An 81,005-nucleotide genomic window follows, 5' to 3' on the forward strand; every position below is an offset into this window, starting at 1 on the left:
AAACGGACGTTATTTAAGGTCATAAATTATTGATATACATAAAATTACAACTATACAACCTATTTTTTATAATCGATTGTTTTTTCTACTTCCTTTCCGTCGGACTTTGCTTTTTACCTTTATTTTTCCGGGGAAATAAGACCTTGGAAACGTTTGAATAAAATTATCAAAAAACTTTTTTTATTCGGGGGAAATTTATATTTTTGTATCGGAGGTGAGGATTCCAAATTATAGGAATTCTTTTTTAGATAAAAGGCACTTATTGGAGGATAAGTGTCATTTATTTTTTTTATGTATTAACTAGAGCTTAAATTATATATTATGACTGGAAAAGTATCTTACGTAACGAAAGAGGGTTTAAAAAAGCTCCAGGACGAGCTTGACAGACTTCAAAATGTGGAAAGAGCTAAAATATCCAAAGCAATTGGAGAAGCAATTGAAAAAGGAGATATTTCAGAAAATGCAGAATACGATGCAGCTAAAGATGCCCAAGGCTTGTTGGAGGCTAAAATCGCCCAATTACAGGACACGATTGCCAGTTGCCGGGTGATTGATGAATCTCAATTAGACACGTCGAAAGTACAAATGTTAAATAAAGTCACGATCAAGAATATCAAAACGGGAGCTACGATGACTTATACCTTGGTATCCGAAACAGAAGCAGACTTTAAAGCAGGAAAATTATCCATCCACACCCCTATTGCCCAAGCTTTAGTGGGTAAAAAAATCGGTGATAAAGTCACTGTAAAAGTCCCGGCCGGTGAAATGGAATTGGAGATTTTAGACATTCGTTTATAAGGCAAAAATACGTTAGACGATAAAGTACCGACTCAAAAACCCAAAAATATGGCATCTATTTTTACGAAAATAATTCGGGGAGAAATTCCTTCTTATAAGGTAGCTGAATCTGACAAATATTATGCCTTTCTGGATATAGCTCCTTTACAGAAAGGACATACTTTAGTCGTTCCCAAACAGGAAGAAGATTATATTTTTGACTTGAGTGATGAGGAATTAGCCGGGATGATGGTCTTCGCCAAAAAAGTAGCAAAAGCCCTTCAAAAAAGTGTTCCTTGTCAACGGATAGGAGTAGCAGTGCTGGGGCTGGATGTACCCCATGCTCACATCCATCTGGTTCCTCTCCAACAAGGAAATGATTTGAATTTTTCCAATCCCAAAAAGGAATTTCCAAAAGAAGAAATGCAGGCATGCGCCGATCTTATCGCTTCGAATATGGAGTAATTTATCCGGAAAACCGGAATAATTTATCCGATAGAGGTCTCCCAAGATCGTCTTTTTGACTCTACTTCTTTTCGCTATGGACAAAGACTTGTCCGACGATTCGCTGAGACAAACCTTTTTCTCAAAGGAAAAAGGTTTGTTTCATTTATCAGTAAAATGTGAATCCGTTTCTGCGGACAAATCTATAGCTATTTTCAAAAAGTCGGTCCCCAAGGGGGACTCTTCTTTTTTTACCAGAAATATGTTAATTTTACCCGTCGAAAACAAATCCCGGAACGATGAAAAAGCGTGAAATGCATAATGCTTATGCCGACTTGGAAGGATACAATTGCTTTGGATGTTCTCCTACCAATCCTTTTGGCCTGAAATGCAAATTTATAGACGAAGGAGAATATATTACCTGTCATTGGATGCCCTCGGAAAACTATCAGGGTTTCTTTCATATCTTACACGGAGGCATACAAGCTACTTTAATCGATGAAATTGCAAGCTGGGCCATCTTCTCGCATGCTCAAACGGCAGGAGTAACAACCGGAATGGAGATTAAATATCGTAAACCTGTTTACACGGATAGAGGCGAAATTTCCTTGAGAGCCAAGGTAGTAAAAGTAGAAAAACGACTTGTTACCGCCCGGGTTGAATTATTCAATGCGGCCGGAGAATTGTCGACAGAGGCCGATGTGGTGTATATGGTATATCCGGAAGAAATAGCCAAACGAAAATTGGATTGGCCGGGAGTAGAAGCCTTTTATAAAGCAGAATAAAAACATTCGTAAAGGAAAGTGGAATATAAACAATAATCAGGTGTCTGTGCAAAATGAAAAAATATAAAAATGTAGTTTGGGATTGGAATGGAACGCTATTAGACGATGTAAAGACAGGAGTCAATACGTTAAATTGTATGTTGGAAAAAAGAGGACTCCCCACGCTTAGTCTCGCCACTTACCGGGATGTATTCGGATTTCCGGTGGAAGATTTTTACCGGAAAGTAGGATTCGATTTTCAACGGGAGAATTTACACGAAATTTCCGTCGATTTCGTAAATACATACGATCTCTTTGCCAAGGGTATTTGTTTAAATCCGGGAGTGGCCGACACATTACGTCAAATTCAGCAACTGGGAATAAAACAATATATATTGTCTGCCCTAAGAGAAGATCTGTTGAAGCAAATGGTCGTTGATTTTCATATTCAGCACTATTTTTATCAGGTATGCGGTTCCGACAATATCTACGCCGCAGGGAAAGTCGAACGGGGAAAACGAATGGTAGAAAAATACCTGATTTGTCCCGCAGAAACGCTGATGATAGGCGACACTATCCATGATGCAGAAGTCGCAAAAGCCTTGGGATTCGACGTACTTTTATATACAAGAGGACATAACAGCAGCGATCGGCTGGCCCAAACGGCTGAAATAATCACCCAAATGAACCAAATACCGGACTTCCTCGATAAGGCTGACTAATTTCAGACAGTTACAGGTATTTTTACACGCTCAAGGGAGATATTCCTGCTGAATATTTTTCATAGCTGCAAATAAATTATTCCGCACGTGAGGAGAAAAAGTTTCCATTTCCTGAAGAAGACGTCGGACAGCATCCCGGTTAGTGGCATGTTCATGCGGACATAATTTTTTCTGCTTCCGGAAGTTCCGGTAAGCGGCGTACTGGGTCGTTTCTGCATTGGTTATATAAATAAAAGGACGGATTAAAGTAAAAGTCCCGTCGAACATAGCCAGTTTAGGCGGCATACTGGCCATCGTTCCATTAAACATCATACTCATCAGCAAACTCTCGACCGCATCGTCCCGGTGATGTCCCAATGCCAGCTTCGTACATCCCCATTCTTTTGCTATTTCAAACAAAGCTTTCCGTCTATTCCAGGAACATACAAAACAAGCCGGCTTTCCGGAATTTTCCTTTACTTCCGTATTGACCGTTCTTACAATTAATTCGACCCCCAAACGGTCGCATAATTCCTGAATATATATATGATCGGTTTCGTAAACGACATTTTCGACGGCAATATGAGCAGCCACTACGGTATAATGTTTTTTTGGATCCCGGGCTCTTAACGCCAATACTTCCAACAAAGCCAGAGAATCTTTCCCGCCGGATACACCCACCAATATTTTCTCCCCCTCCTCTATCATATTGTAATCATATATAGCCTTACCGGCTTTCCGGAAAAATTCCCGCATAAATAATTTTTCTTCCTTATTTCCCATCTCTCTACTATTAATTTTACCGTTTCCCTCCCTCTTTTTCGATACACAAAAATAAACGGAATTCTTTTTTTTTAAAGTTTTTTACTTTGTAAAATATTTCACTATCTTCGTCTCTGTTATGCGACAGTAGGTTTGCAAATTTACATTATAGATTCAAAGACAGAGCTATAAGCTGTCTTATGTGTTGTCAAAATAAATGTTATTATAATCACCGATCAATTTCAATTTCATGAAAAAAACCCTATTTTTTATTGTATGTGCCCTTTTGGGACAGCAAACGATAGCACAAACAAAACCTTACTGGCAGGATGTTCAGACCGTAGCTGTAAACAAAGAGTATCCACGCTCTTCTTTTATGACTTACGAAAGTCGGGAAAATGCCTTGAAATCGGATTATGCTTCCAGCAAGTTTTATAAACTGCTAAACGGGACATGGAAATTCTATTTCGTTGATTCTTACAAAGATCTTCCGGAAAACATCACAGACCCCGCCCTCAGCACCGACACCTGGAACGATATACAGGTACCGGGGAATTGGGAAGTTCAAGGATACGGAGTAGCTATTTATACCAATCACGGATATGAATTTAAACCTCGTAATCCGCAACCGCCGACATTACCGGAGGCGAATCCGGTAGGGGTATACCGGCGGGACATTGAAATTCCGGCCGATTGGCTGGAGAGAGACATCTTCCTAAACATTGACGGAGCAAAATCCGGCGTATATGTCTATATAAACGGTCAGGAAGTAGGCTACAGTGAAGACTCCAAAAATACAGCAGAATTCCGTATCAATCCCTATGTAAAAGCAGGTAAAAATGTCCTGACTTTAAAAATTTACCGATGGAGTACCGGTTCTTATCTGGAATGTCAGGATTTCTGGCGGATGAGCGGAATTGAACGGGATGTTTATCTGTGGTCGCAACCCCAAACTGCCCTGAAAGATTTCCGGGTAATATCCACCCTGAACGACCAGTATAAAGACGGAATATTTACTTTGAGTATGGATTTACGCAACAACAGTTCCCAACCGGCTCAGTTAACCGCTCTTTATGAATTGTTGGACCGGGAAGGCAAAGTTGTAGCTACCTCTTCCGAACAAATTCACCTGAAAGCCGGAAGCGTAGAAACCGTGAATTTCCAAAAGACGTTGCCCGATGTCCGCACCTGGACTTCTGAGGATCCCCAGCTTTATCAGTTGTTAATGACCTTGCAAAAAGCCGATCAAACGATAGAAATTGTCCCCTTTCCGGTCGGATTCCGGAAATTCGAAATCCGTCAGATTGCAGAAAAGGATGCCAATGGACACCCTTATTCGGTATTTATGGTAAACGGACAACCCATCAAATTGAAAGGGGTAAACATCCACGAACACAATCCCCTCACAGGCCATTATGTAACCGAAGAATTGATGCGGAAAGATTTCGAACTGATGAAACAAAACAATCTGAATTCTGTACGTCTTTGTCATTATCCCCAAAGTCGCCGGTTTTACGAATTATGCGATGAATATGGATTATATGTATACGATGAGGCCAATATTGAATCCCATGGTATGTATTACGATCTGCGTAAAGGCGGGACCTTGGGAAATAATCCGGAATGGCTGAAAGCCCATATGGACCGAACCATCAATATGTATGAACGGAATAAAAACTTCCCGAGTGTCGCCATCTGGTCGCTCGGAAACGAAGCTGGGAACGGATATAATTTTTACCAGACTTATCTTTGGATAAAAGAACGGGAGAAAGCCGGCATGAACCGTCCTGTATGTTACGAACGCGCCTTATGGGAATGGAATACGGATATGTATGTTCCCCAATACCCCAGCGCCAAATGGTTGGAACATATTGGAAAAAACGGCAGTGACCGTCCTGTAGTACCCTCAGAATATTCCCATGCCATGGGTAATTCTTCCGGTAATCTTTGGGACCAATGGCAAGCCATTTATAAATACCCGAATTTACAAGGAGGTTATATCTGGGATTGGGTAGATCAGGGAATCTGGGTAAATAAAGACGGCGGTTATTGGGCTTATGGCGGAGATTTCGGAGAAAACACTCCCAGCGACGGGAATTTTCTGATCAACGGTATTGTCCAACCGGACCGGACTCCTCATCCCGCTATGGCTGAAGTGAAATATGTACATCAAAATGTCGCTTTCACAAGTCCTCAAGATTCGTTGTTCCCTTCAAAAGCAACGACGACATTAAAGACGTTCCCGGTTGACATCACAAACCGTTTTTATTTCACCGATCTTTCCCGGTATAGAATTAAATATGTCCTTACAGCAAACGGGAAGAAAATCTCTGAAAAAGAACTTCCCCTGCAATTGGCTCCGCAACAAACGAAAAAAGTAAATATCCCGCTCGCCCTAAGAGCAGCAAAAGGTATGGAATACCATCTGAATTTTTACGTTTACACCCGGAATCCAGAACCGGGGATTCCGGCAGGAAGTCTTATTGCTCAAGAACAATTCCAACTCTTCAACCCTTTAAAAGCATTGAATTATACTCCTAAGGGAGGCCCTAAAATAGAAACGGCGACGGAAGGCGACAATCTGATTGCGAAATCCTCCCTCGTAAATTTCGTATTCAATAAACGAAACGGACTTGTAACCTCTTACCGGGTGAAAGGCACAGAATATTTTTCCGATGGTTTCGGAATCCAACCCAATTTCTGGCGGGCCCCCAGCGACAATGACTACGGTAACGGTGCCCCTACCCGCTTACAGGTGTGGAAGCAATCCAGTAAAAATTTTCAGGTAACGGATGCCGATATTTCTGAAGAAGGTAATGCTGCGGTTATCAAAGCGACCTACCTCTTAGCTGCCGGAAATCTGTATATTATTCAGTATAAAATTTTCCCCGACGGAATTGTAAAAGTAAATGCAGCATTTACATCCACTTCTATGGAAGAAACCCCGACAGAAGTTTCAGAAGCAACCCGCACAGCTACTTTCAGTCCGGAGGTAAAAGCCGCCCGGGAAAAAACCTCAAAACTGGAAGTACCCCGTATAGGAGTCCGCTTCCGTTTACCCCTTATGCTGAACCAAATTCAATATTTCGGACGAGGACCGGAAGAAAATTACGTGGACAGGAATGCCGGGACTTTCGTAGGACTTTATAAGTCGACAGCTGAGGAACTTTATTATCCTTACGTACGTCCCCAGGAAAACGGACATCATACCGATACCCGCTGGTTGGCTTTGACAACCGATAAAGGGAACGGCTTACTGATCAAAGCGGACAGTACCATCGGATTTAACGCCCTGCGAAATGCCATCGAAGATTTCGATTCGGAAGAAGCCCTTCCCCACGATTACCAATGGTCCAATTTCACACCGGAAGAAATTGCCAATCATAATCCGGAACTGGCTAAAAATAAACTGAGGAGAATGCATCACATCAATGACATAAAACCCCGTAACTATATTGAGGTATGTGTAGATATGAAGCAACAGGGCGTCGCCGGTTATAGCAGCTGGGGAGCTCGTCCGGAACCCGGCTACAACATTCCGGCCAATCAGGATTATAAGTGGGGCTTTACTTTAGTACCGCTTTCCGGTACTTCTGAATTAGCACCTAAATCCAGAATAAATTACGAACCCGTTCGGTAAAAAAACAAATATAAATAGCCGGAAAATTGAAGAAAAATAGATTAACACTGCGCTGACAAAGGAACTAAAGTGATTATAATTCCTTCATCCGAACCGAAGGTTCCTTCCTCAACCAATCGTCAGTGAAACATCAATCCATTTTCTTAAACAGTTTTCCGGCTATTAATAAATTTCTCCCCCAATTAACGTTCTTTTACGCAACGTACTGCATATCCCAAATAACGTGCATTATTGGTCGGCGGACAGCAAACAGATGCGCTGAAATAAAAATTAGCCCCATAGGTAGTAGACCCGTAATCGGGTGCCGATGTCCATTGCGAACCGTTGCTGCCGATGCTACTATAACTGCCCGTACCGCTACCGTAATAGCCATTTAAGGGATACCAGGCTTTTTCGCCGGTCCCTCGTCCCTGAATATAAAACCAAAAACCACCGTCCTCTTTCAAAGTTTCGAGGTTTGCAGCATTCGCTGTAGCAGCTTTACCGTTATTGAATTTTGTGTATGTCGTCTGGAAACCGAAATACAGGTATTGAGGCGGCAGGCAGTAACCTGCAGGACAGGGATCAAAAATACTCTTATGGGTATAATCGAGTGAAATATAACCCGGATTGCGGGTATCGCCATAATAATTGGTATAAGAAAGTGGCGTATGTTGTCCCCATAGGTTGTAATAAGCTTCTCCGACAAGCGAGCATCCTCTACCGGGATGGGCAATAGCTTCTTTAAGGTCCATGGAATGACAAACAGACGAATTTTCGTCACCCGTAAAGCGTTCTGTAACAGCTTCCGCCTCTAAAGCGCCCTGTTTCAATGACCATATCTGGTTTAAGGTCGGAGAACCATTTACGGAATGAAGCGCTCCCGGGAAAGGCACATTGAATCCCCAGCAATAAGCTAAACCTGTGGTAAGCAAAACATCGGCCGAATTCTCGCCCGGATTGGCTCTTTCCGCACCCAGATTCCGGTCCATCGCTTCAACGTCGCCAATTGCTGTCCATTGTTCTTCCGTCAGTAACCATTTCGAAGGATCCGTAGCCGTCGGAATATTGTCGGCAGTAAATTTATAAACCTGAAGTTTACTGGTTTCCGTAGGATCGTCAGCTGCATCAACCACCCAGATATGCCAGGTCCAGAGGGCTCCGGCTGCAGCATCGCTTCCATAAACCGTAATAACGGCATTCCCCTTCCGTCCTGCACTTACTGTAAAGTAAATAGAAGAACCGGCCAATTCTTCACTGATTGAAGCGTCTCCCCGGACAGTCACACCTCCGCCCAACTGTAACGAACCGCTCACGGCATTGCCATTATTCATGGCAGCTATCCCTTGCGGCCCATTTCCCCTAACATTCGCAGGGAAACGATAGGTACGGTCTTCCGCTGCAGCCTGTACCACATAACAGTTTGCAGTCGCCTCTGTACCTAAATCAATAACCGTTCCGCCATCCGGGAATTCCCGTGTAGATACGGCTTTTATCAGGCAATCGGAAAGATTACTGCTTTCACCCTCCATCCATACAACTTGCGCTTGCGGAATCGCTACCGAAGGCTGGGTAAAAACAATGTGACGTTTGATATTAGGTTCTGCTGTGAGGATGACCTCTGCCGAACGTTCCTGCCCATCGGCGTTTCGCTCAGCCAGAAAAGCCAGTGTTTCGTTATGCATTTCGCTGCGGGCCTTCACCTGAGTGAGCCATGTCGCTTCGGCAGGGATCGTCACCGTATAATCGGTATTGGTCGTTACAGCTACCAATACCGTTTCTCCCTCGGCTGCAAGCGTATAAGTTTTCTCTTCGATGTTTACTACACGCACGGCCTTTTGAGTCACACGGATACATTGCTCCAAAGGATTCGAAGCAGCTATCAACCCGACTTCCGTTTCCCGAGGTTCCCCTGCCGTATTGGCCATAGCACTGAAAGTCAATAATTCGATACCTTCCTCTGTACGGGTACTGACCAAAGAAAGCCACACCGCCGCTTCATCAGGAATTTTCACGGCATATTCCAGATTAGCTTTTACCTCAATGGTAAATTCCCCACCCGCTGCCTCGATTTCATACTCCGAAACAGAAGGTTCCAGTACAAGAGTTGGATCATCTTCACAACCTGTAAACAACAGGGCTGTAAATAACAATAACATTGAAACTAATTTCATAAAGCTTGTATTTAAAAAGATTATTATTGAAACCAAAAATAACACTTTCATTTTATTTTCTTAAATAAATCTTAATTTTTTAACTTATCTCTGTAGGATACAAAATCATGTACTCTTATTTTTGGCCTAAATTTTATGTATACCTTATAGATCAACTACTGCTCGGCAGATAAATAATTCCACCGTACTTCGCACATCAATTCCCTGATTTCAAAATACTTCAACCTGTAACAATAACGTAACAATAATGTAACACATCCGTCACAAGAGGTATGTAATATTGCATACAGAAAAATTATCTTTTAAATAGAAAAAAAATGAACAAACTTTTAATCGTTATTTTAGTACTGGCCTTAGCAGCCTGCGGAAATTCGAAAAAAAATAAAGCGGGCTCTACAAATGCTGAAGATATAACCCTTACAGGAGCAGGGGCTACTTTTCCCCTTCCTTATTATAATCTGGCATTCAAAACATATAAAGATTCCACCGGCGTAGCAGTTACTTATGGGGGTATCGGAAGTGGCGGGGGAATACGGAGTTTGAAAGACCGAATTGTAGATTTTGCCGGAAGTGACGCCTTCCTTTCTGACAAAGAAATCAGTGAAATGCCTTCCCAGACGATTCATATTCCCACTTGTCTGGGAGCCGTCGTGCTGGCTTATAACCTGCCGGAAGTAAAGGATCTGAAACTTACCGGGGAAATTATCGCCGATATTTATTTGGGAAAAATAACGAATTGGAAGGATCCCCGAATCAAAGCAATTAATACTCACGCTTCTTTGCCGGACAAAGCGATCCATGCCGTTTACCGTTCAGACGGCAGCGGAACGACTTATGTATTCAGCGACTATCTTTCCAAAGTCAATGAGACATGGGCTACCCAGGTCGGTACAGGGAAAGCGCTGAAATGGCCGGCAGGAATCGCCGCTAAAGGGAATCCGGGAGTGGCTGGAACAATCAGTCAAACGGAAGGGGCCATCGGATACATCGGTTCAGAATATGCCTTCGCTTTGAAAATACCTGTAGCCTTACTGCAAAACCAAGCCGGGAATTATATTACACCCAGCACAGAAAGTATTTCGGCCGCAGCTTCAACCGAGCTTCCGGCAGATACCCGGACTATGATTACCAATTCCCAGGCTGCCGACGCTTATCCGATCAGTTGTTTCACCTGGATTATCTTATACAAAGAACAAGCTTATAACAACCATACCCTGCAACAAGCAGAAGCCAATATTAAATTGTTGCATTGGATGCTCAGTGATGCAGCACAGCAGTTGACCACGAAAGTACATTATTCTCCGCTGCCCCAAACAGCAAAAGAAAATGCAAAACTTTTACTGCAGTCCGTGACATTTAACGGAGCACCCCTTCTGAAATAACGACTTTATCTATGATTTTAAGGGAGTAAATACCCTTAAAATCATAACCTTCAAATCTCAAAAGAATGCGGGATTATATTTTCAAACGCTTACTTTTTATTTGCGCCTTACTGATTCTTCTAATATGTGGCGGAATGTTTTATTCCCTCATAAGCGGTGCAATACCGGCTTTTGAGCATTTTGGAGTTTTCCGTTTTATATTTTCGGCAGAATGGGATCCGCATCCCGAAGCCGAACAATACGGAGCTCTTTCGTTCATCACCGGAACAGTACTGACCTCTTTTCTGGCCCTGGTATTTTGCTTGCCGTTTTCCCTTCCGGTAGCTCTGTTTACCGGAGAGTATTTCAAAGGAAAAAAGGTAGCCTCCGTCATCAGTGCCGTCATCGATTTACTAGCCGGAATTCCTTCTATCGTCTATGGGTTATGGGGATTTTATACCCTCCGCCCCCTTATCATGGATTTAGGACTTTCCAGTCAGGGATTCGGAATACTTACAGCTTCTCTCGTTCTGGCCATCATGATTATACCTTATGCAGCTTCTTTAAGTGCTGAATTCATTTCTATGGTTCCCAGGGAATTGAAAGAAGGAGCCTATAGTCTGGGGGCTACCCGCCTAGAAGTCATCCGGAACGTAATTTTCCCGGCTTCGGGCTCCGGAATCTTTGCCAGTTATATCCTAGCCTTGGGGAGAGCCCTAGGAGAAACAATGGCTGTAACAATGCTGATCGGGAATACCAATAATATTCCCTATTCCCTTGGGGATACCGGAAATACAATGGCCAGTGTTATCGCCAACCAATTCGGAGAAGCCGACGGACTGAAATTAAGTTCTTTGATTGCTATTGGTCTGCTTTTATTTCTGATCACAGCCATCATTAACTTTATCGGAAAGCTGATTATGAAAAAATTAAGTTAACTCATGCCCGAAAATGAAACCTATGAGCAGTTTAACCTATCGACATTTTAAAGACCGCTTATTCTTTTGGACGGTTTGTATTTTCTCCGCCCTGACGGCAATTCCTTTAATCCTCATTATCTGGGAAGTCGTCAAGAAAGGCTACAAACAAATCAACCTGAATTTTTTTACGGAAACGGCACCCAGTACACTGGATGCCATGCTGGCACGCAATAGCGGAGAACTAATCCCCGGAGGTATTGCCAATGGTATTACCGGTACCCTCCTCATGGTAGTGATTGCCTCTCTATTGGCCATTCCTACCGGCATTCTAGGCGGTATTTATCTGTCAGAAAAGCCGAAAACCTGGTTTTCTATTCTGATTCGTTTCCTTACCGATTTAGTACAAGGCAGTCCTTCTATCGTCATCGGTATCATTGCCTATTCTTGGATTGTAAAGCCTTTAGGAAGCTATTCCGCTCTGGCCGGCAGTATTGCCCTCTCCATTATGATGCTTCCGTTGATCATCCGTTCGACCGAAGAAACTCTTAAAATGTTACCCGGTAGTCTGAAAGAAGCAGGATTAGCCCTCGGAGCCTCCTATACCCGTGTTATTCTAAAAGTCCTGCTTCCCTCCGCTTTCGGAGGATTATTTACAGGAATTCTGCTGGCCATTTCACGAGTCATGGGAGAAACCGCCCCTCTTATGCTTACAGCTTTGGGAAGTTCTGCTATCAACTGGGATATACTCAAACCCACCAGCGCCGTTCCACTACTGATCTGGGAATTTTACAACGACCCCAATCTGATCGATATGATCTGGAGCTCCTCCCTCTTTCTTTTGCTCTCAATCCTCCTATTAAATATCATAGCTAAACAAGTCGCCCGAAAATGGAAAATACAATAACTTTGAAAAAACAAACGGTTGAAAACAAAAAATATATGTCTACGGCAATCCCTGAAGATCCGATATTACAACTGAAAAAGGTTTCGATCTCTTATACAGCGGGAAAAAATGCAGTGAACAATGTCAATGCCGATATCCGGAAAAAATGTATTACCGCCATTATGGGGCCATCCGGATGCGGAAAAAGTACTCTCCTCAGAGCAATCAACCGTATGCACGAACTCTATCCCGATATACGGATATCCGGAGAGATTTTGATGAATAATCGAAATATTCTGAAAATGAATCCGATGGAAGTGAGACGCATGGCCGGTATGGTTTTCCAACGCCCCAATCCCTTCCCCACCATGAGCATATACGAAAATGTCTTAGCCGGCTATAAACTGAATGGAATTTCCCTCCCCAAAAAAGAAAAAGACGAACTGGTCGAAACCTGTCTGACAAACGTCGGCCTGTGGAACGAAGTGAAAGACTCTCTTTTGAAAAAAGGGACTTTTCTTTCCGGAGGACAACAACAACGGCTTTGTATTGCAAGGGCTTTAGCCTTGAAACCAGAAGTACTGTTAATGGACGAACCCACATCCGCCCTCGATCCCATAGCTACCAACCGGATAGAAGAACTCTTGCTGCAACTGAAAAACGAATTCACCATTCTCATCGTCACGCACAATATGTCCCAAGCCGCCCGTATCTCGGATTATTCGATGTTTATGTATCTCGGAGAATTGATTGAATACGACAAAACCCAAAACATGTTTACAAATCCAAAAGACAAGCGGACAGAAGAATACCTGAACGGACAGTTCGGATGATGCAAAACCAGTAGCACAATCCATTTATAAAATTTACACAAATCTAGAATCTTTATCAATTATGAATAGACTGAGAGAAAAATTCTTTCTGAGAATAAGCCAGGATTTTGAAGTGATGTCGAAAATGGTCATACAGCAAATCCATCAAACACAACGACTTTTGGAAACCAATACGCTTCCGGAAATTTATACGGAAATCCACAACAATGAACGCATCATCGATAGTCTGGATGTAAAAATGCGGGATGAGGTTATCAATACCATCGTCCTTTATAGTCCCCGAGCCGGCGATTTACGCAAAATTATGGCTTATTACGACATGACGGCTTATCTGGAACGAATCGGCGACCTTCTCATAAATATTTCCATATTCATGAATCAGGTCAATATCGGAGGCGCTATTTTTCCCTTATATAAAAATCATATATCTAAATTGTGGACAGTGGCAGAAAACATGGTGCAAAATGCTATATTTGCCTTTACCTGTGAAGATAATAACCTAGCCAAAGAAACAATTAACCTGGATGATATAGTCGACACTTTACACCATGAATTAACCCAGAAATTAAGGACTCAAAATGCAGACAAGACACTCAAAGAACAACAATTGACAGACATTTTAAGTCTGAGTAGCATATCCTATAACATTGAACGGATCGGAGACAATGCAACCAACATTGCAGAAGCAGCTATCTATCTGATGGAAGGGAAAAATATCAAACATCAGGGAAAAGAAAATACAGATATTTTGCAAGCGGGCAGCGAAGGATGACGAAAAAAGAATATAAGACTCAATATAAAAACAGATACCTTAAATCACAAATAACATATGGAAAGGAAAAAAATTTTAGTGGTCGACGACGAAGAGGATTTATGCGAAATTCTTCAATTTAACCTGGAAAGTGAAGGCTTTGCTGTAGATATCGCCAACTCCGCAGAACAAGCATTAAAAATCATATCGGAAGCACATAAATTGATCCTACTGGATGTAATGATGGAAGGTATGTCCGGTTTTAAAATGGCCGAAAAGGTCAGAAAGGAAATGCACCTGAACATACCCATTATTTTTCTGACAGCCAAAGATACAGAAAACGATATGCTGACCGGCTTTAGTCTGGGAGCAGACGATTATATCCCCAAACCATTTTCTATCAAAGAAGTAAGCGCACGTGTAAAGGCAGTACTGAAACGAACCGGAAATCAGGACCTGCCGGAAACCAAACAAACAATAGAAGCCGGCGAACTGATCATTGACCTGGTTTCTAAAAATGTTATCCTCAAAGATCAACCGATATTGTTAACGAAAAAAGAATTTGAAATTTTGAGTACAATGGTCAAATCTCCCAATCGTATCTTTTCCCGGGAAGACTTTTTGACCAGAGTCTGGACCGACGACGGATATGTGTTGGAAAGAACAGTAGATGTACACATCACACGCTTACGAAAAAAACTCGGAGATTTTGGGAAACACATTGTCAACCGCTCCGGATATGGCTATTGTTTCGAAATCTGAAAATAAACAAATTTACAATCTCAAACGATTGTAAAGCCAACCCCGACAAGGACACCAAACTTTATTAAAAATCTTCGGACAACGAAATAGAACTCAATAACTTTAAACATATACCTCTGATGTATTTATCCTATAAAAAGAAAATATTCTTCTACTTTTTCCTGGTATTTCTGGTATTTACAACCATTATTGTTCTGGTACAACGCAATCGGGAAAAGGTATATAAAACAGAAAATCTACGTACCAATTTAAACACCTACACCCAACTTATCAGCCACTATATCCGACAAAATCCTCTACAGGCGGATACGGGACTAAACTCTGTGGGGAACCTCCTTCCCCTTCTCCCAGACAGTCTTCGGATTACGATAATGGACGAGAAAGGGAAAGTACTGTTTGATAATACCCTGCCAGAAGAAAGGGAAATCGAAAACCACCTATCCCGTCCGGAAATCTCTTCTGCCTTCGTACACGACAACGGCAGCGCTATCCGTTTCTCTACGACAAAAGGGAAAGAATATTATTATTACGCCTATCACAATTCCCCTTATTTTATAAGAGTCGCCCTGCCCTATAACGTAGAACTGAAAGATTACCTGGAAGGAGATAATATTTTTATGTATTTTATCGTCCTGCTTTTCTTTATTGCACTGATTTCTCTGCTTTATCTGGCCGATCGCTTCGGGAAAGCCATCACGGGATTGAACGATTTTATCACCTCTGCCGAAAATAACCAGCCCGCATATAAAAAAATCCATTTTCCGGATACCGAACTGGGCGTCATCGGTAATAAAATTATCAATAATTATAAATTACTGGAAGAAAGTAAAAATCAACTCCGGCAAGAAAAGGAAAAGCTGCTCCGGCATTTTCATTATTCCGACGAAGGTATCTGCATTTTTTCTGCCGATGGGCAAAAAACTTATGCCAATACTCATTTTATCCAATACCTGAATATCATTCTCGATGAACCTACTTTCGAAGTAAAGGCCGTCCTGGAAGAAGCAGACTTCAAAGATTTACGCATATTTCTGAAAAAAAATACGCCTGTAAATCCACAATCGACTACCCTCCCTATCTATCAGGGAAAGATCTCTAAAAACGGGAAACATTTTGCCGTAAAGTTGATCATTTTCAATGACAATAGCTTTGAAGTAACCTTAAACAATATTTCGAATACAGAAAAAAACAGGTTGCTGAAACAGGAAATGACCAATAATATCGCCCACGAACTAAAGACCCCGGTAAGCAGTATCCGAGGGTATATCGAAACACTGCTGGACCAACCCGATATTAAACCGGAAAAACAGAAATTCTTTCTAGAACGTACCTATACTCAGGTACTCCGGTTGTCCGATCTGATCCGGGATGTCGCCTTAATTACTAAAACGGAAGAAGCGGCCGATCTCTTCGAAAAAGAATGTATTAATATTCACGACACAATTACAGAAGTGACTACTGACCTGCAAAATCAAATCCGCGACAACCATATCCAAATTCTTAACAACGTAGATGAAAGTGTGGAAATCGAAGGAAATCATACCCTGCTCTATTCCATTTTCCGGAATCTGATCGACAATGCCCTCAACTATGCCGGCGAAAATATCACAATCGGCATCGATAATTATACAGAAGACAATGAATTCTATTATTTCTCCTTGTACGACACAGGATGTGGCGTAGAGGAAGCCTTTCTGGACCGGATATTCGATCGCTTCTACCGGATCAATGAAGGCAGAAGCCGCAAGAATGGCGGGTCCGGTTTAGGCCTTTCTATCGTCAAAAATGCTGTTCTCTTTCATAAAGGGCAGATTTCCGCCAAAAACAGAAAAGACGGCGGTTTGGAATTTATCTTTTCTTTACGAAAGAAGCTCTATTGAGCCCAAAATGCTGTTCTCCACAGAATTTTTGAAGTTCTTTTTTCAAAGCCTGAGCCTAAATTTATAGGTTTCAGGCTTTTCCTTTTTAATATCCCCCGTATTTCAAACAAAAAAGTTAAAAGATGTAATCCGACGCAACTATTTCAATTTTTGTACATCTTTTAAATGTCCGGGCAAAGGACAAGGGCTAAGTAATAATTATGGGAATTATAAATCATTTATTTATGGGCAATTCTTTCCTGATAGATCGGCAAGAAAAACATCGGTTCGTGCGAAAGAAAAGCGGGCATATTCTTTTATTTCCTCTTTTTTTATTGAGTTTCTTTATCGTTTCCTGTGATGATAAATACGAAGATTTAAGATACGAATACAGCGATTACGGCATTATTCACAAAAACGGAGAGCTTACGACCATTCAAACTGATCGGGGAGCCCTTGTATGCCCTTCGGTTTGGAATATTCCTGCCGAATTCAAAAACAAGGATCGTGTGCTGATTTATTTCAATTTGTTAGGAGAAGCCGACAGTACCGAACAGTTCGATTACTATGTAAGGATAAATGAAATACATAAAATTCTGACCAAAGACCTTATCGAATACAGCTCCGAAATTTCTGACAGTCTTGGGTACGACCCGATTCAACTGTATAACCTATGGATCAGTCGGGAATTTATCAACTTCGATTTCTATTACGGTGCAGGTGCTCCGAACCTAAAACACATGATCAACCTGGCCTTGCATCCCGAAAAAACGGCAGACAACCGTATTTTACTGGAATTCCGTCACAATGCTTTCCGTGATCCTTACAATTATAAATACCATGGAATCGTTTCTTTCCGAGCAGCCGAGCTCCTGGATACCCCTCAGGATTCCGTGTTATTACGGATAAAATACAGGGGGCTTGAACAAGACAAAACAGTCGATCTCACCTGGATTCCGCAGGAAAACAAGCTGATTAAACCGGAGCTGAATCCCACCGAAATTCCGCTCTCTCAAACCGAAATCCTGCACTAATTCACAAACCTTACTCTACTATTTATATAAACTCAACATCAAATTATAGAGGAAATCTCTTCCTCTATAATTTAGTTAAAAATTCAAATCCATTTCTTGTATTTCCAATTACTATTATTACCTTTGTCCGCACAATAACGGGGCGTAGCGCAGCCCGGTAGCGCATCTGCTTTGGGAGCAGAGGGTCGCAGGTTCGAATCCTGTCACCCCGACGATTGAAAAACAAGCAGTTACATGAAAATGTAGCTGCTTTTTTTATGCCTTATTTCCTACCGTGCCGTCAACGTGCCGTTTTTTACCTCAAAAATGTCAAATAACTCACGTTTAATCACACAATAGATTCATCATTCTCTGTAATCTTTTAGTGTTTGATTGAATTTTATTGCTTTTACAAAGGAAGACCATTTAGCCGATCAGCAGTTGATTTTGTGTGAAATATAGCTAATAGAAAAGATTAAAATTTTGTTTTGAAATTTCTCAATAGAAAAAAATTAGTGGAGTTGGGGGCTTAATATATAGAATCATGGAGGGTATATTTAAACAAGTTGGTAAAGTCACATTGATTTTTGTATCTTCTTTAAATAGAAGCTATGATTTTGCCAACTGTTTTTGAAAAAATTTAACTGATTTTTCATTTAAGATAGGAAAAAGAGCTCCATTAATTTATTAAAATAAAAAAGGAAGGGTCACTTCATGTTTCAAGCCCCCTTCCATATTAGCCGACTATTTTTAAATCCGTTATTGATCTTTACCATCTGGCAGATTTACCCATACCTTGTCAATTCGTACGCCATCCATATCCACTACTTCAAAGACAAAATTGTACCAACGAACTTGTTCCCCTGATTGCGGGATATGTTCCAGCAACTCCAGAATCAAACCGCCTACTGTATTATAATTACAATTTTCAAACAATTCTTCCTGCTGAAAATAAGTGAGGAAATCATAAAAAGGACATTGCCCGTCTACCAACCATCCTTCACCATTGACACGTTTGATAATATTCGGTTCTTTGTGCGTATCATTCACCGTCCCTAACAATGCTTCCAAGATGTCCCGTAAAGTAATAATTCCCTGGCACACGCCGAATTCATCGCAAATCAACGCCCGGCTGATTCCTTGTTCTTTCATCTTTTCCAAAGCCTTATACACACTCATATTCTCCGGGAAATAAGAGGCCGGACGTACAATGTCCGCCAGATTGAAATCCGGTGCATCCAGATGCAATACCAAATCCTTGAGTGAAATTACTCCCTTTACTTCGTCTTTATTACCCTCTGTCACAGGATACATATCGAAAAGCTGATTTTCCAGAGCTTTCATTACTTCATTTTTCGTCATATTCATATGCAGCCATATTATCTCATTCCGTTGGGTCATTATGTCATCTACCTTCAAATCCCCCAGCAAAAATACCCGTTCTACAATGTCTTGTTCCACTTCTTGTACCTCGCCGTCTTCTTTTCCTTCCTGTACGATTGATTTGATTTCTTCTTCAGTCACCTTACTTTCAGCCTCTTTCAATCCCAGCAAATTGAACATTCCGGAAGTACTTTTCGACAATATCCATACAAAGGGAGCAGCCGCCAGTGAGAGTATATACATCGGCCGGGCGATGATTTTAGAGGCCTTTTCTGCTATACTCAATCCGATCCGTTTCGGAACGAGTTCTCCAAAAATCAAAGTAAGATAAGTAACTACTACCACGATTACAATTTGAGCAATCATAGGCGAATAGGCTGGAGAAACACCCCAGCCCCGGAGTATACCGGCAAAATCATCTGCCAGCGTAGCCCCTGAATAAATACCCGTTAAAATCCCGATTAGTGTGATCCCAATCTGAATCGTCGAGAGAAAACGATCTGGTTCGTTAGCCAGCTTTAAGGCAAGCCTAGCTAGCTTGCTGCCTTTTTTGGCATCCGTGGAAAGACTGGATTTCCGAGCGGAAATCAACGCAATTTCGGACATTGCAAAAAGTCCGTTCAACAAAATAAGAGCTATAATGATTAAAATTTCGTTCATATAAAATTAATTTTGATGATTCCGTCCTGGACGGAGAAAAATATTCCTATGCCTAAAAGCATATACCCGAAAAGTGGGCTAGGAAGTAAGGTTTCACTCCTTTTTTAAAGGATGACCGTAATAAAAAAGTAACGAACCGCTAAATCAGGTAAACACAGCAAATCATATGCGTATGACGATTATCCAACGTAAAATACGAGGGAGTTTCAACACTCAGAATAGTCCCTAAGTACGCGGGTACAATTTCCGGAACAATTGAAAAAAATAACCGGGGAGCAGAAAAAACAGGCCGTACCTTATAGTAATAAGATTCCCTCGGTTCATCGGCATCCTCCCTCCCCTCATCGGCAGAATAATAAGCCCTTGCTACAGGTTTTACCTGATCTCTGAAAGCAGAACATTCCAAAATATCTAATTGTACCAACAAAACAAGCAGTACAAACATAAGATGTATAAAACGCCTGGGGCCTGAATCTTCACTATCCATTGAATGAATTGTTTTCTGCTACGAAATTATATAAATTACCCCTTTTATAATACGATATTTTTGGTAATTACAAAAAATTTACATTTTTTATAATTCACATCCCTTCGTTTCCGATTTTCCCTTCCAGCTTTTTATTCCTTTACATAAGGGGCAAAGTAAACCAGAAACGGGATCCTTTCCCCGGTTCTGACTGGAGTCCGATCCGACCATTGAGCTGCTCTACGATACTTTTACAGATAGGGAGCCCCAAACCTGTCCCATGGATAAAGCTATTGAGTTTGACAAAACGCTGGAAAATTGCCTGTTGTTTTTCCGGCAAAATACCGATCCCTGTGTCCGCCACATAGAATTCGATTTCATGCTCATATACCTGATATCCCAAGGTTATTGTACCGGTAGTCGTAAATTTTTGGGCGTTATTGATAAAATTCGTAAGTACTTGCTGAATCCGGTTTCTATCGCTCCGGATATGAAATTCCGGAAGATATTCATCGAACAGAAGTTCCACCCCCGGAGGAGTTTTGTATTTTAACACCTGAACGATATCCTGACACAAGGGATTGACAGAAACATCTTCCATTTTCATTTCAAAGGTTCCGGCCTCAATTTTGGACAAGTCGAGAATATCTGAAATAAGCTGCAATAACAATTCATTGTTTTTTTCAACAATTCCCAGATATTGTTGTTGCTCACTTTTATCGTCTGTTTCAGCCATTAACGTGGAAAAACCGACAATCGCATTTAAAGGGGTGCGAATCTCGTGACTCATATTAGCTAAAAAGGCAGATTTTAAACGATCGGATTCCTCCGCCCTTTCCTTTGCAGTGATCAATTTGGATTCAATCTCTTTTAGTTCCGTAATATCATAATTGATCGAAAGCATTTCAATCACTCCATCCTGCGGCCGATAATCCCGGACCAAAACATTTGTCCGGGTCCAGGTCTGTCGGCCATCTTCATGAAAAATACGAAGATCTTGCCGGACATTGGAAACTTCTCCGCGAATAACCTTCTTTAAAAAATCGGACATCACCTTCCGGTCCTCCGGATGTAAATGAGAATATACGCCTATAATTTGATTCAGGGGAACACCTTCCGTTTCCCCGACATTCTGATACCAACTATCCAAAGCATAACCGTCACAACTCAGTGCATCGAAATGAGCATACCCCACTTTAGCATAGTCTCCAACAAGAGTAAAAAAATCTTTAAACTCCTGGATTTGATTATAGGCCACGGTTTCTTCCGTCCGGTCGATATGAATCATTAAATAATTTGTAAAATTATTTTGAGAATCATATAAAGAAGTAATTTTCGTAAGTAGATTGATTTTTCCGGTTCTATTGGAAACATAATAACCATTCAATTTAGAAAAATCGTAATCGAGTGTAAAATTGGCATCTTCTTTCTTACGCATTTTCTCTTTTATCTCCTCCGGCATAAGAGGATGCTCAAAAATATTGCTACCTAAAATAGCTTCTTTGTCCTGTAAACCGAAAATCTCCAGCTCTTTATCATTAATATCGATCAAATTTCCTTCTTTATCGTATAGTTCAATCCCCGCCGGTAAATTCCGGTAAATATTACGTAGAATACGCTCGCTTTTGTCGAGTGCTTTATGCGCTTTAAAGGTCTCGGTCATATCCGAAAACAAGATTACAATTTCATCTTTATGAGGCGAATAAATGATGCCATGGCAATATTTATCCTGCACTTCCAGGTAGTAACTCTTTTCCAAAGGTTGTCCGCTTTGAAGAATATCTTCAAAGATCCGGAGATCCTCCTGTATTTCCGTTTTCAACAAACTAGCCCGTTTTCCGATAATGTCCGTACTGCTATTGTAGATACGCAGACAAGTTTCATTGGCGTCTTTTAAAATATAGTCGATTATTTCCTGGCTTTCATTGTAAATCAATCCAAGCCGGATATAACCGATAGGCATATACTTATACAAATCAGCCAGATATTGTTTTTCTGCCAACGCCTGTTCTTCAGCTTTCCGTAATTCGATACATATACTGATAATATTCACTAAAGAAGAAAACCATTGATAATCTTCATTTTTCCATATATGATTTTTATCGGCTACATCAATTCCTGCATAACCCGAAACCCCATTACGAGAGAACATCGGAACGACCAAAGTTGATTGAACCCCTTGTTCCTGAAGAATTTCCTTTATTTTTATGGCTTCCGGTGGGAGTTCATCCAAACTAGCCAGTATGATCGGATTCGCTCGTTTTATCAACTGTGTGGTCCACCATTCATCATTCCTTACGGGTATATTTACGACATGAGATATCGTAAAAGGAAAAGTTTCATTACTCACCTGATAACGGCAAATACAAGTCTGATTTTCCGTGTCGTATTCCACAATATAAGTACGGCCTTTCGGAAACTGCTGTAAAATATCTCCTAAAATTTTATGAATGACACTTCCTATATCCCCTGCCTGAAACAGAGAAAACAAAGAACGAGAAATACTATTTTGTTGGCTGAACAAATTGTTCACACGTTGTAGAGTTGACTCGACAGAACTGGTACTCAAAGGCGAATCCAGGCATTCCATAAAACCGTACGTCTTTAAATTGCCCTCTGCATCTGTTTCCTTAGAACAAAGTTTCACCCGCAGCCATTGTACTCCTTGAGGGGTATTAATAGGATAAACCTGATCGTATACGTTTTGTGTTTTTCCGAATGTAAACTCATTAACCGTACGAAGACGGTAATCCTGGCAGATCAAATTCCGGAAATCTTCAAAACTAATGACTCCCTCCGGACCTAAATTTAATAAACGACTGATAAAAGGAGAGCAACGGTATTGTTGTTTAACAAAGTCCGCTTCCCACCATCCCATCCGGCCTTTACTCATCAGACTTTCAATACGTTTATTGTCAAATTGCTCCATAACAGTGTTTTATTTTTTGCAGATGCAACAAATGTAAGTAATTATTACAAATTTTAGTTCCCCAATCTATTTTTTAGTATATCGTTATTTATAAACTTTTTCAACCGCCTATATAATTGAAGATACTGAATTTATAAAATACTACCTTCCTTTTCTGAAAATAAGCAATATCAAATATGTAACTCATTACAAAAACAGGGCAGAAGCATTAATAGCATTAGGACAATATAAAGATGCTTGTAATGCTTATGAAAGAACCATGCATATCGCAGATTCCCTCCAACGTAAAGAACAATTAAAAACAATAGGAGAGCTACAGGTGTCTGACGAGATGGATAAATTAAAATTAAGCAAGGCCCGTCTGTCTTCCCGGAATCATACAATCGCCCTGATAAGCGCTATAACCTTGTTATGTCTCCTGATCGGCTTTGCTCTCTATCTTTACCTTAATTTAAAACGTACCCAAAAACTGCATAACAAACTGCTTCAGCAACGAGAAAAAGCATTGAAAAGTGAAAAACAAAAAAACGCTTTTATTAATTCTATCTGTCACGAAGTACGCACTCCTCCCAATAGTATTTCCGGCTTTACCGCCTTGATTGTAGAGGATCTGGAAACAACCGGCTACCAAAACGAATACAATGAAATTATACAGGAAAGTTGCGATCATTTGACGAATCTCCTGGACGATATGCTGGAAGTTGCCTATCTGGAAAATTTAAATAAAGACCTGCCGACAGACCTTGTAGATATAAATAAACTATGCAAACAAGAAATGGAGGCGATACAAAAAAGTATCCTCAGAAAGAAGTCGTTTATCAACTTTACTTATCACCCCAGCTCTTCCCTATTTGTACTCATGCAAAATATTTTTCCTTGTTAATAAGACATTTACTGAATAATGCCCGTAAATTTATCCAAACGGGAGAAATCCAACTGAAAGCAGAACCGGACCAAAAGAACAAAAAAATCAACATCACGATTACTGATACGGGTTGCGGTATTCCCAAAGACAAACAAGAATATGTTTTCGAACGATTTACCAAATTAGATACGTTTACTCCCGGAAATGGGTTGGGACTCTATCTTTGCCGCTTGATTAGTATTAAATTATACGCTACCCTTTACATTGATGCTCACTATATGCAAGACACCCGCATAATATTCTGCTGGGCTGACTGTCATTTTTAATAAACATACTTGCTTATAGCTAACTAAATAAAAAAACATTTCTACAACAGAAAATTCTGGAAAACCCGTACGAAAAGCTTTTACCAACGCTTGATATCCGCTATAATTCCTAAACGTATAAGTTCCTGCAATACATCTTTTTCAAATATTTTCTTTACCCTGCTTCCATGCGCCAGTTGATAAACACGATAAGGAGATATCCCATGTTGTCGTGCTAATTGCAGATAGATAGCTTTATGTTTGGAAAAAAAGTAATGATAATAGCTCTTCATAAAAACTGAATTAACAAATTTCATCCATAAAATACGTTCGTTTAGACTTGGGCCCGAAAAGTGCTTTTTTCTTCAAAAAAAAGTCAGTCAGAATGGAATTTGTGCTAATAATCAGACTATTAAAAAACTTATAAATGTTTAATAATTACAAATAAAACATTATCTTTGTACAAAAGAAATGAACCTTTTGTTAATAAGTCAAATCATTAAAAATAAGAGATTTAACACAACTGATCTTCTTAAAAATTACCATTTTGATTTCTTCCCTATTTTTTCTTTTTCGGGGATAAATTTCATTTAAATAGTTATCGTATCCAAGAAAGAGTCGTGAAGTTTTTGTTAAAAATTCCAAGCTTTAAAAAGTACAAACCTATTAATAGTAAAGGCTAGAAATTTGGGAAAAGAAGTCTGAACTATATATAAAAAAGAACTATCCCAAAAGTTTTCCTGGGATAGAGTAGCAGTTTATTAAGCTTGATTAGCAAAATCTTCCAGCTCTTTGATTGGCAGACCTACAGTCCTGATCAGTCCCGATCTGTGAGGACTTTCGTTCTGCTAATCCGCATTATGCCGATCCTTTTCTGAAAGGAATGCTAATTAAGAAAAGTCATAGTCTTAAATTTTGGGAGCCTCCCTTTACCGCTTTGAACCTTTAAAAAGCTCTTTTTATCCGTTCCAGTCCTTCCTGTAAAATACTGCGAGGACATCCGATATTCATCCGCCGGAAGCCATAACCTTCTTTTCCAAAAGGGATACCATCATTCAAGGCAACTTTCGCCTTGCGCACCAAAACATCCCCTACTTCCTCATGTGTCAAACCCGTCCCACGAAAATCCAACCAAAGCAGGAAAGAGCCTTCCGGCTTTATCATTTTCAGATAAGGAAGTTCCCGCTGAATATAATCAGCAGCAAAATCGACATTTCCTTTCAGATAAACCACCAACTCATTCAACCATTCCTCTCCGTACAAATAAGCAGCTTTTAAAGTCACATGTCCAAAAATATTTCCGACGTCCAGATGTAAAGCATACATCACTTTATTATAACGATCCAATAAATCTTTGGAAGAAGCAATCACCAAAGAATTCATCATGCCGGCGATATTGAAAGTTTTACTGGGAGCCATAGCTGTCAGAGTACGGGCTGCAATCTCTTCGGAAACAGAAGCCATGACAGTATGCTGATAACCGGGTAAAGCTAAATCGGCGTGAATTTCATCCGAAAGAATAATTACATTATACTTACAGCACAATTGTCCCATACGCTCCAATTCCGCCCGCGTCCATACCCGGCCGACAGGATTGTGAGAATTACTTAAAATAAACAATTTTACTCCCTGGCGTAATTTATTTTCAAAATCCTCCCAGTCCACTTCATAGTGACCGTTCTGAATTATTAAACTACTGCAAACCAATTCTCTCTCACTATCGTTTACTACGCCTAAAAACGGTGGATAAACAGGAGTAAGTATCAATACCTTATCTCCTTTTTCTGTAAAAGCCCGGACAGAAACACATAAAGCCGTTACCACTCCTGGACTAATACTCATCCATTCGGGCCGAACAGACCAATTATATCTCCTGCCCACCCAACCGATAAAAGCCTGTTTGGCTTCTTCTGTACGAAAGGTATAGCCGAAAACAGCACGTTTGCAACATTCTTCAGCCGCTTTTACAATCTGAGGGGCAGCTTTGAAATCCATGTCTGCTACCCACATCGGTAATACATCCGTAGTACCGAAATTCCGGTACAGATCGTCATATTTCACGCTATCTGTATCGCATCTGTCAATAATTTCATCAAAATTATATTTCATTTACCCACGTTTTATTTTTACCCATTCACTTTTGCTTTATCTATGCTATCTTAAACAATAATAACCCCTTTATTTCTATCCCCTTGAATAGCAACCAAAAAGAGTAAAACTTCACTACAATTTTAAAAAATGTAACTATACTGAAATACATTATTTTACACCACCATCAAACAACTCATTTTTGTTTAACAAAGGTAATCAATTATCCCAAATATGCTGGGAGATTCCGAAAATAATATAAACGAAGCCTACCAACTCCATCCGAGATTTTTATTAAAAGAATACGCCGGATATACCTCCTGCTAAGTAATTATCTATGTAATTGCCGTAAATCATCCACATCTCCGATGGTTAAACATTCCGGCATCTCACTGACAACCCTACTACCAATCGTTTTTAGGTTTCCCTATAAACTGAGTTAATCTTAATAGTAAAGTTTAGGGAATCACTTATTTTCTGCAATATATTTTTGCTGACGGCTTGCTATAGCTGCTCAGCTATTTTTAACGAATGGGTGGAAGATGAGCTTCCTCATAGAGAAAAAGTTAAGCTATTCTATCTGTCTGATAAAACAAAATACCTTAAATAAACCCTTGACAAAATACCTGATGTTTTATGATACTTTTTGGAGAACTCCTTACTTATTTTTGGTCATATTATAGATCCCTACAACTGTTCGCCAGACGCAAACGGCCAGTAGGGTCCTTATAAGATGGCTCCCGTACGAGAATGACAGACAGAACAATAACAACAATATGCTGGCCAACGCGATTAAAAACGAGAGTTGGAAACCTTTGCCCATTTTCTGCCTATCAGAGAAGAAAATTCCCCATACTGATGGGTGAAAATAGGATGCGTAACAGAGGAGGTCAATGACAATCCATATACCGATTAGCTCCGTTCCTAATAGAAACAAACCTGTTATACTTAAACAAAACTCCACCAAGAACCAGCTGCTTAAGATAATCCACCCCACAGGCTTATGCAAGACAAACAATACGCTACTGATAAAGAGCAGGGCAATTACTATAAGTACAAGAAACAATACTGGAGAGTCAGATATAATTTCCGCAACGGCAAAAAATTGAATCAGATTCATAATGTTGAATGCAATCAATAAGATGACCGTAATGGGAAGCAAGCGGATGTTCTGTAAATCTTTCATAACAACATTCTTTTAGTTAAATAATATGTTGTAAAAGTATGCAAGAATAGAACTCATTGTACATACTAAATATCCACAGATAAATACCTGTATATAATCTGTGGATTATAAACTGTCATGAATCATTTGTTTGTGTAATATCTGAATAAGTATACACATGAACGAGAGCTTGTTACCATAATCCGATAAATTGAGTTCGTACAGACTGCGTTTTATCTCGTTTTTTCTGCTATTGGTAGTCTCTTGGCGGTTAATCCCGACATCCCCATGCAGTAAATAAATGTTCTCCCTGGCTTCTTCCCCAAACAGAAGAGCTACAAAAAGCAGTGCTTTGTGTGATGATTTCTGACTAATGCCCAGACTTTGCTTTAAACAGAGCATTTCTTTGTCACTCTGTTGCTTGTAAAATTCTTTTACAATCGCTTCAAATGATACTCGTATACCGAACAGAGTTTTATACACATTTTCTTTTTCCCCTAAATTTCCATCCAAGAAACCTGTTTTGGCTTTTGCAGGAATAAGAGCGATCTGCTGAAGTAATCCGGATACTTGCTGTAATATAGGGAGGGCAGAAAGTTGCGTCATAAAGTTTCCCATACATCCCAATGCTTCAATGTCTTTTGCGCCCTTTAAGGCATGAATGGCTTTCATACCATATCCTTGAACCTCTTTTGCTATGTGGGAATCGGGCCATAAAGAATGGAATATGCATTCAATACAGTTTCCCAGTTCTTCTTTCAGTAAGGGAGCATCCTTTTCCAATTGTTCGAACTGTTCTCTTAACTCTTGAATTTTCGCTATCCATGTCTCAAAATTTTTATAATGACAGAATGCTGCCAGGTTGTTCCCGATAGCCTTTGTCCATTCATGAATGGTTATGACAGGCTTCATATCCTTATAAGCAGTTTCTTGCATCAGACGTTCATAAGGTTTCTTCAGTTTGTGAACCCACTCTTCAATTTCCTGGTATTGGGCATAAAGCCCCAGCCATTGTTGTATCTTTTGATTTGCTTTTTCCAGCGATTCAACAGGACTCTGTTCATTTTTAAACAAAAGTATACATTCTTGATGCAATACATCGGCATAAACAATGGCATGCAGCAGACTGGCTGTTGATAATTCTTTCTCTTGCTGCTTAAAAAGCATGGTTGCCTTTTTTCGGCTTCTCTCTTTATCGTGTTGTCGAATGAGCAATTGTAATTGTTTTTTTCGCTTCTGCGCCCGATACAGTTCAACTGTCAAAAAAATGGCGATTATTGCTACCAATAAGAGCAGCAACAATCCGACCGGGAATCTCCAGTAAACCACCCTTTGCCATAGTGACGGATAGGGCAATGATTTCCATACCAACACGTCGGAAGTATTTGCCTGGTACATAGCCAAGCCATTGTTGGAAGCCAAGACCAAAGAGTCTTTGTACGTCAGGACTCCGTTTTTTTCGAACAGTATATTTTCCCGATACCTTTTTATGGGTTGTAATGTAGCAGTGTGATAACTGTCTATACCCCCGGTAACAGACAGAGTAAACAGGTAACGGTTTGTAGGAATCAGTTTGATGGCATTCCTTGATGCAGCCACGCTATCTTTTATCAAATATTCTCCTCCTTGTTTCTCCAATAGATATATTTTTGAAGGGGTAAGCACGTATAACCTCTCATCATCTATACAGGTAATATCTCTGACATTGTTGGATCCTATTGAGCATACATGCTTTAAGGGCGACCGGAAGTCGGTCGTCATGTAAATACCATTGTTAAGCGTGCCTATAAATGCTGTAGAACCATTGGAAGACATGGCGATAGCCGAAGTGTAAAAATCAGGAACGGGAGTTAATGTCACGGAACTCTGGCTGGCAATATTATAGGAGTAAATACTGTCGGTATAAGCATAAATAATTTGCTTATTGGAAACGTTGAACTCTGCTTGCTGCAATTCTTTTCCAGTGACCGGACAAAACATCTCGCTGCATCCTGACCATGAATTAAGCAGCGTTTGATAAATGCCGTCTACTGTATAAAAATAAAGTTTATTACCCACCACACCTAATAATTTCCTTACATTCTGACCGTTCCCGGCATTAAGCTGTTTGATATAACGGATGTTATTCTTTTGCAAATCTATACCGTAAAGTTCATTCTGTTCATTGACAGCATACACAGTATGCCCGTCTTCATTTTTACAGAGGGAGGTGATTCTTTGTTTTTCCGTGGGATAAGTTCCACGAGGAAAACGCTGCAGGGCACGGCCGGTAGCCACATAAAAGAAATTTTCGTCCATGGCGACAGCGCCTCTTCCACGCGGGTTGTTCTTTCCAACGGACAAAGGATGGGTCAGTCGGTATGTTCTGCTACCTCCCATGCTATGACATATTTCTACTTTATTCTCAGAAAACCCCCAGAATTTACAAGCATCGTAGTAACATAAGACCGGTGAAGTCGTAAACGAAAAAATAAGATGGCTCATTTCATTTCCCCCATACAATTCTCCCTGTTCAGAGAGCGCGTATGTCACATTGTCGGAATAGGAAAGATGGCTGAATACTTCCCCTTTTACTATTTCGATTTGGAGAGGGGTCAATCCTTTTATTCTCAATAGACCTTTATTGCCAGCCGTAAACAATTCTCCACTTTCTCTGTTTTCTACAACGGAATAAAATTTATAATCGGGACTTTGGCCTTTCGAAGGATACAAGGATGTCAGTTGTACGATTTCAGGTTGTAACAGCTTATTTCGTAAAAAAACGGTATAAAATAATCCGTTGGATGAGGCACATAGTAAAGTGTCTATTCCCGCAGGACCTTGCTTCACAATAAATGAGTAAGGCGAAAAGCGATCTCCTTTTTCTATTTGATAGCTTTTTATCGTTTTAAGTATACCTTGATCGAATGTTATCAATTTTAGTCCTTCATTCCTTATCCCCACTAAGAGCAGGCTGTCCGCGACCTCTGTGATGGCATAAATTCGCTCGGTTTCAATCCATTGCGGCGAAGTGAATCGCTCGGTCTCTGGATCAAAAGCAAAAATAGCTCCGGTTTCCGAACCTATCCAGACGCACTTTCTCCCTTTGCTAATAGTACTGATCAGCTCGGACTGAGTATATTCATTGCCTATTAGGAAAGGGTCTTGACAGGCTATAATCAGCAAGCATAAGGCAAACAAGATAAGTTGTTTCATAAAGAGCACAATAGAAGGTTAAAATAAAGTAATAGCAATATTATAAAAAATATAATAAAATCAAATATTTTTAACATGATTTACTCTATTCAAGAGTTGTTCTCTAAAAAGGAGATAAGTTGTTCCTTTAATTCAATATGGTTGATTATATTTACGATATTAAAAAATAATATACAAACCGATGGAAACAATGAATAGGAACAGTCAGAATTCTTCGGGAACTAATTATCCTGTTAAAAAAGCGAAGACAGTTTTTGTTATATTAGGTTATCTCTGTTGTTTGTTGGGGGGTATAAATGGAATAGAGAGCATCAATTTGTTTCTTAATTATCGTTGTGGGTTAATATATCGGATAATTGTGGATATCGGTGTGTTGTTGGCAGTGGGAGGTTTGAATTGGGGACTCAGCTATGCCTTTGGCAAGACATATTCGGATGAAGGAGTAAAATATTATAAATATAACAAAATAACCCGTATTCATGGAGTTCTTATGGTGGATTTACTACTATTGTCAGGGTTGTGGCAAGCATGGAGGCTTTGGGGATAAACCAAACGAGGGAGCACAGCATTTTGACACCCCCCGTTTAGTTATACATGATTTTCTAATCTAACTGGATATTTTGGTAAAACCAGAGCGATATATCTGCATAACGGTACTTTTGCCTAGACAGGTGTGGAAAATAAGCTCCTTGTGTCTGTTGTAAGCGCGAAGCATTGAGGTGAAAACCGACATTGTAGGCATTAGCATAAAATTGCAGCTTCTCTGTTTCGTCTGCAAATACGATGTGTTCAAAACGTTGCTGAACCACGCGACAAAATAGTGCCAAATAGACCAGCTGCCATTCCATGCTTTCCAGCCTTTTTATCCGTTCCGCCCGTTCTGCCCGTTCGCTTTCAGCTGTAAACAATACCTCCGGAAACAATGTGCATAATGTACTTTCGGCTCTCAGACATTGTTCCAACCGCTCAATAAATGAGGGCTTCATCTGAAACCTACCGATCGAAAAATCGGCGTATGCTTTGCCTCGTTGTACATACATTACTTTGAGTATATAGGTCTGTGCCCTGTCGCTCAAGTAACCGAATTGCGAAATTTCAGGTGCTACAAGGGCAAACAGAAAGCGAGCGGATACCCCGGCCTTACTACCTATTGCCTTGAATTCGGCTTCGTGAGAAACCCAAAACGACAAAGCCAATTGACATTCAGCATCATACCTTTCGTGATACGCTCGCTCTTGTGCCGGACAGAGGATTGCCGACAACAGGCACAGCACCATAACACTAAGTTTAATCCAACTTATATTCATAAGCTACCAGTTCATTACCTTCTATACTATTCCATACAAACGCATGTTTATCCTTGTCATACCACCCCTTGATGGCCGGAGAGTGCCCTACTCGCTGACCATCTATCACGACATAATCGTATGTATAGTCAGAATAAAAACTGTGATTGCCGTCATCCGAATCGATATCGATATAGCTACCATCATCAACCTGAGTTATTGTCCCATTATTGTTTGTATAGCACTTGCTCGCTTTCTCAAAGGAAAACGAATAGCAACCCTCTTCTGAAAGTTTTATATTCGTAACGTAATCAAACGGACCATATTCACTATTGTTAATCTTGACAAAAAAGTTATGGTTTAATTCATTAAGCTGATAACCATAGATAAACTGTCCTTTTTCGTTGATTCGCAAATCTCTACACCTATTATCGTACGGTCCCTTATCCGTTTGTCCTTTAATTCTGACATAGTATTTGCCATCCTTCCTGTATGTGTAAGCGTAATTTCCGCTTTCGAGGTAAATGAAATTCTCTACATAATCATAACCTGTGCTTTCTTCTACTCCCGGTATATGTACAGACCAGCAATTCCCTTTTCGGTAAGCATAAGCTACCTCTCCGTCTTCGGTAAGGTACAAATCATTTATCCCTAAATACGCTTCCTCATTGAGCTTCACTCCGTTCTTTCCTATATAATACCGAGCGGGTATCTGTTGTTCCATATTGTAATAATAAGCATAATCACCCTTTTTGTTTATGGCGGCTCCCTTAATATTAGAAACAGTATAAATCATCCTTCCGTTGAAGTATAATATCCCTTTATTATTTATATAGGCATAATGGTTGCCCCTGACGATAAGCCTGCCGTAACCTGAGACTTGATCCAACTTGCCATTCACGCTGATATAGCGCGTGTCCGAATCATCCCCGCTGCTCATCATCACAAAAATACCCTGCGACTTCCTCACACGTCCATTTATATTGTCATATACCCTGCCAGCCAGCACATAGTGATATATCATGTCAGGATTGCTACTGTCATAGTCCTCCTCCCAACGTGCCCATTCATAGGGACCTTCTTTCTGACCTCGTCTGTCGACATAATACCCTTTTTCATCACTATCCATGATGATGTATCCGTCAGGCTCGTTCACATTGAGGTACCCCATACTCCATAAAGTATACCCCCAATCACCATATAGCGGAATGCGCTTCCCGTTGAAAATTAGTGTATGCTTTTCCGTGACGGTATCTTTCACCAAAAAAGCGAACCTGTATCTGTCCAATTGATGCTGGATGATGTGGTGTTCACCACACGCCATTATTTCGTTTCTGGTAAAGGTGTATAACACGTTCCTTACAGGACTCTGTGCATGGATGTCTGTGGTCAACAGAGCCAACACAATAACAATAAACAAGCTAAATGTCTTCATACGCTAAAATATTAAAAACCTAAATAAAACATTCTAAATCCGATCAACATAAGAATTACAATCACAGCCAGTGATATATAATGCAGTATGCCATCGATACCCATGGATAATTCCATCATGAATCCGGCAGCAAGTATCAGCACAATACCCAAAGCTTTTTTCAGTATAAAACGGTCAAATCCTTTTTCGTATTCATTCTTGTCCATATTCAGTGAATTTTAAGAATGTTCTGTAATTAATTGGCTTATTAAACTCCTCGTCTGCAACAATGCGGCAAGCAAGAATATAATGCAAAGCGTACGTTGCAGAAAAAAAGGGATACCAGCATAATTCGTCATCAGATAAAAGGTCGGAATGACAGCCAACACCCAGCGTACAAGGCATAAAGAATTGCTGACAAGACTCTTCATCATTGCCACCAGCATCATCAATCCAATAGAGAACCAAATAATAGAGGGTATTGCCCATAAATGAGAGAGGGTGGTCGTTTTACAATCGGTATATTGCAAGACGAAGGCTATCAAAAAACTTCCACCTGCCGTAAACAGGTTGAAATAATCCCACCTGCCGCTTCCCTGATTTTTCAAGGCTTTGGTAACAAGGATGCCGAATGCAAGCAAAATACCGAATGGCATACAGTCATAAACCAATTCAATAACCATAAATGCTTCAGAAGCTGCATCTCTAAAGAAGCTGCGGTCGTCGTAATACACAGTAAGGGATAGTAGTAGTGTAGTTACCTGATAAGCTAGGACAAACCATAGACAAACCATACCGATGTGAGCTAATACTTTCATATGCTATACGTTTTTAGTTTTGTAACTTGTCACGAAGATAGGAGTTATCAATACCCGATGTATGTACTGAATCTCCACAGATTTTATTCCGTAGACAATCTGTGGATTTATAATTAGCTCCATTTTTAAATTCAGAACATTCTCTAAATCTCTTATTTATAGCTTCCTTATCCTGTTTTATCCGTACTTTCACTTTTTATTCTTACCTTTGTATCATATAAATAACTTAACTCGGAATGAAAAAGAAGTTTTCATTAATATATATCAGTATTACAATTTCTCTGCTGACAGCGCTCGGCATTCTTTATTATTCCTCTGCCCGGGCCAATTCAGAACAAGCCAACGCTATTCCGTTAGAATATCAGCCGGATATACCCCAAGCGCTGACTGTAGACGTCCCCCTACCGCAAGAAATCAGTTTCGCCGGAGAGAAAGTTCCTTTACACCGCATAGATGTCCAGGAAGCCCTCCGAAAAGAATTAATCGTCAATACCTATTTACATTCCCATACCATACAACTACTCCGCAATGCCCCCCGGATTTTCGCGCGGATCGAACCGATTCTCAAAGAACAGGGTATTCCAGAGGACTTTAAATACCTGGCCGTCATTGAAAGTAATCTGAATCCTCTGGCTGTTTCTCCGGCAGGCGCTGTGGGAATTTGGCAATTCATGCCCGGTACGGCCCGGGAAGTCGGCTTAGAAGTAAACAACGAAATTGACGAACGATATAATCTGGAAAAATCGACCCTGGCCGCAGCAGCTTATCTGCAAAAAGCTTACGACAATTTTGGAACATGGACCCTGGCCGCAGCCTCTTACAACGCTGGTAACAACATGATCCGGAAACAAATGGGAATTCAAAAGGAAAACGATTATTACGATTTACTCTTAGGAGAGGAAACCGAAAGATATGTGTTCCGTATCCTGGCCCTAAAGGAAATCATGAGTAACCCGCAATTGTATCATTTCAACGTCCAGTCAGCTAATCCGATAGAAAAAACCAAAAAGGTAAAAGTACACGGACCGATAGAGAGCTGGGCCGATTTTGCTCACAAACATAAAATCTCCTATAAAACACTAAAACGCTTCAATCCGTGGTTAAGAAAATCCAATCTTAAAAATCACGAACACAAAGTCTACGAAATTTTAATTCCGGCAGAACCCGAAAATTACAGATAAGGTAGGGGAAAAGCAAAAAGCCGGTCAGCTAAAATACTGTGTTTTCATTAAGGAAGATTAACGTACTCAGGATTTAATCTTCTCTCTTTAAATACTAAAAGAGGCATGTTATTTGTAAGAAGTTTAAAAAAGGTACAAGATTTCATCCTTCATTTTATTCATATTAAAAAGTCAACATGGAAAAAGTCACTATATTCTGTGAAAATACCGGAAAGTACTATAAAATTGAAATAGGTAGCCATTTAGGGGATTTGAAAAAAATCGTATTTCCGAATAATCACAAGCATTTATTAGGAGCTTTAGTAAACAATCAACTGCAGGATTTACAATACGTTATTATGAATCCGATGCAGATTAACTTTATCGATATCACCACATTAGACGGTTATAGCATTTACACCCGTTCGTTAATTTTTGTGCTCTATAAAGCCATACGTTCGCTTTTCCCTAAAAAAACTTTAATGGCAGAATATATCATTTCCAATGGCATTTTCTGCCGGATAGCCAACAAAGATGTCTGTCTGCGGCCGGATATGATTGAAAATATACACCAAAAAATGCAGGAAATTATCCAAGCCGATTACCCGATTGTCCGGAAGGAGATGCCGACCCCGGAAGCCATCCGGATCTTCCGGAAACAAGGCTTGAAAGATAAATCCGAGCTCATGGAAACCCGGGGAAGACTTTATACTTCCGTATATTATATTCAGGACACAGCTGATTATTTTTACGGCACACTGGCTCCTTCTACCGGCTGCCTGTTCACTTTTGGCTTAGAACCTTATAAAGACGGTATGTTGCTCCGATTGGCCGATCGCCGATGCCCTTCACAATTACTTCCGGCCATTCCTCAAAATAAGCTTTTCCAGATATTCAGTGAATATAAAAGATGGGGAAAAATCATAGGCGTTTCAGATATCGGAGGACTCAATAAAGTGGTCGAGATGAAATATGCCGGAGCCATGATAAAAATCAGTGAAGCTTTGCATGAAAAGAAAATCTCATTGATAGCCGATAAAATCAAAGCAAAAGGGAAAAAAATCAAGGTAATTTTAATAGCCGGTCCTTCTTCTTCCGGGAAAACAACTTTTAGCAAGCGGTTGAGTATCCAGCTTATGGTAAACGGCATCCGCCCCATTATGTTATCGTTGGATAATTATTTTGTAAACCGGGAAAATACCCCGAGAGATGAAAAAGGAGAATTAGACTTCGAAAGTATAGAGGCCCTGGATATAGCCACCTTTTCAGACAATATACTCCGCCTCCTTAAAGGGGAAGAAGTGGAAATTCCTAAATTTTCCTTTGAGACAGGACAACGTTATTACGATGGCGAAAAACTGAAAATCAATAAAAACAATGTAATTATAGTAGAAGGAATCCACGGACTGAATCCGAAGCTGACACAACTTTTACCACCGGAAGCTTTATTTAAAATATTCGTATCCGCTTTGACTTCTATTTCTATCGACAACCATAATTTGATTAATCCGACCGACAACCGGTTAATCCGAAGAATGGTAAGGGATTATAAATACCGCAATTACTCTGCCCTGGAAACCTTAAAACGATGGGAAAGTGTCCTGAAAGGAGAAGAGAAACACATTGTCCCCTATCAGGAAGAAGCCGATATTATTTTTAACTCCGCTCTGATTTATGAACTAGGAGCTTTGAAGCAGCAAGCAGAACCTCTGTTAAGAGAAGTTATGGGGCAGTATCCCGAACATTCCAAAGCTTTAAGGCTTTTAAAATTCTTCTCTTATATAAAAGCCGTACCGACACGCGAAATACCGACAACTTCTATTTTAAGGGAATTTCTGGGCGGAAGTAGTTTTAAATATTGATTCTTTCTACTAAAACAGCTCTTCCTTTGATAAATACTGAACGAGGAAGAACTGTTTCTCTTTATTTTTTACGCTATTTTCAATCCAATTCCGCAAAGGTATTCTCAATCAGACCAATCGCTTGCATCAATTCCACTTTGTTGATTACTAAAGGCGGAGCAAAACGAATAATATGCTGATGGGTGGGTTTCGCTAACAAACCTTTATCCCGCATTTTTAAACAGACATCCCAAGCTGTCTTTCCGTTTTTAGGCTTAATAACCACAGCATTCAACAATCCTTTTCCCCTCACCAAATCAATCCGGTCGGAAGGGATCTGACGGATTTTTTCCCGGAAGATTTTTCCCAGGTTTTCTGCATTCTCTGCCAATTTTTCATCCCGTACTACTTCTAAGGCTGCGATGGAAACTTTAGCTGCTATCGGATTTCCCCCAAAAGTAGAACCATGTTCTCCCGGACGAATACACAACATAATCTCATCGTCTGCCAGGACACAAGACACAGGCATCATTCCTCCTCCCAAAGCTTTCCCTAAAATCAATACATCCGGACGGACTCCCTCATGATCGCAAGCCAGTAGTTTCCCGGTACGGGCAATACCTGTCTGTACTTCATCTGCCATAAACAACACCTTGTGAGCTTTACACAATTCGAAGGCTTTCCGTAAATAACCCTCATCCGGAACATATACGCCGGCTTCTCCCTGTATCGGTTCTACTAAAAAACCAGCCACATGCGGATCCTCTAATGCCTTCTCCAATGCCGGAATATCATTATAAGGTATCCTTATAAATCCTGGTGTAAACGGCCCATATCCCCCATAGGATTCCGGATCGTTGGACAAAGAAACAATTGTAATCGTACGGCCGTGAAAATTTCCGTCGCATACAATAATTTTAGCTTCACCGTCCGGTATCCCTTTTTTCATATAAGCCCATTTCCTGCAAAGCTTGAGGGCTGTTTCGTCTGCTTCGGCTCCCGTATTCATCGGTAATACCTTATCATACCCGAAATAATGCGTTACAAATTCTTCCCATTCTCCCAATACGTCATTGTAAAAAGCCCGGGAAGTCAAAGCCAGTTTATGCGCCTGATCGGTCATCGCTTTTACAATCTTAGGGTGGCAATGTCCCTGATTGACAGCCGAATAAGCTGACAAAAAATCGAAATAACGTTTACCATCCGTATCCCAAACAAAAATACCTTCACCTCTCTCCAACACAACAGGTAGGGGATGATAATTGTGGGCACCGTAACGGGCCTCTCTGTCCATATAATCCTTTGCATTCATACTTATATAGTTTTAGGAAATGTCGTAATCGTTTGCAGAATGCAATTTGAGAAAAAAATAGAACAAATAAAATTATTTTGCTCATTTTTTACAGAGGAAAATCGCTATCCAGGAAAAACAGAACGAGAGAAAAGGAAATAATTTATTATTTTTTCTTTCTCAGAAAAGCAAAATATCTGTGCAACAATTCCCGGAAAGTGTCAAAAGTTTCCTGATAAGAAACACCGACTCCCTGAATTGTCTCCGTCGCATTGTAAACAATTTTTTCATCCGTATGGGAATAAGCTTTCAATTTTAGTGTCCCTTGTTTATTCAACTTCACTTCAACGTCGAAATCTCCGGCTATATTGCTGCTATTGGTCGAATTAGAAGTCACATTTTTCGTCCCCCCTACATCCACATTCCCATTCGCAGATAAAGTCACCCGGTCGTTCAGGATTTGTGTAGAAAGAGCTACTTCAATTTCATTTGTCGTAATATTATCTCCGGGACGATAGGAAAACCCGATATCAAAATTATTACTGATCTGTGACAACCAACGGGAAAGTTGATTGGATACCAGCTCCGTTGCCGTCGTCACCCCAGCCTGATAACCAGCATTCCGTTCTGCCATGTCCGTGGAATTCATGTAATCGGGAGTATAGAATTTATTCAGAATCAACAACGAAAATACCTGTTTATTAATTTCATCCTGACTTGCAAAAAGACTTTGTACGAAGCCTTTGGTTTGTGTATCCAAAGTCGGGAAATTAATATTAAACTTGACCAAAGGATTGGTTAAGTTATCACTCAGATTCAAAATACATTCGACCGGTACCTTAGTCGATCGGTCGGTATTGGAATTACTACTAGTCAATAATTCGTACAAAGATGTCTTCAAGTTATAGATCGCATTGATATCGATCGTAGCATCGTAAGGTGAACCATTCCAGCTAATACTCCCTCCCGGAGTAAGTATAAACTTTTTATTCAATAAATTACTCAGCGTAAATAAATAATCTCCTTTGGAGATTTTATATTCGCCGAACATATTAATCAATCCATCCTGATCCAGAGTAACTTTTATATCTCCGTTTCCTTTGGTCCGCAGAATATCACCGATAGTAGGATCAAAGACCACCTGAACCTCCAGGTTATCGTTTAATTCCAGATTGGCATTTAAGGTCAGATTATTACTGTTATTCGGTATACTTCCTCTTCTCCGCGACGGCTGATTGGGGTTAATAAAATGCAGGAAATTACCGTCTTCCTCCAATAAAGCTGAAGTCAAGGGGATAAATAAACGGGAATTTTTCTCCGGACGAACATTAACCGTAATATTGGTCATATCCTCCCGATTATTGATGTTGGTCAGACCACTGATATAAACAGTCCCGTAAAAAGATTCATTCTGGCTGGAAGAAGTATTTAACAACAGGAAATTACGGGAAGTGATATTCAGATCGTAGCGTTTTTCCCAAAATCGATAACGCCCGGAACATACGGATACATTGTTCTGTATATCCTTTACCACAAAATCTTTTAAGATAAAATCGCTTCGATCGATGTATATACTATCGTTCATGAAAAAGGAAGTATTCATATCTCTTAGGTGGAGGTACACAGAATCCAAAAACAAGCGACCGGAAAAATCAGGATGAGCACTGGGACCAGAAAGCCTGATTCTACCGGATATTCCTCCCTTACTCTCCGTAAAATAATCGGAAGCGTATCTCCCCAAACGATCCAAACCGATTTCTGACAACTGAATATCTACATTGACCTGATCTGTCAAAGGCTGATAATACCCCGACACTTGAAGCGGTATGGCAGACCCGACTTCATTTTTAGCCCGCAGGATGACGGCATTGCTATCCACATCCCAAGCAGACAATAATCTCAATGTACCCAAAGTATCGCGCGTAATTCCCCAATTCTCTACTTTCACATCTGAATACAACAAATTGTCTTTATAATAATCCTGTACAATAACCTCCCCACTGGCCATTCCAAACAGGTTTAAACGGTTATCCGTAAGGATACGGCTGAATTCTGCCAGATCGAACTGATTGACTTGAATGGAAAGTTCTTTTTCCGGATTTTTTGAAATACTTCCGTTTACAGACAAAAATTGATTTCCCTTACTGATCCGGAAATCCTCAATGTCAATCTCTTTATCCTCCGCCTTGATTCTCGATTTACCAACCTGCCAAACATTGTCGGATAATATGATTACCCCGGGATTAATACAGATTTCAGTCAGATAGTCCGCCTCTCCTTGGGGAACAAATCTTATATCTGCAGATAATTCCCCGCTATACGTCTGGGTTTCCCAATTACTCCATATCAATTTATTACTTACATTATTATCTCCTAAAGCCAAAGTGTTGCGAACGTTATACAAACGGGACATATCCCCGTATTCAAATTTATCCGCTGTATAGACCAATTGTAAACGTTCCGCATCTCCTTCCATGTTTATTTCCGATGCCGTCAGGCAAAAATCCCGGTATTGAAGGGTATCCGCATTCATTTTCAAATGAATGGCCTTGTCTTTTCCATAATAAGCAGCAATTTTACTGCCTTCCGAAATATTAAACTGAGGATATAGCGCCTTTAAAACTTTCCGGACATCTTTTACTACAATATCATACCGGAAATCTATATTTTCTTCTTTGGATAATTTTCTCTTTTTCTGCCGGAAAGCGGGAAGATAGCTCTGTATTAATTTTTCTGTAAACGCCAAAGGATATACACCGGTATAATGTCCTTCAATTTGGGCATCAGCGACATCAGAAAGCAGGCTGGTCATATAATAGCCGTTATCTAAACGATTTTCCAATCCGACATTGTCTAAAGAAAAATGCCCCTGCGGACCCGTATACGAAAAATCGGAAAGAGTGAAATTAAAAAAATGATTGTGCTTATTCTGCTCCGCAAAAACCAAATCGAAATCCGTTTTTACAGTCTCCTTTCCTTCTGTCAAAGCCCAACCGAAATCGGAAAGATTATTCACTTCTACAAATCCTTTAGCTCCCCAAAAATCGACACCTCCCCTCGGATTATAGTTTAAAGCTGCTGTAAACCGTACACTGTCATTATCCAAGGAATACAAGATATTGGATACGTCATCCTTTACCGACAACGACACTGAAGCATTTCGGAACTTTCCTTGGCCGACCTGAAGAAAAGGCATTTTACTCCACAAATCAACCGTCGTATGCGAATCATCCATATACCCCTCATAATTTCCGTTCATAGAACCATACTTCAACAAATCAGTTCCCCCCAATTTTCCAAAGTGAACGACAGGAAAATCAAAATCCCCGGAAATTTTAGAACATCCCAGAGAATCTGCTCCATAAGGAGCATACACCAATTTCAAATCCCCTTTTAGCCCTTCTGTCCGGCTACTGACTAAAAAAATAAAATCTGTAATCTTCCCTTTAAATGTCCCGTCAAGTTCAAAACGAGGCAGATGATGCAAAGGAGCAGGTACTTTTATATTTTGTTCAAACCAAGGCAGATAGATCGTTTCCAAATCTTCCGGACTTAAATAGGCATCTTGTAGATGAATTTCAAAAACAGTATTCCACACATCAGGTAAACCGTGAGATTTAAAACTTCCTCTGAAATGCGAATCCTTTCCCAAAGCAAATACCAACTGATGTCCTTCAATCCGATTCACCGTGTTAGAAACGATTCCCCGACATTTCACAGTATTGTCAATTCCCCGTAAAATGCCATTGAAATAGGCTAAATCAATAAAACTGACCTCGGAATTTCCCAAACGGTAGTATTGTTGCATTTTGGTTGTAAAATTCCGCCAATACCGACGACCGGGAATCCAATTGAATTCCAATTTTTCCAAATCCAGAAAACTTCGTTCCGTATAAATTTTACACTCTTGAATCAATAAATTAGAATCAGCAGCTGTTACCAGCCCCCCCATATCCCGAATCCCGAATCCGGATTTTTCTTCCAAGCTCAGCCCGGATATCCGTACAGCGAATTTTCCTCCGGAAAAATCCGGCTCTGTAATATCTACATTCACTTGACGACATTCGATATCCGTCCAATTGATACCATAATCTACCGGCTCATACTCGTTTTCTTTATAAACGACTCGGGAATCCCTGACTTGAATTTTTCTCAGATTTACAGTCCAGTTGCTGCTCCCCGACAAGGTTTCCGGATGCTTCTCACTCCCTTTCTGCAAAGAATTCAAAAAAACGTCCAGATTCATTTTAGCCTCTTCTTCCCCTTCTCCCCTCACTATCCACAAATTAAAGTAAGCCCGCTCGAAAGTAATATCCCTTACAGTAAAACTTTGAGTGGAAAAACGGAAAGAATCAATTTTAACCCGGAAATTTTCACAATACAACAAGGTATCGTTCCGGTAATCTTTTAATAAGACATCATTCAATATTAGCGATTTCATCGGACGGAAATCCACTCCCCCAATCTGTATTTTCACTCCCGTCGTCTGCTCGATTTTATCCGTAAACAAACGAACCAAATAAGTTTGTACATACGAACTATGCAGGGAAGCATAAAGGATCAGAAGTACCAACAGACACCCCGACACACTATAGAATAATATGCGAAAAAAATTTTTTATACCCCCACGATTTTTAGTTTGAAGGCAAAAGTATTAATATTGCACAATATTTGAAAGAGATTGAGCACGAAAGATAAAGGCTAAATCTCCGATTTAAAGCTTTTAACTTTATTTCAATTTTAATTCATTTATCATGACTGTTATACTAGGAATTGAATCGTCCTGCGACGACACTTCTGCTGCTATTTTAAAAGATGGAGTTGTATTATCCAATATTATCGCCAGCCAAAAGGTCCACGAAGCTTACGGCGGAGTTGTTCCGGAATTGGCATCCAGAGCTCATCAGCAAAATATTATTCCGGTAGTCTCGGAAGCAATCCGAAAAGCCGGTATCGGTATTCAGGACATCCATGCCATAGCTTATACCCGGGGCCCCGGACTATTAGGTTCCTTACTGGTCGGAACTTCTTTTGCCAAAGGTTTTGCCATAGCGAATCGGATCCCCATGATTGAAGTTAATCACCTCCAAGCCCATATTCTGGCTAATTTTATCAAAGAACCCGGAGTAGAAAGCCGTCAACCCAGTTTCCCTTTTTTGACGTTACTGGTGTCGGGAGGCAATTCACAACTGATTGTTGTACACGATTATCTGGACATGGAGATGATCGGTCAGACCATTGACGACGCTGCCGGAGAAGCTTTCGACAAATGTGCAAAAGTGATGGGATTACCTTATCCCGGAGGCCCGGTTATCGACCGCCTGGCAAAAACCGGTAATCCCGACCGCTTTGTATTCAATAAACCCCAAATCCCCGGATTAGACTATAGTTTCAGTGGATTGAAAACCTCTTTTCTCTATTTTATCCGGGATGAATTGAAAAAAAATCCGGATTTTATTGCAGAAAACCTGAATGACCTCTGTGCCTCTCTACAAAAAACAGTAGTCGATATCCTTTTGACAAAACTCAAAAAGGCGGCCAGACAAACAGGTATACGACAAATTGCAATCGGCGGAGGTGTTTCAGCAAACTCCGCTCTCCAAAATGCCGTACATAAGGAAGCGGAGAAATCCGGTTGGGAGGTTTTCATCCCCCGCTTGGGTTTTTCTTTGGACAATGCCGGAATGGTAGCTGTCACTGGCTATTATAAATTTTTAGCCGGACAATTCGTCGGCTTGGATGCCATCCCCTTTGCCCGAACCATACTTGAATAACATTTGGACTCTTAAACATTTGAACACTTAAGCCATGAAGATTCTGGTCACTTACGACATTCCCCGTGAACCGTTCAAAAATCTCCCCACCGACTGGGAAATCACTTTCCCTGAAGGAGAAAAATTGACAAAAGAGGAAATCATCCGGATGCTTCCGGAATACGATATTCTGTTAGCTATTTTCAGTCGCCCTATCGATAAAGAAATAATAGACGCAGGAAAAAAATTAAAGCTTATCAGTAATTACGGAGTAGGATATAATAATATTGACATCCAATATGCCCGAAAAAAAGGGATTACCGTTTGCAATACCCCCGAATCGGTATGCGATCCTACAGCGGAATTATGTATGGCCTTACTACTAGGAATTGCCCGACGGATCGGAGAATTCGACCGCAGGATCCGAACGGAAAGAGAAGGGATGTGGGGTGTCATGAAAAACTTAGGGTACGGTTTGAGAGGCAAGACATTAGGGATCATCGGTATGGGACATATCGGACAAAATGTAGCCTGCAAGGCTGCAGCCTTTGGTATGAATATCCTTTATTACAACCGAAAAACAGAAGTTCCTGGCTATAAGAAAACAGATTTGGATTCTTTACTTAAAGAATCCGATTTTATCTCTATCCATACCCCCCTGACAGAAGTTACCCACCATTTAATCGGAGAGCGGGAATTGGGATTGATGAAGAAGACGGCTTTTCTGATCAATACAGCCCGGGGAGCTGTCATAGATGAAGAAGTTTTAAGTCGTTTTTTAGAGAAACGACAAATAGCAGGAGCTGCTCTGGACGTATTCGAGCGAGAACCTCATATCACGGAATTGTTATATTCTTTAGACAACGTCATTTTAGTACCCCATATCGGTACGGCAACCTATGACGGTAGAATTGCTATGGCTCAAGAAGCTTTGGACAATATACGAAATTACCTGAACGGGAAACCAACAAACGTAGTCAACTAAGCAAGAAAAGAAAAATTCCGGGTTTTTAGAAAAATAATTTGTAAAATAAACTATTTACCCTATATTTGTACCCGCTAAAGAAAATAGCGTTCTTTGAAAGGGGAGATACCAAAGCGGCCAACTGGGGCAGACTGTAACTCTGCTGACTTATGTCTTCGTAGGTTCGAATCCTGCTCTCCCCACGAATTTTAAAATTAGTAAAAGAAAATATTTCTTTTTCGTTCTTTAAGATTTATTTGGTTCCTTCTCACGGACCGGCAAGCAAGACGAGTCCGTTCTGTAGAACGGTAACCTATAGTTTGCGGAAATAGCTCAGTCGATAGAGCACTAGCCTTCCAAGCTGGGGGTCGCGGGTTTGAGTCCCGTTTTCCGCTCCAGTTAACAAACAGAAATTTAGAGGTATAGCAAGAAGCTGTACCTCTTTTTCATTTATACACCTGAACACGGATTCTGTGTACAAATTGTTTAAAATGTTTTGACAAGATTTTGCGCAAAGAGGGACGGACCTTTTTGTGAAAAACAGAACTCCTTTTAAACTTGATTATCTTCTGAATTTCTTAGGGGCAAAAATTACACATTAGGGCACGTCCCTACTGTGTAAAAAGAGAAGGGAAACCGATAATGACACCTACTCTCATCCCCGGGTCTTGTGTTTAAGGGGTAGTTTGGGGAAAAGTTTTCTGAAACGCACCAGGTAGATAGTTATATTGCTTCCGACGATAATTAAAGTAACAGCAAGAATAATCATCAATATTCCGCCGATCAATCTGGGTGTCAGGGATTCTCCAAAGATTGTAACCCCAAAGAAAACAGCTGTTACAGGTTCTAAAGCCCCCAGAATAGCAGTTGGAGTAGAACCGATATATTGTACGGCCCGGGTCGTACAGAGAAAAGAGATAGCCGTCGGAAAAACAGCTAGTGCAAGAAGATTTCCCCATAAATACCATTTGTCTACTATAAACAAATGTACACCGAAATCGACTCGTACCAAAAACAACGTAAGTCCAAAAAGCAACACATAGAAAGTTAATTTCAATGTCGCTACATCTTTCAACACCGATTGATTCACCCCCACAATATAGATAGCATAAGAAAGAGAAGAAGCCATAACCAAACCTATGCCCACCAGACTAAGCGTCGCTCCATCCCCACCCTTATAAAGTAGGCCGATTCCAGCCAAAGCCAATAAAATACATAAAACGGTTTGTATCGTTAATTTTTCTTTAAAGAAGAATGACATGATCAGAGCTACCATAATCGGATAGACAAATAAGAGTGTCGATGCAATCCCGGCTTCCATATAATTATAACTCTGAAACAAAGCAAGAGAAGAAATTGAAATTAATAAACCCATGATAATTAAAGGTAGGATTTGCTTGCGTTTCAATTTGAAATTTCTTCCTCTCGCCTTAATCATAATACCGAGTAGAGGGATAGCGAACAGATATCTGAAAAAAAGAACCGAATCCGGATCCATACCTGTTTTGTATAAAGGGAGTGCGAACAAGGGATTCATCCCATAGGTAGCCGCAGCAATAGCACCTAAAATATAACCTTTAGCTTTTACATTCATAGGAATTAAATTTGACGACAAAAGTAGCATTTTTCAAAGGAATGTATTCTCACTAAAAAGGATTAACGTTTCAGCGGTTAAGGGTATTCAAACTTCCCCGAATCCCTTTTAAACAGAACCGAAAGTTTACTCATTCCCCTGCCGTTGGATGAATGTTAAACACATAGGAAACGTCCTGCATTCTTGAAGTACCTCAAGATGTACATATAAAAAATTATAATTATTTTTACGCCGGTTTAGACAAGGAGTTGGTCTGACCTGAATAATTTACTTACTGGCGGTTTATGGAAAAAGAAAAAACGCTGAAAATCAGTGTATTCCCTTAAACAATAAAGCTGTTTTGCTGACCGTTATGTTGTAAGTCTCACTTTGCATCAGTTATCTGTCTGTATCTCCTGGTATGGCTCATCAAAATAAAACAATTCCAGCATAAACAAAACCCACCTAATCGGTTAACATGAAACGGCATTTTTTCGATAAAAGAACTGGACATTCCCATAACAGTGTTCCAATTTTTTATCTATCTAAATTTTAGTGTTATGAAAAAGAGTCTTATTGCATTAGGATTCGGTACTCTCGGCCTGGGCATAGCAGAATTTGTCATGATGGCTATCTTACCCTATGTAGCGAAAGAACTGCATATCAGCATTCCAACAGCGGGACATTTAATTTCAGCCTACGCCCTCGGCGTTTGTGCAGGAGCCCCGATGTTAACTCTAGCCCGCAAGTTACCGCTAAAAAATATACTATTAGGATTGGTTACCATCATGATGATCGGAAACATTTGTGCAGCACTCTCTCCCCATTATTGGTTTATGATCGGAGCCCGCTTTATCTCCGGTCTGCCCCATGGAGCTTATTTCGGAGTGGCTTCTATTGTAGCGGAAAAACTGGCAGACAAAGGAAAAGGTTCGGAAGCGGTTTCTATTATGATTGCCGGCATGACCATAGCCAACCTTTTCGGAGTCCCTCTCGGCACTTCTCTGAGTACTCTGTTATCCTGGCGGCTTACGTTTCTGCTTGTCGGAATTTGGGGAGTTATCGTACTTTATTTTATATGGAAATGGGTGCCTCAGGTAGAGGGACTTCCTGATACCGGTTTTAAAGGACAATTCCACTTCCTGAAAACAACCGCACCTTGGCTTATTCTCGGTGCCACGATGTTTGGCAATGGTAGTGTGTTCTGCTGGTATAGTTACATTAATCCGCTTCTGACCCACGTATCCGGCTTTTCTGCAAACAGTATTACCTTGCTGATGATTCTGGCAGGAGGCGGCATGGTAGTGGGTAACCTACTCGGAGGACGTTTGGCCGACAAATATACTCCCGGACGGGTAGCCGCTGTTACCCAAATAACAATCGGCTTCGCCTTATTGTCCATTTTCTTTGCTGCCCGCATCGATTGGCTTACGGCTTTACTGATGTTCCTTTGTACTATGGGATTGTTTGCCGTCTCCAGTCCTTTGCAGGTTTCCATTCTTCATTTCGCTAAAGGGGGTGAACTTCTGGGGGCCGCCTGTATACAAGTCGCTTTTAATTTGGGAAATGCCTTGGGTGCCACTCTCGGCGCTTTGCCCCTGAAAGCAGGTTTGGGTTATCAGTACCCGGCCTTGATCGGCGTACCTTTTGCCTTTCTGGGATGTATTTTACTGATCGTATTTTCTAGGAAATACGAAACAAAATCTTACAAAAGGTCAAAAACATTGTCTTCCGATAAAGCAAAATAATGCCATCTCATTGAAAAGAAATCGCTCCTAAGCGTTCAGAAATTTAAAACACGCTCGAACTTTTGAGCACTCGCTTTCCAACCTTCAATGTTCCCAGGCAATAGAGGCAACAAAAAATCGAAAATCCGGACGATAGGCTGCTGAATTACGACCATAAAAATGGAAGATGGAATCGCTTGTTAGAAGAGAAAAAGACTCCCCCTCTGAATTTCAGCAACAATCAAAAACAGCCGGGAAATCAACTCAAAAACAAGCTATAAATTTTCAAAATCCATCAGTGAGAAGGTAAACAAATTACAATCCGGCAACCGGAAGTGTAATCAGAATCTACCTGAATCGTACCCCCTAGACGGGAAATAATGATACGACACATATATAATCCCAAACCAGTACCGGGCTTAAAGCTATCTATTTTCGTAAAACGCTCAAATACCCATTCCTGTTTATCCAAAGGAATACCCATACCGGTATCTGAAACAGCAATAATCAACTGTTGTTTCACCGAGTCCAAATGACAGCTCAAACGGATCTCTCCTTTTTCTGTAAATTTAGCAGCATTACTCAACAAATTATCAAGCACACAAGAAAGGTAAAATGGATGAGTATAAAATAAAAATTCCTCCTCTTCAATGACTTCGATACACGATACCTCTTCAAAAGTGAATCGCTGCCTCAAGGCCCTTATTTTTTCTTTACAAAGAGAGCATACATCACACGGCTCCAGCGACAAAGGTTCCTCGGAACTGATAAGCCGGGACAATTCCAATATATTATTTAACAGATAGGTCAGTTCTATGGTATTGTTTTGCATCAACCCCTGAAATTTCATTTTTTCTTCTGTAGAAAAAGAATCGTCCAGGATTAAATTGGAAAAACCATTAATGGCATTAAGTGGGGTTCGGATCTCATGACACATCGAATTTAAAAAAGCCGTTTTCATTTTTTCACTTTCCATTGCTTTCTCTCTCTGTTTCAAGACCTCAGCATTCGCCTTAAGCAGACATTCCTGCATATACCTAAGTTTGCGTACAACTCTCCGTTGATAAAGACTCCATCCTAGAGAAACCAGTAAAAGAGCTAACATACCGATCAATGCTATTTGCTTATTCCGATTTTCCAAACGGATTTTATCCAGCTGCAATTTATTGACATCAAAACGGGTCTGCATTTCAGCTAATTTGTGTTGGGCATCTTTGGCACGAATAGTGACCCGCAAACTATCACACTTACGGATAGCTTTGTAAGCACGCCGATAATCTCCAGTCTTTTCGTACAACCTGGCTTGGACAAAATAAATAGAAGGCAAATTTACAGAATCGAACAACTGATAAAGTAGAGTCGAATCAATATAAGCAATGGCTTTCTTATAATCACCCATATATTGATAATAGCGACTACTAACATCATATCTCTCACGCATTTGCTTTTTTTCTTTGGCCAACCGCATAAATTCCTGATAATATTCCGTCGCTTCTTCCTTGGTAATTAAATCACGTAAAAAAATCAGCTTAATATAAATAGACATTTTATATTTCGAATCATCATAAAAAGGACGCTGAAAAGTAGAAAGCAACCTCGCTCCTTGTTGACTTAATTTTGCCATTTTCTTGATTTCGTCGGCAGCACGTTTGTCACGTTGGGATAAATACAAATCACTTAATTCAGAGCGACACAACTCTTCAAAGTAAACCCTCTCTTCCAAGGGATAGTCCTCCAGCATCTTCAGTGTCCGTTCGATATAAGGGATAGCTTGAGCTATATTTTCATAGGCTCCGGTAATAAGCGAAGAATAATCAATGGAAAGGCCGGTAAGAAATTCCCACTCAATCCGCTCTTCCGGAGTCATCTGTTCTCCTTCTCTTTTTTTTAAACGCTCCAGTTCTTTATCTATAACGGTTAAAGAACTCGTAACCTTAATTTTTATCCAAATTGCCGAAACACGCAGATAAGAATTAAATAAAGCATTATGTTGCTCTGGAAGCACTTCTTTAGCAAGTTTTAGAATTTCTTGCATTTTTTTATCATTCCGGGCAGCATACCGTTTCATTAAGCGAATGAATGCCATCTTTTTAGTACACTCATCATTAGCTTTAATGGCTTCCGTAAGAGCACCTTGCCAGTAGTTAGTTGAAATACGAAGGGAATCAGCATATAAATCCGCTAAATGTACATAAATTTCAAGCCTCTGTTTTACATCGGGCGTAGTCTTTAACAAATTACGTAAACTATCAACCGGGGCTACCACCGCTTGTAAACGACAGGGGAACATCAAAAAAATACCGAAAAATAAGATTTCCAATATCTTTTTAGTTATCGGATCCCGCATAAACATACCTATTATTTGATTTATGCTACAAAATTAGATATAATAATATATTATAAAAATTTCTTCTTTCTTTTTATAACCTATTTTTTCCTCAACCAACAGCTAATTTTACATCCCTCATCCAAGTGTAATCCAATTGATAATCTACTTCTGACCCCAATTTTTTGTGTAAATCCGGTAATTTTACAGCCGCCGCAAAATAGTGATAATTCAATTATATATTTACCTTAGAACAAATTTTATAGGCAATACCGAAATAATTCCCACAATCCTGGAGCATCTTTCCCCTGAAAAGCAGAAGCATAAAAATAATGTATTGCCCCTAAAATTTATAATGTGTTCCATTAAGGGAATCAAAAGCTTAACTGATCTCCTTTTTTTATTTCTGCTCAAACAATTAAATCGATTACAGGCTTAATGATCCCAGACGACAGATCAATTTGAAGCAATACAGGATACGATCAACCTTTATCACCTCTTCGACAAAGGAAAATAAATATATCTAACGCATACAATTATTTAAAATTCTTTTAACTAAAGACATATTACGATTGCTACCGGCTAAAAGAATTTTTATCTTCTCGCGGTTCCAAACAGGCTATCGGGGAATTAAATAGTACCAAACTTTCCTACGATGTATTCAGAAAAATATTTGCAATTCTCTATATTTGTAAAAAATCGTGCTGTCATGAAAAATCAAGGTCAATGCAAATGGGGTTTGCTTTATAACGAATTTTCGATCTTATTGATTCAAACCTTTACCTCTCCTGAAATAAAAATTCCAAAGGGAAGTTTTATAAAACCTATAACAGAAGGGAATATAGACGAACAACTTTTTACCCACAAAGACAAAATCGTAAATCGCTACGAACTGGTAGGTTTTGATATTGACATCACTATTGACAAACCGAATACAGCCATCTTAAAAGGACATGTACACGTATGGGCAGCCGTATTCTTCAATACAACCGTTGAAATTTCTTATCGCATTATTGTCCCTCCCGGAGGAAAAATTAACGATACCTCTTTCTGCCAGATCAGTGAACCCTTTAATACAGATCAATTAATCGTCATTGCAGGCATTATACAACATGTAGAACATTGGGTGTATAATCAAGAAGCCGAAAAACAAGAGATAGACGGGGCGCTGAAAAAAGTAAAATTCTGCAATCTTCATCTCAATGCAGAGGGACAATATTGCGAAAAAGTTGCACAAGAGCCCCAAATCACGTTCGAAGAAATACAAAAACGTTACCGGAAATTTTTCGATACATCTTCCGAAAATAAATTTTATTACCCGGCCCATAATTATATATTTATTGATATCTGGGAATCCATAGGTCATCAAGGCGATATCAATTTTTCACATATGCAGGAAGACGATATCATCCAACACATAGAAACAGCTCATCAGGCAGAACTGGTTGGATTAATGACTCTTTATCCTGAAGAATGGCCTTACCGAATGGACTCCAGCTTTAAAGAGGTTTGCGGCAAAAATATAGCTATCGACACCGACGACTTGGTTCTAACCAACGAAAACATGAGCGTCGTTTTCGGTACCTATGGAAAAAGAGGCAACGAAGCTCCCACCGACTGGCAAGAACATTTGGGCAGAAGAGACCGCTATCATGTTAGCTGGCCCGAATATCTTGTCTTGTTGGAAATTTTATTAGCTAAAAAACATACAATCAATTATGTGTTGAATAAATATATTTATAATTCCAGAAATGCCGGAAATGAAAATATTCACAATATGATTGAACAAAATGCACGTCTCAGTGTAAAATTATCCAACATCCTGCTAGAGTTGGATTCTGTCCGCTACCTGCGGTATATGTCGCACAAACATATGTTTTATGAAACAGCCCGGAATTTAAAAATTGAAGAAGATGAAAAACAATTGGATAAAATCCTCAGGCGAGTAGATAAATCCTTGAATAATGCCAATAATGTCATCGAGATACGACAATCCAACGACACGAAATATATCCTTCTGTTTATTTCTGTCGCTTCCCTTTTTAGTGTAGTTTTACAGGGTGAAAATGTACCTTTACTGGCCGGTTTATCCAAAGCTCTTGGACGACAGACAGCCATTGTTTTGGTTATAATTACCTCTATTGGTATAGCATATGGACTGATCGTCCTGCTGAAAATGACAGTCCGCTATATAAAACAAAGAAAAATTTATAAACGCGATAATTATTCTTAAAATGATTCGAAAATACACCACAACAGACCGATTAGCCCTTTGTGAATTTTTTTCCGCTCTTATAGAAGCACACAAAGCTTATATTTCACACGGAGAACTCCAAATGGGAATTGCTACAGACCGGGGACAACTGGCGCAGGATTACAAGACAAAATGGCTTCAATATCTGGACAGGCAATCCGGCAATCCTGAAAATACGATCCTATTGTATGAAGAAAAAGGGGAAATAGTGGGATTTACCTTATTCGGTATTTCAAATGACGGAGCTGAACCTTATGGGGTCGTTTTCGATTTAGGAGTCGCCCCGGCACACCGGGGAAAACATATCGGACAGCAATTACTGACCCAAGCCTTAGACAGCCTCAAAGCACAAGGAATACAAAACTGTTACCTGGAATCGGGTATAGATAATCATTCTGCCCACGATTTTTTCCGGAAAAACGGTTTTACTGCTGTATCCGAAATTTTTCGCCTAAAATTTTAGCAAAGAGGGACGGACCTTTTTGGCTGATTTTTATGAAGAATAAAAAGGAACTTATTCTGGTTAATTAGAATAATTTCTAATTTAGAGCGAAAATAGTTTTTATTTAAATTAAAAAATAGAAAGATTTGATAAAAATCAGCCAAAAAGGTCCGTCCCCTTGGAGGGGGGATTATGGGATTAGTTTACTACTCACCCGGTTGTTCCCCGTATTCTCATACCAATTCTGACACTGTTTTCCTCCGGATTGAGCCCAAGCCGCAAAGTTCGGGTAAGCCAAAGTAAACTCAACTTTTTCATAAGCATGCGGAATAGCGGCAGGCACTTTTATTCCCCAAATTAAATGAGTGTTCGAAGTGTAAAAATCATTCGATTTATCGGTATTCGAGCTTTCATTTCTATATTTTACGTACGTAACCTGATCAAAGAGAACCGGCTTATAACCGTTAATATGAATTTCTTTTCGAACAGATGAATTTCCAATAAAGAAATCAAAAGAATCGTATAACACTTTATTTAAAGGCAAAGGATCTTTTAAGTAGAGCATATAAGCAACTTCGACTAAATCTTTTTCCGCCATTTCATATCCCGGCTCTGTATTCAAATATTGTCCACCAGCAGGACAGTTTGCATTATTTTTCACCTCTTTAAAAAGGAAAAGAGCATCATCCCCATTGGCAGGCTTTACAGCAACAAAATCACAAGAAGGAGAAGCATTCACGCTATTGTAAGGAACAATTTCGTCAATATCCGTACTTTTCACACCCATTAAATGCAAATAAAATTCATAAGGGAAGATCCCTCCGACAGCGTTTATACGCACACCGACTAAGATCGCTTCTACTTTATTCTTCTTGTCTATATACAACTGAACTTTAAAATTAGCGACAAGATCGTTTAAATCGTAATCTCCATATTCCGGCCATAAATCTTCAAACATCAGAGTACCCCATCCGTTCGCAGGATAATAAATCACATTATCTTTACGGTCAGCATTAGGCTTTTCATCCGTCGAACCGGGAATAGCGGTTACACCCGCTATACATTCTTTACTATCTGCCGGAACACGATAAGAAACGACACCTTCCAGAAGCGGAAGTTCCTGCATAGCAGATAATCCATTCTCTGTTTCATATTGCACATACAAAGTTTTCGCTGCGGCAGGCACATTTAAAGTTACCTGATCTACTCCTTCTCCCACCATAAAAGAGGCAAAAGGAGCTGCCTTCGGAGAGAGTGCAACATATATTCTGGAATCATGTTGGGATGTAAAATCACAACGGATATCTACCGAGGTCTTCCAGTCGAATCCTGCAGGAATTTTCAAATCTGTCACTTTATCCTGCTTTGTCCCGTTCAAAGAATCCGACTTGACGCAGGCAGAAAGTAAAAAAGAAAAGAAAAAGAAGACCAAAACGATTTTAAATAAAAACATTTTCATAACCTTCTTATTTTATTATTAATACGAGATAAAGATACAATATTAATAAAACAAAACAAATCTTATCCACTTGAAAATGAATTTATTATTTTTCTATTTCCAAACTACTTAAAAAACACCCTGAACTTTTTGTTTAATACTTTCAGCATATCGAAAGAAGAGAGGCTTTTTATAAAAATTCTTTTCCGGCTTATCAGGGATTCACTTTTTTCCTAAAATAAATCTTAAATCCTTTACGATTTGCCTGGCAAACCGCTCTGAAGCTCCCGGTTCTCCCAAACGTCGATTGAGCTCCTCATAATTTTTTAACATTTTTTGCCGCACAGGTCCTTCAGGAAGAATTTGCTGTAATTCTTTTTTTATATTTTTTTCATTTAGTTGCTGCATCAGAAGTTCCTTGACCACCTCCTGCCCCATAATTAAATTAACCAACGAAATATAACGGACCTTGACAAAAAGCTTAAATAACAAATAACTAAAGGCTCCTCCTTCTCCGCTATAACATACCACCTGAGGAGTTTTCAAAATAGCCGTTTCGAGAGTAGCTGTGCCGGAAGTAACCAAAGCAGCCCGGGACTGTTTCAATAACCGATAGGTTTGCCCATAGATAACGGGAACATTCATCCCTTTCAAATAAGGTTCATAATCTTCCTCTGTCATAGAAGGAGCACCTGCTATAATAAATTGATAGTCCGGGAAATGCCTGGTCATACACAACATTTTCGGTAATACATGTTTCAATTCCTGCGAACGGCTTCCGGCCAACAAAGCGATGATCGGCTTATCGGGCAACTGATAGCAAGTAATGAATTCTGAAAAACGCTCAGCCTGGTGAGGGCGCAACGCAATAGCGTCGACCAAAGGATTCCCCTCGTAATCTACCGGATAATTATATTTTTGGTAAAATTCCTTCTCGAAAGGAAAAATGACATACATCCGGTCGACATATTTTTTGATTTTTTTCACCCGGCCTGTATTCCAGGCCCACAATTTAGGAGAAATATAATAGAATACAGTAAAACCAGCAGATTTAGCAAATTTAGCTACCCTCAAGTTAAAACCGGCATAATCGACCAGAATTAATACATCGGGTTGCCATTCTGTAATATCCTTACAACACAAGCGAATATTTTCTTTAATTTTACCCAGATTTTTCAACACGGTCAGGAATCCCATAATGGCCGTATCTTTATAATGACGTACGATTTCACATCCGGCTTCCCTCATCATATCTCCACCCCAACCGCGAAACTGAGCCTGCTCATCATTCCGTTTTAAACCTTTCATCAAATTAGAAGCATGTAAATCTCCCGATGCCTCCCCGGATATAATATAATATTTCATGTAAATCAGAATTTACGTTAGGCAGATTACAGCTTCCCAATCACTTATCTTCCCTCAAGCCCTTCAGCCGTAACTTTCTTTTGCAAAGATAAAAAATACACTCAAAATAATTACTTTTGCCCCAAATTAAGACGGATATGATTTTGAAAGGGAAAAAGGCAGCTTATATTACTTTGGGTTGCAAATTAAATTTTTCGGAAACCTCTACCATTAAACACAGTCTGGAAGAAGCAGGTGTAATAACCGTAGGAGAAAAAGAAGGAGCAGATATTTTTATCATCAATACCTGTAGTGTCACGGATATGGCAGAACACAAAGGCCGGCAGCTGATCCGTAAAATTATCCACCGATATCCGCATGCTTATATTGTGGTCGTAGGCTGTTATGCCCAGTTAAGAGCGAAAGAAATACTGGAAATCACAGGGGTAAATCTGGTATTGGGAGCTGCCGAAAAGTTCAAAGTACGTCAGCATTTAGAAGCTTACAATACACCGGTCGAAAGAGAAATCCACTCCTGCGATATTTTTCAACTGTCTGGATTCGATTTAGCTTATTCTTTTGGAGACCGTACCCGTTGTTTTTTGAAAATACAAGATGGATGTGATTATTTTTGTACGTATTGTACCATCCCTTTTGCCCGGGGAAAAAGCCGCAGCGCTTCTATTGCCCAAGTCCTACAAGCCGTAAAAACCGTCGCTTTAAAAGGTATTAAAGAAGTGATACTGACCGGAGTGAATACGGGAGATTTCGGGCGAGGTTCGTCGGAAAGTTTTAGAGAATTGCTTGTAGCCCTGGATCAGTGCGCAGAAATGGAACGTTTTCGGATTTCTTCCATTGAACCCAATTTACTCACGGACGAAATTTTACAATTTGTAGCTTCTTCCCGCAAATTTATGCCACATTTTCATATTCCTCTTCAGTCAGGCAATAATGAAGTACTACAACTCATGAAAAGGAGATACACCCGCGAACTTTTTGCGGAAAAAATAAATAAAATCCGGCAGCTCTGTCCCGATGCTTTTATCGGAGTAGATGTTATTGCCGGAATGAGAGGGGAAACAGAAGCACATTTTGAAGATACCTATCGTTTTATTGAAAATCTAGATATTTCCCAGCTACATGTCTTTCCCTATTCGGAAAGGGCTGGTACAAAAGCACTGGAAATTCCAGAGACTGTACTTCCTCAGGAAAAACACAGACGGGTCAATCTCCTTCTCAAACTCTCCGAGGCAAAATTATCTCACTTCTATCAACGTTTTATCGGACAAACCCGCCCTGTACTGTGGGAAGACAATCTGGTAAACGGAATGATTTGTGGGTTTACCGACAATTATATCCGGGTCGAATCACCTTACCAGGCAGAATGGAAAAATCAAATTTTACCCTTTACTCTAAAAACAGAGACTTTTAGAAAAGAATAAATCCGGAAAACTAAATTTGTTTTGTTTATAAAACAATACAAACTTAAATTGATTCAAAAATACTTGTATTAACACCTTTAAATACTATAATTATTGTAGGTATTTAACAATATTTAATTAGACTGATCTCGACAAAACTGTATCTTTGTAAAAGAAATTTTTCATAGTTTGTTTCTGTTTAGGGTTAGTAGTTATAAGTCGTTGGTTTTGCCAACGACTTATTTTATTCTCCTTTCTTCTTACGGGAAGAAATTTTATTTTATATTTTTGTTCGGTAAAACAACTAAACTCTTACATCATGCAAATATTAGTTTCCGGTGTCGCGGGTTTTATCGGTTCTTTTCTTACGGAAGCCCTTTTACTTCAAGGATATCAGGTATATGGTATAGATTCCATTAACGATTATTACGATACTTCGATAAAATATGCCCGTTTAAAAAAATGCGGAATCATTCCGGGCGCCTATGGACAAATTATTTCTTCTGCTATTTACCCTTCTTATCAGTTCCAGCAACTAGATTTGTGTGATAAAGAAAATCTAAACGCCATTTTCCAAAAAAATAAATTCGATTGCGTGATTAACCTGGCTGCTCAGGCGGGTGTCCGCTACAGCTTAAAGAATCCGCATGCTTATCTGGAAAGTAACATCATTGGTTTTTTAAACATTTTAGAGGCCTGCCGTTATCATTCCTGTACCCGATTAATTTATGCTTCCTCTTCTTCTGTATATGGGAATGATACGGAGATACCTTTTAAAGAAACTGCCCGGGTGGACCATCCGGTCAGCATGTACGCCGCCACTAAAAAAAGCAATGAACTGATGGCCTACACCTATTCTTATCTGTATCAAATACATACCATCGGCCTTCGTTTTTTTACAGTTTACGGACCTTATGGACGGCCTGATATGGCTCCTATGCTTTTTGCAAAAGCGATCGATCGTAATGAACCGATTCATATCTTTAATAACGGAAATCTATCCCGGGATTTTACTTATATAGACGACATCGTACAAGGCATCACCACCATAGTGGCACACCCGGAAAAAGCCCGCAGGGAAGTAGCAGAAATTCCTGCCGTAATCTATAATATCGGTCACGGTTCTCCTATAAAATTACTGGATTTTATTCATTTGCTCGAAAAGCAGCTGGGAAAAGCAGCTCAAAAAGAATATGTGGGTATGCAACCCGGCGATGTATACCAAACCTGGGCCGATACCACCCGGCTAAAGGAAGATTATCAGTACATACCCACGACCTCTTTGGAAGAAGGAATCAAAAAATTCGCCGACTGGTATAAAGCTTATTATACATAACAATTAAACTAGCAACTGAAATACAGGTATGCCGAAAAGCAACCAATCCAACTACTATCGAAAAAAATCAAATGAATTTTCTTTTTTTAATGGGGAATAAAATTCAATTAAATTACACAGTATAAATCTTAAAATTTAACCCTTCTTCTTTTATAGTTTATTAATATTTTTTAATAAATTTGCCTCCCTAAATGGAAAGCATTTGTAATGAACAAAGATATTTTCAAATACCCTATCCGCCATTTTATACAACATAAAATCAATAGCGGAGCTATTTTACTTTTTGTTGCCATCATTGCAATGATTATTGCCAATTCTCCTTTCCGGGAACATTACAATTCCTGGTTTGCCAAAGAAGTAGTCTTTCAATTCGGGGATTTTAGTCTTTTTCACAGCCACGGGTCTAATATGAATCTACTGGCATTAATCAATGATGCTTTAATGGCCATATTTTTCTTTTCGGTAGGCTTGGAAATCAAACGGGAAATTTTAGTAGGCGAACTTTCCACTCCTCGCAAAGCTTTACTTCCCGTTATAGCGGCTTGTGGGGGTATGATTATACCGATTTTAATATTCTGGGCCATCGGTCCTACAGGTCCAGCTGCTAAAGGAGCTGCCATTCCAATGGCCACGGACATCGCTTTTTCTCTGGGAGTACTTTCTTTATTAGGCCAAAAAGTCCCTTTAAGTCTCAAGATTTTCTTAACTGCTTTCGCTGTTGTAGACGACATCGGTGGTATCATTGTCATCGGTCTTTTTTACAGCAATCAGCTCATTTGGGAATATCTGCTTTGGTCCCTTTTCTTTGTCGGATTACTATGGGGAGGAGGCCGATTGGGAATAAGCAGTAAATTATTCTATATCTTTTTTGGGATCATTGTATGGTATTTCTTCCTTAATTCCGGAATTCATCCGACCATTGCAGGAGTAATCGTCGCCTTCACCGTTCCGGCCCGTCCAAAAATTCATCTTCCGGCCTATATCGCAGATATCCGGCAGAGTCTGGAACGTTTACCGGAAAAAGCAGCACTTTCTTCCAATATACTCACGAACTCCGAACTTTCGGTTTTAAAGCATATCGAAGCCTCCTCCGACAAAGCGATCAGTCCTCTTCAGTCCTTAGACGACAACCTGCATCCTTTGGTAAACTATATCGTCATGCCATTGTTTGCTTTTGCCAATGCAAGTATCTCTTTTACAGGATTCTCTTTGGGTAGCATAGAAGGAGTAACGCTTACCGTATTTATCTCTCTGGTATTTGGGAAATTAATCGGCATCTTTTCTTTTACCTGGCTGTCTGTCAAAACAGGTCTCTTGACCATGCCCGAAAAAATGAACAACCGAAGTCTTTTTGGAATATCTCTTTTAGGAGGTATCGGTTTTACTGTTTCTCTCTTTATCGCTAATTTATCCTATGCCAATCTCAGCGGGACCGGAAGTACGTTATTAAATCAAGCCAAACTAGGAATCATCTCCGGTTCTATATTTGCCGGTATATGTGGCTATCTGGTTCTCCGCAAAGTATTAAAAAACAATAATCCATAAATAGAAATTTCGTCTTATTATTTTTTATTTATAGGAAAAAATGGAGTTGATTTCCCTGCTTTCTAAAATTGTCTTCACCTTCATCGGCTAATTCTTTCTCAAATTATTTTCTAAAAAAGAATACATTTCTTTGTTATTCCCTCAAAAACATCTATATTTGCATCGCTTTTGGAGAGATGGCAGAGTGGTCGATCGCGGCGGTCTTGAAAACCGTTGAAGTGAGAGCTTCCGGGGGTTCGAATCCCTCTCTCTCCGCCAGAAACTACTGGATAAACAGGACAAAAACCTACAAATTACTGATTTGTAGGTTTTTTATTGTCTATAAGTCTTGTTTCCAAGACAACAAAAGGACTGTAAAAGACATAGTTTCGTTACTAAATCGTTACCTCTTCCCTAGCGAACAAAAACGGTAACGATTTGTCCCGAAATGACCACAGAAAGTCCGAATTTGTCCACCATCTATCTGTCTCACATTTAATAAGTTATTAGTAGTTTTGCAACTTTAAAATGTGAGGTTATGAAGAGTACATTTAAAGTCCTTTTCTATTTGAAGAAAGGCTCTGAAAAAAAAGAATGGTGAGGTTATGATTATGGCAAGAATTACCATTGACGGTAAACTTTGCCAGTTCAGTACAAAACAAAGCATTTTGCCTGATAGCTGGAATATAACAGCAGGAAAAGTCAAAGGTAAGGGTGCGGGTAAAATCAATGCTTTGTTAGATGATATAAAAGCATCCCTGAACACGATCTACCATGAACAACAACGGCGTGACAACTAGGTAACAGCCGAAAAGGTAAAGAATGAATTTTTTGGACACAGTGAGAAACACGAAACCATCCTTACCCTTTTTAAAAAGCACAATGACGATGTAAAGCAGTTGGTTGGTATATCCAAGACGATTGCCACCTACCGTAAATATAAAGTGACCCGCCGCCATCTTGCCGAGTTTATCCAAAGCAAATACAATATAGCGGATATTGCCATCAATGAAATCACTCCGATGTTTATTACAGACTTTGAGTTGTATTTGCGTACTACCTGTAAATGTGGTTACAATACGACCGCCAAGTTCATGCAGTTTTTCAAGCGTATCATCCTGATTGCCCGTAATAATGGCATCCTGATAGGTGATCCATTCGCAATTATAAAATACGTTTAGAAAAAGTGAATAGGGGGTATTTGTCAGAGGATGAAATTAAAATCATCCTTAAACAGCCATTGGTTGATACCAACACCACAAAGGGCAAAAACAAGAAATATTACTAAATCTTTCAGCAATACTTTCTCCTTTGGCATGAAAAAAGGTACAAACAAAACATCATGCAGGCGAAGCTCGCCCGCATGAGGATGATTGCTTCTGGAGGAACATTAGATGTCAATAGGTATTTAAAAACAGGCACACTAATGCCGAATAAATATTGGCTGTCAATATCAGGATATGTCCTTTCATTTTTGAGATTACCAAATATTACGATGTATTCTATCCTCTATCCAAATTTCTTTCTGTTTACAGATATGTGCATTTTCCGCAGCATAGCCAATAGCAAGAAAACAAGTAAACTCATATTCTTCAGGAGCATTAACGAGGTGTTTTACATATTCCGGTTCGTTACCGATGGGAATACGAAACGCACATGCCAATCCCTCGGCGGTTGCTGCCAGTAAGATATTTTCTACTGCCGCCCATGCCGAAGCGAAATAATTGAGTGAACTTTGGTCTGTCGGGTGACACAGAGGACAATCCTTTTGTCGAAAAAACGGTAGAACAAGGCAATTACTTTGCATCAGCATACGTTGTTGTTTGGGTAATGCATCAACAAACATGGCATGTTCGTCCTTGTCCATTACGTTTGCGGCGGCTTCAAGTCCAGTCTGTTGAATGTTTTTAGTGTTTTCTGCCACAGGCGATATAAGTCGAGCAATGTTTTCCTGCCCTCTTACCACAATTAACTCAAACTGTCGTAAATGGTCATTAGTGGGAGCTTTAAAGGCTGCCGATAATACTTTTTTCAGCACTTCATCCGTTACTTCCTTATCGGAAAAGTCGCGGATGGTTCTTCTTTTCTCTAATACTTGGTAAAAGTCCATAACAATATATTTTAATAGTTATACTTGTTGTTTTCGGCAGCAAAGTTACGTCTGTTTATTGTTGTATATTTGTGGTATTGTTTTGTATAATTGTCGTATATTTGCATCGGACTAATTTATATGTAATTATGGAAGAAATAATTATCCCTTATGAATTGCCCGAAGTGGAAAATCATTCGTTCTTCTTTATAAACCAACGAGTTAATACTCATATAGAAGCCAAATTGCATCAGCACGATGCATGGGAGCTATATTATGTATTACATGGATATGGAACTCGAATGGCAGGTGATACGTTACAATCTTTTTCGGCAGGTGATGTAGCATTGATCCCCCCGTCTATGCCTCATTATTGGGAATATACACCCTTATCGGCAGACAGTGATGGATATATTCATTACTTGATGGTTGCTTTCAGTCACTCCTTTATTGTGAGGTGTATGGAGATGTTTCCCGAATTGCGAAATCGTTTAGCAAGTCTTACATTTCCTGTTAATGCATTAAAGTTTGGAATAGAAAGTTCTCGTATCATTCGCAAAATGTTATCGCAGATGAACAATATGGACGAATTGGGGCGATTGTGCGAAATGTTCCGCTTACTACCTATTATTTTCAATACATCCGACCATATTTTTGCAGGTAAACCTATGCATATTGAGCGTGATGTAAGACGTATGCAGCAAATTTGTACTTATGTGATGGCTCATTACGTTCATACTATCTCTTTAGATGAAATTGCCGCCGAAGTGGGTATGAACCGTTCTGCGTTTTGCTCTTATTTCAAACGATGCAAAGGAATGACATTCTCACAATTTGTTACCCAATATCGCTTGAATACTGCTTGTGAACTTCTGAAACACTCACAAAAACAAATCTCGGAAATCTGTTTTGCAGTAGGCTTTAATGATGTTCCGCATTTTAATAGAGTTTTCAAAGAATTGGAAGGAGTATCACCAAAGGACTATAGGAAGATAAATGCCTAATTTAGTGCAAGTTGCAAGTATATATCTATATATAGCTTGCACCTTGCACTAATTGCTAAACATTTATATTCAGACATTTACGTAATTCGGAAAAGAGTTGTATCTTTTAATCTGTGAGATAGACAGACAAACAGCGGAAAAAGCCGGACAAAAGCGTCAATGGAAATCGTTACTGTTTCTTTACCTATTTGAAACTTTGAAAAAAATAATATACTGATTTATAGGCTGTTAGATGGTTATATTCAGTACCCTGTCCCTCCGCAGAACCTACTGGACAAATAAGGACAGTAAGAGGACAAAAACCTACAAATCAGTAATTTGTAGATTTAATTTGCTTCCTCTTCTTCGGTTGTTTGCGTTTTTCAGTCGTGCTTCACTCGCTTTTCTGTAAGCTCAAGCTCCGTTAAAACACCAAAACTTCCTCCTTTTAGACAGGCTTTGCCTGCCTAACGTCGGCGGACAAATGGTGTCTTTTCACACTCCGCTTTCGCACAGAAAGACGCTCCTTCCCGCAATAACTGAAAAACACAAACAACCGCTAAGCCCTCCCCTCGTCGCTTCTTTAAATGTTTTCTCAATGTTCCTGTGTTTGAAGCCGGAGCCTTGTTTCGGGAAAGAGGTATGACGGGAGAGAGCGTAATTTTGTCAGGAAGTCGTACCGTTAAAAAACGCAGGGTTGTCCGCCGACGTTAGGCACACGAAGTGTGACTAAAAGGAGGAAGCATCTGCGTTTTAGGGGAGACTGACTATACAAAATAGCGAACGGAGTCTCCAGCTCTTTCCCGAAATAAGGCGGAGGAATACCTAAGAAAAATAAACAAGCAAATTAAATCTAGGATATGAAATAGCACTGATGGTAAATTATGCCGTTTTAGTACAAAACAAAGCAAGCTGCCCGATAGTTAGAAGATAGCGGTGGGAAAACCAAAATAAGGATACATAAAATCATACGGCTCGAAAAAACGTTAGGGATGAAGGTAAAAGAGAAAGCAGGGCACTACTCTGAAGGAAAGAGTTTACCCTCTATATTTTTAAAAGCATACAATACATGAGTAAAAGCGAAAAATTAAAAAAATAGGAGTTTTTACCCACTATTATTTAAATACTCTCTTATCTCTAAAAAAATTGGGAGAAAGAATTAAAGGAACAGTTTCCCCCATAAAAAGGTTCGCAAAAAGTAAAGGCGAAATATACAAGAACAACCAGAACCTGAAAACAAGCTTGGTGTTCAATAATATGAAAAGAACCGAACTTGAGAAAACAGCTTCATTCCCAGATAAGACGACGGATTTATATAAATCTACACTCGATTAATCCGCCGATTTCCAGAATGACTTTTCGACACAGCAATCAATTTTAGCGGGAATAAGGGATGGGGCCCAAATAAAATAGCCTGGAATGTTCTTATATAATAGGCAAGGTTTCCGAAAGCCATGTTCAGAAAAAAAAACTTTCCCGGTATTCGGAAGGGGACATACCCGTATAACGGCGAAAATAACGGCTCAAGGTAGCCTGATCGGGAAAATTAGTATTGACAGCTATGGATTTGATATCCAAGGAAGAGTCCCTGAGTAATGACTTGATTTCAAAAATCGTATAATATACGATCCATTCATGAGCAGAATGGTTACTAATACTTCGGATCATGTTTGTGAGAGATTTGGGGGAAATATTGAGTTTTTGGGCATAGTAAGCCACATCCTTGTCGGGGGAATGTTCTTCAACAATATAGTGCATAAATTTAAAAGCGATTTCTTCTTTGTGTGAATACCGGGCCTTGTTTTCCGTAGGGTCATTGATATAGTCCGCATACACGGTCCAATAATAGGTTCTGAGAAACTGAATGATCGTCTCACGCCGGCAATTTGGAGGTGAATTTTTATCCCAGTATGCCAGCAGATCACAATAATTCAGGAAACGCCGGATATTGCCCTCTTTAGGTTTAGATACGACATGTCGGCGCATATAGAAAAAGAATCCCGGACGCAGTCTCCATAACCCGCTCAACGTATCCATAAACATCGTTTGCGAATTACAAAAAAAGGCCATACGGAAATCCGGGCTGATTTCTTTGATGGACACGAGTTGCCAAGGAAGTAAAGTCAGGACCATAGCCGGCACGATCTTGAATTTATTGTCAAATACCTGTATCGATGCGCAACCGGATATACATACCCCGCCAATCCCTTCCCGGAGATAGGCAGGGCAGTCCGATACGGGGAAGTCGGCCAATTCCGTACCGATACGAAACTCCGGCTTTCCCGGTTGTTCGGGTATATGAATATTTGTTTTCATTTTTTCGTTCATCAACATAAATAACTTAGGCGACAAAAGTAGTAATTTTTGAACCGCAATTTGGTCCAATCTTCACCAATATCTGGCAATAATTGACCAATCCTATCATAAATATAGTTTATAGATTAACTTTGTATAAACAAGAAACACTTATATAGATCCCCATATTATTAAATCCAAATCAGCATAATGTCCCGCATATGTGTGCCACAACCCAAAACCCGAATAAAATAATCCCCGACGATAATGACAAACAAGGAGTATGTCGCTGTCCGGGGGCCAGCTATTACTCAGATCTTATGCTGGAGGCAATGCAGACCAGCATAATTTTTTTCAATAATGACGGTACTATCTATCGTAGTAACACACTTGCCCGTAAAGATCTGCATATTACCGGAAACCTTGTGAGTCAAAATCTTCCCAAACTGTTGTCCATCGTCAATCATGAAAAAGACATATTGACTGAGCTCATGAGCCGTTTAGAGGATTCTGAAACCGATCAGGTTAAGCTACCGGCCGGAACAATTGTCCGGTGTAGACTCACAAATGTACAATTCTTCGTCAGCGGTAGTATCACCCGATTGGAATGCGGGCGCTATCTGTTTTCATTCCGTAATATCATGGACGAAATCACCCGCGAGCATATCTTAAGTATGATATTGGCACGGACAAAAATTTTTCCATGGTTTTATGATATGGACCGGAATAAAATGCTGATCGATACTCATTGGTTTTCCTATCTGGGTATTCCTACCGGAGACGGCACGATAACACAGGAAGAATTTTTTCTTCGTGTGCATCCCGATGACCGGGCAATGCTCTCCGAAGCCCTCCGGATGCAACTCTCCAACCAAGAGATACAGGATACGTTCTCTTATCGGTTAATGCGCGGAGACGGTACCTGGGAATGGTTTTCAGCACAATCGATGTACCTCAGCCGCACCGGCGACGGCTCACCTTATCGCGTAGTGGGAGTCTGTCAAAGTATTCAGGATCATAAAACCACTGAAGAAAACCTCCGTGCAGCCCGCGATAAGGCCCAGGAGAGCGAAAGACTCAAATCGGCTTTCCTGGCCAATATGAGTCATGAAATCCGAACGCCACTGAACGCCATCGTGGGATTTTCAAACCTGCTTACAGGAGGAGAAATCGACACGGGCACAGAGGAAGCAAGAGAATACGCAACCCTTATCAATAAGAATTGCGACTACCTGATTACATTAGTTACAGATATTCTCGACCTATCACGCATAGAAACCGGCTCCATGGAATACAGCTTTAAACGCCAATCAATCAAACAGATATTAGCTGATATTTACGAAAAATATGCAAAAAGGATGCCCGAAGGAGTAACATTCAATTTATTGCTGCCACCCAACGATATTCTCGTCGATACGGATGCTTTACGTTTGCGCCAAGTGATCGAAAATCTGGTCAGCAATGCAGTAAAATTTACGACAAAAGGCCATATCGACCTCGGGTGCACACTTATCGGGAAAGCCGACGGCGTCCGTCTGTTCGTAGCTGATACAGGAGAAGGAATTTCACAACAAGAGCTTGGAAAGATATTCGACCGCTTTTATAAAATAGATACTTTTAAACAGGGTGCCGGCCTGGGTCTCTCCGTCTGCAAAACCATCCTGGAAGGGATGGACGGACAGATCACCGTCTCCTCGCAGTTAGGCAAGGGGTCCCGTTTTACCATAAAAATTCCGTTAAAACCACAAGAGAAAATGAATTTACAAAACCATGAGCAACAATAATTATCCTAAAATATCTGACCTGAGCAGTCCCATACTGGATGCTATTCCCGATATGTTTGTCCTTTGTGATAAAGACACTACAGTTCTAGACATCCTGCACCCTAAGGAGGAACTGCTGTCTGGCCGGGTAAAAGACCTTACTGGCTGTCGTCTGACTGATAAGAACTCAAAACAAGTCTTCGGCATCGACATCGAATGTTTCGATGAAGTTCTCCATACCCGAAAACCCCGTCGGTCTGTTTTCAGGCATAGAGGGCATGAAAGTGGTCAGACGCTTTATTACGAAGTTTTTCTTTCTTACCTGAAAAGTGGACATATACTGGCAGATATCCGTAGCCTGCACGAAGACTCTATCGCTCAGATGGAATCCGAACACCTGCATTATTTCTTTACCGAAGTGTTAGACAATATCGCCATTCCTATTTCAGTCAAAAGTATGGATACAGAACGTTACATTTACTGGAATAAGAAAGCGGAATTATTCGGTCGCACGGCCGGCGAGATGATCGGCGGAACAGAAGAACTTTTTATGCCAAAAGACAAAGCATTCCAAATTCAGCAACTCGACCGCCGCTTGGCCCAGAACAAGGAAAAACAATATCAGGGCATCGAGAAATATACAGTCCGCGACAGAAAAGAACATACCTTCATCGTGACTCGAACCTTGTTCTTTTTCGGGACCGAAAAGCTAATCATGGCCAGCGCCCTCGACATCACCGAACTGAAAGAAACCCAAGCATCCCTACTACATACGAAAGATGAACTCGCACGTAAAAATATGGCACTTTCTTCAGCGTTAAGCTTAGCCAAAGTTATCCCGTGGGGCTGCGACATCGAAAAAAATATTTTTTATTGCGATTATAACGCTTATCATCCCGATAATGCCATGGAGCCTGATGAACATGGGTGTTATGTCGTCCCCATGGATAACTATTTCACAGGCATCCATCCCGCTTACCGACAGGAAGCTATCCGCATGATCTCGGAATTGACAGAGGGTATACGGACGGAATTCCACGAAACCTATCGGGTACATTGGTTTAATAAACAACAATGGGAATGGGTGCAGATACAGTGTAACGTTGCCCGTCGCAGTGCAGAGGGGAAACCGATCTCATTGATCGGATCAGCCCAACGGATCACCGAGCAAAAGGAGACGGAACAGGCTCTTTTACAAGCGAAAGAAGAGCTGAACATCAAGAACGTTATGCTCTCTTCCGTATTAAAAATAGCCCATGTCATCCCTTGGTACGGAGACCTGAAAGCAGGCACTTTTTCCTGCGATTACAACGAATACCATCACGAAAAGGCCAGCGGTCCCAATGAAAAAGGAGAATACATGCTTTCGTTCGATTCATTCTTTTCGCGCATTCATCCAGACTATCAGGAACATGCGTTTAAACAATTTAACAACTTAATTGCCGGACACATAGCTGAATATCACGAAGTATATCCTATCCATTGGTACAATGATCTGGAATACGAATGGCTAGAGACCCAAAGCAGCATTCCCAAATACGGATCCGACGGCAGTCCTCTGCAATTAATCGGCTCAGCTCATGTGATCACTGCCCAGAAACAAATGGAAGAATCTTTGCGTAAAGCCAAAGAACAGGCCGAACGCAGCAACACACTCAAAAGTGCCTTCCTAGCCAACATGAGCCATGAGATACGTACACCCCTCAATGCAATCGTCGGCTTTTCAGAACTCCTTGCCGATGCAGAAGAAGAGGAGGAAAAAAAAGAGTATCTCCAGATCATCAGGAACAGCAATGCCTTGCTGCTACAACTGATCGGAGATATTCTCGACCTGTCGAAAATAGAAGCCGGAACATTGGAATTTTCCTTTGCCGATCACGACCTGAACAAAATAATGGAAGAACTGGAACAAACCGCCCGCATGAAAATCTTCAACCCGGCCATAGAAGTAGTCTGTAAGGATCGCATACCCGGCTGTATGATCCATACCGACCGGGGACGTTTGTTACAAGTACTCCACAATTTCATCAATAATGCGGCAAAATTTACCGGACAGGGCTACATTCACTTTGGCTACCGCCAACAATCGGACGGCCGTTGGTATTTCTATGTAGAAGATAGTGGCTGCGGTATACCGACCGATAAGATCGACGATGTATTCGAGCGCTTCGTCAAACTTGATGCAAAAGTCAAGGGCACCGGATTGGGTCTCGCCATCAGTAAAAGCATTATCGAACGACTAGGAGGCGAAATCGGAGTCTCCTCCGTCGAGGGAGAAGGATCCACGTTCTGGTTCTTGCTGCCTTCCGAATGTATTACTACGCCTACTCCTATTGAAAAGATCAAAGAGGAAGAGTTCCCTCTCTCTCGTATAAAAACAGACAAAACCACCCTGTTGATTGCCGAGGACGATGCAGCCAACTATAAACTTTTCGAGGTTATGCTCAAGAAACATTACACCCTCCTCCACGCTTGGAACGGACGCGAAGCCGTGGAAATGTTTAAAGCACACCGACCTGATATAATCCTGATGGATATTAAAATGCCTGAAATGGACGGCTACGAAGCCACGGCCGCGATTCGCCAATTATCGCCCGATATACCTATCATTGCCGTCACAGCCTTTGCTTATCCTGAAGACATGCGGCGAATACTCTCCAGCGGATTCGACGGTTGTTTCCCCAAACCCGTATGCGCAGATAATCTCAAGAAAAAAATTTTGGAGTTATGTCCAAGTAAATAAAAGAAAGGGACAGAGGAACGGTTCTTCTGTCCCCATTTTTTCTTCTAAAAGATAAAAAATAATGAACGACAAAAATCATTTTCGTATAACCGATAAATTTACTTTAAAACTTATATTCCGCTTTTCGATCTGGCTCTACGAACATTTTCTACTTTGATCCATTGGTAATACCAACGTAATTATTCATTCTTTAAAGAACGTACCGGATTGACTCTAGCAGCCTTTATACTTTGCCATCCAACTATAATCAAAGCAATGAAAGCCGAAAATCCACCAGCAATTCCGAAAATCCACCAATTTAAATCAATCCGGTAAGCAAAACCGTCCAACCAATGGGACACAGCATACCAAGCAAGTGGGCAAGCCAAAACAAATGCCAGCAGAATCCATTTCATAAAACTTTCCACTAACATACGCAATATTTCCGATACTGTCGCTCCATTTACCCGCCGGATTCCGATTTCTTTTACCCGTTGTTGGATAAAATAAGTAGCCATCGCCAAAATCCCCATCACGGATAAAATAATGGCTAAAACAGAAAAATAACCAATCAGACGTCCTGTACGCTCATTGCTCTCATACCACTGATTGATGGTTTGGTCCATAAATTCGGCTTCGAACGGATTCCCTTCTACAAACCGCCCATATGTTCCTATCACCTGTTTAAATATTTCACTGAGGTGAGGAGAATCCACCTTTACCAAAACACACCAAGGCCACTCTTTTTCCTGCAGAGGCACAAACAAAGCCGGTCCTACTTTATACGTAAGATCCCGAAAATGAAAATCCGGTACGACACCCAATATCGGAATGCTACCTTCTCCGTAAAGATTACACTCTTTCGGATCTTTTTCTAATTCCAAAGCCTTTACTCCAGCCTGATTCAGCCATATTCCTCTTTCGGATTCCGCTACATCGTTTCTCTCCACCTGAATTCCCATCAACCGGAAAAAAGCCGTATCTATTTTAAACACTTGAAAACTCAAGGATCTTTCTTTATAAGTAAAAGATGAGTTATTCCCTCCATCCACCGGACTACCACATACAAAGGACACACCCACCACACCCGGTATCTTTGCAAACTCACTGCGCAATGCCATTTTTTGCGATCCCATTACACCACTATTTTCGATATAGATCACATTTTCTTTATCAAAACCCAGATTGTAATTACGTAAAAAATTCGTCTGTCTCCAAATCACTATAGTACCCACAATCAACCCTATCGCTATCGTATATTGAAACGAAATCAATGCTTTACTGTAAACGCCTTTGGTCTTTTTACGAAAAGCACCTTTCACAACATCGATAGGATTAAAACGGGTAATCAGATAGGCAGGCGTAACTCCTGCGATCAGTCCCAAACCCGCTACACCGAATAAAGCCATTCCAGCCACCTCTCCGGGAAGTTGTTCTGCAATAGAAACATGAGTATCCAACAATTGATTAAATACCGGCTGAAACACTAAACTTAACCCCATAGCCAATCCGAAAGAGATAAAACAGAGGGCTTCCGATTCAAGGATAAACTGCCAGAACAAATGCCGGTTATCCGTTCCCAGTAACTTTTTTACGGCAGCCTCCTTTGCCCGAAAACCTGCCTGAGCTACAGATAAATTATTATAATTGATCAAAGCCAACAATAAAATCACCAAAGCAATAGCCGCAAGCATCGTGACCAACATTTTATTATTCCCATGTATTCCTTGGCCTCCTTTGCCACTAAAATACGTTTCAGTCAACGGTTCAAAAGCAAACTCCTTTTTATACCCTTGTTTGTACATCCAATAATTTTCTTGAAAATCCTTTAACACAAACGGAGCCTTTGCCCTCAAATCCGTCCCGGCTTTAGCCATAAAATATAAACCAAAAGAACTATTTCCATTATTCTGAAACAAAGTAGGGTAATCCCAAAAATCTGCCAGAAAGGGAAAAGGCAATAAGCCATCACACGGGTTAAAATGCGTATTTTCCGGCATATCTTCCATAATTCCCGTGACCATCAATTTAAAATGTCCCTTACAAGTAATTTCTTTCCCTACAGCTTCTTCCTCCCCAAATAATTTCCGAGCATACGAGCGGGTAAGCACCACCGAATTTCGTTCTCTCAACACTTCTGAAGGTTCTCCTTCCAGTAAACGAAAAGAAAACATCCGGAAAAAAGTAGAATCCACCATCAAAAAATTGAAAGAAACTTTTTCGTGTTGCAAGTTTTCCACAAAACTTCCATTTTCATGCAAACGGGTATAACATTCAATCTCCGGGTATTTGTCCTGCAATTCGCTTCCGATCAAAGTCCCGAAACTCGATTGCTTTTCATGCACGGCCCGGAATATCCGGTCTTTGTTTTTATGAAACTGATCTACAGCTAACTCCTGCCGGATATAAGCTCCCAATAAAATTACAAAAGTCAATGAAAAAGCAAATCCGAAAACGGTAATGCCCGTATATAATTTATTCTGCCACAAATTCCGGAAAAATAAATTGACATTCGAAATAGTCATAATTATAATGAATTTATGATACGTCAATCAACAATATTTATACCATTTACATAAATAGCTAAAAATCAAAAAACTTCACCCCCTTATTGCCCTCAAATTGTCAATTTATTAGACAAACCTGTAAAAAATATAGACACCTTTTCTCCAGGAACGAAGGAAGGATTATTATTTATTACTTTCTGCAAATGCTTTTGAGTACACAGCGGAATCAGGACAATGAAAAGTTAAACCGTCCCAGCATAGCTATGCATTTCTCTAAAAAATAGTTTACACCGCCATAGGTCATCAACACCAGGAAGAACACAGAGAAACGAGAAGAAGATGCGAAAAATAGAAGAGATTGTCCTCCTCTCAAGTGAACTGCTTTCTCCTCCTTAAAAACACATTCTTCTAAATACAAAATACGATAAGCCTATAAATGTGAAAATGCCTCATAATCTGAATAATCCCTCATTCTGGAGATAAAGAGAAAGGGAAGAAACAAAGACCAGATTTCTGTTATCAAACAAATTAAAAGATAGTATACCGGAACGACTATGCTTATACATCTATACCCCAATAGAATAAAAATTCCATTCTACCGACCAAAATTTTTTAGAAATTCCGCTGTAATTTCGTAGTCCATATTTATAAATAAGGAATCTCTTTCTCTTCGCCCCCAAAAGGGTACCTATTCCCCAACCGTATTTTATCGCTAAATTTTCCATTCCCTGAATTTTTTCTGAATCTGAATGAAAAATGCGTTTTTTACGCTGTAACATAGCCTCTAGGTATTTACGCACAGTTTCCTGGGCCCGGAATTGCTCACCTTTACTATAATCAAACGATTTTAGACTATCGACATCCTGTAACGCATCGTAAAGAGTTAAAGCAAAAAATAAATTTCGGTCAGACAAACGGACAATAATTCCGGGGACAATTTTTTTACCCATCTGTAATAATTGCGGATATTGTTCCAACTTGCTCGCATCACTTGTATTGCTACTCAATTGAGTCAAAGAGTTTGTCCGGTAATTTTGTACCCATGCATCAAACAAATGGTGAAAACGTTCCCAATCAACACTTGTCGTATCCTGTTTATTTTTCTCTATTTCTTCGGACAATTTCCGAAAAATCTGTTTTATATCCCCTGGTGACCTAGGGGGTAAAAAAATTGAAAAAGACCCGGATTCAATTCGCGCATTCACCATTGGCTGAGTTATTATCTGCCCCTCAAATACAAAAGCAATCGTTTTTCCGATTGATTTTTCGGTAACATCAGCCCACAGCTGCACTTTATCTTCCCGGACATGTCCAATAATACCATAAATCATCCGTCCATTCGGATCTGGAGCCGAATCCAATCGTAACTCAGCAAAATCCCGAACGGTTATAAAAGGTTCAGAAACGATACGATCACGACTGCTCACCGTATACCAACCGTCCACATAAACCTTTTTCAAAGTATGGCAACCGGTTATTGCCACCATAACCATTATCCCGGTTAAAATTACAAACTTCATATTCACATTCGATTCTTCTCTTCCCAATTCCCCCAAAGGGGACGGACCTTTTTGGCTATTCGACCTCTCAAAACATTTTACAAAGATATAAACCTTTTGGAATGCCTTTAAATAAAAATGGCATTTTTCTTCATAATATATTGATTATAATATATTTATCCAAATTCGATTTAAAATCTTTTTATCTAGCACGTACAATTAATTAAATAATAAATCAACCAAAAAGGTCCGTCCCCGTGGATATTGACTCTCAATGTATTTTATCACTTTTTTATTTAAAAACATTCGATTTAAAATCAACAAACTATATTCTCCTTAAATCCCCCAAGGGGACGGACCTTTTTAGCTATTCGACCTCTCAAAACATTTTACAAAGATATAAACCTTTTGGAATGCCTTTAAATAAAAATGGCATTTTTCTTCATAATATATTGATTATAATATATTTATCCAAATTCGATTTAAAATCTTTTTATCTAGCACGTACAATTAATTAAATAATAAATCAACCAAAAAGGTCCGTCCCCGTGGATATTTATACATTTTCAGAACACATTCCATAACATTCGTAAAACAAAACCAACATTATTTATTCATTATCAACAAGATACAACAACAACTATGTAACCCGCCTTCTCTTCCAACCGTAAAAATACAAACTAACCCCTAATGGGGCAGAACTTCTTGAGAAGGAAGAAGCTAAAAAGATAATTTACTAACTCATAAATACTTAGTTGATATGAATCCAGATACACCAAGAGAAGGGAAGGGCACTATTGCCATCGAGAAGCAGACGTCTAAGATACCGTCTGGAGTTTATTTAACAGCCGCATTGACAGCTATGGGTATTTCCTTGGCTTTAAAATGCATGAAGCGTAATCATGCCGCATTGTTTGTCGGACAATGGGCAGCTCCTTTTTTAATTATGGGGCTTTACAATAAAGTTGTAAAAACAGAAGGTCACGATTAAATACAGATCTTCACTATCCTAATTGTGCCGGTTTTATTTACAGAACTGGAATTTGTACTGTCGGTAATAAAAAATTCTTTATCCAATAGTATTCCTTCCTTTTCTCTTATACAAATAATATCGGCACAATCTTTTTTAACAGCCTAACGATTTAAGCTTATTATTTTCAAACAATATCCCATAAATAATCCGCTTTCAATCACCCCGGTTACAGCCTTTATCTTCCTTTCCAAGTCAGCAGACAACTGTTCAAAACGGACATCCAGTATAAGATTTCCATTTTCTGTGATGACCGGACCGTCTTTTCCTTTTGCGGGACGCAAAGTAACCTCCGTAGCTCCAAGTTCCCAGATACAATTCTCCACATAGGCCAAGGCTCCAGGGAACAGCTCTACCGGAACGGGAAAGTTTGTTCCTAAACGAGAAACAAATTTCGATTCATCCACTACAATATATACCTCTTTACTGCTCCGGATTAACAATTTCTCCTGAAATAAAGCGCCTCCTCTCCCTTTTAACAAATTATGCTCCGGATCTACCTCATCGGCACCATCAAAAGTCCAATCCGGCCTTTTTTCCCAAAGAGTAGTTAGGGGAATTCCAAAACGTAAACAAGCCATCGTACTCTCAAAAGAAGCCGGAATGACAGTGATATGCAGGTTTTCTTTCCGTATTCTTTCTGCTAAAGCCTCTAAGGTCAGATAAACCGTAGAACCGGAACCGGCTCCTATCGTCTCCCCTTCCTTTGCTCGCTCCGCCAATTTCCGGGCAATGGCTTCTTTTGCTTCCCGATTCACGATAACATCCGTCCAATCCGACTGCACACTGAAATTATTTTTCCATTTCATTGTTTTATCCGTTTTTACCCTCAAGTCTTTTTCACAAAATTAAGAAAAAGATTATTGTAAAAGCAGTAAAATGAAATCAACATGAGAAAGCAGCAACGATTTATACTTTCCCGCCTGCACAAATTACGAAAATTATCCTATAAATAGGTCCGTTCCTCTTCTTGCCCGGTTCCCTGAAACATTTGTGAATAAAAATTATTCCGAATGAAAACAAATTCATTTGGAATAACGGTCTCCGAAAGAGTATTTGCCATAACTAAAAACTCAATCCCATTTTCATAACAAAAGTACGGGGAGCTGCCACTGCCATCGGACGTACACTATATTCCTTATTCAGCAAATTATTGACCAAGAACTGAAACTGCACTTTCTGAGTGACCTTTACTCCGGCCCTGACATCCATAATAAAATAATTCTTATTATGTTCCCTCCAATAATCAGCCATATTATAACCATCCCGTTCCGTTCCGAACAAAATACCCCTTACGTAATCCATTAATTCTCGATTCTCCTTCACCCGCTCATCCAACATGATATAATCAACGGCTAAAGTCTTACTTTTCCATTGTAAATTTGTTCCTAAACTCAAGCGTTTCCATTCAAAATCGAAAGAAGCTTTAACAGTATGTTTCTGGCGATATTTTAAATAGCGGGAGGTATTCGATTTCTCCTTCATTTGTAAAGGATCTGTATAGTTGGCTTCCCGGGCATTTTTTTCTTTATAATCAGCATCTTCCGGCTGTATAAATACATATCCCAAATTATAGGTCAACAACGCATTCGGATGAAAGGCATATACACCTGTTGTAGATATTTCTGTGCCATATATCCGGGCTTTGGATACATTATAAAACTGAGCCCCTATCCCTAAACTATTCTGAGCCATTATCATCTTGAGCACATCGTTCATACTATTCAGCATCGCATTCTCCCCATTATCGAACAAGCCGAAACGGAACTCAATCATATTCTTATATTCTGTATAAAAACCGGCAATATCAATAAACCCCTGTAAACCGCCAAACTTATACCCCTGTTTAAATCCTAATTCAGCATTAAATCCCTTTTCTGCTTTTACATCCGGACTGGGATAAACCCCTACTCCTCCGATATCTTTACGGGCATATTTTTCAGTCAGAGAAGGATAGCGATACCCTTGCCCGAAAGAAGCGCGGATAAAACTGTAATCCGCCAATTTATAACTCAATCCACCCCGGAATACCGGTTGAAAAGGTACCTTATAACCAAATATTTTAGTCTCGGCTTCCCGCTTATGATCATCTACCCGGTAATATTCTCCTCTTACTCCCAAAGAAATATTCAATCGGTCGAAGAACTTATCGTCAAACTGCACAAAAACAGCAGCATTGTCGCTGTCGTGATCTCCGGTAGTATGGGAGGTCGTCCGCATCTGTTCATAGGTCAAGCCAGCAGTAAACTGTGCATTTCCCCAACGTTTATTGAACTGATAATCTAAATAATAATTATAAAACTTATCCGTGTATACTTTAGGCTCTACAGGATTCAAGGCATTGTTGAGCCAAGGGATAAGATTTTCCTCATTCGGGATATTATTCATTTTCCCGGTTTCCGGATCCTTCAGCGCATTCATTCCCCAAGCAATTAAATCACAATAATCGGCAGTAGTCGCATTGGGGAAAATCCCCGGTAATAATTTTCCGGCTTCTTCGACAAGACCGTCTACTACCCCCTGCCAATTTCCCGTCAAAGCAGGACCGATTAGGGGTTTCAGATATTTTGTCCAATCTCCGTTCTGTACTTCGGAAATAAATCCGGCCAATTCGTTCACATTTGTTCCCATATTACTCAGGATATCAGGTAAAGTAGGCGGTTCTATGGTTTGTATAATATTATCTGCCCGGTAAAAAAAACGTCCTCTTACCTTGTGGGATATATTTCTGTCCGGATTAGTAAAATTGTAAAACGGGGCAAGCTGAAACTGATTCCCTTCTCTTCCCATATTCGTAAAAGGAGAAGGACGATACGCCTGATTAGGAGAGCGCCAAATAAAGAAATCCCCATATTTATTGGACAAGAAATGAATGCTTGCCCCGTAATTTACCATATTTTTCCCGGGTTGATGATACGTAATATTTCCACCGACCCTAACCCGCCGGTTAAAATCACCCTGACGGTATCCTTCATCCGAAAAAATATTAATTCCTCCCGACACGTCAAAATTTCCGATGCGACGGGCATGTGAGAAATCAATCCCCTCATAAATCGGATTCCGGATTCCCGAAAATACATTTTTCCGCAGAAAAGGTTCCACCTGATATTTCCCCTCTTTCCAAAAACCTTTATCCCACCATTGATAATCGCTATTAGCCGGGCCCCCATAGATTCCCAAATAAGCATTTACACGTGTTTTAGGAACCAGCCCCGGCCGGGCCGTCCGAATATGAATGACACCGTTGAGGGCGGAAGAACCGTAAAGGACAGAAGAAGCCCCTTTCAAAACTTCTACCTGCGCAATATTTTCCATCGGAATGGTATTCCAGTTAATCTCCCCGGAACCGGGAGTAAGAACCGACAGCCCGTCGACCAATATAAGACTTCGTGCTCCCACTCCATACGTCCACCCACTCCCTCCCCGAATAGAAGGCTGCTTGTCATTGATATCCACACCGGGTATCGTTTTCAAGGTAGCCGTAATATCACTGGGATCCTGACGAAGAATTGCATCTGCTTTCAATACATCCATCGAAACCGTCAGATCGCTTACTTTTTGTTCAAAACGTCCTGCACTGATCACCACATCTTCCAAAAGATGAGCCTCCATTTTCAAATATACATCTTTCTTTACTACTTCCCTGGGATTCACCACCAAAGGCAACATTTGGGAGGTATAGCCTACAAAACTAAATGTCAACTCAATCCCTCCCGCTGGGACAGAAACCTCATAAAAACCATTCACATCCGAAGCAACTCCCTTGGTCTCTCCTTTTACTTGATAAATGACATTTACCCCCACCAAAGGTTCATTCGTCTTTGCATCGTAAACATATCCTTCTACCTTCTGCGCCCACCCCTTAAAACTCATTAAACACAGTATACACAAACAAAAAATCAAATTTTTCATACGTTTTCTTTTTACAGTAATCTTTCTCTTTAGGTGGCTAATTTTTATTTTTTATACTTTATTAGATTAACTATACAATCTATATGCCAAAATTCTTTTTACAAGTATTCCATTTTAAGGAATATGTATTCGATTTTAAAGGTAAATGTTAAAAATATTTTTCCAGAGAAAAAAATTTATTCAACTCTTAGAAATTTAAATAAAAAATATTTTGTAATAAATATTTTATATTTTAAATATTTATTTATAAATTGTTTTCCCCCTACTGCATGCATAAAAATATAAGGAGCCTTATTTTATCATTTACTAAAAACTTAAAGCCATGAAAAAGATTCAATTAAAGTTTCAAAAAAAAGTCATCTCTGTATTAACAGAAAAAAACTTATCACAAATTGTAGGAGGAAATACAGCTCTTTCTTGTAATAGTTGTCCGACAGTAGACTATACGTGTGATACTTCCAATAACTCCACAGATAAAGACAGTAACCAAGGTAAATGTTTTAGTGACCTAGTCTGCAAAGGTGGTGGCGGTACTGCAGAGGAAAAACCCTATGTAGATCCTCCTATGTACAAAGACTCAACCCCTTGTAATGTTTATTCTGTTTACTCTAATTGCTTAGATCCCAATAAACCTCCTACAATCGGTATAGGTATGATAGGCTAGAATATTTAAGCATTCATAAAAATAAATATCTATAGTTCTCCTTAAGGCTCCTTATTCTGCAAAAACGGCAATGACATTATTTACAACAACTTAGCAAAAACAAATGAACAATGTAGTGAATAGTTTTACAAAATTTTATTACAAAATGACTATTGTTTTCCAGTAAAAGCCTTCTTATACCAACCTTATTTTAACTAGAAACTTCATTCTAAAATAATTTATTAAAAATTAGGATATTTATATAATATTCCTAAATTTGTTGGTATATTATGTTTTATAATATAAACATATTTTCATTATTATTCTAAAATAAGTCAATGTTGAAATATTAAGTTTAACAGAGGTCGTTCAAATTGGTGTTTAATCAGCTATAGAAATAAAATAACAAACGAGCAATATTGAATCATTTTTCTTTCTCCTTTAAGTTATAAATAAGAATAATGTATAATTTTTAGTGTTTATCTTATGAAAAAAATCCAATTAAAATTTCAAAAAGATGTTATATCCACTTTATCCGGAAATGAACTCGCAAAAATCCAGGGAGGAAATACGGCATTTTCTTACAATAGTTGTCCAACGGTAGATATGCTCTGTGCCGGTTCCGGGGAATGTTTAGATCAAGATAGTTGGCAGACCAAATGTTTAAGTGATGTATATAACACTCAAACTTGCGATACAAATTTATGTGAAAAGCCGGTAGGCCCGGTTGAACCCGGCAGCTGCGGTTGTGCCACTTACGAAGGATGTGAAACCATTTTTACGCCCTGTGAAGTTCAGCTATAATCACACAAAACTTTATTCCAATTCCTATATACCCTTATAAATCTAACTAAAAATCAAGTCATGAAAAAAATTAAATTAGAATTTCGGAAAGAAGTCATATCGACTCTATCGGAAAATGAACTTTCCAAAATCCAGGGAGGGAATACAGCCTTCTCTTACAACAGTTG

At 39.8% G+C, this 81,005-nt stretch carries 58 protein-coding genes, 4 tRNA genes and 1 pseudogene; 38 read left to right on the forward strand and 25 right to left on the reverse strand.

Annotated elements, in window-relative coordinates:
* The first annotated feature begins 321 nt into the window (after positions 1-321).
* The 4 genes from greA to HMPREF9449_RS14530 all read left to right on the forward strand — a co-directional run bounded on the left by greA (position 322) and on the right by HMPREF9449_RS14530 (position 2,707).
* Positions 322-798: a transcription elongation factor GreA gene (gene greA, locus HMPREF9449_RS14510; RefSeq protein WP_009138023.1), complete on the forward strand. Its 477-nt coding sequence runs from the start codon at positions 322-324 to the stop codon at positions 796-798.
* Positions 799-846: 48 nt separating this feature from the next.
* Complete coding sequence (locus HMPREF9449_RS14515; RefSeq protein WP_009138024.1) at positions 847-1,242, forward strand: HIT family protein; 396 nt, start codon at positions 847-849, stop codon at positions 1,240-1,242.
* Positions 1,243-1,520: 278 nt separating this feature from the next.
* Entirely contained in the window at positions 1,521-2,006 is a 486-nt protein-coding gene (locus tag HMPREF9449_RS14525; protein WP_040612071.1) for a PaaI family thioesterase, read from the forward strand.
* Between the two features lie 53 nt (positions 2,007-2,059).
* On the forward strand, positions 2,060-2,707 hold the full coding sequence (locus HMPREF9449_RS14530; protein WP_009138026.1) for an HAD family hydrolase: 648 nt from the start codon (positions 2,060-2,062) through the stop codon (positions 2,705-2,707).
* A 30-nt stretch (positions 2,708-2,737) separates the two neighbouring features.
* On the opposite strand, the gene HMPREF9449_RS14535 is transcribed toward HMPREF9449_RS14530, so the two are convergent.
* On the reverse strand, positions 2,738-3,469 hold the full coding sequence (locus HMPREF9449_RS14535) for a tRNA 2-thiocytidine(32) synthetase TtcA (RefSeq protein WP_009138027.1): 732 nt from the start codon (positions 3,467-3,469) through the stop codon (positions 2,738-2,740).
* A gap of 229 nt (positions 3,470-3,698) precedes the next feature.
* Between HMPREF9449_RS14535 and HMPREF9449_RS14540 the strand changes: the two genes are divergently transcribed.
* Complete coding sequence (locus HMPREF9449_RS14540) at positions 3,699-7,088, forward strand: glycoside hydrolase family 2 TIM barrel-domain containing protein (RefSeq protein WP_009138028.1); 3,390 nt, start codon at positions 3,699-3,701, stop codon at positions 7,086-7,088.
* Positions 7,089-7,270: 182 nt separating this feature from the next.
* Here HMPREF9449_RS14540 and HMPREF9449_RS14545 read toward each other — a convergent pair whose 3' ends face one another.
* Positions 7,271-9,241: a BACON domain-containing protein gene (locus HMPREF9449_RS14545; protein WP_009138029.1), complete on the reverse strand. Its 1,971-nt coding sequence runs from the start codon at positions 9,239-9,241 to the stop codon at positions 7,271-7,273.
* A gap of 317 nt (positions 9,242-9,558) precedes the next feature.
* Between HMPREF9449_RS14545 and pstS the strand changes: the two genes are divergently transcribed.
* From pstS to HMPREF9449_RS14590, 9 genes are all read left to right on the forward strand, one after another.
* Positions 9,559-10,623: a phosphate ABC transporter substrate-binding protein PstS gene (gene pstS, locus HMPREF9449_RS14550; RefSeq protein ID WP_009138030.1), complete on the forward strand. Its 1,065-nt coding sequence runs from the start codon at positions 9,559-9,561 to the stop codon at positions 10,621-10,623.
* Positions 10,624-10,688: 65 nt separating this feature from the next.
* Positions 10,689-11,540, forward strand: a complete 852-nt coding sequence (pstC, locus tag HMPREF9449_RS14555; protein ID WP_040612079.1) for a phosphate ABC transporter permease subunit PstC — start codon at positions 10,689-10,691, stop codon at positions 11,538-11,540.
* A 22-nt stretch (positions 11,541-11,562) separates the two neighbouring features.
* Complete coding sequence (gene pstA, locus HMPREF9449_RS14560; RefSeq protein WP_040612123.1) at positions 11,563-12,426, forward strand: phosphate ABC transporter permease PstA; 864 nt, start codon at positions 11,563-11,565, stop codon at positions 12,424-12,426.
* A 35-nt stretch (positions 12,427-12,461) separates the two neighbouring features.
* Positions 12,462-13,238 carry a phosphate ABC transporter ATP-binding protein PstB gene (gene pstB, locus HMPREF9449_RS14565; RefSeq protein ID WP_040612125.1) on the forward strand — a complete coding sequence of 259 codons (777 nt, stop codon included), beginning with the start codon at positions 12,462-12,464 and terminating at the stop codon, positions 13,236-13,238.
* Between the two features lie 61 nt (positions 13,239-13,299).
* Positions 13,300-14,010, forward strand: a complete 711-nt coding sequence (locus HMPREF9449_RS14570; protein ID WP_009138034.1) for a phosphate signaling complex PhoU family protein — start codon at positions 13,300-13,302, stop codon at positions 14,008-14,010.
* A 57-nt stretch (positions 14,011-14,067) separates the two neighbouring features.
* A complete protein-coding gene (locus tag HMPREF9449_RS14575; RefSeq protein ID WP_009138035.1) occupies positions 14,068-14,751 on the forward strand; it encodes a response regulator transcription factor in 684 nt (227 codons plus the stop codon).
* Between the two features lie 119 nt (positions 14,752-14,870).
* Positions 14,871-16,631, forward strand: coding sequence for a sensor histidine kinase (locus HMPREF9449_RS14580; RefSeq protein WP_009138036.1), 1,761 nt, complete (start codon positions 14,871-14,873; stop codon positions 16,629-16,631).
* A 224-nt stretch (positions 16,632-16,855) separates the two neighbouring features.
* The gene (locus HMPREF9449_RS14585; protein WP_009138037.1) at positions 16,856-17,644 is read left to right on the forward strand and encodes a NigD1/NigD2 family lipoprotein; all 789 of its coding nucleotides are present in this window, start codon (positions 16,856-16,858) and stop codon (positions 17,642-17,644) included.
* Between the two features lie 138 nt (positions 17,645-17,782).
* Positions 17,783-17,856, forward strand: a tRNA-Pro gene (locus HMPREF9449_RS14590).
* A 526-nt stretch (positions 17,857-18,382) separates the two neighbouring features.
* Here HMPREF9449_RS14590 and HMPREF9449_RS14595 read toward each other — a convergent pair.
* From HMPREF9449_RS14595 to HMPREF9449_RS14605, 3 genes are all read right to left on the reverse strand, one after another.
* Entirely contained in the window at positions 18,383-19,666 is a 1,284-nt protein-coding gene (locus tag HMPREF9449_RS14595; protein ID WP_009138038.1) for a hemolysin family protein, read from the reverse strand.
* Positions 19,667-19,805: 139 nt separating this feature from the next.
* Positions 19,806-20,153, reverse strand: a complete 348-nt coding sequence (locus tag HMPREF9449_RS14600) for a hypothetical protein (RefSeq protein ID WP_009138039.1) — start codon at positions 20,151-20,153, stop codon at positions 19,806-19,808.
* Between the two features lie 139 nt (positions 20,154-20,292).
* Positions 20,293-23,061 carry a sensor histidine kinase gene (locus HMPREF9449_RS14605; protein ID WP_009138040.1) on the reverse strand — a complete coding sequence of 923 codons (2,769 nt, stop codon included), beginning with the start codon at positions 23,059-23,061 and terminating at the stop codon, positions 20,293-20,295.
* 259 nt (positions 23,062-23,320) lie between these two features.
* Here HMPREF9449_RS14605 and HMPREF9449_RS16005 point away from each other — a divergent pair, with 259 nt between their 5' ends.
* Positions 23,321-23,944, forward strand: a complete 624-nt coding sequence (locus tag HMPREF9449_RS16005; RefSeq protein ID WP_009138041.1) for a sensor histidine kinase — start codon at positions 23,321-23,323, stop codon at positions 23,942-23,944.
* Complete coding sequence (locus HMPREF9449_RS16010) at positions 23,938-24,252, forward strand: ATP-binding protein (RefSeq protein ID WP_050810447.1); 315 nt, start codon at positions 23,938-23,940, stop codon at positions 24,250-24,252. The genes HMPREF9449_RS16005 and HMPREF9449_RS16010 overlap by 7 nt, the downstream gene beginning before the upstream one ends.
* Positions 24,253-24,332: 80 nt before the next feature.
* Here the strand turns inward: HMPREF9449_RS16010 and HMPREF9449_RS14615 are convergent, their stop codons facing one another.
* The 4 genes from HMPREF9449_RS14615 to HMPREF9449_RS14630 form a co-directional block, all read right to left on the reverse strand.
* Complete coding sequence (locus HMPREF9449_RS14615) at positions 24,333-24,524, reverse strand: hypothetical protein (protein ID WP_009138042.1); 192 nt, start codon at positions 24,522-24,524, stop codon at positions 24,333-24,335.
* Between the two features lie 652 nt (positions 24,525-25,176).
* Positions 25,177-26,340 carry a MalY/PatB family protein gene (locus HMPREF9449_RS14620; RefSeq protein ID WP_009138043.1) on the reverse strand — a complete coding sequence of 388 codons (1,164 nt, stop codon included), beginning with the start codon at positions 26,338-26,340 and terminating at the stop codon, positions 25,177-25,179.
* Between the two features lie 637 nt (positions 26,341-26,977).
* On the reverse strand, positions 26,978-27,505 hold the full coding sequence (locus tag HMPREF9449_RS14625; RefSeq protein WP_009138044.1) for a hypothetical protein: 528 nt from the start codon (positions 27,503-27,505) through the stop codon (positions 26,978-26,980).
* Between the two features lie 105 nt (positions 27,506-27,610).
* Positions 27,611-30,679 carry a ligand-binding sensor domain-containing protein gene (locus tag HMPREF9449_RS14630; protein WP_009138045.1) on the reverse strand — a complete coding sequence of 1,023 codons (3,069 nt, stop codon included), beginning with the start codon at positions 30,677-30,679 and terminating at the stop codon, positions 27,611-27,613.
* Positions 30,680-30,860: 181 nt separating this feature from the next.
* Between HMPREF9449_RS14630 and HMPREF9449_RS14635 the strand changes: the two genes are divergently transcribed.
* Positions 30,861-31,226 carry a hypothetical protein gene (locus tag HMPREF9449_RS14635; RefSeq protein ID WP_009138046.1) on the forward strand — a complete coding sequence of 122 codons (366 nt, stop codon included), beginning with the start codon at positions 30,861-30,863 and terminating at the stop codon, positions 31,224-31,226.
* 55 nt (positions 31,227-31,281) lie between these two features.
* Here the strand turns inward: HMPREF9449_RS14635 and HMPREF9449_RS14640 are convergent, their stop codons facing one another.
* Genes HMPREF9449_RS14640 through HMPREF9449_RS14655 form a run of 4 tightly spaced genes read right to left on the reverse strand, consistent with a single transcriptional unit; the run spans position 31,282 to position 34,197 of the window.
* Positions 31,282-31,986, reverse strand: a complete 705-nt coding sequence (locus HMPREF9449_RS14640) for a hypothetical protein (protein WP_009138047.1) — start codon at positions 31,984-31,986, stop codon at positions 31,282-31,284.
* Entirely contained in the window at positions 31,967-33,400 is a 1,434-nt protein-coding gene (locus HMPREF9449_RS14645; RefSeq protein ID WP_009138048.1) for a hypothetical protein, read from the reverse strand. Before HMPREF9449_RS14645 ends, HMPREF9449_RS14640 begins: the two co-directional genes overlap by 20 nt.
* Before the next feature lie 11 nt (positions 33,401-33,411).
* Positions 33,412-33,606, reverse strand: coding sequence for a hypothetical protein (locus HMPREF9449_RS14650; protein WP_009138049.1), 195 nt, complete (start codon positions 33,604-33,606; stop codon positions 33,412-33,414).
* Between the two features lie 12 nt (positions 33,607-33,618).
* Positions 33,619-34,197, reverse strand: coding sequence for a hypothetical protein (locus HMPREF9449_RS14655; RefSeq protein WP_009138050.1), 579 nt, complete (start codon positions 34,195-34,197; stop codon positions 33,619-33,621).
* A 236-nt stretch (positions 34,198-34,433) separates the two neighbouring features.
* Here HMPREF9449_RS14655 and HMPREF9449_RS14660 point away from each other — a divergent pair, with 236 nt between their 5' ends.
* Positions 34,434-35,378, forward strand: coding sequence for a lytic transglycosylase domain-containing protein (locus HMPREF9449_RS14660; RefSeq protein ID WP_009138051.1), 945 nt, complete (start codon positions 34,434-34,436; stop codon positions 35,376-35,378).
* 176 nt (positions 35,379-35,554) lie between these two features.
* Entirely contained in the window at positions 35,555-37,219 is a 1,665-nt protein-coding gene (locus HMPREF9449_RS14665; RefSeq protein ID WP_009138052.1) for a nucleoside kinase, read from the forward strand.
* A 79-nt stretch (positions 37,220-37,298) separates the two neighbouring features.
* Here the strand turns inward: HMPREF9449_RS14665 and rocD are convergent, their stop codons facing one another.
* Together rocD and HMPREF9449_RS14675 are read right to left on the reverse strand one after the other, a co-directional pair.
* Positions 37,299-38,510 carry an ornithine--oxo-acid transaminase gene (gene rocD, locus HMPREF9449_RS14670; RefSeq protein WP_009138053.1) on the reverse strand — a complete coding sequence of 404 codons (1,212 nt, stop codon included), beginning with the start codon at positions 38,508-38,510 and terminating at the stop codon, positions 37,299-37,301.
* 145 nt (positions 38,511-38,655) lie between these two features.
* Positions 38,656-43,077, reverse strand: a complete 4,422-nt coding sequence (locus HMPREF9449_RS14675; RefSeq protein ID WP_009138054.1) for a translocation/assembly module TamB domain-containing protein — start codon at positions 43,075-43,077, stop codon at positions 38,656-38,658.
* Between the two features lie 163 nt (positions 43,078-43,240).
* Here HMPREF9449_RS14675 and tsaD point away from each other — a divergent pair, with 163 nt between their 5' ends.
* The 4 genes from tsaD to HMPREF9449_RS14695 all read left to right on the forward strand — a co-directional run bounded on the left by tsaD (position 43,241) and on the right by HMPREF9449_RS14695 (position 45,604).
* Complete coding sequence (gene tsaD / locus HMPREF9449_RS14680; RefSeq protein ID WP_147640227.1) at positions 43,241-44,263, forward strand: tRNA (adenosine(37)-N6)-threonylcarbamoyltransferase complex transferase subunit TsaD; 1,023 nt, start codon at positions 43,241-43,243, stop codon at positions 44,261-44,263.
* 34 nt (positions 44,264-44,297) lie between these two features.
* Positions 44,298-45,227 carry an NAD(P)-dependent oxidoreductase gene (locus HMPREF9449_RS14685; RefSeq protein WP_009138056.1) on the forward strand — a complete coding sequence of 310 codons (930 nt, stop codon included), beginning with the start codon at positions 44,298-44,300 and terminating at the stop codon, positions 45,225-45,227.
* Between the two features lie 99 nt (positions 45,228-45,326).
* Positions 45,327-45,409 (forward strand) — tRNA-Tyr (locus tag HMPREF9449_RS14690).
* A gap of 119 nt (positions 45,410-45,528) precedes the next feature.
* Positions 45,529-45,604, forward strand: a tRNA-Gly gene (locus HMPREF9449_RS14695).
* Between the two features lie 257 nt (positions 45,605-45,861).
* Here HMPREF9449_RS14695 and HMPREF9449_RS14700 read toward each other — a convergent pair.
* Positions 45,862-46,800 (reverse strand): DMT family transporter, encoded by a 939-nt coding sequence (locus HMPREF9449_RS14700; protein ID WP_009138057.1) that lies wholly within the window; start codon positions 46,798-46,800, stop codon positions 45,862-45,864.
* A 539-nt stretch (positions 46,801-47,339) separates the two neighbouring features.
* Here HMPREF9449_RS14700 and araJ point away from each other — a divergent pair.
* On the forward strand, positions 47,340-48,527 hold the full coding sequence (gene araJ, locus HMPREF9449_RS14705; protein ID WP_009138058.1) for an MFS transporter AraJ: 1,188 nt from the start codon (positions 47,340-47,342) through the stop codon (positions 48,525-48,527).
* Positions 48,528-48,801: 274 nt separating this feature from the next.
* On the opposite strand, the gene HMPREF9449_RS14710 is transcribed toward araJ, so the two are convergent.
* The gene (locus HMPREF9449_RS14710) at positions 48,802-50,853 is read right to left on the reverse strand and encodes a sensor histidine kinase (protein WP_009138059.1); all 2,052 of its coding nucleotides are present in this window, start codon (positions 50,851-50,853) and stop codon (positions 48,802-48,804) included.
* A gap of 688 nt (positions 50,854-51,541) precedes the next feature.
* On the opposite strand from HMPREF9449_RS14710, the gene HMPREF9449_RS14715 reads away from it, so the two are divergent.
* Positions 51,542-53,065 (forward strand): hypothetical protein, encoded by a 1,524-nt coding sequence (locus HMPREF9449_RS14715; protein ID WP_009138060.1) that lies wholly within the window; start codon positions 51,542-51,544, stop codon positions 53,063-53,065.
* A gap of 1 nt (position 53,066) precedes the next feature.
* The gene (locus tag HMPREF9449_RS14720) at positions 53,067-53,549 is read left to right on the forward strand and encodes a GNAT family N-acetyltransferase (RefSeq protein ID WP_009138061.1); all 483 of its coding nucleotides are present in this window, start codon (positions 53,067-53,069) and stop codon (positions 53,547-53,549) included.
* Positions 53,550-53,718: 169 nt separating this feature from the next.
* On the opposite strand, the gene HMPREF9449_RS14725 is transcribed toward HMPREF9449_RS14720, so the two are convergent.
* On the reverse strand, positions 53,719-54,987 hold the full coding sequence (locus HMPREF9449_RS14725) for an LruC domain-containing protein (protein ID WP_009138062.1): 1,269 nt from the start codon (positions 54,985-54,987) through the stop codon (positions 53,719-53,721).
* 201 nt (positions 54,988-55,188) lie between these two features.
* Entirely contained in the window at positions 55,189-56,331 is a 1,143-nt protein-coding gene (lpxB, locus tag HMPREF9449_RS14730) for a lipid-A-disaccharide synthase (protein WP_009138063.1), read from the reverse strand.
* A 137-nt stretch (positions 56,332-56,468) separates the two neighbouring features.
* Here lpxB and mtaB point away from each other — a divergent pair, with 137 nt between their 5' ends.
* From mtaB to HMPREF9449_RS16630, 5 genes and pseudogenes are all read left to right on the forward strand, one after another.
* On the forward strand, positions 56,469-57,752 hold the full coding sequence (gene mtaB / locus HMPREF9449_RS14735; RefSeq protein WP_009138064.1) for a tRNA (N(6)-L-threonylcarbamoyladenosine(37)-C(2))-methylthiotransferase MtaB: 1,284 nt from the start codon (positions 56,469-56,471) through the stop codon (positions 57,750-57,752).
* A 298-nt stretch (positions 57,753-58,050) separates the two neighbouring features.
* Entirely contained in the window at positions 58,051-59,067 is a 1,017-nt protein-coding gene (locus tag HMPREF9449_RS14740) for a GDP-mannose 4,6-dehydratase (protein WP_009138065.1), read from the forward strand.
* A gap of 207 nt (positions 59,068-59,274) precedes the next feature.
* Positions 59,275-60,612, forward strand: a complete 1,338-nt coding sequence (nhaA, locus tag HMPREF9449_RS14745; protein WP_009138066.1) for a Na+/H+ antiporter NhaA — start codon at positions 59,275-59,277, stop codon at positions 60,610-60,612.
* A 170-nt stretch (positions 60,613-60,782) separates the two neighbouring features.
* Positions 60,783-60,870 (forward strand) — tRNA-Ser (locus HMPREF9449_RS14750).
* Positions 60,871-61,129: 259 nt separating this feature from the next.
* Positions 61,130-61,837, forward strand: a pseudogene (locus tag HMPREF9449_RS16630) (phage integrase SAM-like domain and Arm DNA-binding domain-containing protein); the annotation flags it as partial.
* A 234-nt stretch (positions 61,838-62,071) separates the two neighbouring features.
* Here the strand turns inward: HMPREF9449_RS16630 and HMPREF9449_RS14760 are convergent.
* Entirely contained in the window at positions 62,072-62,701 is a 630-nt protein-coding gene (locus HMPREF9449_RS14760) for a nitroreductase family protein (protein ID WP_009138068.1), read from the reverse strand.
* Between the two features lie 128 nt (positions 62,702-62,829).
* On the opposite strand from HMPREF9449_RS14760, the gene HMPREF9449_RS14765 reads away from it, so the two are divergent.
* Complete coding sequence (locus HMPREF9449_RS14765; protein WP_040612086.1) at positions 62,830-63,684, forward strand: AraC family transcriptional regulator; 855 nt, start codon at positions 62,830-62,832, stop codon at positions 63,682-63,684.
* A gap of 1,437 nt (positions 63,685-65,121) precedes the next feature.
* On the opposite strand, the gene HMPREF9449_RS14775 is transcribed toward HMPREF9449_RS14765, so the two are convergent.
* Positions 65,122-65,979, reverse strand: a complete 858-nt coding sequence (locus HMPREF9449_RS14775) for a helix-turn-helix domain-containing protein (protein WP_232211442.1) — start codon at positions 65,977-65,979, stop codon at positions 65,122-65,124.
* Positions 65,980-66,179: 200 nt separating this feature from the next.
* On the opposite strand from HMPREF9449_RS14775, the gene HMPREF9449_RS14780 reads away from it, so the two are divergent.
* Together HMPREF9449_RS14780 and HMPREF9449_RS14785 are read left to right on the forward strand one after the other, a co-directional pair.
* Positions 66,180-67,742 (forward strand): sensor histidine kinase, encoded by a 1,563-nt coding sequence (locus HMPREF9449_RS14780; RefSeq protein WP_009138071.1) that lies wholly within the window; start codon positions 66,180-66,182, stop codon positions 67,740-67,742.
* Complete coding sequence (locus tag HMPREF9449_RS14785) at positions 67,729-70,464, forward strand: ATP-binding protein (protein WP_009138072.1); 2,736 nt, start codon at positions 67,729-67,731, stop codon at positions 70,462-70,464. Before HMPREF9449_RS14780 ends, HMPREF9449_RS14785 begins: the two co-directional genes overlap by 14 nt.
* A 179-nt stretch (positions 70,465-70,643) precedes the next feature.
* Here the strand turns inward: HMPREF9449_RS14785 and HMPREF9449_RS14790 are convergent, their stop codons facing one another.
* Both HMPREF9449_RS14790 and HMPREF9449_RS16015 read right to left on the reverse strand, forming a co-directional pair.
* On the reverse strand, positions 70,644-72,968 hold the full coding sequence (locus tag HMPREF9449_RS14790) for an ABC transporter permease (RefSeq protein WP_009138073.1): 2,325 nt from the start codon (positions 72,966-72,968) through the stop codon (positions 70,644-70,646).
* Between the two features lie 548 nt (positions 72,969-73,516).
* On the reverse strand, positions 73,517-74,470 hold the full coding sequence (locus HMPREF9449_RS16015) for a SecDF P1 head subdomain-containing protein (protein WP_147640230.1): 954 nt from the start codon (positions 74,468-74,470) through the stop codon (positions 73,517-73,519).
* A 739-nt stretch (positions 74,471-75,209) separates the two neighbouring features.
* On the opposite strand from HMPREF9449_RS16015, the gene HMPREF9449_RS14800 reads away from it, so the two are divergent.
* Positions 75,210-75,440 carry a hypothetical protein gene (locus tag HMPREF9449_RS14800; protein WP_009138075.1) on the forward strand — a complete coding sequence of 77 codons (231 nt, stop codon included), beginning with the start codon at positions 75,210-75,212 and terminating at the stop codon, positions 75,438-75,440.
* 143 nt (positions 75,441-75,583) lie between these two features.
* On the opposite strand, the gene rpiA is transcribed toward HMPREF9449_RS14800, so the two are convergent.
* Together rpiA and HMPREF9449_RS14810 are read right to left on the reverse strand one after the other, a co-directional pair.
* Complete coding sequence (gene rpiA, locus HMPREF9449_RS14805) at positions 75,584-76,288, reverse strand: ribose 5-phosphate isomerase A (protein ID WP_009138076.1); 705 nt, start codon at positions 76,286-76,288, stop codon at positions 75,584-75,586.
* 256 nt (positions 76,289-76,544) lie between these two features.
* Positions 76,545-79,391 carry a TonB-dependent receptor gene (locus HMPREF9449_RS14810; protein WP_009138077.1) on the reverse strand — a complete coding sequence of 949 codons (2,847 nt, stop codon included), beginning with the start codon at positions 79,389-79,391 and terminating at the stop codon, positions 76,545-76,547.
* 322 nt (positions 79,392-79,713) lie between these two features.
* Between HMPREF9449_RS14810 and HMPREF9449_RS14815 the strand changes: the two genes are divergently transcribed.
* From HMPREF9449_RS14815 to HMPREF9449_RS16750, 3 genes are all read left to right on the forward strand, one after another.
* Positions 79,714-80,055 carry a hypothetical protein gene (locus HMPREF9449_RS14815; protein WP_009138078.1) on the forward strand — a complete coding sequence of 114 codons (342 nt, stop codon included), beginning with the start codon at positions 79,714-79,716 and terminating at the stop codon, positions 80,053-80,055.
* Positions 80,056-80,520: 465 nt separating this feature from the next.
* On the forward strand, positions 80,521-80,838 hold the full coding sequence (locus HMPREF9449_RS16745; protein ID WP_009138079.1) for a hypothetical protein: 318 nt from the start codon (positions 80,521-80,523) through the stop codon (positions 80,836-80,838).
* Between the two features lie 60 nt (positions 80,839-80,898).
* Positions 80,899-81,005: class I lanthipeptide (locus tag HMPREF9449_RS16750; protein WP_009138080.1), on the forward strand; the 107-nt coding region annotated here is incomplete at its 3' end.

Origin of the sequence: Odoribacter laneus YIT 12061 (genome assembly GCF_000243215.1) — a bacterium.
Lineage (GTDB): Bacteria > Bacteroidota > Bacteroidia > Bacteroidales > Marinifilaceae > Culturomica > Culturomica lanea.

Excerpts from the sequence above, each read along its gene's own strand:
- greA (WP_009138023.1), top strand. The coding sequence starts at position 322 with ATGACTGGAAAAGTATCTTACGTAACGAAAGAGGGTTTAAAAAAGCTC.
- HMPREF9449_RS14515 (WP_009138024.1), top strand. The coding sequence starts at position 847 with ATGGCATCTATTTTTACGAAAATAATTCGGGGAGAAATTCCTTCTTAT.
- HMPREF9449_RS14525 (WP_040612071.1), top strand. The coding sequence starts at position 1,521 with ATGAAAAAGCGTGAAATGCATAATGCTTATGCCGACTTGGAAGGATAC.
- HMPREF9449_RS14530 (WP_009138026.1), top strand. The coding sequence starts at position 2,060 with ATGAAAAAATATAAAAATGTAGTTTGGGATTGGAATGGAACGCTATTA.
- HMPREF9449_RS14535 (WP_009138027.1), bottom strand. The coding sequence starts at position 3,469 with ATGGGAAATAAGGAAGAAAAATTATTTATGCGGGAATTTTTCCGGAAA.
- HMPREF9449_RS14540 (WP_009138028.1), top strand. The coding sequence starts at position 3,699 with ATGAAAAAAACCCTATTTTTTATTGTATGTGCCCTTTTGGGACAGCAA.
- HMPREF9449_RS14545 (WP_009138029.1), bottom strand. The coding sequence starts at position 9,241 with ATGAAATTAGTTTCAATGTTATTGTTATTTACAGCCCTGTTGTTTACA.
- pstS (WP_009138030.1), top strand. The coding sequence starts at position 9,559 with ATGAACAAACTTTTAATCGTTATTTTAGTACTGGCCTTAGCAGCCTGC.
- pstC (WP_040612079.1), top strand. The coding sequence starts at position 10,689 with ATGCGGGATTATATTTTCAAACGCTTACTTTTTATTTGCGCCTTACTG.
- pstA (WP_040612123.1), top strand. The coding sequence starts at position 11,563 with ATGAGCAGTTTAACCTATCGACATTTTAAAGACCGCTTATTCTTTTGG.
- pstB (WP_040612125.1), top strand. The coding sequence starts at position 12,462 with ATGTCTACGGCAATCCCTGAAGATCCGATATTACAACTGAAAAAGGTT.
- HMPREF9449_RS14570 (WP_009138034.1), top strand. The coding sequence starts at position 13,300 with ATGAATAGACTGAGAGAAAAATTCTTTCTGAGAATAAGCCAGGATTTT.
- HMPREF9449_RS14575 (WP_009138035.1), top strand. The coding sequence starts at position 14,068 with ATGGAAAGGAAAAAAATTTTAGTGGTCGACGACGAAGAGGATTTATGC.
- HMPREF9449_RS14580 (WP_009138036.1), top strand. The coding sequence starts at position 14,871 with ATGTATTTATCCTATAAAAAGAAAATATTCTTCTACTTTTTCCTGGTA.
- HMPREF9449_RS14585 (WP_009138037.1), top strand. The coding sequence starts at position 16,856 with ATGGGCAATTCTTTCCTGATAGATCGGCAAGAAAAACATCGGTTCGTG.
- HMPREF9449_RS14595 (WP_009138038.1), bottom strand. The coding sequence starts at position 19,666 with ATGAACGAAATTTTAATCATTATAGCTCTTATTTTGTTGAACGGACTT.
- HMPREF9449_RS14600 (WP_009138039.1), bottom strand. The coding sequence starts at position 20,153 with ATGGATAGTGAAGATTCAGGCCCCAGGCGTTTTATACATCTTATGTTT.
- HMPREF9449_RS14605 (WP_009138040.1), bottom strand. The coding sequence starts at position 23,061 with ATGGAGCAATTTGACAATAAACGTATTGAAAGTCTGATGAGTAAAGGC.
- HMPREF9449_RS16005 (WP_009138041.1), top strand. The coding sequence starts at position 23,321 with ATGCATATCGCAGATTCCCTCCAACGTAAAGAACAATTAAAAACAATA.
- HMPREF9449_RS14615 (WP_009138042.1), bottom strand. The coding sequence starts at position 24,524 with ATGAAGAGCTATTATCATTACTTTTTTTCCAAACATAAAGCTATCTAT.
- HMPREF9449_RS14620 (WP_009138043.1), bottom strand. The coding sequence starts at position 26,340 with ATGAAATATAATTTTGATGAAATTATTGACAGATGCGATACAGATAGC.
- HMPREF9449_RS14625 (WP_009138044.1), bottom strand. The coding sequence starts at position 27,505 with ATGAAAGATTTACAGAACATCCGCTTGCTTCCCATTACGGTCATCTTA.
- HMPREF9449_RS14630 (WP_009138045.1), bottom strand. The coding sequence starts at position 30,679 with ATGAAACAACTTATCTTGTTTGCCTTATGCTTGCTGATTATAGCCTGT.
- HMPREF9449_RS14635 (WP_009138046.1), top strand. The coding sequence starts at position 30,861 with ATGGAAACAATGAATAGGAACAGTCAGAATTCTTCGGGAACTAATTAT.
- HMPREF9449_RS14640 (WP_009138047.1), bottom strand. The coding sequence starts at position 31,986 with ATGAATATAAGTTGGATTAAACTTAGTGTTATGGTGCTGTGCCTGTTG.
- HMPREF9449_RS14645 (WP_009138048.1), bottom strand. The coding sequence starts at position 33,400 with ATGAAGACATTTAGCTTGTTTATTGTTATTGTGTTGGCTCTGTTGACC.
- HMPREF9449_RS14650 (WP_009138049.1), bottom strand. The coding sequence starts at position 33,606 with ATGGACAAGAATGAATACGAAAAAGGATTTGACCGTTTTATACTGAAA.
- HMPREF9449_RS14655 (WP_009138050.1), bottom strand. The coding sequence starts at position 34,197 with ATGAAAGTATTAGCTCACATCGGTATGGTTTGTCTATGGTTTGTCCTA.
- HMPREF9449_RS14660 (WP_009138051.1), top strand. The coding sequence starts at position 34,434 with ATGAAAAAGAAGTTTTCATTAATATATATCAGTATTACAATTTCTCTG.
- HMPREF9449_RS14665 (WP_009138052.1), top strand. The coding sequence starts at position 35,555 with ATGGAAAAAGTCACTATATTCTGTGAAAATACCGGAAAGTACTATAAA.
- rocD (WP_009138053.1), bottom strand. The coding sequence starts at position 38,510 with ATGAATGCAAAGGATTATATGGACAGAGAGGCCCGTTACGGTGCCCAC.
- HMPREF9449_RS14685 (WP_009138056.1), top strand. The coding sequence starts at position 44,298 with ATGAAGATTCTGGTCACTTACGACATTCCCCGTGAACCGTTCAAAAAT.
- HMPREF9449_RS14700 (WP_009138057.1), bottom strand. The coding sequence starts at position 46,800 with ATGAATGTAAAAGCTAAAGGTTATATTTTAGGTGCTATTGCTGCGGCT.
- araJ (WP_009138058.1), top strand. The coding sequence starts at position 47,340 with ATGAAAAAGAGTCTTATTGCATTAGGATTCGGTACTCTCGGCCTGGGC.
- HMPREF9449_RS14710 (WP_009138059.1), bottom strand. The coding sequence starts at position 50,853 with ATGCGGGATCCGATAACTAAAAAGATATTGGAAATCTTATTTTTCGGT.
- HMPREF9449_RS14715 (WP_009138060.1), top strand. The coding sequence starts at position 51,542 with ATGAAAAATCAAGGTCAATGCAAATGGGGTTTGCTTTATAACGAATTT.
- HMPREF9449_RS14720 (WP_009138061.1), top strand. The coding sequence starts at position 53,067 with ATGATTCGAAAATACACCACAACAGACCGATTAGCCCTTTGTGAATTT.
- HMPREF9449_RS14725 (WP_009138062.1), bottom strand. The coding sequence starts at position 54,987 with ATGAAAATGTTTTTATTTAAAATCGTTTTGGTCTTCTTTTTCTTTTCT.
- lpxB (WP_009138063.1), bottom strand. The coding sequence starts at position 56,331 with ATGAAATATTATATTATATCCGGGGAGGCATCGGGAGATTTACATGCT.
- mtaB (WP_009138064.1), top strand. The coding sequence starts at position 56,469 with ATGATTTTGAAAGGGAAAAAGGCAGCTTATATTACTTTGGGTTGCAAA.
- HMPREF9449_RS14740 (WP_009138065.1), top strand. The coding sequence starts at position 58,051 with ATGCAAATATTAGTTTCCGGTGTCGCGGGTTTTATCGGTTCTTTTCTT.
- nhaA (WP_009138066.1), top strand. The coding sequence starts at position 59,275 with ATGAACAAAGATATTTTCAAATACCCTATCCGCCATTTTATACAACAT.
- HMPREF9449_RS14760 (WP_009138068.1), bottom strand. The coding sequence starts at position 62,701 with ATGGACTTTTACCAAGTATTAGAGAAAAGAAGAACCATCCGCGACTTT.
- HMPREF9449_RS14765 (WP_040612086.1), top strand. The coding sequence starts at position 62,830 with ATGGAAGAAATAATTATCCCTTATGAATTGCCCGAAGTGGAAAATCAT.
- HMPREF9449_RS14775 (WP_232211442.1), bottom strand. The coding sequence starts at position 65,979 with ATGAAAACAAATATTCATATACCCGAACAACCGGGAAAGCCGGAGTTT.
- HMPREF9449_RS14780 (WP_009138071.1), top strand. The coding sequence starts at position 66,180 with ATGTGTGCCACAACCCAAAACCCGAATAAAATAATCCCCGACGATAAT.
- HMPREF9449_RS14785 (WP_009138072.1), top strand. The coding sequence starts at position 67,729 with ATGAGCAACAATAATTATCCTAAAATATCTGACCTGAGCAGTCCCATA.
- HMPREF9449_RS14790 (WP_009138073.1), bottom strand. The coding sequence starts at position 72,968 with ATGACTATTTCGAATGTCAATTTATTTTTCCGGAATTTGTGGCAGAAT.
- HMPREF9449_RS16015 (WP_147640230.1), bottom strand. The coding sequence starts at position 74,470 with ATGAAGTTTGTAATTTTAACCGGGATAATGGTTATGGTGGCAATAACC.
- HMPREF9449_RS14800 (WP_009138075.1), top strand. The coding sequence starts at position 75,210 with ATGAATCCAGATACACCAAGAGAAGGGAAGGGCACTATTGCCATCGAG.
- rpiA (WP_009138076.1), bottom strand. The coding sequence starts at position 76,288 with ATGAAATGGAAAAATAATTTCAGTGTGCAGTCGGATTGGACGGATGTT.
- HMPREF9449_RS14810 (WP_009138077.1), bottom strand. The coding sequence starts at position 79,391 with ATGAAAAATTTGATTTTTTGTTTGTGTATACTGTGTTTAATGAGTTTT.
- HMPREF9449_RS14815 (WP_009138078.1), top strand. The coding sequence starts at position 79,714 with ATGAAAAAGATTCAATTAAAGTTTCAAAAAAAAGTCATCTCTGTATTA.
- HMPREF9449_RS16745 (WP_009138079.1), top strand. The coding sequence starts at position 80,521 with ATGAAAAAAATCCAATTAAAATTTCAAAAAGATGTTATATCCACTTTA.